The sequence below is a fragment of the Micromonospora sp. A3M-1-15 genome (assembly GCF_024213425.1).
GTDB lineage: Bacteria > Actinomycetota > Actinomycetes > Mycobacteriales > Micromonosporaceae > Micromonospora > Micromonospora chersina.
On record NZ_JANAVK010000001.1, the window covers coordinates 853,387 to 968,447 of the forward strand.

General features: G+C 74.5%; 98 protein-coding genes, 5 pseudogenes and 1 riboswitch (2 of these 104 only partly in view). Of the genes and pseudogenes, 35 read left to right on the forward strand and 68 right to left on the reverse strand.

What is annotated here, in order from left to right; all coding sequences use genetic code 11:
• From NLX85_RS03845 to NLX85_RS03860, 4 genes are all read right to left on the reverse strand, one after another.
• Window positions 1–44 carry the 5' end (the start) of a Na+/H+ antiporter subunit D gene (locus NLX85_RS03845; protein WP_254331658.1) on the reverse strand. 1,462 nt of this gene lie to the left of the window's left edge, so only the first 44 of its 1,506 coding nucleotides appear in the window; the start codon lies at window positions 42–44; its stop codon lies beyond the left edge, outside the window.
• A gap of 114 nt (window positions 45–158) precedes the next feature.
• The gene (locus tag NLX85_RS03850) at window positions 159–641 is read right to left on the reverse strand and encodes a Na(+)/H(+) antiporter subunit C (RefSeq protein WP_254331659.1); all 483 of its coding nucleotides are present in this window, start codon (window positions 639–641) and stop codon (window positions 159–161) included.
• Window positions 642–696: 55 nt separating this feature from the next.
• Window positions 697–3,531, reverse strand: a complete 2,835-nt coding sequence (locus NLX85_RS03855; protein ID WP_254331660.1) for a Na+/H+ antiporter subunit A — start codon at window positions 3,529–3,531, stop codon at window positions 697–699.
• A 121-nt stretch (window positions 3,532–3,652) separates the two neighbouring features.
• On the reverse strand, window positions 3,653–4,021 hold the full coding sequence (locus NLX85_RS03860; RefSeq protein WP_254331661.1) for a hypothetical protein: 369 nt from the start codon (window positions 4,019–4,021) through the stop codon (window positions 3,653–3,655).
• Window positions 4,022–4,191: 170 nt separating this feature from the next.
• Here NLX85_RS03860 and NLX85_RS03865 point away from each other — a divergent pair, with 170 nt between their 5' ends.
• The 6 genes and pseudogenes from NLX85_RS03865 (at window position 4,192) to NLX85_RS03885 (ending at window position 15,515) form a co-directional block, all read left to right on the forward strand.
• The gene (locus tag NLX85_RS03865) at window positions 4,192–8,919 is read left to right on the forward strand and encodes a DEAD/DEAH box helicase (protein WP_308210655.1); all 4,728 of its coding nucleotides are present in this window, start codon (window positions 4,192–4,194) and stop codon (window positions 8,917–8,919) included.
• A 484-nt stretch (window positions 8,920–9,403) separates the two neighbouring features.
• A complete protein-coding gene (locus tag NLX85_RS03870) occupies window positions 9,404–9,910 on the forward strand; it encodes a GNAT family N-acetyltransferase (RefSeq protein ID WP_254331663.1) in 507 nt (168 codons plus the stop codon).
• Entirely contained in the window at window positions 9,907–10,713 is an 807-nt protein-coding gene (locus NLX85_RS03875) for an SAM-dependent chlorinase/fluorinase (protein ID WP_254331664.1), read from the forward strand. Before NLX85_RS03870 ends, NLX85_RS03875 begins: the two co-directional genes overlap by 4 nt.
• A 43-nt stretch (window positions 10,714–10,756) precedes the next feature.
• Window positions 10,757–10,936: pseudogene (locus NLX85_RS33620) on the forward strand (DNA-formamidopyrimidine glycosylase family protein); the annotation flags it as partial.
• A 189-nt stretch (window positions 10,937–11,125) separates the two neighbouring features.
• Window positions 11,126–11,722: pseudogene (locus tag NLX85_RS33625) on the forward strand (zinc finger domain-containing protein); the annotation flags it as partial.
• A gap of 181 nt (window positions 11,723–11,903) precedes the next feature.
• Window positions 11,904–15,515, forward strand: coding sequence for a multicopper oxidase domain-containing protein (locus NLX85_RS03885; protein ID WP_254331666.1), 3,612 nt, complete (start codon window positions 11,904–11,906; stop codon window positions 15,513–15,515).
• A 26-nt stretch (window positions 15,516–15,541) separates the two neighbouring features.
• Here NLX85_RS03885 and NLX85_RS03890 read toward each other — a convergent pair whose 3' ends face one another.
• From NLX85_RS03890 to NLX85_RS03920, 7 genes are all read right to left on the reverse strand, one after another.
• Window positions 15,542–16,321 (reverse strand): hypothetical protein, encoded by a 780-nt coding sequence (locus NLX85_RS03890; protein ID WP_254331667.1) that lies wholly within the window; start codon window positions 16,319–16,321, stop codon window positions 15,542–15,544.
• Window positions 16,322–16,337: 16 nt separating this feature from the next.
• Entirely contained in the window at window positions 16,338–17,189 is an 852-nt protein-coding gene (locus tag NLX85_RS03895; protein WP_254331668.1) for a PspA/IM30 family protein, read from the reverse strand.
• A 166-nt stretch (window positions 17,190–17,355) separates the two neighbouring features.
• A complete protein-coding gene (locus NLX85_RS03900) occupies window positions 17,356–17,805 on the reverse strand; it encodes a helix-turn-helix domain-containing protein (RefSeq protein WP_107076395.1) in 450 nt (149 codons plus the stop codon).
• 226 nt (window positions 17,806–18,031) lie between these two features.
• Complete coding sequence (locus NLX85_RS03905; RefSeq protein ID WP_254331669.1) at window positions 18,032–18,622, reverse strand: CinA family protein; 591 nt, start codon at window positions 18,620–18,622, stop codon at window positions 18,032–18,034.
• A 99-nt stretch (window positions 18,623–18,721) separates the two neighbouring features.
• On the reverse strand, window positions 18,722–19,303 hold the full coding sequence (pgsA, locus tag NLX85_RS03910; RefSeq protein ID WP_148428135.1) for a CDP-diacylglycerol--glycerol-3-phosphate 3-phosphatidyltransferase: 582 nt from the start codon (window positions 19,301–19,303) through the stop codon (window positions 18,722–18,724).
• 47 nt (window positions 19,304–19,350) lie between these two features.
• Entirely contained in the window at window positions 19,351–20,907 is a 1,557-nt protein-coding gene (rimO, locus tag NLX85_RS03915; protein ID WP_254331670.1) for a 30S ribosomal protein S12 methylthiotransferase RimO, read from the reverse strand.
• Between the two features lie 76 nt (window positions 20,908–20,983).
• Window positions 20,984–21,907, reverse strand: coding sequence for an ornithine cyclodeaminase family protein (locus tag NLX85_RS03920; protein ID WP_254331671.1), 924 nt, complete (start codon window positions 21,905–21,907; stop codon window positions 20,984–20,986).
• Window positions 21,908–22,003: 96 nt separating this feature from the next.
• Window positions 22,004–22,067: riboswitch (guanidine-III (ykkC-III) riboswitch) on the forward strand.
• 53 nt (window positions 22,068–22,120) lie between these two features.
• Between NLX85_RS03920 and NLX85_RS03925 the strand changes: the two genes are divergently transcribed.
• Window positions 22,121–22,435: a multidrug efflux SMR transporter gene (locus NLX85_RS03925; protein ID WP_254331672.1), complete on the forward strand. Its 315-nt coding sequence runs from the start codon at window positions 22,121–22,123 to the stop codon at window positions 22,433–22,435.
• Between the two features lie 97 nt (window positions 22,436–22,532).
• Entirely contained in the window at window positions 22,533–22,778 is a 246-nt protein-coding gene (locus NLX85_RS03930; RefSeq protein ID WP_091312087.1) for a hypothetical protein, read from the forward strand.
• 60 nt (window positions 22,779–22,838) lie between these two features.
• On the opposite strand, the gene NLX85_RS03935 is transcribed toward NLX85_RS03930, so the two are convergent.
• On the reverse strand, window positions 22,839–25,283 hold the full coding sequence (locus tag NLX85_RS03935) for a DNA translocase FtsK (RefSeq protein WP_254331673.1): 2,445 nt from the start codon (window positions 25,281–25,283) through the stop codon (window positions 22,839–22,841).
• A gap of 113 nt (window positions 25,284–25,396) precedes the next feature.
• Between NLX85_RS03935 and NLX85_RS03940 the strand changes: the two genes are divergently transcribed.
• Together NLX85_RS03940 and NLX85_RS03945 are read left to right on the forward strand one after the other, a co-directional pair.
• Window positions 25,397–25,876: a YbjN domain-containing protein gene (locus NLX85_RS03940; protein ID WP_254331674.1), complete on the forward strand. Its 480-nt coding sequence runs from the start codon at window positions 25,397–25,399 to the stop codon at window positions 25,874–25,876.
• A complete protein-coding gene (locus NLX85_RS03945) occupies window positions 25,873–27,450 on the forward strand; it encodes a YbjN domain-containing protein (protein ID WP_254331675.1) in 1,578 nt (525 codons plus the stop codon). Before NLX85_RS03940 ends, NLX85_RS03945 begins: the two co-directional genes overlap by 4 nt.
• Before the next feature lie 86 nt (window positions 27,451–27,536).
• On the opposite strand, the gene NLX85_RS03950 is transcribed toward NLX85_RS03945, so the two are convergent.
• The 6 genes from NLX85_RS03950 to NLX85_RS03975 form a co-directional block, all read right to left on the reverse strand.
• Window positions 27,537–29,099 (reverse strand): S1 family peptidase, encoded by a 1,563-nt coding sequence (locus NLX85_RS03950; RefSeq protein WP_254331676.1) that lies wholly within the window; start codon window positions 29,097–29,099, stop codon window positions 27,537–27,539.
• Between the two features lie 184 nt (window positions 29,100–29,283).
• Entirely contained in the window at window positions 29,284–30,972 is a 1,689-nt protein-coding gene (locus tag NLX85_RS03955) for a ribonuclease J (RefSeq protein ID WP_107076936.1), read from the reverse strand.
• A gap of 51 nt (window positions 30,973–31,023) precedes the next feature.
• Entirely contained in the window at window positions 31,024–31,950 is a 927-nt protein-coding gene (gene dapA / locus NLX85_RS03960; RefSeq protein ID WP_254331677.1) for a 4-hydroxy-tetrahydrodipicolinate synthase, read from the reverse strand.
• A gap of 52 nt (window positions 31,951–32,002) precedes the next feature.
• Entirely contained in the window at window positions 32,003–32,740 is a 738-nt protein-coding gene (thyX, locus tag NLX85_RS03965; protein ID WP_254333617.1) for an FAD-dependent thymidylate synthase, read from the reverse strand.
• A gap of 91 nt (window positions 32,741–32,831) precedes the next feature.
• Window positions 32,832–33,476 carry a DUF2752 domain-containing protein gene (locus tag NLX85_RS03970; protein WP_374628052.1) on the reverse strand — a complete coding sequence of 215 codons (645 nt, stop codon included), beginning with the start codon at window positions 33,474–33,476 and terminating at the stop codon, window positions 32,832–32,834.
• 4 nt (window positions 33,477–33,480) lie between these two features.
• Window positions 33,481–34,710, reverse strand: coding sequence for a winged helix-turn-helix domain-containing protein (locus tag NLX85_RS03975; protein ID WP_254331678.1), 1,230 nt, complete (start codon window positions 34,708–34,710; stop codon window positions 33,481–33,483).
• Window positions 34,711–34,839: 129 nt separating this feature from the next.
• On the opposite strand from NLX85_RS03975, the gene NLX85_RS03980 reads away from it, so the two are divergent.
• Window positions 34,840–35,391 (forward strand): GNAT family N-acetyltransferase, encoded by a 552-nt coding sequence (locus tag NLX85_RS03980; RefSeq protein ID WP_254331679.1) that lies wholly within the window; start codon window positions 34,840–34,842, stop codon window positions 35,389–35,391.
• Here NLX85_RS03980 and NLX85_RS03985 read toward each other — a convergent pair.
• A complete protein-coding gene (locus tag NLX85_RS03985) occupies window positions 35,290–36,600 on the reverse strand; it encodes a glycosyltransferase family 87 protein (RefSeq protein ID WP_254331680.1) in 1,311 nt (436 codons plus the stop codon). The two genes, NLX85_RS03980 and NLX85_RS03985, sit on opposite strands and share 102 nt — an antisense overlap.
• A 35-nt stretch (window positions 36,601–36,635) precedes the next feature.
• Here NLX85_RS03985 and NLX85_RS03990 point away from each other — a divergent pair, with 35 nt between their 5' ends.
• The 3 genes from NLX85_RS03990 to NLX85_RS04000 are packed head-to-tail and all read left to right on the forward strand — an operon-like array spanning window position 36,636 to window position 38,673.
• A complete protein-coding gene (locus NLX85_RS03990) occupies window positions 36,636–37,214 on the forward strand; it encodes a GNAT family N-acetyltransferase (protein ID WP_254331681.1) in 579 nt (192 codons plus the stop codon).
• 36 nt (window positions 37,215–37,250) lie between these two features.
• A complete protein-coding gene (locus NLX85_RS03995; protein ID WP_254331682.1) occupies window positions 37,251–38,282 on the forward strand; it encodes a sigma-70 family RNA polymerase sigma factor in 1,032 nt (343 codons plus the stop codon).
• Window positions 38,283–38,292: 10 nt separating this feature from the next.
• Complete coding sequence (locus NLX85_RS04000; RefSeq protein WP_254331683.1) at window positions 38,293–38,673, forward strand: VOC family protein; 381 nt, start codon at window positions 38,293–38,295, stop codon at window positions 38,671–38,673.
• Between the two features lie 46 nt (window positions 38,674–38,719).
• Here the strand turns inward: NLX85_RS04000 and NLX85_RS04005 are convergent, their stop codons facing one another.
• The 4 genes from NLX85_RS04005 to NLX85_RS04020 all read right to left on the reverse strand — a co-directional run bounded on the left by NLX85_RS04005 (window position 38,720) and on the right by NLX85_RS04020 (window position 43,058).
• On the reverse strand, window positions 38,720–39,607 hold the full coding sequence (locus NLX85_RS04005; RefSeq protein WP_254331684.1) for a carbohydrate ABC transporter permease: 888 nt from the start codon (window positions 39,605–39,607) through the stop codon (window positions 38,720–38,722).
• A gap of 1 nt (window position 39,608) precedes the next feature.
• Entirely contained in the window at window positions 39,609–40,727 is a 1,119-nt protein-coding gene (locus NLX85_RS04010) for a carbohydrate ABC transporter permease (RefSeq protein WP_254331685.1), read from the reverse strand.
• Between the two features lie 68 nt (window positions 40,728–40,795).
• Window positions 40,796–42,043: an extracellular solute-binding protein gene (locus NLX85_RS04015; RefSeq protein ID WP_254331686.1), complete on the reverse strand. Its 1,248-nt coding sequence runs from the start codon at window positions 42,041–42,043 to the stop codon at window positions 40,796–40,798.
• 25 nt (window positions 42,044–42,068) lie between these two features.
• The gene (locus NLX85_RS04020; protein ID WP_254331687.1) at window positions 42,069–43,058 is read right to left on the reverse strand and encodes a LacI family DNA-binding transcriptional regulator; all 990 of its coding nucleotides are present in this window, start codon (window positions 43,056–43,058) and stop codon (window positions 42,069–42,071) included.
• A 146-nt stretch (window positions 43,059–43,204) separates the two neighbouring features.
• Between NLX85_RS04020 and NLX85_RS04025 the strand changes: the two genes are divergently transcribed.
• Together NLX85_RS04025 and NLX85_RS04030 are read left to right on the forward strand one after the other, a co-directional pair.
• A complete protein-coding gene (locus NLX85_RS04025) occupies window positions 43,205–45,304 on the forward strand; it encodes a glycogen debranching N-terminal domain-containing protein (RefSeq protein ID WP_254331688.1) in 2,100 nt (699 codons plus the stop codon).
• 135 nt (window positions 45,305–45,439) lie between these two features.
• A complete protein-coding gene (locus tag NLX85_RS04030) occupies window positions 45,440–46,693 on the forward strand; it encodes an IS256 family transposase (RefSeq protein WP_308210698.1) in 1,254 nt (417 codons plus the stop codon).
• Window positions 46,694–46,812: 119 nt separating this feature from the next.
• Here the strand turns inward: NLX85_RS04030 and NLX85_RS04035 are convergent, their stop codons facing one another.
• From NLX85_RS04035 to truB, 8 genes are all read right to left on the reverse strand, one after another.
• On the reverse strand, window positions 46,813–47,280 hold the full coding sequence (locus tag NLX85_RS04035) for a GNAT family N-acetyltransferase (protein WP_254331690.1): 468 nt from the start codon (window positions 47,278–47,280) through the stop codon (window positions 46,813–46,815).
• Between the two features lie 150 nt (window positions 47,281–47,430).
• Entirely contained in the window at window positions 47,431–48,366 is a 936-nt protein-coding gene (locus tag NLX85_RS04040) for a helix-turn-helix domain-containing protein (RefSeq protein ID WP_254331691.1), read from the reverse strand.
• A 163-nt stretch (window positions 48,367–48,529) separates the two neighbouring features.
• Entirely contained in the window at window positions 48,530–49,297 is a 768-nt protein-coding gene (gene dapB / locus NLX85_RS04045) for a 4-hydroxy-tetrahydrodipicolinate reductase (protein WP_254331692.1), read from the reverse strand.
• 59 nt (window positions 49,298–49,356) lie between these two features.
• Window positions 49,357–50,706, reverse strand: coding sequence for a pitrilysin family protein (locus NLX85_RS04050; RefSeq protein WP_254331693.1), 1,350 nt, complete (start codon window positions 50,704–50,706; stop codon window positions 49,357–49,359).
• Window positions 50,707–50,850: 144 nt separating this feature from the next.
• Window positions 50,851–53,226 (reverse strand): polyribonucleotide nucleotidyltransferase, encoded by a 2,376-nt coding sequence (locus NLX85_RS04055; RefSeq protein WP_254331694.1) that lies wholly within the window; start codon window positions 53,224–53,226, stop codon window positions 50,851–50,853.
• Window positions 53,227–53,449: 223 nt separating this feature from the next.
• Window positions 53,450–53,719 carry a 30S ribosomal protein S15 gene (rpsO, locus tag NLX85_RS04060; RefSeq protein ID WP_067302624.1) on the reverse strand — a complete coding sequence of 90 codons (270 nt, stop codon included), beginning with the start codon at window positions 53,717–53,719 and terminating at the stop codon, window positions 53,450–53,452.
• Between the two features lie 202 nt (window positions 53,720–53,921).
• Complete coding sequence (locus NLX85_RS04065; RefSeq protein WP_254331695.1) at window positions 53,922–54,848, reverse strand: bifunctional riboflavin kinase/FAD synthetase; 927 nt, start codon at window positions 54,846–54,848, stop codon at window positions 53,922–53,924.
• Between the two features lie 30 nt (window positions 54,849–54,878).
• A complete protein-coding gene (gene truB / locus NLX85_RS04070; protein WP_308210659.1) occupies window positions 54,879–55,763 on the reverse strand; it encodes a tRNA pseudouridine(55) synthase TruB in 885 nt (294 codons plus the stop codon).
• Window positions 55,764–55,874: 111 nt separating this feature from the next.
• Between truB and NLX85_RS04075 the strand changes: the two genes are divergently transcribed.
• Window positions 55,875–56,954: a hypothetical protein gene (locus NLX85_RS04075; RefSeq protein ID WP_254331696.1), complete on the forward strand. Its 1,080-nt coding sequence runs from the start codon at window positions 55,875–55,877 to the stop codon at window positions 56,952–56,954.
• Window positions 56,955–57,022: 68 nt separating this feature from the next.
• On the forward strand, window positions 57,023–57,322 hold the full coding sequence (locus tag NLX85_RS04080; RefSeq protein WP_254331697.1) for a hypothetical protein: 300 nt from the start codon (window positions 57,023–57,025) through the stop codon (window positions 57,320–57,322).
• 39 nt (window positions 57,323–57,361) lie between these two features.
• On the opposite strand, the gene NLX85_RS04085 is transcribed toward NLX85_RS04080, so the two are convergent.
• The 11 genes and pseudogenes from NLX85_RS04085 to rimP form a co-directional block, all read right to left on the reverse strand.
• Window positions 57,362–58,687 (reverse strand): MATE family efflux transporter, encoded by a 1,326-nt coding sequence (locus NLX85_RS04085; RefSeq protein WP_254331698.1) that lies wholly within the window; start codon window positions 58,685–58,687, stop codon window positions 57,362–57,364.
• 600 nt (window positions 58,688–59,287) lie between these two features.
• Window positions 59,288–59,497 carry a DUF6186 family protein gene (locus NLX85_RS04090; RefSeq protein WP_254333623.1) on the reverse strand — a complete coding sequence of 70 codons (210 nt, stop codon included), beginning with the start codon at window positions 59,495–59,497 and terminating at the stop codon, window positions 59,288–59,290.
• Window positions 59,497–59,907: a hypothetical protein gene (locus NLX85_RS04095; RefSeq protein ID WP_254331699.1), complete on the reverse strand. Its 411-nt coding sequence runs from the start codon at window positions 59,905–59,907 to the stop codon at window positions 59,497–59,499. Before NLX85_RS04095 ends, NLX85_RS04090 begins: the two co-directional genes overlap by 1 nt.
• Window positions 59,908–59,993: 86 nt before the next feature.
• A complete protein-coding gene (locus NLX85_RS04100; RefSeq protein ID WP_254331700.1) occupies window positions 59,994–61,040 on the reverse strand; it encodes a bifunctional oligoribonuclease/PAP phosphatase NrnA in 1,047 nt (348 codons plus the stop codon).
• Window positions 61,037–61,525 carry a 30S ribosome-binding factor RbfA gene (rbfA, locus tag NLX85_RS04105; protein ID WP_254331701.1) on the reverse strand — a complete coding sequence of 163 codons (489 nt, stop codon included), beginning with the start codon at window positions 61,523–61,525 and terminating at the stop codon, window positions 61,037–61,039. Before rbfA ends, NLX85_RS04100 begins: the two co-directional genes overlap by 4 nt.
• Before the next feature lie 247 nt (window positions 61,526–61,772).
• Window positions 61,773–62,066, reverse strand: coding sequence for a DUF503 domain-containing protein (locus NLX85_RS04110; protein ID WP_212837480.1), 294 nt, complete (start codon window positions 62,064–62,066; stop codon window positions 61,773–61,775).
• Between the two features lie 43 nt (window positions 62,067–62,109).
• Window positions 62,110–63,159 (reverse strand): TRM11 family methyltransferase, encoded by a 1,050-nt coding sequence (locus NLX85_RS04115; RefSeq protein WP_254331702.1) that lies wholly within the window; start codon window positions 63,157–63,159, stop codon window positions 62,110–62,112.
• 78 nt (window positions 63,160–63,237) lie between these two features.
• The gene (gene infB, locus NLX85_RS04120) at window positions 63,238–66,240 is read right to left on the reverse strand and encodes a translation initiation factor IF-2 (protein ID WP_254331703.1); all 3,003 of its coding nucleotides are present in this window, start codon (window positions 66,238–66,240) and stop codon (window positions 63,238–63,240) included.
• Window positions 66,241–66,333: 93 nt separating this feature from the next.
• Window positions 66,334–66,670: pseudogene (locus NLX85_RS04125) on the reverse strand (YlxR family protein).
• A gap of 16 nt (window positions 66,671–66,686) precedes the next feature.
• On the reverse strand, window positions 66,687–67,730 hold the full coding sequence (gene nusA / locus NLX85_RS04130) for a transcription termination factor NusA (protein WP_254331704.1): 1,044 nt from the start codon (window positions 67,728–67,730) through the stop codon (window positions 66,687–66,689).
• Window positions 67,727–68,386, reverse strand: coding sequence for a ribosome maturation factor RimP (gene rimP / locus NLX85_RS04135; RefSeq protein ID WP_254331705.1), 660 nt, complete (start codon window positions 68,384–68,386; stop codon window positions 67,727–67,729). Before rimP ends, nusA begins: the two co-directional genes overlap by 4 nt.
• Window positions 68,387–68,652: 266 nt before the next feature.
• Here rimP and NLX85_RS04140 point away from each other — a divergent pair, with 266 nt between their 5' ends.
• The 7 genes from NLX85_RS04140 to NLX85_RS04170 all read left to right on the forward strand — a co-directional run bounded on the left by NLX85_RS04140 (window position 68,653) and on the right by NLX85_RS04170 (window position 75,009).
• Window positions 68,653–69,102, forward strand: a complete 450-nt coding sequence (locus tag NLX85_RS04140) for a hypothetical protein (protein WP_254333625.1) — start codon at window positions 68,653–68,655, stop codon at window positions 69,100–69,102.
• Window positions 69,099–69,539, forward strand: a complete 441-nt coding sequence (locus NLX85_RS04145) for a DUF4439 domain-containing protein (RefSeq protein ID WP_254331706.1) — start codon at window positions 69,099–69,101, stop codon at window positions 69,537–69,539. Before NLX85_RS04140 ends, NLX85_RS04145 begins: the two co-directional genes overlap by 4 nt.
• Before the next feature lie 69 nt (window positions 69,540–69,608).
• Window positions 69,609–70,190: a PadR family transcriptional regulator gene (locus NLX85_RS04150; RefSeq protein WP_254331707.1), complete on the forward strand. Its 582-nt coding sequence runs from the start codon at window positions 69,609–69,611 to the stop codon at window positions 70,188–70,190.
• Window positions 70,187–70,930 (forward strand): ABC transporter ATP-binding protein, encoded by a 744-nt coding sequence (locus tag NLX85_RS04155; RefSeq protein WP_254331708.1) that lies wholly within the window; start codon window positions 70,187–70,189, stop codon window positions 70,928–70,930. Before NLX85_RS04150 ends, NLX85_RS04155 begins: the two co-directional genes overlap by 4 nt.
• Complete coding sequence (locus tag NLX85_RS04160; RefSeq protein ID WP_254331709.1) at window positions 70,927–73,614, forward strand: FtsX-like permease family protein; 2,688 nt, start codon at window positions 70,927–70,929, stop codon at window positions 73,612–73,614. The genes NLX85_RS04155 and NLX85_RS04160 overlap by 4 nt, the downstream gene beginning before the upstream one ends.
• A gap of 67 nt (window positions 73,615–73,681) precedes the next feature.
• Entirely contained in the window at window positions 73,682–74,161 is a 480-nt protein-coding gene (locus NLX85_RS04165; protein WP_254331710.1) for a nitroreductase family deazaflavin-dependent oxidoreductase, read from the forward strand.
• Between the two features lie 110 nt (window positions 74,162–74,271).
• Window positions 74,272–75,009: a nucleotidyltransferase domain-containing protein gene (locus NLX85_RS04170; protein ID WP_254331711.1), complete on the forward strand. Its 738-nt coding sequence runs from the start codon at window positions 74,272–74,274 to the stop codon at window positions 75,007–75,009.
• Between the two features lie 69 nt (window positions 75,010–75,078).
• Here NLX85_RS04170 and NLX85_RS04175 read toward each other — a convergent pair whose 3' ends face one another.
• Window positions 75,079–75,795, reverse strand: a complete 717-nt coding sequence (locus NLX85_RS04175; RefSeq protein ID WP_254331712.1) for a VIT1/CCC1 transporter family protein — start codon at window positions 75,793–75,795, stop codon at window positions 75,079–75,081.
• The gene (gene map / locus NLX85_RS04180; protein ID WP_254331713.1) at window positions 75,792–76,649 is read right to left on the reverse strand and encodes a type I methionyl aminopeptidase; all 858 of its coding nucleotides are present in this window, start codon (window positions 76,647–76,649) and stop codon (window positions 75,792–75,794) included. Before map ends, NLX85_RS04175 begins: the two co-directional genes overlap by 4 nt.
• Window positions 76,650–76,743: 94 nt before the next feature.
• Between map and NLX85_RS04185 the strand changes: the two genes are divergently transcribed.
• The gene (locus NLX85_RS04185) at window positions 76,744–77,058 is read left to right on the forward strand and encodes an STAS domain-containing protein (RefSeq protein ID WP_254331714.1); all 315 of its coding nucleotides are present in this window, start codon (window positions 76,744–76,746) and stop codon (window positions 77,056–77,058) included.
• Window positions 77,059–77,063: 5 nt separating this feature from the next.
• On the opposite strand, the gene NLX85_RS04190 is transcribed toward NLX85_RS04185, so the two are convergent.
• Complete coding sequence (locus tag NLX85_RS04190; protein WP_254331715.1) at window positions 77,064–78,512, reverse strand: MFS transporter; 1,449 nt, start codon at window positions 78,510–78,512, stop codon at window positions 77,064–77,066.
• Between the two features lie 13 nt (window positions 78,513–78,525).
• On the opposite strand from NLX85_RS04190, the gene NLX85_RS04195 reads away from it, so the two are divergent.
• Window positions 78,526–79,086 carry a CGNR zinc finger domain-containing protein gene (locus NLX85_RS04195; protein ID WP_254331716.1) on the forward strand — a complete coding sequence of 187 codons (561 nt, stop codon included), beginning with the start codon at window positions 78,526–78,528 and terminating at the stop codon, window positions 79,084–79,086.
• Window positions 79,087–79,150: 64 nt separating this feature from the next.
• Here the strand turns inward: NLX85_RS04195 and NLX85_RS04200 are convergent, their stop codons facing one another.
• The 8 genes from NLX85_RS04200 to NLX85_RS04235 form a co-directional block, all read right to left on the reverse strand.
• A complete protein-coding gene (locus NLX85_RS04200) occupies window positions 79,151–82,807 on the reverse strand; it encodes a SpoIIE family protein phosphatase (protein WP_254331717.1) in 3,657 nt (1,218 codons plus the stop codon).
• Between the two features lie 117 nt (window positions 82,808–82,924).
• Window positions 82,925–83,680, reverse strand: a complete 756-nt coding sequence (locus NLX85_RS04205; RefSeq protein WP_254331718.1) for a gamma-glutamyl-gamma-aminobutyrate hydrolase family protein — start codon at window positions 83,678–83,680, stop codon at window positions 82,925–82,927.
• Window positions 83,681–83,735: 55 nt separating this feature from the next.
• Window positions 83,736–84,503 carry a 3-oxoacyl-ACP reductase gene (locus tag NLX85_RS04210; protein ID WP_091268577.1) on the reverse strand — a complete coding sequence of 256 codons (768 nt, stop codon included), beginning with the start codon at window positions 84,501–84,503 and terminating at the stop codon, window positions 83,736–83,738.
• Window position 84,504: 1 nt separating this feature from the next.
• Window positions 84,505–85,860, reverse strand: coding sequence for an aldehyde dehydrogenase family protein (locus NLX85_RS04215; protein ID WP_254331719.1), 1,356 nt, complete (start codon window positions 85,858–85,860; stop codon window positions 84,505–84,507).
• A gap of 38 nt (window positions 85,861–85,898) precedes the next feature.
• Window positions 85,899–87,263, reverse strand: a complete 1,365-nt coding sequence (locus tag NLX85_RS04220) for a glutamine synthetase family protein (protein WP_254331720.1) — start codon at window positions 87,261–87,263, stop codon at window positions 85,899–85,901.
• A gap of 83 nt (window positions 87,264–87,346) precedes the next feature.
• Window positions 87,347–88,102, reverse strand: a complete 756-nt coding sequence (locus NLX85_RS04225) for a phosphotransferase (protein ID WP_254331721.1) — start codon at window positions 88,100–88,102, stop codon at window positions 87,347–87,349.
• Window positions 88,103–88,151: 49 nt separating this feature from the next.
• Window positions 88,152–88,955 (reverse strand): inositol monophosphatase family protein, encoded by an 804-nt coding sequence (locus NLX85_RS04230; RefSeq protein ID WP_254331722.1) that lies wholly within the window; start codon window positions 88,953–88,955, stop codon window positions 88,152–88,154.
• Window positions 88,956–89,002: 47 nt separating this feature from the next.
• Window positions 89,003–89,452 (reverse strand): iron chaperone, encoded by a 450-nt coding sequence (locus NLX85_RS04235; RefSeq protein ID WP_254331723.1) that lies wholly within the window; start codon window positions 89,450–89,452, stop codon window positions 89,003–89,005.
• A gap of 224 nt (window positions 89,453–89,676) precedes the next feature.
• Here NLX85_RS04235 and NLX85_RS04240 point away from each other — a divergent pair, with 224 nt between their 5' ends.
• A complete protein-coding gene (locus tag NLX85_RS04240) occupies window positions 89,677–89,844 on the forward strand; it encodes a nuclear transport factor 2 family protein (RefSeq protein ID WP_254331724.1) in 168 nt (55 codons plus the stop codon).
• A 36-nt stretch (window positions 89,845–89,880) separates the two neighbouring features.
• A complete protein-coding gene (locus NLX85_RS04245; RefSeq protein ID WP_254331725.1) occupies window positions 89,881–90,039 on the forward strand; it encodes a hypothetical protein in 159 nt (52 codons plus the stop codon).
• 249 nt (window positions 90,040–90,288) lie between these two features.
• Here the strand turns inward: NLX85_RS04245 and NLX85_RS04250 are convergent, their stop codons facing one another.
• From NLX85_RS04250 to pcaF, 7 genes and pseudogenes are all read right to left on the reverse strand, one after another.
• Window positions 90,289–90,636 (reverse strand): ester cyclase, encoded by a 348-nt coding sequence (locus NLX85_RS04250; protein WP_254331726.1) that lies wholly within the window; start codon window positions 90,634–90,636, stop codon window positions 90,289–90,291.
• 158 nt (window positions 90,637–90,794) lie between these two features.
• Window positions 90,795–92,384, reverse strand: coding sequence for an amino acid permease (locus tag NLX85_RS04255; RefSeq protein ID WP_148428236.1), 1,590 nt, complete (start codon window positions 92,382–92,384; stop codon window positions 90,795–90,797).
• 286 nt (window positions 92,385–92,670) lie between these two features.
• Window positions 92,671–93,417, reverse strand: a complete 747-nt coding sequence (locus NLX85_RS04260; protein WP_254331727.1) for an MBL fold metallo-hydrolase — start codon at window positions 93,415–93,417, stop codon at window positions 92,671–92,673.
• Between the two features lie 48 nt (window positions 93,418–93,465).
• Entirely contained in the window at window positions 93,466–93,966 is a 501-nt protein-coding gene (locus NLX85_RS04265; protein ID WP_254331728.1) for a DUF456 family protein, read from the reverse strand.
• 113 nt (window positions 93,967–94,079) lie between these two features.
• Window positions 94,080–96,221 (reverse strand): annotated as a pseudogene (locus NLX85_RS04270) (putative bifunctional diguanylate cyclase/phosphodiesterase); the annotation flags it as partial.
• 6 nt (window positions 96,222–96,227) lie between these two features.
• The gene (locus tag NLX85_RS04275; RefSeq protein ID WP_254331729.1) at window positions 96,228–97,046 is read right to left on the reverse strand and encodes an SAM-dependent methyltransferase; all 819 of its coding nucleotides are present in this window, start codon (window positions 97,044–97,046) and stop codon (window positions 96,228–96,230) included.
• Window positions 97,047–97,188: 142 nt separating this feature from the next.
• Window positions 97,189–98,394, reverse strand: coding sequence for a 3-oxoadipyl-CoA thiolase (gene pcaF, locus NLX85_RS04280; protein ID WP_254331730.1), 1,206 nt, complete (start codon window positions 98,392–98,394; stop codon window positions 97,189–97,191).
• 105 nt (window positions 98,395–98,499) lie between these two features.
• Between pcaF and NLX85_RS04285 the strand changes: the two are divergent.
• The 4 genes and pseudogenes from NLX85_RS04285 to NLX85_RS04300 all read left to right on the forward strand — a co-directional run bounded on the left by NLX85_RS04285 (window position 98,500) and on the right by NLX85_RS04300 (window position 102,730).
• Window positions 98,500–99,572: pseudogene (locus NLX85_RS04285) on the forward strand (glutathione S-transferase family protein).
• Window positions 99,515–100,081, forward strand: coding sequence for a DUF998 domain-containing protein (locus NLX85_RS04290; RefSeq protein WP_374628053.1), 567 nt, complete (start codon window positions 99,515–99,517; stop codon window positions 100,079–100,081). Before NLX85_RS04285 ends, NLX85_RS04290 begins: the two are co-directional and overlap by 58 nt.
• A 229-nt stretch (window positions 100,082–100,310) precedes the next feature.
• On the forward strand, window positions 100,311–101,603 hold the full coding sequence (locus NLX85_RS04295; protein WP_254333627.1) for a dicarboxylate/amino acid:cation symporter: 1,293 nt from the start codon (window positions 100,311–100,313) through the stop codon (window positions 101,601–101,603).
• 59 nt (window positions 101,604–101,662) lie between these two features.
• On the forward strand, window positions 101,663–102,730 hold the full coding sequence (locus NLX85_RS04300) for an NADH:flavin oxidoreductase/NADH oxidase (protein WP_254331733.1): 1,068 nt from the start codon (window positions 101,663–101,665) through the stop codon (window positions 102,728–102,730).
• Window positions 102,731–102,878: 148 nt separating this feature from the next.
• Here the strand turns inward: NLX85_RS04300 and NLX85_RS04305 are convergent, their stop codons facing one another.
• The 6 genes from NLX85_RS04305 to NLX85_RS04330 form a co-directional block, all read right to left on the reverse strand.
• Window positions 102,879–106,373, reverse strand: a complete 3,495-nt coding sequence (locus tag NLX85_RS04305) for an ABC transporter ATP-binding protein (protein ID WP_254331734.1) — start codon at window positions 106,371–106,373, stop codon at window positions 102,879–102,881.
• 90 nt (window positions 106,374–106,463) lie between these two features.
• Window positions 106,464–107,057: a TetR/AcrR family transcriptional regulator gene (locus NLX85_RS04310; RefSeq protein ID WP_091312296.1), complete on the reverse strand. Its 594-nt coding sequence runs from the start codon at window positions 107,055–107,057 to the stop codon at window positions 106,464–106,466.
• Between the two features lie 10 nt (window positions 107,058–107,067).
• Window positions 107,068–109,218 carry a YhgE/Pip family protein gene (locus NLX85_RS04315; RefSeq protein WP_254331735.1) on the reverse strand — a complete coding sequence of 717 codons (2,151 nt, stop codon included), beginning with the start codon at window positions 109,216–109,218 and terminating at the stop codon, window positions 107,068–107,070.
• On the reverse strand, window positions 109,215–109,940 hold the full coding sequence (locus NLX85_RS04320; RefSeq protein WP_254331736.1) for an ATP-binding cassette domain-containing protein: 726 nt from the start codon (window positions 109,938–109,940) through the stop codon (window positions 109,215–109,217). Before NLX85_RS04320 ends, NLX85_RS04315 begins: the two co-directional genes overlap by 4 nt.
• A gap of 210 nt (window positions 109,941–110,150) precedes the next feature.
• The gene (locus NLX85_RS04325; RefSeq protein WP_254331737.1) at window positions 110,151–110,990 is read right to left on the reverse strand and encodes a DUF4081 domain-containing GNAT family N-acetyltransferase; all 840 of its coding nucleotides are present in this window, start codon (window positions 110,988–110,990) and stop codon (window positions 110,151–110,153) included.
• Window positions 110,991–111,068: 78 nt separating this feature from the next.
• Complete coding sequence (locus tag NLX85_RS04330) at window positions 111,069–112,295, reverse strand: MFS transporter (protein WP_254331738.1); 1,227 nt, start codon at window positions 112,293–112,295, stop codon at window positions 111,069–111,071.
• 121 nt (window positions 112,296–112,416) lie between these two features.
• Here NLX85_RS04330 and NLX85_RS04335 point away from each other — a divergent pair, with 121 nt between their 5' ends.
• Complete coding sequence (locus NLX85_RS04335; protein WP_254331739.1) at window positions 112,417–113,007, forward strand: PadR family transcriptional regulator; 591 nt, start codon at window positions 112,417–112,419, stop codon at window positions 113,005–113,007.
• A gap of 63 nt (window positions 113,008–113,070) precedes the next feature.
• Here NLX85_RS04335 and NLX85_RS04340 read toward each other — a convergent pair whose 3' ends face one another.
• Entirely contained in the window at window positions 113,071–113,892 is an 822-nt protein-coding gene (locus NLX85_RS04340) for a class I SAM-dependent methyltransferase (protein ID WP_254331740.1), read from the reverse strand.
• A 127-nt stretch (window positions 113,893–114,019) separates the two neighbouring features.
• Between NLX85_RS04340 and NLX85_RS04345 the strand changes: the two genes are divergently transcribed.
• Window positions 114,020–114,706, forward strand: a complete 687-nt coding sequence (locus NLX85_RS04345) for a helix-turn-helix domain-containing protein (protein ID WP_254331741.1) — start codon at window positions 114,020–114,022, stop codon at window positions 114,704–114,706.
• Between the two features lie 60 nt (window positions 114,707–114,766).
• Here NLX85_RS04345 and ispG read toward each other — a convergent pair whose 3' ends face one another.
• A protein-coding gene (gene ispG / locus NLX85_RS04350) for a flavodoxin-dependent (E)-4-hydroxy-3-methylbut-2-enyl-diphosphate synthase (RefSeq protein WP_254331742.1) crosses the window boundary here: on the reverse strand, window positions 114,767–115,061 show its end. It continues 878 nt past the right edge of the window; the window shows 295 of its 1,173 coding nt (coding positions 879–1,173); the start codon falls outside the window, past its right edge — the gene reads right to left on this strand; its stop codon occupies window positions 114,767–114,769.

Below are 115,061 nucleotides of genomic sequence, written 5' to 3' on the forward strand. Positions count from 1 at the left end.
CCGAGCAGCGGCACCACCACCGGCAGCGGCACCAGGGCGCTCACGTGCTGGCCTTCGTTCGCGACCGCGGGGCTCGCAACCCCGGCTCACTCCTCGCGCTCATGTGCTGGCCTTCGTTCGCGACTGCGGGGCTCGCAACCCCGGCTCACTCCTCGCGTTCACCGGTCCTCCGCCCGCCGGCGCAGCCGGCGCAGCGCCGGCTCCGGGTCGACCTGCTCCGGGTCGTTGTCCGGCCCCTCGCCGCCGAGGTCCGCCGTGGACACCTCGTTGCGCTCGGCGAGCCGGACGATCTGCCGGTCCTCCAGGTCGTCCTGCACCTCGTCGTCGCCGGTCAGGTACCAGCTCCGGTAGGCGACCGCGAGGAGGAACGCGGTCAGCCCGAACGTGATCACCACGGCGGTGAGCACCATGGCCTGCGGCAGCGCGTCGCTCATGGCGGCGCTCGGCGCGCTGCCGACCAGCGGCGCGGCCCCGGACCGGCCGCCGAGCAGGATCAGCAGGTTCACGCCGTTGCCGAGCAGGATGACGCCGAGCAGGATCCGCGTCAGGCTCCGCTCCAGCAGCAGGATGACCCCGGTGGCCACGAGCACCCCGACGGCGATGACCAGCACCAGGGTCGGCCCGGCTGCGCCCCGGCTCACCGTGCCACCTCTGTTCGCGACTGCGGGGCTCGCAAGACCGGCTCACTCCTCGCGCTCACGGGCGCTCGCCCTCGCGCTGCACGGCGAGCCCGCGGGCGGGTTCGCCGGCCGCCTCGACGTGCCGGTCCACCTCGGCGCCGAGGCTGCGCAGGATGTCCAGCACCAGGCCGACCACGATCAGGTAGACGCCGATGTCGAAGAAGAGCGACGTGACCAGGTAGAAGTGGTCGACCAGCGGCAGCCAGAGGTCGACCTTCACGCTCTCCAGCACCCGGCCGGTGAGGAGCAGCCCCAGCACACCGCCGCCGACCGCGACCGCCAGGCCCGCGCCGAGCACCGTGCCGGCCCCGACCGGCGCCGCCTCGGCCAGCTCGTACCGGCCGCCGGCCAGGTAGCGGAGGGTCAGCGCGAGGCTGGCCACCAGCCCGCCGGAGAAGCCGCCGCCCGGGGCGTTGTGGCCGGAAAAGAGCAGGAACAGCGAGAAGAGCAGCACCGTGTGGAAGATCAGCCGGGTGACCACCTCGAAGACGATCGAGCGGCGGCGCTCGTGCAGCGTCGTCCCGCCCCGCAGCCAGACCGTCCGCCGGTCCCGGTGCGACCGGACCGGGCCGGGGCGGCGCGGCCGGGGCCCGGTGCGGGACCGCTCGAAGATGAGGCTGGCCACGCCGGTCGCGGTCACCACCAGCACCGAGATCTCCCCCATGGTGTCCCAGGCCCGGATGTCGACAAGCGTCACGTTGACCACGTTGCGGCCGTAGCCCTGCGCCACGGCCAGGTCGGGGAAGGCCGCCGAGATCGACGGGGTGCGCCGGGCGCCCGCCGCGGCCAGCGCCAGGCCCGCCATGACGAGGCCGGCGGCCACGCCGATGCTGCGGCGCACCCAGCGGCTGCGACGCAGCGGGCGGGCCGAGAAGCGCTCCGGCAGCCGGCGCAGCACCAGCACGAAGACCGCGATGGTGGCGGTCTCCACCAGGAACTGGGTGAGCGCCACGTCGGGCGCGCCGTAGAGGACGAACATCATGGCGGTGCCGTAGCCGGTGACGCCGACCAGGAGCATGGCGGTGAGCCGGCGCCGGGCGCCCACCGCGAGCAGCGCGGCCACCGCGATCACCACGCAGACCACCAGCTGGGTCGGGTTGTCCCAGACGGCGATCTCGGTCCGCCACGGCCGGGTGGCCAGCATCGCGCCGCCCGGCACCAGCACGAGCACGACCAGCACGGTGCCGAGGTACTGCGGCAGGGCGCCGCGCTGGGTGGCGCCGGTGACCTCGATGGCGAACCGGTCGAACCGGTGGGTGACCCACTCGTACCCCTCGTTGCCGCCGACCGGCCAGCGCAGCCGCGTCAACGCCGGGGCGAGCGGACCGCGGACCAGGTGCAGCACCACCCCGCCGGCGATCACCACGGCGGACAGGCCGAGCGCCGCGGTCGGTCCGTGCCAGAGCGCCAGTTTCTCCTCGACCGGGCCGAACAGCTCGGCGTACGGGCGGAGCAGGCCGCCCAGCCGGCCGGCGGCCGGACCGGCGGCCAGCCCGGCGACGGCGAGCAGGGCAGGGGGTACGAGCATCGCGGCGGGCGGCCGCTCCACGTCGGTCATCGGGACGCCCGGCCGTGAGCCGAACGCCCCCCAGAGGAACCGGATGCTGTACGCGACGGTCAGCGCGCTCCCCACCACCAGCGCGGCGAGCACCACCGGCCGCCCGGTGAACGCCCCGAGCACCGCCTCCTTCGCCACGAAGCCGAACAGCGGCGGCAGGCCGGCCATCGAGGCGGCGGCCAGCGCGGCGACCGTGGTGAGCACCGGCGCGGTCCGACCCACCCCGGACAGGTCGCGCAGGTCCCGGCTGCCGGCGCTGTGGTCGAGGATGCCGACGACGAGGAACAACGCCGCCTTGAACAGGGCGTGCGCCAGCAGCATGGCGACGCCGGCGAGCGCCGCCTTCGGGGTGCCCGCGCCGAGCACCACGGTGAGCAGGCCGAGCTGGCTGACCGTCCCGTACGCCAGCAGCAGTTTGAGGTCGGTCTGCCGCAGCGCCGCCCAGCCCCCGGCGACCAGGGTGACCAGCCCGGCGACCACGGTGACCGGCCGCCACGGCCCGGCCGGCGCGAGCGCCGGGCCGAGCAGCCCGACCAGGAACACCCCGGCCTTCACCATGGCGGCCGCGTGCAGGTAGGCGCTGACCGGGGTGGGCGCCGCCATCGCCACCGGCAGCCAGGAGTTGAACGGAAAGACCGCGGACTTGGCGAGGGCGCCGGTGAGCACGAGCAGCACCGCGACCGCCAGGTAACCGCCACCGGGCAGCGGCGCGGCCGTGACGACCGACCAGCGGTAGCTGCCGACGTGGTGGCCGAGCAGCAGGAAGCCGACAAGCATGGCCAGCCCGCCGAGGGTGGTGACGGTCAGCGCCTGCGCGGCCGCCCACCGGCTGGACCGCCGCTCGGTGCTGTGCCCGATCAGCAGGTAGGAGAAGACCGTGGTCAGCTCCCAGAAGACGTAGAGCAGCAGCAGGTCGTCGGAGACGACCAGGCCGAGCATCGCCCCGGCGAAGGCGACCATGACGGCCGCGAAGCGGGCCAGGCCCGCCGAGCCGGCGTGGAAGTAGCGGGCCGAGTAGACCAGCACCAGCGCGCCGACGCCGCCGACCAGGAGCAGCATCAGCCAGGACAGGGTGGTGACCCGCAGCGCCACGTCGAGCTGGAGCTCCGCGATCCACGGGTACGTCTCGACGACCGCGCCGCCGTCGCGGACCGCGCCGGTGTGCGCCACCGCCCAGCCGAAGGTGGCGGCCGGGGCGAGGGCGAGCAGCAGGCAGGCGCGGGGGCCCCACCGGCGGACCAGCAGCGGCGCGGACAGGGCCGCCACCAGGTGCAGGATCAGCAGGACGAGCACGCGCACTCCCGGTCGAGGTGACAGCGCGCCGGGGCGCGCTGCGGCCAGGACCGATCACACGCCACATTCCCGCCCAACCGGGCGGTTTTCGGGAAACCCACCCGGTGTCCGGGCCTCCCGCTCAGCGCAGGGCGGGGTCGGGGGCGGAGCGGTCGCGGCGAGGCGTCTCGACCAGCAGGTCGGGGCGGTCGAGCTGCCGGACCGCCTTGTTGACCACGCGCTGGGCGGCGGCGAGGGAGCGCACCGGCAGCAGCTTGCCGCGGCTCTCGCGACGCAGGACGAAGTAGTGCACCGCCGCCCGGACCAGCCCCCGGTCGGCAGCGCTGGAGTGGGCGGTGGCGACGACCAGCTCCCGCAGGCAGCGGGCCAGATCCTCGGCCAGCTCCAGCTCGGGGCCGTGCAGACCGGTGCGGAGCGCGGCGAGGTGACTGTCGACCTTGCGGATGAGCACGTCGGTCCCGGACCCGGCGCCTCGCCCCTGCACGGTCATCCAAGCCCTCCACCCCACGCTGCGTTGCGGGTGAAGTTACTTTATGTTGCGCGGTAGAAGCAAGCAGTTAAGTGAGACTTAACGCATTCAAGGCCGCATCCGTCGCTTAAAGCCCCGTCCCGGACAGAACAGCGTCCGGCGAGGACTGGTTGTCACACCGGCGAGGCAGGATGGAGGGCGTGGCGGACGAGGTGACCCGGGGCGCGACGGTCCTGGCGGGTTTCGGCGCGGCGACCCGCGAGTGGTTCACCGCGGCCTTCGCGGCGCCCACCGCCGCCCAGGAGGGCGCCTGGCGGTCGGTCGCCGCCGGGCGCAACGCTCTGGTCGTCGCGCCGACCGGCTCCGGCAAGACCCTCGCGGCGTTCCTCTGGTCGCTCGACCGGCTGGCCAAGGAGCCGCCACCGGCCGACGCCCGGCAGCGCTGCCGGGTCCTCTACGTCAGCCCGCTCAAGGCGCTCGCCGTCGACGTCGAGCGCAACCTGCGCGCCCCGCTCACCGGCATCCGGCAGGCCGCCACCCGCCTCGGCGTCACCCCGCCCGACATCACCGTGGGCATGCGCACCGGCGACACCCCGGCCGACGAGCGGCGAGCCTTCGCCCGGACCCCTCCGGACATCCTCATCACCACGCCCGAGTCGCTGTTCCTGCTGCTCACCTCTGCCGCCCGCGACTCGCTGCGCGGGGTCCGCACGGTGATCGTCGACGAGGTGCACGCCGTCGCCGGCACGAAGCGCGGCGCCCACCTGGCGCTCTCCCTGGAACGCCTCGACGCGCTGCTGGAGACGCCCGCGCAGCGGATCGGGCTCTCCGCCACCGTCCGGCCGATCGACGTCTGCGCCCGCTTCCTCGGCGGGGCCCGCCCGGTCGACGTGGTGCAGCCGCCCACCAGCAAGACCATCGAGGTCAGCGTCCAGGTGCCGGTGGAGGACATGACCCGCCTCGACGAGCAGGAGCCGCCGGAGGACGCGCTGGGCGGGATCGGCCCGCGCCGGGCGTCGATCTGGCCGGCCGTCGAGGAGCGGGTCTTCTCGCTGATCCGGTCACACCGGTCGACAATCGTCTTCACCAACTCGCGGCGCAGCGCCGAGCGGCTCTGCGCCCGGCTCAACGAGCTGGCCGCCGAGGAACTGGAGGCGGCGACTGCGCCGGACGGCGGTCGCGTGGCCCGGGGCGGCGAGCCGGTGGGCGTATCCGAGCTGCTGGCGGGGATGGACGGCCCGGCGGCCGGCGACGGCGGGCCGGCGGACGGGCCGGGCCCGGCGCGGCGCGGCGCCGACGCGTTCGGCGGGCCGGTGGGGCCGTTGCGGGCGCCCCGGCAGCCGGCCGAGGTGATGGCGCAGTCCGGGGCGGCGGCCGGCGCGCCGCCGGTGATCGCCCGGGCCCACCACGGCAGCGTCTCCCGCGAGGAGCGCAAGCACATCGAGGAGGCGCTCAAGTCCGGGCAGCTCCCGGCCGTGGTCGCCACCTCCAGCCTGGAGCTGGGCATCGACATGGGCGCGGTCGACCTGGTCGTGCAGATCGAGGCCCCGCCGAGCGTCGCGGCCGGCCTGCAACGGGTCGGCCGGGCCGGGCACCAGGTCGGCGCGGTCTCCCGGGGCGTCGTCTTCCCGAAGCACCGCGGCGACCTGCTCTCCTGCACCGTGGTCGCCGAGCGGATGGGCGTGGGTGCGATCGAGGAGCTGCACTACCCGCGCAACCCGCTCGACGTGCTGGCCCAGCAGATCGTGGCCATGGTGGCCCTGGAGCCGTGGCGGCTCGGCGACCTCGCCGTGCTGGTCCGCCGCGCCGCCCCCTTCGCCGAGCTGCCCGACTCGGCGCTGCACGCGGTGCTCGACATGCTCTCCGGGCGCTACCCGTCGACGGCCTTCGCCGAGCTGCGGCCCCGCCTGGTCTGGGACCGGGCCGCCGACGTGCTCACCGGCCGGCCCGGCGCGCAGCGGCTCGCCGTGACCAGCGGCGGCACCATCCCCGACCGGGGCCTGTTCGGGGTCTTCCTGGCCGGCGCCGAGCGGGCCGCCCGGGTCGGCGAACTGGACGAGGAGATGGTCTACGAGTCCCGGGTCGGCGACGTCTTCCTGCTCGGCTCGTCGTCCTGGCGGATCGAGGAGATCACCCCCGACCGGGTGCTCGTCTCCCCCGCCCCCGGCCAGGCCGCCCGGATGCCGTTCTGGAAGGGCGACCAGCTCGGCCGCCCCGTCGAGCTGGGCCGGGCCATCGGCGCCCGGGTCCGGGCGCTGCTGCGCCAGTCCGACGCCGACGCCGTCGCCGCGCTGCGGGCCGGCGGGCTGGACGACTGGGCCGCCGGCAACCTCATGACCTACCTGCGCGAGCAGAAGGAGGCCACCCGGTCGCTGCCCGACGACCGCACGGTCGTGGTCGAGCGGTTCCGCGACGAGCTGGGCGACTGGCGGCTCGCCGTGCACTCGGTGCTCGGCGCCCGGGTCAACGGCCCGTGGGCCCTCGCGATCGGCCACCGCCTCGCCGAGCGCTACGGGGTCGACGCCCAGGTGATGCCCTCCGACGACGGCATCGTGGTCCGGCTGCCCGACACCGCCGAGGAACCGCCCGGCGCCGACGTGGTGGTCTTCGACCCCGAGGAGATCGCCCAGCTGGTCGAGGAGTCCGTCGGCACCTCGGCCCTGTTCGCCTCCCGGTTCCGGGAGTGCGCGGCCCGGTCCCTGCTGCTGCCCCGCCGCGACCCGCGCCGCCGGCAGCCGCTCTGGCAGCAGCGCCAGCGCGCTGCCCAGCTCCTCGACGTGGCCCGCGAGTACGCCGACTTCCCGGTCACCCTGGAGGCCGCCCGGGAGTGCCTCCAGGACGTCTTCGACCAGCCCGCGCTGGCCCAGCTCATGCGCGACCTGGGCGCCCGCAAGGTCCGCCTGGTCGAGGTGGAGTCCGAGCGCCCGTCACCGTTCGCCCGCTCGCTGCTCTTCGGCTACGTGGGCGCGTTCCTCTACGAGGGCGACGCGCCGCTGGCCGAGCGCCGGGCCGCCGCCCTGGCCCTCGACTCCGGGCTCCTCGGCGAGCTGCTCGGGCGGGTCGACCTGCGGGAACTGCTCGACCCGGCGGTGCTGGCCGAGACCGAACGGCAGCTGCGCTGGCGCACCGAGCAGCGCCGCGCCCGCGACGCGGAGGACGTGGTCGAGCTGCTCCGGGTGGTCGGCGACCTGAGCGAGGCCGAGCTGGCCGAGCGGGGCGTACCGGGCGAGTGGCTGGGCGAGCTGGAGGCGGCCCGGCGGGTGCTGCGCGTCCGAGTCGCCGGCGAGGACCGCTGGGTGGTCGTCGAGGACGCCGCGCGGCTGCGCGACGCGCTCGGCGTGGCGCTGCCCGTCGGGATCGCCGAGGCCTACCTGGCGCCGGTGGCCGACCCGCTCGGTGACCTGGTGGCCCGCTACGCCCGCACCCACGGCCCGTTCGCGGCGGCCACCTGCGCCGCCCGGTTCGGGCTCGGGGTGTTCGTCGTCGAGCAGGCGCTGCGCCGGCTCGCCGCCACCGGGCGGGTCGTCTCCGGCGAGTTCGCCCCCGACAGCGTCGGCACCCAGTGGTGCGACGCCGAGGTGCTGCGGCTGCTGCGCCGCCGGTCCCTGGCCGCGCTGCGCCGGGAGATCGAGCCGGTGCCGCCCCGGGCGCTCGCCGCGTTCCTGCCCCGCTGGCAGCAGGTCGGCTCCTCGGCCCGGGGCGTCGAGGCGGTCGCCGCCACCGTCGAGCAGTTGCAGGGCGTGGCCGTTCCGGCGTCCGCGCTGGAACGCCTCGTGCTGCCCGCCCGCATCGCCGACTACTCCCCCGCCCAGCTCGACGAACTCTGCGCCAGCGGGGAGGTGGTCTGGGCCGGGTCCGGCGCGATCTCCGGGGGCGACGGCTGGATCACCCTGGCGTACGCCGACGTCGCGCCGCTGCTGCTGCCCCCGCCGGACGAGGCGCTGGCCATGACCCCGCTGCACGAGGCGGTGCTCGACGCGCTCGCCGACGGGCAGGCGCTCTTCTTCCGGTCGCTCTCCGACCGGGTCGGCTCCACCGACGACACCGCCCTGGCGGCGGCGGTGTGGGACCTGGTGTGGGCCGGTCACCTCACCAACGACACCCTCGCCCCGCTGCGGGCGGCACTCGGCGGCGGCGGCGCGCACCGGTCCCGGCCGACCGCCCCGCGCACCCGCTACCGCCGCCCCGGCCGGGTTGCGCTGCCCAGCCGCGGCGGCCCGCCCACCGCGGCCGGCCGCTGGTCCCGGCTGCCCGAGCGCGACCTCGACCCCACCCGGCGGGCCGCCGCCCTCGCCGACCTGCTGCTCGAACGGCACGGCGTGGTCACCCGCGGCGCGGTCATGGCCGAGCAGGTGACCGGCGGCTTCGCGGCGGTCTACCCGGTGCTCTCCGCGCTGGAGGAACGCGGCGCGGCCCGGCGCGGCTACTTCGTCGAAGGGCTCGGCGCCGCCCAGTTCGCCGTGCCCGGTGCGGTGGACCGGATCCGCGCCCTCGCCGACCCCGCCGACGACAGCCGGGGCCGGGGCGGGCCGACCGTCGTGCTCGCCGCCACCGACCCGGCGAACCCCTACGGCGCGGCGCTGCCCTGGCCCGACCGGGTGGTCGACTCCGGCGACGGCGCGGCACCGGCCACCGGGCACCGGGCCGGGCGCAAGGCCGGTGCGCTGGTCGTGCTGGTCGGCGGCGACCTGGTGCTCTACGTCGAGCGGGGCGGGCGGACCATCCTGTCGTTCACCGACGACACCGACGCGCTGGCGACGGCCGGCAAGGCACTCGCCGACGCGGTGCACTCCGGGGCGCTGGGCGCGATCTCGGTGGAACGCGCCGACGGCGAGGCGGTGCACTCCTCGCCGCTACGGGACGCGCTGACCGCCGCCGGCTTCCGCGCCACCCCCCGCGGCCTACGCCTCCGCGGCTGACCCGCCCGCTCGCGTGCCCCGCCCCGTTGCCGGGGGCGCGTATCACGCCGCCTCCCGTCCAGCGCGCCTTGCCGAACCCCGCCCCGCCCTGCCTCGCCCCGCCCCGCTCCGGCTTGCCGCGCCCCGCCCCGCCCCGCCCCGCCCCGCCGCGCCCCGCACCGCCGCGCGGCGCGGCGCGGCGCGCGGCCCCGCAGGGCGCCCCACACGGCGCGACGGAGATCTTGGACGGAAAGGGCCCCTATAGGGGCCGTTTCGTACCAAGATCTTGTCGGTGTCCGTGATGTGGACGAGCTTTCCCGAGGGGCGGAAGCGCGCGGGCAGCGTGCGGAGACGGTCGGTCGCAGGGCGTCGGCTCCCGACCCAACCGCGGGACGGCGCGCCGGACGACGGCGGGCGCGCATCGTGCCGTGCCGACATGCGCGCGTGAGGCCGGAAGAGGCGCTCCGCTCGCTAGGGTGTGCTCCGCACACGACGAGGGGACGACATGACCTCGATCCAGGTACGACCGGCCGAGCCCGGCGACCACGCCGACCTCGCCGCCCTTCACGAGCGGGAGTGGGGCGGCCCGTACGTGGTGGTCCACGACACCCGCTACGACCTGCGCGAACTGCCCACCCTCGTGGCGGTGGACGGGGCGGGCGGGTTCGCCGGGGCGCTGGTGCACCGGCTCGCCGACGGTGGGCTGGAGGTGGTCAGCCTGGCCGCGGCGGTCCCGGGCAACGGCGCCGGCAGCGCCCTGCTGACCGCCGCCGAGGCGGTCGCCACGGCCGCCGGGGCGGACCAGCTCTGGCTGGTCACCACCAACGACAACCTCCGGGCGCTCCGCTTCTACCAGCGCCAGGGACTGCGGATCGTGGCGGTGGACACGGGCGCGGTGGACCGGGCGCGGGCGGTCAAGCCGAGCATCCCGCACCTGGGCGAGGACGCCATCCCGCTGCACGACGAGCTGCGGCTGGAGCGGCGGCTGACCGGGCCGGCGGGCCGGCCGTGACCGGCCCGGGCGGGGCGCCGGCCGGCGGTCCCTGGATCTCGCTGACCACCGACTACGGCCTGGCCGACGGCTTCGTGGCGGCCTGCCACGGGGTGCTCGCCCGACTCGCCCCGGCCGCCCGGGTGATCGACGTGACCCACCTGGTGCCGCCGGCCGACGTACGCCGGGGCGCGGCGGTGCTCGCGCAGACCGTGCCGTACCTGCCGGTGGGCGTGCACGTGGCGGTGGTCGACCCGGGCGTCGGCACGGCACGGCGGGGTGTCGCGCTGGCCACCCCGGGCGGGCTGCTGGTCGGCCCGGACAACGGGCTGCTGCTGGACGCCGCCGAGGCCCTCGGAGGGATCGCCGGGGCGGTCGAGCTGACCAACCCGGCCTGGCTCGCCCCGGCAGTCTCCCGCACCTTCCACGGGCGGGACGTGTTCGCCCCGGTGGCCGCGCGGTTGGCGCTCGGCGCGCCGTTGGCCGGGGCCGGCCCGGCCGTGGACCCGGCCACGCTGGTCCGCCTGCCCGCGCCGCTGGTACGCGCCGACGACAGGGGCTTCACCGCCGAGGTGCTGACCGTCGACCACTTCGGCAACGTCCAGCTCGCCGCACCCGGTGAGCTGCTGTCCGGGCTGCCGGAGCGGGTACGGGTGGCCGGCCGGGCGGCCGTGCACGGGCGCACCTTCGGCGACGCGCCGGCCGGCGGGCTGGTCGCGTACGTGGACTCGGCCGGGCTGGTAGCCCTGGCGGTCAACGCCGGGCGCGCGGTCGACCTGCTCGGTGTGCGGCCCGGCGAGGTGGTGGCGGTGACGGGCGACTGAGCGCCCGGCGGCGGGGAATCGCCGGGCGAGGGAGGATGGAGGGGTGCCCGAAGGCGACACCGTCTGGAACACCGCCCGCGTCCTCCAGCGCGCCCTGGCCGGTGCCCGGCTCACCGGCTCCGACTTCCGCGTGCCGCAGCTCGCCGCGACCGACCTGACCGGCTGGACCGTGCACGAATCGGCCAGCCGGGGCAAACACCTGCTGCTCCGCCTCACCGCACCGCCCGGCGCCGCCCTGCCAGGTGCCACCGCCACCGCGCGCGCCGACGCGCCGCGAGCCGACACCACGCGAGCCGACACCACGCGAGCCGACACCACGCGAGCCGACACCACGCGAGCCGACACCACGCAGGCCGACACCACGCAGGCCGACACCACGCGGGCCGGCGCCGCGGCCGCGAGCCGGCGGGACTGGACGCTGCACTCGCACCTGCGGATGGACGGCGCGTGGCGGGCGTACGCCCCGGGCGAGCGGTGGGCGGCCCGGCCCGCGCACCTGATCCGGGTGGTGCTCCGCTCCCCCGGCGCGGTGGCGGTCGGGTACCACCTGCACGAGCTGGCCCTGATCCCGACCGCCGAGGAGGAGTCGCTGGTCGGCCACCTGGGCCCGGACCTGCTCGGCCCCGATTGGGATCCGGACGAGGCGGTCCGCCGGCTGGCCGCCCACCCGGACGAGACCATCGGGGAGGCGCTGCTGGACCAGCGCAACCTGGCCGGGGTGGGCAACCTCTACAAGTGCGAGGTGCTGTTCCTGCGCGGGGTCTCCCCGTGGACGCCGGTCCGGGCGGTGCCCGACCTGCCGGGCACGGTCACGCTCGCGCAGCGGCTGCTCGCCGCGAACCGGGGCCGCTGGACGCAGAGCACCACCGGCTCGCTGCACCGGGGGCAGACCAGCTACGTCTACGGCCGCCGGGCGCAGCCGTGCCGGCGCTGCGGCACCGCGATCCGCAAGGAGGAGCTGGGCGAGCGGGTCACGTACTGGTGCCCGGCCTGCCAGCCGGACCGCTGAGCGGGACGGCGCGTGGAACTTCCACGAACCACCCAAGATCGCCCGAGATAGGGACGATTGGGTAGTTCCCTCCCGCACCTTCGACGTCGCATGCTGCGGTGGAGTGCTCACTGATCGTCAGCAGCGCGTACGCCCGCCACGTCGGGGTGACGGCAGGCGCGCCCCGACCCCGGGGAGAGCCATGGTGCTGTTCCGCAGACTCCGGCCGGGATGGACGGACCGGTTCGCCCGGACCGCCGAGGACCACGCGCCGACGGTGCCCGCCGCCCGCGCCGCCGAGGAGGAGGCCGGTCCGACCCCGGCCAGCCTCGACCCGGCCGCCGTGCCGCGCTGCTTCGGCCCGGTGCCGAACTTCGCCGCCAGCCCGCTGCCCGCGCTCGACCGGGACGGCCGGCCGGTGCCCGGCACCGGCATCCGCAAGTTCGTCGACCCGCTGCCGGTGCCCGGCCCGCCGGCCACCGCCGGGCTCGGCGGCCGCCTGCCGGTCGCGGTCCCCGACACGATCACCTGGCCGGGCTGCGACTACTACGAGATCGGCCTCCAGGAGTACGCGCAACGCCTGCACCGCGACCTGCCGGCCACCCGGCTGCGCGGTTACCGCCAGCTCAACCTGGGCACCGACGCGTCCGGCCACAACACGGTCAGCCCGCCCGACCGGCCCTGGCACCTCGGCCCGATGGTCGTCGCCCGGCGCGGCCGGCCGGTCCGGATCAAGTTCATCAACCAGCTGCCCACCGGCCGGGCCGGCGAGCTCTTCCTGCCTGTCGACGAGACGGTCGACGGGGCCGGGACCGGCCCGCTGGACGGGCCCGCGCCGTACCCGGGGAACCGGGCCGTGCCGCACCTGGCCGGGGCGCAGACGGCGTGGATCAGCGCCGGCAACCCGTGGCAGTGGGTGACCCCGGCCGGCGAGATCACCCCGTACCCGACGGGGGTCGGGGTGACCCCGGTGCCGGACATGCCGCCGCCCGGCGCGGGCGCCACCACGCTCTACTTCCCCAACGAGCAGAGCGGCCGGCTCATGTGGCTGCACGACAACACCCTCGGCCTGTCCCGGCTCACCGTCTACTCCGGGCAGCTGGCGCTCTACCTGCTCACTGACCCGGCGGAGGAGCGGCTGGTCGACGACGGTGTGCTGCCGGCCGACCAGCTTCCCCTGGTGATCGAGGACAAGACCTTCGTGCCGGACGACGCCCAGCTCGCCGCCCAGGATCCCACCTGGGACCGGGACCGCTGGGGCGCCAAGGGCAGCCTCTGGCACCCGCACGTCTACCAGCCCCGGCAGAACCCGTACCGGAGCACCGGCGGGAACCCGACCGGCCGCTGGGACTACGGCCCGTGGACCCACGACCCGGACGGCGGGGCCAGCCCCTGGGTCGCCCCGGTCCCGAACCCGCACCACGATCCGGTCACCGAGCCGGACGAGCCGCCCCTCGCCCCGGGCGTGCCGCACCCGTCGGCCGTGCCCGAGGCGTACGGGGACACGCCGCTGGTCAACGGGGTCGCCTACCCGTACCTGGAGGTCGCGCCGCGGGCGTACCGGTTCCGGATCCTCAACGCCTGCGCCGACCGCACGCTCAACCTCCAGCTCTACCGGGCCGCCTCGGACCGGCCCATGTGGACCGAGAGCGGCGCGCCGGGCGACCCGCACGCCGGCGAGGTGCCGATGGTCGACGCGGCCCGGGCCGCCGGGCGGCCGGCGCACTGGCCGGTCGACGGGCGCGAGGGCGGGGTGCCCGACCCGGCCGCCGCCGGCCCCGAGCTGATCCAGATCGGCAACGAGGGCGGCCTGCTGCCCGCCCCCGTGGTGCGGCCGAACCGCCCGATCGGCTACCGGTACGACCGCCAGGACCCGACCGTGCTCAACGTGGACGGGCACACCCTGCTGCTCGCCCCCGGCGAGCGGGCCGACGTGGTGGTGGACTTCGCGACCGTCCCGCCGGGCAGCACGCTGATCCTCTACAACGACTGCCCGGCGCCGCTGCCCCGGTTCGACAGCCGCTACGACCACCACAGCGACGCCCCGGACCGCACCGCCACCGGCGGCCTCCCCGCCTCCCGTCCCGGCTACGGGCCGAACACCCGCACCCTGCTCCAGTTCCGGGTCGGCGGCACCCCGGCCGCGCCGTACGACCGGGAGCGGCTGGCCGCCCGGCTGCCCGGCGCGTACGCGGAGAGCCAGCGATCGCCGATCGTGCCGCAACCCGCCTACGACGTGGCCTTCGGCACCCGCACCCCCGGCGAGACGCTGGTGGCGGCGCGCGCCACCTCGGTCACCTTCACCCCGGCCGGCGCGGCCGCCCCGGTCACCCTGCCGGTGGCCGTGAAGTCGGTCGGGCAGGTCTTCGAGCCCCGGCACGGCCGGGCGGTGGGACGGCTCGGGGTCGGCCACCCGAACGCCGGGCCGCGCACCCCGGCCACCCTGCCGCTCGCTCCGGTCGACCCGGCCACCGAGGTGCTGTACGCGACCGATCCGACCGTGCCGGTGGGCGCGCCGGCCGACGGCACCCAGCTGTGGCGGATCGTCGGCGACGCGCCCCGCACCCACCCCGTGCACATCGAGGGCTGCGACGTGCAACTGGTCAACCGGGTGGGCTGGGACGGCACGGTCCGCCCGCCGGACGCGGGCGAGCTGGGGTGGAAGGACACCGTCCGGGTCAACCCGCGGGAGGACGTGATCGTCGCCCTGCGCCCGGTGCCGCCCACCCTGCCCTTCAAGATCGGCGACAGCGTACGGCTGCTCGACCCGACCCGGCCGGCCGGCGCCCGGCTGGACGCCAGCCCGGTCAGCCCGGTCGACGGGCGGCCCGCCGCGGTGGTCAACCAGCTGGTGAACCTGGGCTGGGAGTACCGCTGGCACACCCGCTCGGCGGGGCTGCGCGACCAGGGCATGAGCCGGCCGCTGGTGCTGCGGGTGGCGCCCAGGGCGCCGACCGGGCTGACCGCCACCCCGGCGCCGGGCTCGGCCACCGCGCTGCCCGCCATCGCGCTGGCCTGGACCGGCAACGGCAGCCGCCCGCCGGCCACCAGCCACCGGCTGCAACGCGCCACCGACGCGGCCTTCGCCGCCGGGCTCACCGAGATCACCGTGGCGGCCGCCGCCACCCGGTACACCGACGCGACCGTCACCCCGGGGGTCACCTACCACTACCGGATCCGGGCCGAGAACGCGGTGAGCTGCTCGGCCTGGTCGAACAGCGTCCCCGCCTCGGTGCAGCTCACCGCGCCGGCGAAGGCGGCCGCCGTGGTGCCGCCGGCCGCGCCGCTGCGGGTCGCGCTGCGCTGGGCCAACCGCTCCTTCGCCACCGGGGTGGACGTGCAGCGGGCCACCAACCCGACGTTCACCAGCGGGCCGGGCACCACCGCCATCGCCGTCGGCGAGGCCCACCTCGACCCGGCGGTCGCCCCGGACACCACCTACTACTACCGGGTACGCACCACCTACCTGGGCGCGGCGTCACCCTGGTCGACGGTGGCCACCGTGACCACCCCGCCCCGCCCCGGCCTGCCGACCGGGGTGCTCGCCACCGCCACCGCGCCCGCCCCGGACACCGCCACGGTGATCCTGAGCTGGTCGGCCAGCACACCGACCGGGGCGGGCGCCGGCTTCGTGGTGCAGCGCGCCACCGACGCCGGCTTCACCCACGACGTGGCCACCTTCAGCGTCACCGGGAGGGGCTTCACGAACACCGGCCTGGCCCGAGGCACGACCTACCACTACCGCATCCGCTCCACCAACGTGGTGGGCACGTCCCCCTGGACCACCCCCACCCAGGTGACGACCCCCGACTGACGGCCCAACCCCGCGAAGGCGGGCGGTCAGGGGGTGCGGAGGGGGGTCTGGGTGGTGCGGAGTTCGGCCAGGGCGCCGGCTACGCCGTGCAGCAGGTCGGTGGCCTCGGTGAGGCGGGCGGCCGACGGGTCCTGGGTGCTCGGACGGGCGTCCTCGGCCACGTAGCCGGCCGCGGCCACCACGAGCCGCTCGTACGCGGCCACCCCGCTCTCCAGCTGGCCGACCAGGGTGGCGTGCGCCTCGGCGAGCGACCCGCGCGCCTCGGCCGGGGCGAGCTTCAGCGCGCGTTCCACGCCGGCCACCCGGTTGGCCAGGTCACGCAGGGAGCGGTCGGCCTCGGCCGCCTCGCGGACGGCCGGCTCGGCGAGCCCGGTGAGCCGGCCGGCCAGCCCGGCCAGGGTCAGCGCGGCCCGGTCGAGCCGGGCCCACGCCTCGGCCGCGGTGGTGCCGCGCAGCGCGAGGCGGGAGCGGACCCGGCGGACCTCGGCGAGGACGCCCGGGCCCACGGGCAGCCGCTCGACGGCGGCGACCAGCCGGGCCCGGGAGCGGGCGGCGGCCTCGGCCGGGTCGAGGGCCGGCGGGGCCGGCACGGCGGTGAGGGCACGCAGGTCGACCCAGCGCCAGGCGGCGACGGCGATGGCGCTGCCCGCGGCGCCGGCCCAGGCCGCGTCCGGCAGGCCCAGCCCGGCGTACGGGGTCAGCACGGCGGCGGCGCCGCCCAGCCCACCGGCCAGGACGCTCCAGCGCCGCGCGGACCGGCGCAACCTGCGCAGCCGGCGGAAGTGCCGCGCTCGCTCGTCGACCATCGGTCTCCCCCGTCCCCTAGCTCGTGGTGCTCTCCCCGGTGCCGCGCTCCCGGCTCATGCTCGACCGGATCTGGTCGAGCCGGGCGGCGGCCGCCGGGTCGGCGGGTTCCTCCACCGCGGGGCGTTCCTGCCGGCCGCCGAGCTGCTCGCCGGCCATGCTCGACCGGATCTGTTCCAGTCTGGCCGATCCGGCCGAGTCGAGGGTCGCCTTCTGGATCTCCAGCATCCGGCCCTCGACGGAGTTGCCGGCCAGTTCGGCCCGGCCCATCGCGTCGGCGTAGCGGCGCTCGATCCGGTCGCGGACCTCGTTGAGCGACGGGGTGGTGCCGGGCGCGGTGAGCGCGGACATCGACTCCAGCGAGCGGGCCACGGTCTCCTGCATCTTGGCCTGCTCGAGCTGGCTGAGCAGCTTGGTGCGCTCGGCCAGCTTCTGCTGGAGGATCATCGAGTTGTTCTCGACCGCCTTGCGGGCCTGCGCGGCCGCGCCGAGCGCCTGGTCGTGCAGGGTCTTGAGGTCCTCCATCGCCTGCTCGGCGGAGACCAGCTGGCTGGCGAGCAGCTGCGCGGACTGCTCGTAGCGGCCCGCCTCGGTCTCGTCGCCGCGGCCACGGGCCTGGTCGGCCAGGACCAGGGCCTGCCGGGCGTTGCCCTGGAGCTGCTCGACCTCGGTCATCTGCCGGGACAGCTTCATCTCCAGCTGGCGCTGGTTGCCGATCACCGCGGCCGCCTGCTGGACCAGCGCCTGGTGCTGCCGCTGGGCCTCCTCGATGGCCTGCTGGATCTGCACCTTCGGGTCGGCGTGCTCGTCGATCTTCGCACCGAAGAGCGCCATCAGGTATTTCCAACCCTTGACGAACGGGTTCGCCATCTCCGCCTTGTCCCCTCAGTAGCGTCACGTCGCCTCGACCGGGGTCGACCGGCGAGCCGCGCGGTGTGCCTCCATCGTCCCAGTCGGACGCCAACCCGGCACCCGTACGACCCTGATCAACACTACGACGTGGCCGCCACGGGCGGCCATGGCGCGGCGGGTGGGATCAGGCGGCGCAGACCACGTCCCGGTCCGCGGGGCGGACCCGGGTGCTGCGCAGCGTCGCCTTGAGCGGCGAGTCCTGGCGGACCTGGACGGCCACCGAGCCGTCGGAGGTGACCTGGCGGACCCCCCGGTTGGTCGCCTTGCGCACGGCCGCCGGCGCGACCGAGGTCGACTCGACGGGCTCGTCGGCCATCGGGACCAGCACCCCGGGCATCTGCTCCGCCAGCGCGACCGTGTCGCTGACCTCGCGGAGCAGCTCGGAGAGGCGGGCGCCGAGCGCGTCGCAGATCGCGGCGAGCAGCTCGCTGGAGGGTTCCTTCTGGCCGCGCTCGATCTCGGAGAGGTAACCCAGGCTCACGTTGGCGGCGGACGAGACCTCGCGGAGGGTGCGGTGCTGCCCCTGCCGGCGCGCCCGCAGTGCGTCACCGATCACGCGGCGTAGCAGGACCATCGCACCTCCCCCTGTACGGGACCACCATCTCCGGCCGCGCGTGCCGCGCCGGGCGCGGTGGACCGGCCCGGCGCCGACGTCGCCCGCCGGAGCCTTCCCGCAACCGTACCCGTTGGTCGCCCCGACGACATCCCACCCCGCCTCTCCAATCCTGCGGAACCGGGCGCGCGGGCGGATCCACGGCCCCAGGCCGGTGTTCCCGGAATCGGCGGGCCGACGCCCGCCTTCACCGCCGGCCCGCCCCCGCCCGATCGGCGTCACCCGCGGATTCCGTCTCGTCGGCCCCGTCCGCGGATTCCGCCTCGTCGGCCTCGACCGCGGCGTGGATACGCTCGGCGAGCAGGCGCAGCGCCTCGATCACCGCGGCCGCGCGGATGTGGTCCCGGCCACCGTCGAGGCGCAGCTCGCGTACCTCGGTGCCGTCGGGTCCGGACGCGGCGACGTAGACCAGCCCGACCGGCTTGTCGTCCTGGGGCTCCGGCCCGGCCACGCCGGTGGTCGCCAGCCCCCAGTCGGCGCCGCACCGCCGCCGCCCACCCTCGGCGAGGGCGGCGGCCACGTCCGGGTCGACCGGCCCGCGCTCGGCCACCAGGTCCTCCGGTACGCCGGCCAGCTCCGACTTCAGCTCGGTGGCGTAGACCACCAGGCCGCCCCGGAAGATCCCGCTCACCCCGGCGATCTCCACGATCGCGGCGGAGAGCAGACCGCCGGTCAGCGACTCGACGGTGGCCAGGGTCTCCTTGCGCTCGTGCAGGCTGTGCACCACCGAGGCCGCCGGACTGCCGGCGGGCCGTTCGTGATTCGCATCCGTCCCCATGCCGGCCCCTTCTTCCCCTACCGCCGCGACCTACTCATCCTGCGCACGGATGCGCCGATCATGAGGTTATCGCCGGCGACGCGCCGCGCCGGCCGCGGCTCAGCGGGTGGGGCGGCGCAGCCGGAGGGCCTGGGCGATGTAGTCGAAGCCGGTGACCACGGTGACCACCACGGCCGCGCCCATGATCCAGGGGCCGACCGGGGCCAGCGCGTCCGGCATCGGCCAGAGGTACCAGGTGATCGCCAGGATCTGGAGCGCCGTCTTGATCTTGCCGCCGCGGCTGGCCGCGATCACGCCGTGCCGGATCACCCAGAAGCGCAGCGCGGTGATGCCCAGCTCGCGCGCGAGGATCACCACGGTCACCCACCAGGGCAGCCGGTCGTACCAGGAGAGCAGCACCAGTGCGGCGCCCGTGAGGGCCTTGTCGGCGATCGGGTCGGCCACCTTGCCGAGCGAGGTGACCAGCCCGAACCGGCGGGCGATCCAGCCGTCCACCAGATCGGTCGCCGAGGCGACCACGAAGATCAGGCAGGCCGCCATCCGCCAGCCGGCGTGGCTCATCGCGGAGGCGACGACGGTGACCGCGAACACCGGCACCAGCACCAGACGCACCGCGGTCAGCACGTTGGCCGCGTTGAGCAGGGGCACCGGGGCCGCCACCGTCGACTCCGCCCCGGTCATGTCCGACACCGCCCCACGTGGCTTCCCCGTTCTGTCCGGACCCGCCGTCACCGTGCCGCGCCGGGCGCCGCCGAGATCATCTCATCCGGTACGGCGACCAGGTCGACACCCTCGGTCGCGGTGACCGTGGCCCGGACCAGGTCGCCGGGGCGCAGCGCGGCCAGGTCCACCCCGCCGCCGGCCGGGGTGACCAGGGTGGTCGAGCCGTCGACCTCGGGCGCCTGGTGGGCGGCCCGCCCCTCCACCACGCCGTCGGCGACCGAGTCGACAAGCACCTCGACGGTCGAGCCGAGCCGCTCCTCGGCCCGCTGCGAGCACAGCTCGTCGGCGAGCGCCGCGAGCTTGTCGTAGCGCCGCTTGATCGTGGCGGCGGAGACCTTGCCGGGCAGGCCGGCGGCCTCGGTGCCGTCCTCGTCGCTGTAGTCGAACACGCCGATCGCGTCGAGGCGCGCCTCGGTGAGGAACCGGACCAGCTCGGCCATGTCCTGCCGGGTCTCGCCCGGGAAGCCCACGATGAAGTTGCTCCGCGCGCCCGCCTCCGGGGCCAGCGCGCGGGCGGAGGCGAGCAGCTCCAGGAACCGGTCGGTGGAGCCGAACCGGCGCATCCGGCGCAGCACCGGCTCGCTGGAGTGCTGGAACGACAGGTCGAAGTACGCGGCCACGCCCGGCGTGGTGGCGATCACCTCGACCAGGCCGGGCCGGGTCTCGGCCGGCTGGAGGTAGCTGGCCCGCACCCGCACGATGCCGTCGATCGCGGCGAGCTGCGGCAGCAGCTTCTCCAGCGCCCGGGGGTCGCCCAGGTCCTTGCCGTAGGAGGTGGAGTTCTCGCTGACCAGCACCAGCTCGCGGACGCCGGTCTTGGCCAGCCACTCGGCCTCGGCGAGCAGCTCGTCCGGCGTACGCGAGACGAACGCCCCACGGAACGCCGGAATGGCACAGAACGCGCAGCGCCGGTCGCAGCCGCTGGCCAGCTTGAGCGACGCCACCGGCCCGGTGTCGAGCCGGTGCCGCAGCACCTGCCGCAGGTGCGCCGGGGTGTGCTCGTCGGCCTCGGCGGCGACCCGGGTCGGTGTGCCGTGGCCGGGCAGCGACACGGCCGCCTCCCGGCGCTTGACGGGGGTGAGCGGCAGCAGCTCGCGCCGGTCGCGCGGGGTGTGCGCGCCCAGCGCCTCGCCGGCCACCACGGCGTCCAGCCGGGCCGCGATGTCCGGGTAGTCGTCGAAGCTGAGCACCGCCTGCGCCTCGGGGAGGCTGTCGGCCAGCTCGCGGCCGTACCGCTCGGCCATGCAACCGGCGGCGACCACCTTGGCGCCGGTGTCGGCGGCGGCCAGCAGCGTCTGGATCGAGTCCTGCTTGGCCTTCTCCACGAAACCGCAGGTGTTCACGACCACCACGTCGGCGCCCTCGCCGTCGGTGGTCACCTGCCACCCGTCGGCGTGCAGCCGGGCGGCCAACTCCTCCGAGTCGACCTCGTTACGGGCGCAACCCAGGGTCAGCAGGGCGACGCGACGGCCGTCGGCGCTGGCAGCCGACGGCTCCAGGTCGCGGCGCGGCGTCGGACGCGCCGAGCTGGAGTCGTCGTAAGAGGAGGTGGCAGACACCATCCGAGGGTACCGGGCCGCGGCGGGAACCCCACGACGGCGGGCCGCCGGCATCGGCCGGCTCACACTCAGCCGCGGCTCAGCGGGCGGCCGCGCCGACCCGGGCCAGGCGGTCGAGCAGGAAGACCTCCGTGCCGGCCAGGCCGGTGGAGCAGAAGACCGAGATCTGGTCCGCGCCGGTCCTTCCCGGGACCGCCCCGGCCAGCACCGCGCCCAGGTCGCGCAGCCGGTCCGCGTACGGCTCGACGGCGGCGAGCATCGGCGGGGCGTACGCGACGGCCTGCGCGGGCGAGTCGGTGACCAGCAGGTCGGCGGCGTCCAGCAGGTCGGGCCCGAACTCGTGCCGGTCGACCTGCTTGAAGCCGACGGTGTTGACGTGGGTTCCCGGGGCGAGGTCGGCGGCGGCCAGCACCGGGGTGGTGCTGGTGGTGGCGAGCACCACGAGGTCCCGGTCGCGCACCGCCGCGGCGGCCGAGTCGACGGCGCGGGCCGGCACGCCCAGCTCGGCCCGGACCCGGGCGGCGAACGCCTCCCGGCGGGCCGCCGAGCGGCTGTGCACGGTCACCTCGCGCAGCGGGCGCACCGCGGCGGCGGCCCAGACCTGGGTCCACGCCTGGCACCCGGAGCCCACCACGCCGAGGGTGGCCGCGTCGGGGCGGGCCAGCGCGTCCACGGCCACCCCGCCCAGCCCTCCGGTGCGCCGCGAGCCCAGTTCCTCGCCGACCGCGATGGCGCGTACCGCCCCGGTGCCCGCGTCGTGCAGCACCACGAGCTGCCCGCTCTCCGGGTGCCCGAACGTGTCGTACGAGCGGAAGCCGTACCACTCGCCGGTGAGGTGCCCGGCCGTGAGCACCATCCGGCCGCCGCCGAGCGGGGCGGACGCCCGGGGCGGGGCGATGAGCCGGCCCTCGTACGCGGCCAGCAGCGCGTCCCGCATGGCGGCCACGGTGAGCGGGGCGTCCACGGCGGCGGCGACGTCCTCGTCGGAGAAGAGCACGGTCATGCCGACCATGGTGCAACCTGAAGTTCGCGTGAACTCCAGCGAGGGTGGGGTTCGTCACCGTGCCGGCCCGCCCGCCCCGGCGGTGCTAGCGTCGGCCTCGGCGGCCCCGCGCCGCCCCGGACGAGTGGTGGGCGTACCCGGTCAGGCCAAGACGCCCCGTGTGACCGCCCGTCCCGGCCCCGGTGGCCGGGCCCGTCCCGTCAGAGGTGACCCATGGCCTGGCTCGTGCTGGTGCTCTCCGGACTGCTGGAAACCGCCTGGGCGATCGCCCTCGACCGCAGCGCCGGCTTCACCCGCCCGCTCCCCTCCCTGGTCTTCGCCGTCTCGCTGGTGGCCAGCATGGCCGGCCTGGCGTACGCGCTGCGCGACATCCCGGTCGGCACCGGCTACGCGGTGTGGGTCGGCATCGGGGCGGTCGGCACCGCCGTGGTGGGCATGGTGGCGCTGGGCGAGTCGGCCAGCCTGCCCCGGATCGCCTGCCTCCTGCTCGTGGTCGCCGGCGTGGTCGGCCTCAAGCTCTTCCACTGACCGCCTCCGGCCTGGCCGGACGTCCGGTTTGGACGCCGGGTCCGGGCGGGTAGTTCTTCCTCGCCCCACCCGAGGAGACCCACTTACGGAGGACACCATGGCCGACATCCACGCCACCGCCCGCCCGCGCAGCAGCGCCGCCCGCGTCTGCACGATTCTCGCGTTCGTCTTCGCGGTCATCGCGATCTTCTTCCTGCCGCCGCTGTTCGGCCTGGTCGGCCTGGTGCTCGGCATCGTCGGCGCGGTGCTCGGCGACAAGCCGCTCGGCTGGTACGCCGCCGCCGCCAGCGTGGTCGGCGCGGTCATCGGCATGATCATCGGCTACGCCATCTACAACTCCTGACCCGCACGCGTCAGGGCCCGCCGGGAGCACCGGCGGGCCCTGACGTCTGTCCGGGTGGGATCAGTCCTCGCCGCCGCGCAGGCCGGCCAGAACCTCCTCCAGCTCGTCCGGCTTGACCAGCACGTCGCGGGCCTTGGACCCCTCGGACGGGCCGACCACGCCCCGGGTCTCCATGAGGTCCATGAGCCGGCCCGCCTTGGCGAAGCCGACCCGCAGCTTGCGCTGGAGCATCGAGGTCGAGCCGAACTGCGAGGTGACCACCAGCTCCACCGCCTGCACGAGCAGGTCCAGGTCGTCGCCGATGTCCTCGTCGATCTTCTTCTTGCTGTCCTGCGCGGGGGCGAGCACGTCCGGTCGGAAGTCCGGCTCGCGCTGGTCCTTGCAGAACTTCACCACGTCGTGGATCTCGCGCTCGGTCACCCAGGCGCCCTGGATCCGGATCGGCTTCGACGCGCCCATCGGCAGGAACAGCCCGTCGCCGCGGCCGAGCAGCTTCTCCGCGCCGGGCTGGTCGAGGATGACCCGGGAGTCGGCCAGCGACGAGGTGGCGAAGGCCAGCCGGGACGGCACGTTCGCCTTGATCAGGCCGGTGACCACGTCCACCGAGGGACGCTGGGTGGCCAGCACCAGGTGGATGCCGGCGGCCCGGGCCAGCTGGGTGATCCGGACGACCGAGTCCTCCACGTCGCGCGGCGCGACCATCATGAGGTCGGCCAGCTCGTCCACGATCACCAGCAGGTACGGGTACGGCCGGATCTCCCGCTCGCTGCCCGGCGGGGCCTTGATCTCGCCGTTGCGCACCTTGCGGTTGTAGTCGTCGATGTGCCGGACCCCGTTGGCGGCGAGGTCGTCGTAGCGCATGTCCATCTCGCGGACGACCCACTCCAGCGAGTCGGCCGCCTTCTTCGGGTTGGTCACGATCGGGGTGACCAGGTGCGGGATGCCCTCGTAGCCGGTCATCTCGACCCGCTTCGGGTCGATGAGCAGCAGTCGCACCTCGTCGGGGGTGGCCCGGGTGAGCACCGACACGAGCAGCGAGTTCAGGCAGGACGACTTGCCCGCGCCGGTCGCGCCGGCGATCAGGATGTGCGGCATCTTGGCCAGGTTGGCCACCACGTAGCCGCCCTCGATGTCCTTGCCGAGCGCCACCACCATGGGGTGGTGGTCGCTGGTGGCGGCCCGCGAGCGCAGCACGTCGCCGAGCGCCACGTTCTCCGGGTCGGTGTTCGGGATCTCCACCCCGACCGCGCTCTTGCCCGGGATCGGGCTGAGGATCCGCACGTCCGGCGACTTCACGGCGTACGCGATGTTGCGGGAGAGCTGGGTGATCCGCTCGACCTTGACGCCCGGCCCCAGCTCGACCTCGTAGCGGGTGACCGTCGGGCCGCGGGTGAAGCCGGTGACCGCGGCGTCCACGTCGAACTGCTCGAAGACGCCCGTCAGCGCGGCGATCACCTCGTCGTTGGCCTTGCTGCGGGTCTTCGGCGCGGCCCCGCTGCCCAGCATGTTGGCCGGCGGCAGGGTGTAGTCGCCGGCCAGCCCGGTGAGCGCGAGCTGCTCGGCGCGGGTGGGCAGCGGCGAGTGCTCCGGCGGCTCGACCGGCTTGCGGCTCGCCGGCACCCTCTTGCGCGGCAGCACCAGGGTGTCCTGGAGGTCGACGCCGTCGAGGTCGTCGTCCGCGTCCAGCGGGTCCACCGGCGGCGGGAGGCGCTTGGCCGCCCGCTTGCGGGCCGGCTTGGCCGGCGCCTCGGCCTCGGCCTCCTCGGCGTCGGGCGGCGGGACCGGGGCGGCGCGCAGCCCGAGCCGCTCCGGGATCTTGTTGATCGGGGTCGCGGTGATCACCAGCAGACCGAAGACCAGCAGCAGGATCAGCAGCGGCATGGCCACCCAGGCGGTGACCGCGGACTTGAGCAGGTCGCCCACGCCGGCGCCGAGCAGGCCGCCCGCGTAGTCGCGCTGGACCTCGTCGACCGGGTCCTGTCCGATGTGCAGCATGGCCGCCGTGGCGAGCAGCATGGAGCCCCAGCCGACCAGGCCGCGCCCGCGGTGCGCGGGATCGGCCGGGGTCCGCATCAGCCGCCAGGCGCCCACCATGAGCAGCACCGGCAGCACGATCGAGATGGCCCCGACGAAGAGGCGCACGGTGTCCGCGAGGTGCCGGCCCACCGGCCCGGCGCCGCCGGACCAGATGCCCACCGCGCTGAGGATGGCCAGGCCGAACAGGAGCAGCCCGGCGCCGTCGCGGCGGTGCTCCGGGTCCAGCTCGCGGGTGGTGGCGGCCTGCCGCCCGGCGGCCCGGAACGTCCAGCCGACGCCGTGCGCCAGCCCCATCCACAGTGCGCCCAGCGCGCGGCCCAGGAACGCCGCCGGGCTCGGCCCGGGCGCGGGGCGCCGTCGGGCGGTCGCCCGGGTGGTCTTCTTGGCCGGTTGGCGGGCACGGCTGTTCGTGGTTCCGCGCGGCGACGCGCCGCGCCGCCGGCTCGCCTGAGAGGTACGGCCCGCCATAGAGTCACCGTAACGGCGGGACCCGGCAGATCGCCGCTTTTCCGGGTCGTGTCCGCGCGTCGCGGCACGAATCCACCGCCGTTTGTGTTATTCGCCTCAGAAGGGATGCCCTCATGGCGTCGCCGGAGATCGAGGACGGTCCGGACGGCCCCCTGGCCGGACACCCGCAGGCGCTGCGACCGCTGACCGGCGAGCTGATCGCCGCCGTGCTGGCCAACCGGGGGTACGCGGTGGCCCGGGACGCCGACGGCGACCTGGTGGGCCGCTGGGACTCCAGCCTCATCTGGTTCTCCCGGCGGGGCGGCGCCGGTGAGCTGCTCCAGGTGCGCACCGTCACGGCACACCGGTTCGGGATCGAGCGCGTGCCCGACCTGCACGCCTTCTGCAACGCCTGGAACCACGACCGGCTCTGGCCGAAGGCGTTCGTGCACGTCGCCGACGACGGGCTGGCCCAGGTCTGCGGCGAGGTGACCACCGACCTGGAACGCGGCGTCACCCCGCACCAGCTCGACCAGCTCGTCGACTGCGGCGTCACCACCGGCTGCCAGCTCGCCGCCGCCGTGGCGGACCTGCCCGGCGGGGCGGTCCGGTGACCACCTTCCGGGACCGGGGCCTGGCCGACGCGCTCGCCGACGCCCGGGACCTGCCCGACGGCGAGGCCCGCTGCGCCGAGCTGGAACGCATCGCCGCCCGGGCCGATGCCACGGGCGATCCGCGTACCGGGCTGGCGGCGCGGTTCGCGCTGGTCGAGGCGTACCTGCACCTGGGCGAGCGGTGGCGGACCGTGGAGCCGGTGCGCCGCTGCCTGGCCATCGTGGACCGGCAACCGGGGCTGCTCGACGGCCCCGACGTGGCCGAACGGCTGTGCCGGCACCAGCGGCAGGCCGTAGAGGCGCTCTTCGGCACCCCCCGGGTGGCCCTGGACCAGGCCCGCTCCCTGCTGGACGATCTCGCCGACCGGCTGGGCCCGGACGCCGGGCCGGTGGCCGAGCTGCGCTGCCGGCTCGCCGACCATCTGGGCGACGAGCCGACGGCCCGGCGCGAGTACGACCGCTGGTCCGCCGGCGACGGGTCCGACCCGGTGGCCGGCTGCGCCGGCTGCGCCCCGGCCCGCCGGGCCGAACTGCTGGCCGGCTGGGGCGAGCCGGCGGCCGCCCTGGCCGCGCTGGAGCCGGCGCTCGACGGCGAGCCGGGCTGCACCGACCAGCCGGAGCGGGCCCTCGCCGTGGGGTTGCTGCCGTGGCTGCGGACCGGCGAGGCGACGCGCGCCGCCCGGGCGCACGTGCGGGCCTACCGCCGGCACCGCCGGGAACGGGCGGCCTTCCCGCAGCTCGCCGCCCACCTGCGGTTCTGCGCGCTGGGCGGGCACCTGGCCCACGGGCTGGACGTGCTGGCCGAGCAGCTGCCCCGGCTGGACCACCCGGCCGACGACCTGTCCGCGATGGAGTTCGCGGCGGCGGGCGCGCTGCTCTGCGGGCTGGCTGCCGAGGCCGGTCTCGGCGGGCGGCGGATCCACCGCCCCGGGCACGGGCCCCGGCCAGCCGCCGAGGTGGACGTGGCGACGCTCGGCGGCCAGCTCCAGGCCCTCGCCACCACGTTGGCCGGCAGTTTCGACGCCCGCAACGGCACCGGCCACCAGTCCGGCCGGATCGCCTCCTGGCTGGCCGAGCGGCCGCTCGCCGCACCGGCGCCACTGCCCGACGAGGACGACGTGGCGTCCGACGACGACCCGGCCGAGCCCGGGCCGCCCGGCGAGGAGGAGGTCGCCCCGCTGAGCCTGCGGCTGCTCACCACCGCCCTCGACGCGCGCGGCGACGCGTACACGCTGGAGCCGGACGGCACCGTGGTGGGGCGCTGGGGCGAGGCGGTGGTCCAGTTCCGCCGGCTCGGTGATCAGGGCGAGGTGCTGCACGCCCGGGCCGTGGCCCTGCGCCGGCTGCCGGCCGCCCGGCGCGCCGAGGCGTACGCGTTCTGCAACGCCTGGAACCACGACCGGCTGCTGCCGGCGGCGTACGTGCACGACCCGGGCGACGGGACGCTGCTGCTGGCCGCCGACGTCACCACCGACCTGGCGTACGGGGTGGCCCCGGCGCAGCTCGTCGTGCTGGTCACGTCGGCGGTCAGCACCGGGGCCGCGTTCGCCGAGGCGGTCGCCGCGCTGCCCTGAGCCCGCACGTGGCGCGGCCCCCGGCCACCGGGCGGTGGTGGACGGGGGCCGCGGTCCGGGGCCGCCGGGGTCGACCCGGCGGCGGTTCAGCGGGCGGAGAACGCCAGGGTGTACTCGCCGGCGCCGGCCAGCCCCACCACCCGGTAGCGGTAGGCGCCGGCCGGGGTGTCGGCGGTCAGCCGGGCGACCCCGTCGGTGCTGTCGGCGCGGGCCACGGTGCGGAACGCGGCGCCGGTGAAGCGTTGCAGCTCCAGCGCCACCCGGGCGCCCGCCGGCGCGGACACGCACGCCTCCTGGGCGCCGCCGGACACCCGGAAGAAGCGGCCGTCCGGCTGGACCTGCGCCCGACCGGCGGCGATCCGGCCGGTCCGGCTCACCTGCCCGGTGCAGTCGGCCGCGTCGCCGGCCGGCGGGGTGGCCGGCGCGGTGCTCGCCGGCGGCGCGGTGGACCCGCCGCCGGCCGGCGGCGCGGAGGGCGCCGGCTGGCCGCCCGCCGTGACCAGGGTCAGGTTGTTGCGCTGGAGGATCTCGTTGACCGGCTGGAAGAAGGTCACCCCGCCGCGCGTGCAGTCACCGGAGCCGCCGGACGTGACGCCCTGCGCCTGGTCGCCGGAGAGCCAGGCCCCGCCCGAGTCGCCCGGCTCGGCGCAGACGTTCGTCCGGGTCAACCCGGTGACCGTCCCCTCCGGATAGTTCACCGTGGCGTTCTTCGCCTGGATCACCCCGCAGCGGGTGCCGGTGGTCGAGCCGGAGCGGCACACCGAGGCGCCGACCGGAGCCTCGGTGGAGCCGTTCACCGGCACCGTGCCGCCGTTGAAGTCGTTCACCACGCCCTGCGGCGTCCACTGGCCGTTGACCTCGACGACAGCCCAGTCGTCGCCGGGGAACGAGGAGGCGGCGAAGGTGCCCTGGGCGACCCGGTTCGCGCCGGTGGTCCGGTCCCCCGGCCGGCCGCAGTGCCCGGCCGTGACGAAGCCGCCGACCACCGAGAAGCCCACCGAGCAGCGTCCGGCGTCGTTGATGAAGTACGCGTCCCCGCCCCGCACGTCGAACAGCGGGCGGGGCGCCTCGTCGGCGGTCCGCACCCGTACCGCGCCGGCGGGCGCCCCGCCGGCCTCGGCGAAGCGGCGGCCGGCCGCCTCGGCGCCGGGCTGCGCGACCACCATTACCGAGTTGGTGGGCACGTCGACGTACCAGCCGGCGACGTCCGGGGTGGCGTCGCGGCCGGCCGCGTCGAGGCGGGTCTTCACGGCGTCGAGTTCGGCGACCCCGCGGTCCACCGGCTTCGGCACCGCGCCGGCGGCGGTCACCCGGGCCGCCTGGCCGGGATCGGCCACCGCCACGTTGAGCGTCGCGCCGTCGGCGCCGAGCCAGCTGCCGCCGTAGTCGGCGCCGAGTTCGGTGCGGAGTTTCGCGACCGTGCCCGACGCCCACCGCTCGGTCTTCAGCCGCCGCGCCGCCTGGTCCCGGGTGAGCGAGAGGTCGCGGCTCAGCGCGTCCAGCACCTCGGGCGCGACGCCGTCGGACGCCGCCGGGGCGGTCCGCCGGGTCGCCGGGTTCTCGCCGGCGAACGACGGCAGGGTCACCGCCGCCGCCGTGCCCGCCGCCGCCACCAGCACGCCGATGGCTGTCATCCGTCTGCGGTCCATCCGCCACGCTCCTCCCGGCCGGCGCGGGTACGCCTGCCGGAGCGGTATACGGAGACGGACGCCGATCGGTTGAGGGCGACCGGTCAGGATCGACGGAGCGTGGCGGGACGGCTTCGGGGCGTACCCGCCGAACGCGACGCCGGCCCACCGCGGACGGTGGACCGGCGTGCGGCGCGCGGGGCGGTCAGACCTCGACGACCGTCGGCACGATCATCGGCCGGCGGCGGTACGCGTCGTTCACCCAGCGTCCGACGGTGCGCCGGACGATCTGCTGGAGCTGGTGCGGGTCGGTGATGCCGTCCGCGGCGGCCCGGTTCAGCGCCTCGGTGACCAGCGGGATGACCGGGTTGAACGCCTCCGGGTCCTCGGAGAAGCCCTTCGCCGAGAGGGTCGGCCCGCCGACCACCTTGCCGGTGACCGAGTCGACCACCACGGTGGTGGCGATGAAGCCGCCGTCGCCGAGGATCCGGCGCTCGGTGAGCAGCGACTCGCTGACGTCGCCGACGGCGAGGCCGTCGACGTAGACGTACCGGCTCTTCACGTGGCCCACCAGGCTGGCGCGCCCGTCGACCAGGTCGACCACGTCGCCGTCCTCGCAGAGCACCACCCGGTCCGGCGCGACGCCGGACTCGATGCCGAGCCGGGCGTGCGCCCGCAGGTGCCGCCACTCGCCGTGCACCGGCATGAGGTTGCTCGGGCGGGTGACGTTGAGCAGGTAGAGCAGCTCTCCGGCGGGGGCGTGACCGGAGACGTGCACCTTGGCCACGTCCTTGTGGATCACCGTGGCGCCGGCCCGGGCCAACCGGTTGATCACCCGGTAGACCGAGGTCTCGTTGCCCGGCACCAGCGAGGAGGCGAGCACCACGGTGTCGCCGGGGGCGATGGTGATGTGCCGGTGGTCGCCGCTGGCCATCCGGCCCAGCGCGCTCATCGGCTCGCCCTGCGAGCCGGTCGACATCAGCACGATCTGCTCGGGCGGCAGCGTGGTGGCCTCCTCCAGCCCGACCACCAGGCCCGGCGGGATGTTGAGCAGGCCCAGGTCGCGGGCGATGCCCATGTTGCGCACCATCGACCGGCCGATCAGCGCCACCTTGCGGCCGTGCTCCACCGCCGAGTCGAAGACCTGCTGCACCCGGTGCACGTGCGAGGCGAACGAGGCCACGATGATCCGGCCGCGCGCCTTCGCGAAGATCGAGTCGAGCACCGGCCCGATCTCCCGCTCCGGGGTGACGAAGCCGGGGATCTCCGCGTTGGTGGAGTCCGAGAGCAGCAGGTCCACGCCCTCGGCGCCGAGCCGGGCGAAGCCGGCCAGGTCGGTGATCCGGCCGTCCAGCGGGAGCTGGTCCATCTTGAAGTCGCCGGTGTGCAGCACCAGGCCGGCGCCGGTGCGGATGGCCACCGCGAGCGCGTCGGGGATCGAGTGGTTCACCGCGAAGAACTCGCACTCGAACGGGCCGAGCCGCTCGCGCCGCCCCTCGGCGACGGTCAGCGTGTACGGCTGGATCCGCCGCTCGGCCAGCTTCGCCTCGACCAGCGCCAGGGTGAACTGCGAGCCGACCAGCGGAATGTCCGGCTTGTGGGCGAGCAGGTACGGCACCGCGCCGATGTGGTCCTCGTGGCCGTGGGTGAGCACGATGGCCTGCACGTCGCCCAGCCGGTCCAGGATCGGCCCGAAGTCGGGCAGGATCAGGTCCACGCCCGGCTGCTCGACGTCGGGGAAGAGCACCCCGCAGTCGACGATCAGCAGCTTGCCGTCGTACTCGAAGACCGTCATGTTCCGGCCGATGGCGCCGAGTCCGCCGAGCGGGATGATCCGCAGGCCGCCCTCCGGCAGCGGCGGGGGCAGCTCACCCTCGATGTGCGCCTCGGTCACGCGTCACCTCATTCTGCGACGCCGTCGCGCGGCGTCCGTCGTGTTGTTCGATCATTCGGGTAGGGGCAGGCCCGCCGCGGCGCAGTCGGCGCGCAGCTGGGCCAGTTCGTCGCCGGTGGCGTCCACCAGCGGGGGTCGCACCGGGCCGGCCGGCAGGCCCTTGGCCGCCAGGCCCGCCTTCACCAGGATCACGCCCTGGGTCCGGAAGATGCCGGTGTACAGCGGCAGCAGCCGCCGGTGCAGGGCGAGTGCCGTGGCGGTGTCGCCCGCCTCGTACGCCTCGATCATCTGCTTGGTCTGCACACCGGTGAAGTGCGTGGAGGTGCCGACCACGCCGACCGCGCCGACCGCGAGGGCGGGCAGGGTCAGCGCGTCCTCGCCGCTGTAGAACGCCAGGTCGCTGCGGGCCAGCACCCAGGAGGTGGCGGTGAGGTCACCCTTGGCGTCCTTGACCGCCACGATCCGCCCGTGCTCGGCCAGCTTCACCAGGGTGTCGGTGGCGATCTCGGTGCCCGCCCGGTGCGGGATGTCGTACAGCATGATCGGCAGCCCGGTGGCGTCGGCGACCGCGGTGAAGTGGCGCAGCAGCCCGCTCTGCGGCGGCTTGTTGTAGTACGGCGTCACCACCAGCAGACCGTGCGCGCCGGCCTTCTCCGCCTGCGCGGCCAGCTCGATCGTGTGCCGGGTGTCGTTGGTGCCCACCCCGGCGACGATCCGGGCGCGGTCGCCCACCGCCTCCGCGACGGCGCGGATCAGGGCCTCCTGCTCCGCGTCGGTGGTGGTCGGCGACTCGCCCGTGGTGCCGTTGAGCACCAGCGCGTCGTTGCCCTGCTCGTCGACGAGGTGGCTGGCAAGCCGGACGGCCCCGTCGAGGTCGAGCGACCCGTCGGCGGTGAACGGGGTCACCATGGCCGTGATCAGTCGTCCGAACGGGCGCGAGGCGCCCCGGTTCGGGGCGGCAGGGAGGTCGTGCGTCATGTTCACAACCTAGCGGACGACCACCGGGGCCCCGGCGGCGAAGGGCGACGACTCACTCGGCGTGCGGAGAGGCCGCCACCTCGGTGCCGTCGGGCAGCGTGGAGATCACGAAGTCGGCGAAGACGTTCGGAGCGACCCCCTGGAGCTGCCGCAGGCACTCCACGGCCAGCTCGCGGATCTCCACGTCGGCGTGCTCGGTGGCGCGCATCTTGATGAAGTGCCGCCACGCCCGGTAGTTGCCGGTCACCACGATCCGGGTCTCGGTGGCGTTGGGCAGCACCGCCCGGGCCGCCTGCCGGGCCTGCTTGCGGCGCAGCGTCGGGTTGGGCTCGTCGGTGTACCGGGCCTCCAGGCCCTCCAGCAGCTCGGTGTACGCCCGGACCGCCGCCTCGCTCGCCTCGACGAACTTCTTGTGCAGCTCCGGGTCGTCGGCGATCACCGCGGGCTCGACCATGGCGGCGTCCCGCTCCGGGACGTAGCGCTGGGAGAGCTGGGAGTAGGAGAAGTGCCGGTGCCGGATCAGTTCGTGGGTGAAGGACCGGGACACCCCGCTGAAGTAGAAGCTCACCGAGCCGTGCTCCAGCACGGACAGGTGCCCCACGTCCAGGATGTGCGCCAGGTAGCCGGCGTTGGTCGCGGTGGCCGGGTTCGGCTTCTTCCAGCTCTGGTAGCAGGCCCGGCCGGCGAACTCGGCGAGCGCCTGACCGCCCTCCGCGTCGGTCGACCACGGCACGTCGTCCGGGGCCTGGAACTGGGTCCACGCGATCAGCTTGACCTGGGGCTGCACCATCTCCGGCATTCCTGCGACTGTAGTGGCCCCTGGGCTTCCGGGGAAACTCGGACGCGCGGACGTGAACCAGCACACCGGCGGCGGGCAGCGGTCAGACGTAGAGCGAGGTGAAGGGGGCCCAGGGCAGGTTGCGGGCCACCGAGAAGGCGAGCCAGAGGGCCAGGAAGCCGCCGATCACCTTGGGGCTGATCCGCAGCTCCGGCAGCCGCCAGCCGAACGCCCGGTTGCCCGCCCAGCTCACGAAGAGCCAGGCCAGGAAGGGCAGCGAGAAGACGAAGAGGAAGTGGTGGCGGGCGGCGGCCGGGAGGTCGGCGTGCAGCACGTACCAGAGGGCGCGGGTGCCGCCGCAGCCCGGGCAGTCCAGCCCCGTGGTGAGCTTGAGCAGGCAGGTCGGCCGGGCGTCCGGATCGCTGTGGGTGGGGTCGCTGAGCAGGGCGTACGCCATGCCCAGGCCGACGCAGCCGAGCGCCGCGAGGGGCACCGCCCAGCGCGGGGCGCGGGCGTGCAGCCGCAGCACCAGGCGGGTGAACCGGTCCGGCTCGACCGGCGGGTAGGCCACCCCGGCGGGCCAGGCCCCGGCCGCGTGCTCCGCGTGCGGCCCGTGGTGGACGTGCGGCACGGCGTGTTCCCCGTGCGGTCCGGTGACGGTGGTGGGCGACCCGGCCGGGGCCGGTCCGGAGGGATCGGCGGTCGGGTGCGGGTCGGGCGCGGCGGCCGGCCGGTCAACGCTCGTCACGCGCTCACCGTACACCCGCCACGCCCACCAGGGCGGCGGCCAGCGGGGCCGCCAGGTCGCCCGCGGCGGGCGGGGCGACCGCGTCCAGGCCGAGCCAGCCGGCGAGCCGGTAGAGCTCGGCGGCGAGCGCCACGGCCGTCTCCCCCGGCTCGGCGCCGGGCTCGACCCAGGCGGCCGGCACCAGTAGCACCCCGGCCTTCCGGTCGGCCTTGAGGTCGACCCGGGCGGTGAACCGCTCGCCCTGGAGGAAGGGCAGCACGTAGTAGCCGTAGACCCGCTGCGGCGCGGGCACGTAGATCTCGATGCGGTAGGTGAAGTCGAAGAGCCGCTCGGCGCGGGCCCGCTCCCAGACCAGCGGGTCGAACGGGCTGACCAGGGTGTTGCCGCGGACCCAGCGGGGCAGCCGGGCCTGGGCGTGCAGGTAGGCGGGCTGCCGCCAGCCCGACACGGTGACCGGGGTCAGCTCACCCGCCTCGACCAGCTCGGCGATGGCCTGCCGGGCGCCGGCCACCGGCAGCCGGAAGTAGTCGCGCAGCTCCGGCTCCGCCGCCACGCCCAGCGACCGGGCGGCGATCGCCACGAGCGTGCGGTGGGCGTCGGCGTCGCTCGGGGTGGGCGCGTCGAGCACGGCGGCCGGCAGCACCCGTTCGGGCAGGTCGTAGCGGCGGGCGAACGACGTGGTGCGGTCGGCGGCGGTCACCTCGCCGGCCCAGAACAGGAACTCCAGCGCCCGCTTGACGGTGGACCAGTTCCACCCCCAGTTGCCGGTCTCGCGCGGCGCGTCGTGCTCGATCTCGGCGGCGGTGAGCGGACCCCGGGCGGCCACCTCGTCGCGCACCCAGGCGACCAGCTCGGGCTGCTCCTGGGCGATCCGGCGCATCCCGCCCCACGCCTCGTCGTGGGCCTTGGCCATCCGCCAGCGCAGCGCCGGGTGCAGCCCCACCGGCACCAGCGACGCCTCGTGGGCCCAGTATTCGAACAGGTCGCGCGGGCGCCGGTAGGCGGCGGTGTCGAGCAGGGTGGTCGGGTAGGGCCCGATCCGGCTGTAGAGCGGCAGGTAGTGCGCGCGTTGCAGGACGTTGACCGAGTCCATCTGGATGAGCCCGACCCGGTCGAGCACCCGGCGCAGGTGCCGGCGGCTGGGCACGCCGGTCGGCGCCGGATCGGCGAAGCCCTGGGCGGCCAGGGCGATCCGGCGGGCCTGGGCGAGGGAGAGCGATTCCGGTGCGGCCATCGTCGGGGACCCTAATCCACCGGTACGACACGACGGCTCCAGGTCGCGGCGCGGCGTCAGACGCGCCGATCTGGAGTTGTCGCAGTGCGGCGGCTGGACCGATCGCCCGACGCGGCATAGAACGGACGGGTGCCCACCATCCGCCGGGAGGAACCGGACGACGCCGAGGCGATCGCCCGGGTGCACATCCGCGGCTGGCAGGCCGGGTACGCCGGGATCATGCCGGACGAGGTGCTGAACCGGCTGAACCCGGCCGCCTGGGCGCAGCGCCGCCGGGACCTCGGCACGGCCGACCCGGAGCACCCGTTCACAACGCTGGTCGCCGAGGTCGACGGGGCGGTCGTCGGGTTCACCACCTTCGGGCCGTACCGGAACAACCAGGACCGGGGCGACCTGGACGCGCGGTACGGCGAGGTCCTGGCGCTCTACCTGGAGCCGGCGCACTGGGGCGGCGGGCTCGGGCTTGCGCTGCACGCGGCGGCCCGCGCCGGGCTGGCGGAGCGGGCGTGGACGGAGTACCGGCTCTGGGTGCTCGCCGACAACGCCCGGGCCCGCCGCTTCTACGAGCGGGCCGGGTTGTCACCGGACGGGGAGGAGTCCACCTACCCGGTCCCGCTGCACGGCGGGCGGGACCCGGTCCGGCTCCGCGAGCTGCGCTACACCGCCCGGCTCGACGGCTGACCCGGCCGGCCCGCCCCGACCGGCGGGACCGCCGCCGGTCGGCGTGGCCCCGCGGCGGACCGGCAGGGCGAGCAGCAGCGCCAGGCTGATCCAGACGTAGGTGTTGCTGCCCAGGAAGCCGTCGACCCCGGTGAAGTCCTTCTCCCAGGCCCAGACGATCCGGCTGGTCAGGAAGGCGTACCCGACGAGCGCGGCGGCCAGCAGCAGGCGGCGCCGCCGGCTGCGGGCGGGCGCGGCCATGCCGTTGTCGACCAGCAGGATCAGCCCCGGCAGCAGCCAGACCAGGTGGTGCACCCAGGTCACCGGGCTGACCAGGCACATGGTGGCGCCGGTCAGCGCCAGGCCGGTGGCCTCGTCGCCGGCGGCCACCGCGGCCCGGGAGCGCCAGCCCCAGACGACCAGGGTGGCGAGGACCAGCGCCAGCCAGGCGACGGTGCTGGGGTGTTCCGGGTCGAGCCGGGCCACCACCCCGCGCAGCGACTGGTTGGAGACGAAGGCCAGCTCGCCCACCCGGTCGGTGTTCCACAGCGCCTCGGTCCAGAACTCGCGGGAGGCGTCCGGGAAGAGCGCGGCGGCCACCAGGGTCGCGGCGGCGGCCGCGCCCATGGCGGTGAACGCGGCCCGCCAGCGGCCGGTGACCAGCAGGTAGACGATGAAGATGCCGGGGGTCAGCTTGATCGCGGTGGCCAGGCCGATGCCGACCCCGGCCCAGCGGCTGCGCGCCGGCAGCAGCCGGAGCAGGTCCACCGCCACGAGGAACAGCAGCAGCATGTTGACCTGGCCGAAGTTCACCGTCTCGCGCATCGGCTCGTAGGCGGCGGCCAGGCAGAGCGCCACGGCGAGGACGAACCAGCGGGTCCAGCCGGCGCGCCGGGCGACCGGGTCGAGCAGCCACCAGATGACCACCGCGCTGGCCACCACGGTGGCGGCCACGCTCACCGCGATCGCCGCGGTCCAGGGCAGGTACGCCATCGGCAGCATGACGAGCGCGGCGAACGGCGGGTAGGTGAAGCCGTACTGGGTGCCGCCCTTGAGGAAGTCGTAGATCTCCCCGCCGTCGTGCACCCAGAAGGTCAGCGCGCCGTAGTAGACCTTGAGGTCGAAGAAGCCGTGCCGCACGGCCGCCACCGAGAGGAAGACGGTCACCGCGACGGCGAGCGCCACCACGGCGACGACCTGCGCGATCGTCCGCCTGGCACCCTGCGCCACCGTCGCCCTCCTCGCCCTGCGTAGGCTCACGTGCCATGGCTCTCGGGTACGTCCGCCCCGCGCGTCCGTCCGACGCCGGCGAGATCGCACGCCTCCAGCTCGCCACCTGGCGGGCCGCGTACCGCCGGATCCTGCCCCGGCACGTGCTCGACAACCTGGACGAGGCGTACCTCGCCCGGCGGTGGAGCGCCGCCGTGCAGGAGCCGCCCTCGGGCGCGCACCGCGTGCTGGTCGCCGTCGAACAGGCCGAGCAATCGTATCTGGTGGGGTTCGCCGCTTCCGGTCCGGCCGACGCCGAGGCGCTCGCGCCGGGCGAGCCGGCCGAGGCGCTCGCCGACGGTGTGGCGGCGGTGACCGACCTGCTGGTCGAGCCGCGCTGGGGCCGGCGCGGGCACGGCAGCCGGCTGCTCGCCGCGATGGTCGACCACTGGCGGGAGGACGGCTTCACCCGCGCGGTGGCCTGGGCGTTCGACGCCGACGCGGCGACCCGGAAGTTCCTCACCTCGACGGGCTGGGAGCCGGACGGCGCGGCCCGCGCGCTGGACGTGGACGACATGCTGGTCCCCCAGGTCCGCCTGCACGTCGGCGTTCCCGCCGAGCCGGTGGCCTCCTGAGTAGGCGCTGTCGGGGGTAGCGCCTACCGTGGCGGGATGACGACCGCACCGGCGCCCGCGACGAGTGACCTGGAGCCGTTCCGGGTCGAGTTGACGGGCTACGCCTACCGGATGCTCGGCTCGGTGTTCGATGCCGAGGACGCGGTGCAGGAGACCCTGCTGCGGGCCTGGCGCGGCCGGGACGGCTTCGACGGCCGGTCCAGCCTGCGCACCTGGCTCTACCGGATCGCCACCAACGTCTGCCTCGACCTGCTGCGCGGGCGCGGCCGGCGGGCCCTGCCCGTCGACCTGGGCGGCCCGGCCGTGCCGGTGGTCGAGTCGCTCGGCACGCCGGCCGGCGGCTGGGTCGAGCCGGTGCCCGACACGGCGGTGCTCCCGGCCGACCCGGCCGAGCTGGCGGTGGCCCGGGAGTCGGTGCGGCTGGCGTTCGTCGCGGCGCTCCAGCACCTGCCGCCCCGGCAGCGCGCCGTGCTGATCCTGCGGGACGTGCTCCGCTGGCGCGCCGACGAGGTCGCCGACCTGCTCGACGCCACCGTGCCGGCGGTCAACAGCGCGCTCCAGCGGGCCCGGGCGACCCTGGCCGGGGTGCGCGCCGAGCGGCGCGTCGGTCCGGATCTCGACCCGGTCGACCGCGACCTGCTCGACCGCTACGTGGACGCCTTCGCCCGCTACGACATCGACGCCCTGGTCGCGCTGCTGCGCGAGGACGCCGTGCAGAGCATGCCGCCCTACCCCATGTGGCTGCGCGGCGCGGCGGACATCGGCCGCTGGCTGGGCGGGCCGGGCGCCGAGTGCCGGGGCTCCCGGCTGGTGCCTGTGGCCGCGAACGGCGTGCCGGCCCTGGCGCAGTACCGGGTCGACCCGGCCGGCGGCCACCAGGCCTTCTCGATCACCGTGCTGGAGTGCGCCGAGGGGCGGATCGCCCGGCTCACCCACTTCCTGGAGCCCCGGCTCTTCCCGCGCTTCGGGCTGCCGACCCGGCTCGATCCGCGACCCGCCGATGAGTTTCCGCCCCCTGCGGCGTCCACCCCTGGTAGGCACGACGGAGGCGGCGCACCGGCGGAGTGAGGAGCGGGTCATGTTCAGGGACACGAAGGCGTTCACCGGGTTCTCGGTGGACGATCCGGACCGCGCGGAGCGGTTCTACACCGACGTCCTGGGGCTGCGGGTGTCCCGGGACGACGCGATGGGCGGCCTGCTGACCCTGCACCTGGCCGGCGACCGGCCGGTGCTGGTCTACCCGAAGTCCGACCACCGCCCGGCCACCTACACGGTGCTCAACTTCCCCGTCCCGGACGTCGACCGGGCGGTGGACGAGCTGGTCTCCCGCGGGGTGCGGTTCGAGCGCTACGAGGGCATGCCGCAGGACGACAAGGGCGTCATGCGGGGCAACGGCCCGACGATCGCCTGGTTCACCGACCCGGCCGGCAACGTGATCTCGGTGCTCCAGGAGAGCTGAGCCGGGGCCGGTGGTCCCGGCACGGGGCGGGACCGCCGGCCTCCGGTCAGCCCTTGTCGGCGCCCTCGTTCGCGCCGCGGACGAAATACCGCTGGAAGATCACGAAGAGCACCGCCACCGGGATGGTGGCGAGCAGCGCGGCGCCCAGCTTGAGCGGATACTGGGTGCCCTTGCCGAGCGACCCGCTGACCAGATCGGCCAGCCCGCGGGGCAGGGTGAACAGGTCCGGGTTCTGCACCGAGACCAGGCTGTGCGGGAACTCGTTCCAGGAGCCCTGGAACGACAGGATGGTCAGCGTGATGAGGGCCGGCCGCGCCATCGGCAGCACCACCGACCAGAAGGTGCGGAACACGCCCGCGCCGTCGATCCGGGCGGCCTCCTCGACGCTGACCGGCACCGACTCGAAGAACTGCTTCATGATGAAGACCCCGGCCGCGTCGGCGAGCAGCGGCACCACCAGGCCCGCGTAGCTGTCGTAGAGGCCGATCTGCTTGAGCACCAGGAACTTCGGGATGAGCAGCACCACGCCGGGCACCGCCATCACCGCGATGATCGCGGCGAAGAGCCCGGCCCGGCCCCGGAAGCGCAGCCGCGCCAGCGCGTAGCCGGCGAGCGAGTCGAAGAAGACCCGGCCGAGGGTGACCAGCACGGTGACCAGCAGCGAGTTGCCGAGCCACAGCGGGAAGTTGGTGCCCGCGAAGATCCGCTCGAAGCCGGCCAGGGTCAGCGGGTCGGGCACCGGCGAGAGCGGGTTCGCCGCCGCGTCCGGCTCGGTCTTGAACGAGTTGCCGAGCTGGATGACGAACGGGTAGAGGAAGACCAGCCCGAAGGCGATCAGGACCGCGTACCCCAGGATGCGGTTGACCCGGGCGCGCGGCCCGCGGTCGGCGCGGCGCGTGACGGGCGCCGCCGGCCGGTCGGTGAGCACGGCCATGTCAGGACCCCTCCGATACGCGTCGCCGCCACCACCGGGCCCGCCGGGGCTCGTCCCGGTCGGCCATCACCCGGCGTTGGAGCAGGGTCAGCAGGATGATGATCAGGAACAGCACGAAGGAGATGGCCGCGCCGGAGCCGTAGTCGAAGTCCCGGAAGGCGGTCCGGTACGACAGGTACGCCGGGGTGAGCGTGGTCTTGGCCGGGTCGCCCTGGCTCATCACGTACACCTGGTCGAAGACCTGCCAGGAGCCGATCAGGCCGAGGGTGAGCACCAGGAACATGGTGGGCTTGATCAGCGGCAGGGTGACGTGGCGGAAGCGCTGCCAGCGGCTCGCCCCGTCGAGGGTGCTGGCCTCGTCGAGGGCCACCGGGACGTTCTGCAACGCGGCCAGGAACATCAGCATGAAGGTGCCCGACGTGGTCCAGATGACCATGCTGATGATCGACACCATGGCCACGCTCGGGCCGGCGAGCCAGTCCCACCAGGTCAGGCCGAACGGGCCGCCGGAGGTGAGCGCGCCGGGCGGGGTGTCCACCCCGACGGCGCCGAACAGCAGGTGCAGCACGCCCCGGGAGTCGGCGAACCACTCCGGCCCGTTGATCCCGAGGAGGCCGAGCAGCCGGTTGACCGCGCCGGAGTTGGCGAACAGGAACAGGAACACCACGCTGATCGCCACGGAGCTGGTGACCGAGGGGAAGTAGAAGGCGCTGCGGAAGAAGCCCTTCCCCTTGAGCATCCGGTTGTTGACCACGAGGGCGAGGCCGAGGGCGAGCACGGTCTGCACCGGCACGACGATGCCCACGTAGTACATGTTGTTGCGGATGCTGGTCATGAAGTCGCGGCGGTCCAGCCCGTCCTCGGCGAACAGCCGGGTGTAGTTGTCGCCGCCCACGAACGGCACGTCGGCGGTGAACGGGCTGCCCTGGCCGTTCCAGTCGGTGAGGCTCACCCACAGTGCCATGAGGATCGGCAGCAGCAGGAAGAGCCCGAGGATCACGATGACCGGCGCGACGAAGAGCCAGCCCGCGATGTTCTCGTTGCCGCGGACGCCGCCGCCGCGACGGCGGCGCGGCTGCGCCGGCGTGGTCGCCGGGGCGCGCAGCGCTTCGGTTGCCATCTCGTCCCTCCCTCCTTGTCCGTGCGAGCAGGCGGGGAGGGGCCCGGTCCGGGCCCCTCCGCCACCGCTCAGCCGCCGAGCGCCGCCTTGGCGTTCTTGTCGAAGTTGGCCAGGATCGTCTTCGGGTCACCGGTGGCGAGCCCCTGGAGGCCGGCTTCCAGGTCGCGCAGGACGCTGTCCATCTTCGGGGCGTTCACCGGGCCCTGGGCGTACGCGGCGCCGTCGATGAACGGCTTGTCCGCCGGGAAGGCGCCGGTGTACTGGTCGCGGACGGACTGCCGGGACGGCATCACGCCGAACGCCTTGGCGAAGGTCACCTGCTGGTCGCCCGCGGTCATCGCCTCGACGAACTTGATCGCCTGGTCCTTGAACTTCGACTTGGCGGCGACGCCCCAGCACTGGGTGAACGAGAGGGTGCCCTGCCCCTTGGGGCCGGCCGGCAGCGGCACGACCTTGTACTTCACGTTCGGGAAGTCGTTCTGCAGGGCACCCTTGATCCAGTTGCCCTCGATGGTCATGACGGCCTTGCCCTTGCCGAACGCCTCACCGGACCAGCCGGCGTCGAGCTGCTTAGGGAACTTCGCGTAGCCGTTGGTGAGCAGCGACTTCACGTACTGGAGGGCCTGGAGGTTCTCCGGGGTGTCGGCGGTGGGCTGCTTGCCGTCCTTGCTCATGAGCCACCCGCCGTTCTGCACCATGAAGGCGCCGATCCGGTCGCGGGTGTCGCCGAGGGCGAGCGCCACCATCTTCTTCGCCTTGATCTTCTCGCTGACCGCGGTGAGCTGGTCCCAGGTGGTCGGCACGTCGGCGTCGGTCAGGCCGGCCTTCGCCCACAGGTCGGTGTTGATCTCCAGGGCGAGGGTGGAGAAGTCCTTCGGCGCGCAGTAGAGCTTGCCGTCGTAGGTGAACGTGGTGCGCAGGCTCTCGTAGAAGTCGTCCTTGTTGCTGATCTTGTCGCCGTACGGCTCCAGCGCGCCGACGCTGGCGTAGTCGGCGAAGCGGCTCGCGTCGACGTAGAAGACGTCCGGCGGGGTGCCGCCGGCGAGGGCCTGACCGAGCTGCTGGGTGAGGTCCTGGGCCGGGGTGACGGTGGCGGTGTTGCCGCTGGACGAGGCCCACTTGGCGGCCGCGTCCTGCACCGCCTTGGTCTCGGCCTCGCCGGAGGAGCCGATCAGGATCTGGAGGCTGGCCGGACCGCTGGACTGCTTGGTGTCGTTCGCGGAGTCGTCGAAGCCGCTGCCGCACGCGGCGGAGCCGAACAGGGCGACGGCGGCGAGGCCGGCCACCGCCGCCCGAGTGAGGGTGCGAGGTGTCATCTGACTCTCCTGGTGGGGGATGTGGTCACGCCGTGTGCCGGAGCACCAGCGCGGGAGCGAGCAGCACATGGGGGTCGGTGGGCTGGCCGTCGAGCAGGCCGGTGAGCAGGTCGACGCAGCGGGCGGCGGCCGCGGAGAGCGGCTGGCTGACACTGCTCAGCCCGACCGCGGCGGCCACCGGGGTGTCGTCGAAGCCGACGACGGCGACCGGCGCCGCCGCGCCGCGCGCCGCCTGGAGCGCGCCGAGGGCGAGCGAGTCGCTGGCGCAGACCACCGCGGTCGGCGGCGCGTCGCGGGCGAGCAGGTCGCGTAGCTCCCGCTCACCCTCGGCGATGCCGTCCTCGGTCTCCCGGCGCAGGCCGGCCACGTCGAGGCCGGCCGCCGTCATCGTGGTACGCCAGCCGGCGCACCGGTCGTCGCCGACGCCGGAGCCGGTCGGCCAGCCGAGGAAGGCGATCCGCCGGTGGCCGGTGTCGAGCAGGTGCCGGGTGACCTGCGCGGTGCCGGCGGCGCCGTCCACGTCGACCCACGGGTGCCCGTCGAGGGCGTCCCAGGGCCGGCCGAAGGTCACGAAGGGCACCTCGCGCTCGGCCAGCCACGCGGTGCGCGGGTCGCCGTGCTTGGTGCCGGTGAGCACGAACGCGTCCAGGTCGTACGCGCCGAGCAGGTCGTCGTAGGTGGTGATCTCCTGGTCGTCGTCCCGGGCCGTGTAGAGCAGGACCCGGTAGCCGGCGGCGTCGGCGGTCTCGGTGAGGCCGTGCAGGAACCGGTCGAGCACCGAGCCGTTGATCCCGTCCCGGGTGGGCTCGATGCGGACCGCGATGAGCCGGGACCGACCGGTCCGCATCTGCCGGGCGGCCTGGTTGGCCCGGTAGCCGAGCGCGTCGATGGCCTCCTGCACCCGCCGCCGGGTCTCCTCGCGGACGATGTGCGGGGCGTTGAGCACGTTGGAGACCGTCTGCCGGCTCACCTGGGCGTGCCGCGCCACCGTCGCGATGGTCACCTTTTCAGCCACGAAATCCCTCTCGCCGCCTTGAACGATCCAACTCCGATGCGGCAGGATTAGATCGTTCAAAGTTTCTGGAATGTTTCGCACTTTGCACCGGCCGGAGCCATCTGTCAAGACATCCCCGGCCCACCGATCAGCACCGGGAGTTCCCCTTGTCCGAACGCCACCTGCAACCCCTGCTGCACGACCTGGTCGGCGTGGTGCACGCCCCCACCAGCGCGCTGGGCGACGCGGCGGGCCAGATCCGGCCGCACGGCGTCCAGGGCGCCTTCCACGCCGACGCCCGGGTGCTCTCCCGCGCCGAACTGCGCCTCGACGACCGGGAGCCGGAGCCGCTGACCCGGGGATCGGCCGGGCCGCACGGCGCCCGCTTCGTGGCCCTGGCCCGCTGGCTCGGCGACCCCACCCCCGACCCGACCGTACGGGTCGAGCGCACCCGGCAGGCCGGACCGCACGGCCTCACCGAGGAGGTCGTCGTGTCGTCCACCGCCACCGGCCCGGTGCGCACCACGGTCAGCGTCGACCTCGGCTGCGACCTCGCCCCCATCGAGCTGGTCAAGTCCGGGGGGAGCGGCACGCCGCTGGAGGCCAAGGCCGGCGAGCCGGGCCGGGTCCAGTGGGCCGCCGAGGGGCTCACCGTGACCGTGACCGGCGAGGCGGCCACCGTGGACGCCACCGGCGACCGTGCCACCGCACCCCGGCTGAGCTGGCCCGTCACGCTCGCCCCCGGCGGGTCGGCGACACTGCGCTGGCGCCTCGCCGTCACCGACCCGAAGGCCGTGGTGACCGCCGCCCCGCCCGGTCCCGGCTGGTCCGAGCCGGCGGTACGCGCCGACGACCGCCGCCTGGTCCGGCTCCTCGACCGCTCCCTGGCCGACCTGCGCGGGCTGCGGCTGGCCGAGCCCGCCCACCCGGAGGACGTCTTCCTCGGCGCCGGCGTGCCCTGGTTCCTCACCCTCTTCGGCCGCGACAGCCTCTGGGCCGCCCGGATGATGCTGCCGCTCGGCACCGACCTGGCCGCCGGCACGCTGCGGGTGCTGGCCCGCCGGCAGGGCGCCCGGGTCGACCCGGTCACCGGTGAGGCGCCCGGCAAGATCCTGCACGAGCTGCGCCGGCACGAGTTCACCCTGGACGAGGGGCTGCGGCTGCCGCCCGCGTACTACGGCACGGTCGACGCCACCATGCTCTGGATCGGGCTGCTGCACGACGCCTGGCGCTGGGGGCTCGCCGCCGACCAGGTCGAGCCGCTGCTCCCCCACCTGGAGGCGGCGCTCGACTGGCTCGCCGAGCACGCCGACGCCGACGGCGACGGCTTCGTCGAGTACGTCGACGCCACCGGCCACGGCCTCGCCAACCAGGGCTGGAAGGACTCCGGCGACGCGGTGCGCTTCCGGGACGGCCGGCTGGCCGCGCCGCCCATCGTGCTGGCCGAGGTGCAGGGGTACGCGTACCAGGCCGCCGTGAACGGCGCCGACCTGCTCGACGCCTTCGGCCGCCCCGGCGCCGACCGCTGGCGCTCCTACGCCGACCGGCTCGCCACCCGGTTCCGCGGCGCGTTCTGGGTCGACGGCCCGTACGGCCCGCAGCCCGCCCTGGCCCTCGACCGGGACAAGCGCCCGGTGGACTCGCTGACCAGCAACATCGGCCACCTGCTCGGCACCGGGCTGCTCTCCGACGCCGAGTCGGCGCAGGTCGCCGCCCTGCTCTCGACCGAGGCCCTGGCGGGCGGCTTCGGGCTGCGCACCATGTCCACCGACGACGCCGGGTTCAGCCCGCTGTCCTACCACTGCGGGTCGATCTGGGCCCACGACACCGCCATCGTGCTCGGCGGGCTGGCCCGGGCCGGTCACCGCGAGGCGGCGCTACGGCTCGCCGACGGCCTGCTGGCGGCCGCCGAGGCGTTCGACTACCGCCTCCCCGAGCTGTACGGCGGCGACGACCGGGCGGCGCTCGGCCGGCCGGTGCCGTACCCGGCGGCGTGCCACCCGCAGGCCTGGTCGGCGGCGTCCGCCGTGCTCCTCCTCCAGGCCGCCCTCGGCGTCTACCCCGACGTGCCCGCCAACCGCGTCGACCTCCGCCCCCTGGCCGGCCCCGAACTGGGCGCCCTGACGGCCGAAGGACTGACAATCGCCAACACCCCGGTAAAGGTGACGATCAACAACACCGGCCACCCGATTCTGACCGGCCTCCCCGCAACCCTCCACATGCCGACCCCCCGCCAACCCACCGCCCCCACCCACTCCCCCACCTGACCGCCTCCCGCGCGGCCCTGCCCCGGGTGGGTCTGTCAGAAAGATCGTGTGTGAGGCGGTGATCCGGCAGGCTGGAGCGATTGCTCCGGCCGGGAAGGATCACCGTTGACGAACAAGGACACCGCAGCCGAGGACATGGGCACTGTCGAAGGTCAGGCCCCGGCGGGGTTGGACGTGCGGATCGCCCAAGAGCTGATCGATCAGGCCCGGGCGCAGGGTGTGTCGCTGGTCGGGCCTGGTGGCCTGCTCAGTCAGGTCACTCGCACCGTGCTGCAGACCGCCCTCGAGGCGGAGATGACCGAGCACCTTGGCTATGAGAAGGGCGATCCGGCCGGGCGGGGGCGGGGCAACCACCGCAACGGCAGCTCGCCGAAGACGGTGCAGACCGAGGTCGGCCCGGTGCAGTTGCAGGTGCCGCGGGACCGGGCTGGGGCGTTCGAGCCACAGATCGTGCCCAAGCACGCCCGCCGGGTCGAGGGCTTCGACGAGGCCATCATCTCGTTGTATGCCAAGGGCCTGACGACGGGCGAGATCCAGGCGCACCTGGCCGACATCTACGACGTCGACGTCTCCCGGGACCTGATCTCCCGGGTCACCGACAAGGTCGTCGACGAACTGAACGCTTGGCAGTCGCGGCCTCTGGACCGCGTCTACCCCGTGGTGCTGATCGACGCGATCGTGGTGAAGATCCGCGAGGGTCAGGTGGCCAACCGGCCCGTCTACGTGGCCGTCGGCATCAACCTCGCCGGCGAACGCGATGTGCTGGGCCTATGGGTGGGCACCGGCGGTGAGGGCGCCAAGGCGTGGATGGCCACCCTCGCCGAGCTTCGTAACCGCGGGGTCGAGGACGTGTGCATCGTGGCGTGCGACGGGCTCAAGGGTCTGCCCGACGCCATCGGCGAGATCTGGCCCTTGGCGACAGTGCAGCTGTGCGTGGTTCACCTGGTCCGCGCGAGCCTGCGCTATGCGTCCAAGGCGCACTGGAGCCAGATCACCAAAGCCCTGCGGCAGATCTACACCGCCCCGACGGTCGAGGCCGCCGAGCAGCGGTTCGCCGACTTCGAGCAGGCGTGGGGCGCGAAGTATCCGGCGATCATCCGGTTGTGGCGCTCGGCGTGGGAACAGTTCACCCCGTTCCTAGCGTTCCCGCCGGAGATCCGCCGGGTCGTCTACACCACGAACGCGATCGAGTCGCTCAACGCCCGGTTCCGCCAGGCCACCCGCCGCCGCGGGCACTTCCCCAACGAACAGGCCGCGCTCAAGGTCCTCTACCTCGTCATTCGCAGCCCGCGACCGAACCGGGCTAACGTCACCGGCAAGACCGGCGGCTGGAAGCAGGCCCTGAACTCCCTCGCCATGTTCTACGGCGAGCGCATCACCGGAAACTGAGAAGGCGATCACCGCCTCACACACAAAGATCCGGACAGTCCCCCCCCCGGGTTGATCAAGAAGTTTGCGTCAGGAGTAGGCCGATTCCCGACGCAAACTTCTTGATCAACAGGGTGGGGTCAGGGTTGGGTTAGTTCGGCGATGAGTTCTTCGTCTTCCATGGCTCCTGTGGGGGTGAAGCCCAGGGAGGCGTAGAGGGTTTTGGCGGGGGTGTTGTCGGGGTGGTAGCTGAGGCGGATCGGGTGGCCCGCCTCAGCGAGCCAGTCGGTCAGGGTTCGCACCGCGGCGCGGCCTACGCCGCGGTCCTGCTCGGCGGCGTCGATGACCATGCCGCCGATCCAGCGGGAGCCGTCGTCGTCCACGCCCCACATGACGTGGCCGACCACCGTCTCGTCGGCGTAGACGGCGAGTGAGGTCCAGACGTCCGAGCGCATGGTCAGCACCAGGTAGCGGGCCGCCAGCGCCGGAACGAAGTTCCGTTGGTCGTCGCGGGGCGCCACGTCGGCCACCGCCCGCCAGTTGTCGTCGTCCACCGGCCGCAGGGTCACCCGTCGGCCGGCGCGGTCACACTGCCCGGAATCGATCATTGCGGTCAGCCTAGGGCCGGCCCGCCCACGCGGCCATCGCTTTCGCCGCAGGCCCCATGATCGGCTCCAGCTCGCCGGGGTGGCGGTGTCGGCGGGCGTCCGACACCGCCACCTCGGCGAGCTGGGGTCGGTCAGTCCTTGCCGTGGTGCTCAGCCGGCCGCCGCAGTCGCGGCGGCGTCGAGGTAGGGGCGGGGGTCGCCGGCGCCGAGGTCGGTGATGCCGGCGCTCTGCAGGGCGCCGATGGCCAGGGTACGACGCACGGCGGCGAAGGTGATCACGTGACCGATGGTGCCGCCCAGCGTGTGGGTGGTCGGGGGCGCGCAGGTGGTGTCGACGAAGGTGTCCGCCAGGGTGCCGGCGGCCAGCGTCCGGGCCACGAAGGCCCGCCAGTCGCGGCCGGCGACCGCGTGCCGGGCGGCCAGCCCGGACACCGAGCGGTCGCTCTCGTCGGGCCACTCGCCGCCACGAAGCGCCGAGAGCCAGTGCTCCTCCTGGGTGACCATGGCGTTGATCAGCGAGCGGAGCGTCGGCTGCTCGTCGATGGTCTCCACGGACACGGTGACGGGCCGGTCGAGCACGGTGTCGTCGAGGGTGCCCGCACGGTCGATGATCGCCGTGAGAGTCTCGACGTGGTGGTCGACCAGGTGCTGGAGAACGTTCATGGGAGTCTCCTGACGTGCCGCCGGCAGCCGCAGGCCACCGGGCGGTTGGAAGTGGACGCCGCTGGGGCAGGGCAGCTCCAGCTCGCGGAAGGTCAGCGGCGGGCGCCGCCGGACCGCGGTCGGCGGGATGCCGTACGACCGCTGGAAGGCGCGGGTGAACGCCTCGTGCGAGCCGTATCCGGCCTCGACGGCGATGTCGAGAACGGTCCGGTCGCTGGTGATGAGCCGGTGCGCCGCGCGTTCCAGGAGCAGCCGGCGGCGCAACGCGCCCGGCGGTTCCCCGGTGGCCGCGGCGACCAGCCGGTCGAAGTGGAACCGGGACAGGTGGGCCCGGGCGGCCAGACCGGTCGGGCCGGCCTCCGGATCGTCCAGTGCGACCTGGATCACGTCGAGGAGGCCGGTGAGTCCGTCCGTCGTGGTCATGTGGACAGCCTGCACCCGCCGGCGGCCGCGCCGCTTGATCGCGGTTGCGCACCTGCGCGCGGCCGCCCGCAGTCAGGTACGGCCGGCACGGTGGGGGCCGATCGCCCTCGCACCCGGCCGGCCGGCCGCCGCAAGGGTCAGCCACCGCCGGGCACGGACGGGGTCAGTCGAGCAGGGCGTCCAGGCCGACGGTGAGGCCCGGACGGCGGCGCACCTCGCGCACCGCCAGCAGCACGCCCGGCATGAACGACGCCCGGTCGTACGAGTCGTGCCGGATGGTCAGCGTCTCGCCCGTGGTGCCGAAGAGCACCTCCTGGTGGGCGACCAGGCCGGTGGCGCGGACCGCGTGCACGCGTACCCCGTCGATCTCGGCGCCGCGGGCGCCGGGCACCTCGTCCCTCGTGGCGTCCGGCGTGGGGCCCAGCCCGGCCTCCGCGCGGGCCTGGGCGACGAGCCGGGCCGTGTGGGTGGCGGTGCCGCTGGGCGCGTCCAGCTTGCGCGGGTGGTGCTGCTCGATGATCTCGACGGACTCGAAGTGCCGGGCCGCGCGGGCGGCGAACTGCATCATCAGCACCGCGCCGATGCCGAAGTTGGGGGCGATCACCACGCCGACGCCGGGCCTGCCGGCCAGCCAGCCGCGCACCTGATCGAGCCGCTGCTCGGTGAAGCCCGTGGTGCCGACCACCGCGTGGATGCCCTGGTCGATGCACCAGCGCAGGTTGTCCATGACGACGTCGGGGGTGGTGAAGTCGACGACCACCTCGGCGCCGGCGACAGCGGAGAGGTCGTCGCCCTGGTCGATCGTCGCCACCAGGTCCAGGTCGCCGGCCGAATCGACGGCCTTGCAGACCTCCATGCCCATCCGGCCGCGGGCGCCCAGAACGCCGACCCGGACCGCCTCGGCCGGGTTCTTCTCCTGCTCGTCAGTCACGGGGCACAACCTATCCCAATCGGGACGGGGCCACCCCTACGGACCGGGAAGCGGGACGGTCAGCGCACGGCGAAGGCGGACTCGTCGAACGGGCCCACCACGGCGAGGGACATCGGCCGGCCGAGCAGGTCGGCGGCGAGGGCGTTGACGTCGTCCAGGGTCACCGCGTCGACCCGGGCCAACAGCTCGTCGACCGGCATGAGGTTGCCGTAGAGCAGCTCGCCCTTGGCCAGCCGGCTCATCCGGGAGCCGGTGTCCTCCAGGCCGAGGACGAAGGAGCCCTTGCTCATCCCCTTGCCCCGGGCCAGCTCGGCCTCGGTGATCCCCGTGGCGGCCACCCGGGCCAGCTCGGCGCGGGTCAGGTCCAGCACCTCGTCCACCTTGCCGGGGGCGCAGCCGGCGTAGACGGCGAACAGGCCGCTGTCGGCGTACTGGCTGGCGTAGGAGTAGACCGAGTAGGCCAGGCCGCGCTGCTCGCGGATCTCCTGGAACAGCCGGCTGGACATGCCGCCGCCGAGCACGTTGTTGAGCACCCCGAGGGCGAAGCGCCGCTCGTCGAGACGGTCGATGCCGGGGCAGCCGAGGATGACGTGCGCCTGCTCGGTCTCCTTCGGCTCGACCACCGTGGCGGCCGGCCTGGTGCGTACCGCCGGGGTGGCCGACCGGTGCGGGGCCGGCACGGCCGGGTCGGTGTCCAGCGGGGTGCCGCGCAGCGCCTGGCGGACCAGCTTGACCACGGCGGCGTGGTCGAGGTTCCCGGCGGCGGCGATGACGATCTGCGGCGCGGTGTAGCGGCGGCGGTAGAAGCTCTGGATCTGCCGCCGGGTCATCGGGGTGACCGTCTCATCGGTGCCGGAGATCAGCCGGCCGAGAGGGTGGTCGCCGTAGACGGCGCGGGCGAAGAGGTCGTGCACCTCGTCGCCGGGCTCGTCGTCGTGCATGGCGATCTCTTCGAGGATGACGCCGCGTTCGGTCTCCACGTCGGGGGCGGCGAGCACCGAGTCGGCGACGAGGTCGCACATGACGTCGATGGCCAGCGGCAGGTCCTCGTCGAGCACCCGCGCGTAGTAGCAGGTGTATTCCTTGGTGGTGAAGGCGTTGGTCTCGCCGCCCACCGCCTCGATCTCCGAGGAGATCTCCAGCGCGCCGCGCTTGTTGGTGCCCTTGAAGAGCAGGTGCTCCAGGAAGTGCGCGGCGCCGGCCTGCGGCCCGGTCTCGTCGCGCGAGCCGACCGCCACCCAGATGCCGAACGAGACGCTGCGCATGGCCGGGATCGCCTCGGTGAGCACACGCAGGCCGCTGGGGAGCACGGTGCGGCGGACGGTGCCGCCCAGCGGGTCGTCGCTGAGCGTGCGGGTGACCGCCCGGGCCGCTCCGCCCGCGGGGCGCGCGGCCTCGGACGACGTCACCCCCCGTCGAGCCGCAGGGGAAGACGAACGCCGGGTCCGACTCACGAGGAACCTGCTCTCAGTTCGACGAGGGGTGGGTGGTGCGGGGGTGACGAACGAAGCCGGCCGGGTGACGCCCTGGGCGTCACCCGGCCGGTCGGTGAATCAGCTGTGCCGGGTCCGGCGCCGCGGACGGCCGTCGCCGCCGCCCTCGCCGCCGCCCTCGCCACGCTCCGGGCCCCGGCCGCCACGCTCGCCGCCACGATCGCGGTCGCCGCGGTCCCGCGGGCCACGGTCGCCGCCGCGGTCCCGGCCGGCCGGACGCTCGCCACCGGCGGCCTCCTCGGCGGCCGGCGCCTCGGCGCCCTCCGGACGGATCTTGTCCAGGTAGATCTTGCCGCGGGCGTCGATGTCCGCGATCTCGACCTCGACCTTGTCGCCGACGTTGAGGAAGTCCTCGACCTTGTCGACCCGCTTGCCGTCGCCCACCTTGGAGATGTGCAGCAGGCCGTCGCGGCCCGGGAGCAGCGAGATGAAGGCGCCGAACGCGGCGGTCTTCACCACGGTGCCGAGGAACCGCTCCCCCACCTTCGGCAGGGTCGGGTTGGCGATGCCGTTGATCCGGTCCACCGCCGCCTGCGCGGACGGACCGTTGGTGGCGCCGACGTAGATGGTGCCGTCGTCCTCGATGGAGATCTCGGCGCCGGTCTCGTCCTGGATGGCGTTGATGGTCTGGCCCTTCGGGCCGATCACCATGCCGATCTTGTCGACCGGGATCTTCACCGTGGTGACCCGCGGCGCGTACTCCGACATCTCGGCCGGCGCCTCGATGGCCCGCTTCATCACGTCGAGGATGGTCTGCCGGGCCTCGTTCGCCTGCTGGAGCGCGGCGGCCAGCACGTCCGACGGGATGCCGTTGAGCTTGGTGTCGAGCTGGAGCGCGGTGACGAATTCCGGCGTGCCGGCGACCTTGAAGTCCATGTCGCCGAACGCGTCCTCGGCGCCGAGGATGTCGGTGAGCGTCACGTACTGGGTCTTGCCGTCAACCTCGTCGGAGATGAGGCCCATGGCGATGCCGGCGACCGGCGCCTTCAGCGGCACACCGGCCGAGAGAAGGCCCAGCGTCGAGGCGCAGACCGAGCCCATCGAGGTGGAGCCGTTGGAACCGAGGGCCTCGGAGACCTGCCGGATGGCGTACGGGAACTCCTCGCGCGACGGCAGCACCGGGATGAGCGCCCGCTCGGCCAGCGCGCCGTGGCCGATCTCGCGCCGCTTCGGCGAGCCGACCCGGCCGGTCTCACCGGTCGAGTACGGCGGGAAGTTGTAGTTGTGCATGTAGCGCTTGCGGTTCTCCGGGGACAGGGTGTCCACCATCTGCTCCATGCGCAGCATGTTCAGCGTGGTGACGCCCAGGATCTGGGTCTCGCCCCGCTCGAACAGCGCCGAGCCGTGGACCCGCGGCAGCACGCCGACCTCGGCGGTCAGCGGGCGGATGTCGCGCGGGCCGCGGCCGTCGATGCGGACCTGCTCGCGCAGCACCCGGTTGCGCACCTCGGACTTGGTCAGCGACCGGAAGGCGGCGGAGAGCTCCTTCTCGCGGCCCTCGAACCGACCGCCGAGCTCCTCGGCGACCTTGGCCTTGACCCGGTCCAGGGCCTCCTCGCGGTCCGCCTTGCCGGCGATCTTGAGGGCCTCGGCGACCTCGGCGCGGGCCAGGTCGGCCACCGCCTGGTAGACGTCGTCCTGGTAGTCCAGGAACACCGGGAACTCGGCGACCGGCTTGGCGGCCACCTCAGCCAGCTCGCTCTGCGCGCGGCACAGCTCGCGGATCGCCGGCTTCGCGGCCTCCAGGCCGCTGGCCACGATCTCCTCGGTCGGCGCGGTGGCGCCGGCCGAGATCAGGGCCACGGCGTTCGGCGTCGCCTCGGCCTCGACCATCATGATCGCGACGTCGCCGTCGGCCAGCGCCCGGCCGGCCACGACCATGTCGAAGGTGGCCCGGGCCAGCTCCTCCAGGGTCGGGAACGCGACCCACTGGCCGTCGACGTGCGCGACCCGGGTCGCGCCGATCGGGCCGGAGAACGGCAGGCCGGAGAGCTTGGTCGACATGGAGGCGGCGTTGATCGCCACCACGTCGTAGGGGTGCTGCGGGTCGAGCGCCAGCACGGTCTCGACGACCTGGACCTCGTTGCGCAGGCCCTTGACGAACGACGGGCGCAGCGGCCGGTCGATCAGCCGGCAGGTGAGGATGGCGTCCTCGCTGGGCCGGCCCTCGCGGCGGAAGAACGAGCCGGGGATCCGGCCCGCGGCGTACATCCGCTCCTCGACGTCGACGGTCAGCGGGAAGAAGTCGAACTGCTCCCGGGGCTGCTTGCCGGCGGTGGTGGCGGAGAGGACGACCGTCTCGCCGAGCTGGGCGATGACGGAGCCGGCGGCCTGGCGGGCCAGCCGGCCGGTGGAGAAGGTGATCTCGCGGGTGCCGAAGGACCCGTTGTCGATCACGGCGGTGCGGGATTCGGTGCCGAGGTTGGTCTCGGTCATGTGCTGTGGTGCTCCTTCGCGTCGTCGGCCCACGACACGGGGAACTGCTCAGGCGGCCGGTCTTCGATCGAAGCGCCCGGGTGGCCGGCATGATGCCGGGGTTCCCGGGGGCCACTACCGGAGACCGGTGCGCTGACCGGTTCCCTCTCGGTCGGTCGCGTGGCCGGGTTCTTCTGGTGGTACCGGAACGGGGGAGCGGCCGAGTGGCCACTCCCCCGTCACGTCATCGGCGCAGGCCGAGCCGCTCGATGAGCGACCGGTAGCGGTTGATGTCCTTCTTCTGGACATAGTTGAGCAGCCGGCGGCGACGGCCGACCAGCAGCAGCAGCCCGCGGCGGCTGTGGTGGTCGTGCTTGTGCACCTTCAGGTGCTCGGTGAGCTCGGCGATCCGCTTGGTGAGGACCGCGACCTGCACCTCCGGCGACCCGGTGTCGCCCTCGGCGGTCGCGTACTCCGAGCGGATCTTGGCCTTGGCTTCCTGGTCGAGCGCCATGTTCTCCCTGTTTCGTGGAACGTTTGATGAGGTCCGGATCGGTCGGAGTGACCGGGAAACGGACCGGTTCCTCGCACCCGCGGCGTCGTGCAGGCACGCGAGGCCCCACGTCGGTCAGCCGACGTCCCTGCCAGCCTACCAGCCCGGCGGGGAACCGCCCGGTGAAGGGCCACGAAGCGCCCGCCGGCCAGCTTCGACACGCTCAGCCGACCGCCCGGCGGGTCCGCTCCACGTCCTCGGCGATCTGGGCCACCAACGGCTCGATCGCGTCGTACGTCCGTTGTTCCCGCAGGTGCGCCACGAAGTCCAGGGCCAGCCGCTCGCCGTACAGGTCACCGGAAAAGTCCAGCGCGTACGCCTCCACCCGGCGCTCCCGCCCGGAGAAGGTCGGGTTGGTGCCGATGGAGACCGCGGCCGCGAGGGGCTCTCCACCGCGGCGCACCAGCCGGGCCGCGTACACCCCGTCGGCGGGGACGGCCGCGTACCGGTGGGTCAGCAGGTTGGCGGTCGGATAGCCCAGCTCACGCCCGCGCTGGTCGCCGCGGACCACCACGCCCTCCACCCGGTGCGGGCGGCCCAGGGCGGCGGCCGCCGCGGTTACGTCGCCCGCGTCGACGCAGGAACGGATGTACGTGGAGGAGAAGACCGTGCCCGCCTCGGCGACGAGCGGGGCGCCCTCCACGCCGAAGCCGAAGGTGCGACCCAGCCGCTCCAGCAGCGCCACGTCGCCGGCCGCCCGGTGCCCGAACCGGAAGTTGTCGCCGACCACCACCAGCGCGGCGTGCAGGTGCTCGACCAGGATGTCGTGCACGAACGCCTCGGCGGGCAGCCGGGAGAACTCCGGGGTGAACGGCACCACGCAGAGCACGTCGGCGCCGAGCGCCTCGATCAGCTCCGCCTTGCGGGCCGGCTCGGTGAGCACGGCCGGGTGCGAGCCGGGGCGCACCACCTCGGCCGGGTGCGGGTCGAACGTCACCACCACCGACTTGACGCCCAGCTCGCGGGCGCGCGCCACGGCGTGGCCGATGGTCGCCTGGTGGCCCTTGTGCACCCCGTCGAAGACGCCGATGGTGACCACCGAACGCCCCCAGCCGCCGGGCGCCGCCTCGTACCCCCGCCACCGCTGCATGCCGTTCCTCCCCTGTCCGCCCACGCGCCGTCAGGCGGGGGCCAGCACGATCTCCGCGCGGGCCCGGCCGTCCCGCTCGCTGACGATAGCGATCAGCCCGCCGTCCGGGCCGAAGACCGCGTACGGCCCGGCGATGCCGGCCGGGTCCAGCGGCCCGCCGTGGGAGAGCACCCTGGCCTCCTCCGGCGTGGCGTCCCGGCGCGGGAAGTACCGGCCGGCGGCCGCGTCCAGCGGCAGGTTCACCACGTCGGGCGCGCGCTGCTCCAGCGCGTCGAGGGTGGCCGCCTCGGCCAGGGTGAACCCGCCGACCGCGGTGCGGCGCAGCGCGGTGAGGTGCCCGCCGACCCCGAGCGCCAGGCCCGCGTCCCGGGCGATGGCCCGGATGTACGTCCCGGACGAGCAGGTCACGTCCACGTCCACGTCCACCACGTCCGGGGTGTCCCGGCGGATCGCCAGCACGTCCAGCCGGGAGATGGTGACCCGCCGGGCCGGCAGCTCGACGCTCTCCCCCTCGCGCACCCGCTTGTACGCCCGCTGCCCGTCGATCTTGATGGCGCTGACCGCGCTGGGCACCTGGTCGATCTCGCCGGTGAGCGCGGCGAGCGCGGTGCGGACCGCCTCGTCGGTGACCGCGCCGGCCGGGATGCTGGCGATCACGTCGCCCTCGGCGTCGTCGGTGACCGTCGCCTGGCCGAGGCGGATCGTGGCGGCGTAGCTCTTGCCGGCGCCGATCACGTAGGTGAGCAGCCGGGTGGCCCGGCCCACCCCGATCACCAGCACGCCGGTGGCCATCGGGTCCAGCGTGCCGCCGTGCCCCACCCGTCGGGTCCGGGCGAGCCGCCGGATCCGGGCCACCACGTCGTGCGACGTCATGCCGCCGGGCTTGTCGACAACGATCAGACCGTCTGTGCTCACGACCGCAAAGCCTGCCAGATACCCGTCCCGGTCCGCCCGGGGGATACCGCGCGGAGCGACAAGGTGGGACACTCACTGACATCTCGCCCACTCCTGACTCGGGGGGCTGCGATGACCGACGATCGGCCGGACTCCACACCACCGCGCCACCCCGCCCCCACGCCCGGCCACCGGCCCGGACCGCCGGCGGGGCCGGAGTGGCCGCGTCAGCCCCCGCCCGGCGCGGCCGGCCCGGGCCACGCCGGTGGCCAGCGGAGTTGGCCGCCGCCCGGCGCGGTCGGTCCGCGCCGCGACGGCGGCCCGCGGAGCTGGCCGGGCCGGCGCTCCGGTTCCCTGCTGACCGGCATCACGGCGCTGCTGCTGCTCGCCTTCGTCGGAGTGGTCGGCGGGGCCGTCCTGGTGTCGATGCCGTCCGCGCGCGGGCGGCCGGTGGTGTTCCCGACGTTCGGCCCGCCGTCCGGCGCACCGGCCCCCACGTCCGCCGCGCCGGCCCCCACGTCCACCGCGCCGCCCCGGGCGTCCGGCCCCTTCGACGGCACCCCGGCCGCCGCGTTCCCGCAGGGGGAGGCGGGGATCGTCCTGCCGGCCGCCAAGCGCACCGGCCCGTTCACCGAGAAGCAGGTCGCGGCCGCGCTGGCGAAGGTCCGGAAGGTGCTGGTGACCGCGCGGCTGGACCGCCGGTTCATGACCGACGACGACCCGGAGCCGTTGGTCCGGCAGTTCGCCCGGGACGCCCGCGCCGGCCTGCGTAAGGCCTTCGCGTCCGACACCTTCGCCGCGTACGCCACCCGGCTGGCGCCCGGCGCCCGGCTCACCGCCGACCAGCCCAGGGTGCAGGGCCGGATCAGCTACCGCGCCACGAAGGACGACGACGGCATCCGCATCCTGGCCGTCACCACCAACTTCGTCTGGTCGTACGCCTTCCCGACCAGTAGCACGGTACCGGGCGACGGGCTGGTCGTCGTGCACGACACGGTGGTCTGGAGCGTGCCGCATCCCGACGACGTCGAGAGCAGTTCGACCGGTCTCTGGATCGAGGACGCGAACTCGTACGCCGCCAACGTCGACTGCGCGGCGTACGACAAGGGCCTGCTCGACCTGGGCACTCACAGCTTCGACGGCCCGGACGGCCCGGACCTGGACGCGGTCTTCGACCCCGCCGCGACGCTGGACCTCCCGGACACCTGCTGAGCGGGGTCGCGCGGGAGGCTGCGTTCCGGCACACTGCCGCCACCCCCTCCTCGCCCCCAGGAGCCACCATGAGCACCACCCCGCCGTCGCACCAGCACCGTCCCCGGGTCGACCTGCCCGACTGGATGCGGAACCCGGAGCCGCCGCGGCGCACCCTCGGCCGCCGCCTCTCCGACGTCGTCGACGGCGTGCCGGCGCTGGCGGCGGCGCGGCGCCGGCTCTGGGCGTGGCAGGGGCGCACCCGGTTCAGCGAGCGGCACCCGGTGATCTCCGCGATCGTGTCCTTCGTGGTGGTGGCCGTGGTGGCCACCGCCCTGGTGGTCGGCACGCTCTACCTGTTCCACAAGATCAGGCAACACGAGATCTGACCCCGGCGCCCGGGCGACGGCGAGTGCTGGCGGAGACGGTCAGCGGACCGCGCCGACCACCGCCCAGGCGCCGGAGCGCAGCCGCAGCAGCAGGGCGACCAGCCGGAGCACCACGAACAGGGTCAGCCCGGCCCAGATCCCGCCCAGCCCGAGGTCGAGCCCGTAGGCCAGCCAGATGGCCGGCAGGAAGCCGCCCAGTGCCGCCACGATCGTGAGGTTGCGCAGGTAGCGGACGTCCCCCGCGCCGATCAGCACGCCGTCGAGGGCGAACACCACGCCGCCGATCGGCTGGAGCGCCACGAACCAGGGCCAGGCGACCATGGCCTGCTCGCGTACCTGCGGATCGGAGCTGAACCACGACGGCACCAGGCCGGCGCCGGCGGCGATGAGCACGGCGAACGCCACGCCGCAGAGGCCGCCGAGCAGGGCGATCCGCCGGGCCAGGGCGCGCGCCGCGGCGGCCTCCCCGGCGCCGAGCGCCGCGCCGATCAGGGACTGCGCGGCGATCGCCAGGGCGTCCAGCACCAGGGCGGTGAAGAACCAGAGTTGTACGGCGATCTGGTGCGCCCCGACCGCGGCGGCGCCGAAGCGGGCCGCCACGGCGGTCGCCGAGAGGAAGCTGGCCTGGAAGGCGACGCCCCGGATGAGCAGGTCGCGACTGAGCGCCAACTGTTGGCCGATGTGCCGGGGCCGGGGGCGCAGCGGGACCCGCTCCCGGACCAGGGCCGCCGCGAAGAGGCCGCCCGAGATGGTCTGCGCCACCGCGTTGGCCACGGCCGAGCCGGCCAGGCCGAGCCCGGCCGGGTAGACGAGCAGCGGGCAGAGCAGCGCCGAGAGCAGGTTGGGGCCGAGCACGAAGAGTAGCGGCCGGCGGGTGTCCTGGATGCCGCGCAGCCAGCCGTTGCCGGCCGCCGCGAGCAGCAGGCCGGGTGCGCCGAGCGCCGCGATCCGCAGCCACGTCGCGGCGGCGTCGGCCACCTCGCCGGGGCCGCCCACGAGGGTACGCGCCAGCCAGCCGCCCCCGACCTGGATGGCGAGCGCCACCAGCACGCCGACGCTCAGGGCGAGCCAGGACGCCTGCACGCCCTCGGCCACGGCGGCGGCCCGGTCCCCCGCGCCGAACCGCCGGGCCGACCGCCCCGTGGTGCCGTACGCGACGACGGTGCCGAGCCAGGCGGTGAGCGTCAGCACGGTGCCGCCGACGGCGAGCGCGGCGAGCGGAACCCGGCCCAGGTGCCCGACCACGGCGGTGTCGACAAGCACGTAGAGGGGCTCGGCGGCGAGCACCACGAGGGCCGGCAGGGCGAGCGCGGCGATCCGACGGGCCGTGACGGCCGGAGGGACGGAGGCGACGGTCTGACTCATCGCCGCCGATCCTGGCACGCCCCCCGTAAGGCACGCAACCCCGGCCACTACTTACCACCCCGGGACGGTGGCGGCTCCGGAGACGACGAACGCCGCCCACCTCGTGGTCGAGGCGGCGGCGCGGGGAGGGTGGCGGCGGCGGTGACGTCGTGGGTGCGGCGTCACCGCCGGGCGGCCACCGTCACTGACGGGTGTCCATCGAGGTCTGCAGAGCGCGGCGCATCTGCTCGCGCGCCTCGTCGGTGGTGTTCTCGGTCTGCGGCTTGCGCTTGGTCGCCATGGGAGTTCCCTTCCAGGGTGCGGACCACCGGCACACGGCGGCCCTACGGGGCGTCCGACCCTCCCGCACGGCGCGTCCACCGCGCCGCGACGTGAAGCCGTCGGTCTGCTGAGCGCCGGCAGCGGTCCGGGATCACCGGAGCGGCTCCCTGGCAGCGTGAGCCCGGGTCGGTCTGACCCTGGAGGGAGGCGGCACCGGGTGTGGCACCACCGCCCATGACCAGCGCCGAAGCGCCGGCCCCCACCCAAATTAACGTTCACTTTCCAGATGCTGCCCACTGTTCCCGCGATACGGACAGCCGGGAACGGGACGGGCGGCGCTCACCGGGCCAGGAAGTGCCAGCCCAGCCACCACCAGAACCCGAACAGGCCGATCCGGCCGACCGGCACCGGGCCGACCTCGTACCGCATCACGAAGGCGCAGACATCGGCCAGGGACGGGATCCGGGAGTCGTCCCGCCGGGCGGCCCACTCGACGGCCGCGAAGAGCAGCAGCGCGGCCAGGAAGCCGCCGATCGCCAGGGCGCGCATCATCGGCGGACCAGCCCCCAGAACGCGGTCAGCCAGGCGAACCAGGCCGCCGAGCGGACCAGGTGGTCCTCCAGCAGCGGGTCGGCCAGCCGGGAGAAGGTGGGGAACTCGTCTCCCACCGACAGCACGAACGTGGCCCCCTCGAACACCCCGAACACGGTGACCGGCAGCAGCCACCAGAGCGCGCCGGGCGGCAGCCGCCGCGGCGCCGGCCGCCGGGGCGGCACCCGGTTGCTCAGACCGACCCAGATCAACGCCCCGCCGGTGCCCAGGGTGTAGAGGTTGGCCGCGGCGGAGAAGGACGGCAGCTGCCCGCCGACCAGCGAGAGGCAGATCAGCACCGGCACGGAGACGACCGGGCGGTCCCAGGCCCGGGGCGCCTCGACGGTGAGCTCACGGGGGTGATCCATCACCCGATTGTCCCCAGCGTCACCGAGCGCGGGAAGACCGGCACGCCCCGGAGTAACCCCCGGTTCCGACCCCGAACCGGGGTGGGTCAGGCGGGCAGCAGGGCGCCGGACAGTTCGGCGCGGATGCGCTCGACCACCTCGTCGACCGTGCCCCGGCCGGTGAACCCGGCCGCGAACCGGTGGCCGCCGCCGCCGAGCACCGTGGCCACCCGGCTCACGTCGACTGCGCCCTTGCTGCGCAGCGAGACCGCCCACTCGGCGTCGCCGGCCTGCTTGACCACGCAGCTCACGTCCGCCTCGGCGGTGCAGCGCACCGAGTCGATCAGGGCCTCCAGCACGTACGCCGGCTGGTCGTGCCGGGCCAGGTCGTCGCGGGTGGCGTAGGTCCAGACCAGCCCGTGCCCGGCGGCGGCCGCCGGCTCCAGCCGGGCCCGGCCCAGCACCTCGCCGAAGAGGCGGACGGCGCCGAAGGGCCGGGTGTCGAAGATCCGCCGGGAGATCTCCCCCGGCCGGATCCCGGTGGCCAGCAGCCGGGCCGCCAACTCGTGCACGGCGGGCGTGGTGGCCTCGAAGCGGAACGAGCCGGTGTCGGTGCTCAGCGCTACGTAGAGGCAGGCCGCGATCTCCGCGTCCAGCGCCACCCCGAGCCGGTCCAGCAGCCCGAGCGCGACCACCGAGGTGGCCGCCGCGTGCGGGTCCACGAGGTGGATGCCGCCGAACCCGGTGTTCGAGGCGTGGTGGTCCAGCACCAGCGAGGTGCCCGCCTTGTCCAGCCGGTCGACCAGGTCGCCCAGCCGGGACTCGCTCGCCGCGTCGAAGCAGATCACCAGGTCCGGATCGGGGTACGCGTCGTCCTGCGCCACCAGCAGGTCGGACCCGGGCAGCCAGCGGAACGGCTCGGGCACCTCCGGCGGGCCGGGAAAGGTCGCCTGGAGCTGCCGCACGCCGAGCCGGCGCAGGCCCAGCCCGAAGCCGAGCATGCTGCCCAGGGCGTCGCCGTCCGGGTTGACGTGGCAGATGAGCAGCACCCGCGCCGTGGCGGGGAGCCCGCGTACCGCCGCGACGGCGGCCGCCCAGTCGGTGTCGGTCGGGCCGGCACCGGCCGGCGGCCCGCCCGCGGCGGAACCGGTCACCGGCGGTCGCCGCCGCGCGGCTCGTCGTCCTCGGTGTCGGAGTCCTCCACCTCGGCGTCGGCGTCCTCGTCCTCCACCCGGTACGGCTGGGGCTCGCCCGCGTACTGGGCCTTGGCGGCCAGGCGCTGGACCTCCGCGTCGGCGTTGCGGGCCGCCGCGAGCAGGTCGTCGATGTGCTTGACCTGGTCCTGCACGTCGTCGAGGACGAAGGTCAGCGTCGGCGAGTGGCGCAGCCCGAGCGCCTTGCCGACGGTGCTGCGGAGCATGCCCTTGGCGCTCTCCAGCGCGGCCGCGGTGCTGGCCTGGGCCGCCGCGTCGCCGAGCACGGTGTAGAAGACGGTGGCGTCGCGGAGATCGGCGGTGATCCGGGCGTCGGTGATGGTGATCATCCCGAGCCGGGGGTCCTTGATCTGGCTCCGCACCACCGACGCGACCAGTTCACGGATGCGCTCCGCGTGCCGGCGTACCTTGGCCGGATCCGTCATGTCCCCCACCTCCAGGGCTTCGTGCCTGCTACGACGGCTCCGGCCCGGCGCGTCTGACGCCGGCCCGCTACGACGACATCAGCTCGGCGCGCCTGACGCCGCGCCGCGACCTGAAGCCGTCGCGGGAGCCGTCGGCCGGAAACGGACGGCACGGGCGCCGCCGGGTCCGACCGCCCAACATCCCGAACATTACCCGCGCGATCGCCGCCCCCGCGCGGGGCCGCCCGTGCCGGCGGGGAGGGCCCGCTCAGTCCTCCTCGCCGTGCAGGCGACGGCGGACCGACAGCAGCTCGGTCTCCGGGCGGGCGGCCACCAGCCGCTCGCAGGAGTCGAGCACCTCGCGGACGTGCGCCGGCTCGGCGGCCACCACAGCCACCCCGATCTGGGCCCGTCCGTGCAGGTCGAGCGCCCCGACCTCGGCGGCGGACACCTCGAACCGGCGGAGCGCCGCGACGATCGGCCGGACGTACGACCGCTTGGCCTTCAGGGACCGGGAGTCCCCCGGGAGCAACAGGTCGAATTGCGCGGTTCCGGTGTACACGGCGAGCAACGGTACGGCAGGAGCGCCGCCCCGGTCACCCGTTTTAGTCCTGGGGCGCGACCGCCACCAGCACGTCCCGCTCGATCGCCTGGTCGACCCGGTGCGCGAGGTCCCGCCAGCCGGGCCCGTCCACGACGCGCAGGCCGGCGCCCGACAGCACCGCCTCGGCCGCCGCCCGCGGGGCCACGTGGGTGTTCCACGACAGCCCCACCGCCCCGCCCGGGCGCAGCAGCTCCCGCCAGACCGGCACGGCGGCGCCCAGCAGGTCCAGCGGGCTGCGGGAGAGGCCCGCGTCGGTGCGGCTGCCGTGCGCCACCCCGTACGGGGCGTCGGTGACGATCACGTCGGCGCAGCGGGGACGGAGCGCCTCGCGGGCCCGGGTGGTGTCGGCGTGCAGCACGGTGACCCGCTGGGTCGCCCCGGCCCGGTGCGCGTCCCGGGACGGCGCGATCACCGCCTCGAACCGCCGGGCCACGAGCTTCCGGTCCCGCCGCACCGGGACCATCTCGGCGGTGTGCTTGAGCCGCTTGCGGCGCAGCCAGGTACGCAGGAACGCCGCGTACGCGTCGACGTCCTTGCCGTCGTGTTCCACGCCGATGCCGTCGTAGCCGTACATCATCGCCTGGTTGAGGGTGGTGCCCCGGCCGCAGAGCGGGTCGAGCACCACGACCGGCCCGTCCAGCATCCGGGGCGCCGAGGCCGACGCCAGCAGGGTGACGTTGAGCAGCAGCCGGGTGAACTGCTCGTTGGTCTTGCCGGCGTACTTGGGGATGGTGATGAGGTCGGAGTCGTACCGGGCGAGGGGGTGCAGCGGCACCGGCCGGAGCAGGTCGTCACCCACCCGCTCGAAGAGCGCGTACGCCGCCGACAGGTTGGCCAGGTGGGCCAGGTCCCGGGCGCCGAGGCCGGGTTCCGGGGCGGCGAAGGTCAGGTACTCCACCCCGCCTATCCGCTCCACGGCGGCGTCGACCGGCGGGGCGTCGAGCACCCCCGACCCGGCGAACACGGTCAGCTCGGCGCGGGCCAGCCGGCCGGCGGCGTCGGCGTAGACGCGGTTGGCGGAGGGGGCGAGGAGCAGCGCGTACCTGAGCACGCCCGAGATTGTCGCAGCCTGCGGAAACGGCGACGGCCGGGACCCGCAGGCCCCGGCCGTCTCCGTCGTTCACACCGCTCAGGCGCGCGGCTTCTCCCGCATCTCGAAGGTCTCGATGATGTCGCCGACCTGGACGTTGTTGAAACCGCCAAGCGTCAGACCACACTCGAAGCCTTCGCGGACCTCGGTCGCGTCGTCCTTGAACCGCTTCAGGGAGCTGATCGTGAGGTTGTCCGCCACGACCGCCCCGTCCCGCAGCAGCCGCGCCTTGGCGTTGCGGCGGATGAGGCCGGACCGGACGATACAGCCGGAGATGTTGCCGATCTTGGACGAGCGGAAGACGTCGCGGATCTCCGCGGTGCCGAGCTCGACCTCCTCGTACTCCGGCTTGAGCAGACCCTTGAGCGCGGCGTCGATCTCCTCGATGGCCTGGTAGATGACCGTGTAGTACCGGATCTCCACGCCCTCGCGGTCGGCGATCTCGCGGACCTTGTTGGCGGCCCGCACGTTGAAGCCGATGATCGTGACCGCCTCGGACGAGGCGCTCGCGAGCATGACGTCGCTCTCGGTGATCGCGCCCACGCCCCGGTGGATGATCCGAAGCTGGACCTCCTCCGGGATGTCGAGGTTGAACAGCGCGTCCTCGAGGGCCTCCACGGAACCGGAGACGTCGCCCTTGAGCACCAGGTTGAGCGAGGTCTTCTCGCCCTCCTTGAGCTGCTCCATGAGCGTCTCGAGAGTCGCCCGGCCGCGGGAGTTGGCGAAGGACGCCGCCCGCCGCCGTGCCTGCCGCTGCTCGGCGATCTGCCGCACGGTCCGGTCGTCCTCGGCGGCCAGGAAGGTGTCACCCGCACCCGGCACCGTGGTCAGACCCAGCACCATGACCGGACGCGCCGGCCCGGCCTCGTCGACCGGCTTGCCGTTCTCGTCCAGCATGGCGCGGACCCGGCCGTGCGCCCCACCGGCGACGATCGAGTCGCCGGCACGGAGCGTGCCCTTCTGCACCAGCACGGTCGCCACCGCACCACGGCCCTTGTCCAGGTGCGCCTCGATGGCGACACCCTGCGCCGGCCCGTCGATCGGAGCGGTCAGCTCCAGCGACGCGTCGGCGGTCAGCAGCACGGCCTCGAGAAGCTCCTCGATGCCGATGCCGGGCTTGGCCGCCACGTTGACGAACATGGTGTCGCCGCCGTACTCCTCGGCGACCAGGCCGTACTCGGTCAGCTGCTGGCGGACCTTGTCCGGGTTCGCCTCCGGCTTGTCGACCTTGTTGACCGCGACCACGATCGGCACGTCCGCCGCCTTGGCGTGGTTGAGCGCCTCGATCGTCTGCGGCATCACGCCGTCGTCGGCCGCCACCACCAGGATCACGATGTCCGTCACCTGGGCACCACGGGCACGCATGGCGGTGAACGCCTCGTGACCCGGGGTGTCGATGAAGGTCACCGCGCGGTCCTCGCCCTCGTGCGGGACGTGGACCTGGTAGGCGCCGATGTGCTGGGTGATGCCACCCGCCTCGCCGGCCACGACGTTCGCCTTGCGGATCGCGTCGAGCAGCTTGGTCTTACCGTGGTCGACGTGACCCATGACGGTCACCACCGGCGCACGGCTGACCAGGCGGTCCTCCGACACCACGGCGTCGAGGTCGATGTTGAACTGCGCGAGCAGCTCACGGTCCTCGTCCTCCGGGCTGACGATCTGCACGTCGAAGCCGAGGTGCTCACCCAGCAGGAGCAGGGTTTCGTCGGAGCAGGACTGGGTCGCGGTCACCATCTCGCCCAGGTTGAACATCTCCTGGACCAGCGAACCCGGGTTGGCGTTGATCTTGTCGGCGAAGTCCGACAGCGAGGCGCCACGGGACAACCGGACGACCTGACCCTGGCCCCGGGGGGCACCCGAGGACATGGTCGGGGCCGACAGGTTGTCGAACTCCTGTCTGCGCTGCTTCTTCGACTTGCGACCGCGGGTCGGCCGGCCACCGGGACGCCCGAAGGCACCCGCGGCGCCACCGCCACGGCCACGACCGCCACCACCCGGACGGCCACCGCCGCCGGCCGGAGCACCCGGGCGGAAACCGCCACCGGGAGCGCCACCGCCGCCACCGGGACCGCCGCGGTAGCCACCGCCGCCGCCACCGCCACCGGGACCGCCGCGGAAACCACCGCCGCCGCCACCGCCACCGGGACCGCCGCGGAAACCACCGCCGCCGCCACCGGGACGGCCCGCGCCGCCACCGGGTCCGCCACGACCGCCACCGGGACCGCCGGGGCGACCCGTGGTCGGCCGCTGGCTCGGCATGGACGCCGGGCTGGGCCGCGGCGGCATGGACGCCGGGCTGGGCCGCGGCGGCATGCCCGCCGGGCTCGGCCGGGGACCGCCACCGGCGGCCGGGGGCCGCTGCTGCTGGCCACCCTGGATACCGAACGGGTTGTTGCCGGCGCCGCGCGCCGGCGGACGACCGCCCGGCCGGGCACCCGGACCCGGGGTGGGTCCACCGGGACGGCCGGCGGCCGGGGCACCCGGACGCGGCGGCGCCGCGTTCGGACCCGGACGCGGCCCCGGACGGGGACCACCCTCGGTCGGGGGCTCGCGGCGGACGTTCTCCCGCTGCTGCTGGCGGGCGGCCTGCGCGGCCTTGACCGCGGCCTCCTGCTCAGCCTTGAGGGCAGCGGCGCGCGCCTCGGCGGCCGCCACCTCGATGTCGTGCGCGCTCGCCGGCTTGGCGACCGGGGTCGCCGGCTGCGGCGGGCCGGGGACCGGGCCCTTGGGCTTCGGTCCAGGGGTCGGCGCGGCCGGCCGCCGGGGCGGCATCGGCCTGGCCGAGACCCGGGGGGCGCCCGGGGTCGGGGACGGCGTCGGGGTCGTTGCCGGGCTCGGGGCGGCCGCCGGCGGGGCGGCCTGGGCCGAGGCACCACCGGCGGACGCGACGAATGCGCCACGCAGCCGTCGGGCGACGGGCGCCTCGACGGTGCTGGACGCGGACTTCACGAACTCGCCCATCTCCTTGAGCTTGGCGAGAACGGTCTTACTCTCGACCCCGAGCTCCTTGGCGAGCTCGTGTACGCGGGCCTTTCCTGCCACTGCACTCCTCACTCCGAGGTCGTGCGGGCAGCACCCGCAGCGACCTCACTCGTGCACTTGAAGCCTGGTCATTTCAGGGACTTCATCGTGTGCTCATGTCGGTCGTCCTACCTTGCTAGCGACCCTCGGCCGGTCGGGTTTGACCGGTCGTCGGGGTTTGCGCGTCAACGTGCTCCGCGAGCGCACCGTGGTCGAGGACCCCGGTGACGCGCAGTGCCCGCCCGAAGGCGCGGCGCCGCACCGCCTGCGCGAAGCAGGCCGGATCCGGGTGCATGTTCGCTCCCCGACCCGGCAGTCTGCGAGCCGGATCGGGCCGGAGGCTGTAATGACCAGCCTCGTCCCCGACCGCGACCATCCGCAGCAACTCGCTGGCCGGCGCTCGCTTCCGGCAACCCACACAGGTGCGCTCCGGCAGCGCGCGTCGTGCCACTGGAGGAAGTCTACCCCTAGCTGCTCGAGATCGCGCCGCCCGCCTCGGGAACGTGATCAGCTCCGCCCCGGCCGGGTGCCCCGCTCTGCTCCGCGTCGGAGCGGATGTCGATCCGCCAACCGGTCAACCGGGCAGCGAGCCGGGCATTCTGCCCCTCCCGCCCGATCGCCAGCGAGAGCTGGAAGTCCGGGACGGTCACCCGGGCGGTCCGGCTGGCCAGGTCGACCACCTCCACCCGGAGCGCCTTGGCCGGCGAGAGCGCGTTGCCGACGAAGGTGGCCGGGTCGTCCGACCAGTCGATGATGTCGATCTTCTCGCCGTGGAGTTCGCTCATCACCGCGCGGACCCGCTGGCCCATCGGGCCGATGCAGGCACCCTTGGCGTTGACCCCCGGGGCGGTCGAGCGCACCGCGATCTTCGTGCGGTGACCTGCCTCACGTGCGATGGCGCCGATCTCCACGGTGCCGTCGGCGATCTCGGGGACCTCCAGGGCGAAGAGCTTCTTCACCAGCCCCGGGTGTGACCGGGACAACGTGATCTGCGGACCGCGCATTCCCTTGGCCACGTGCACCACGACGCAGCGGATCCGCTCGCCGTGCGTGTACCGCTCGCCGGGGACCTGCTCGGACTGGGGCAGGACGCCCTCCAGCTTGCCCAGGTCGACGCTGACGATGCCCTTCTCAGACCGCGCCTCGTGCGCCTGCACCACGCCGGTGACCAGGTCGCCGTCGCGGCCGACGTACTCGCCGAAGTGCACCTCGTCGGTGGCCTCCCGCAGCCGCTGGAGGATCACCTGCTTGGCGGTCATGGCGGCGATCCGGCCGAAGTCGTGCGGGGTGTCGTCCCACTCCCGGACCACGCTGCCGTCGGCGTCCACCTCCTGGGCGTACACCGAGGCGGCCCCGGTCTTGCGGTCGATCTCCACCCGGGCGTGCGGCTCGGCGCCGTCGGTGTGCCGGTAGGCGGTCAGCAGCGCGGTCTCGATCGCCGCGAGGATCGTGTCGAACGGGATCTCCCGCTCGCGCTCCAGGGCGCGCAGCGCCGCGAGGTCGATGTTCACCTCTCCTCGTCCTCCAGATCTTCGTCGTCGTCGTCGATGTCGGTGTCGTCACCGAAGTCCTCGTCGGACACCTCGTCCAGGCGGTGGAACTCCACCTGGACCCGGCCGGGCCCCAGCTCGGCGTACGGGTGCTCGGCGCGACCGGCGTCGGTCTCCAGCGCCACGCGCTCGTCGTCGGCGGCGGCGATCCGGCCGGTGACCTGCCGGTCCCCCTCGGGGCCGCGGACGGTCACCTTGACCAGCCGGCCGGCGTTGCGCCGCCAGTGCCGGGGCAGGGTGAGCGGGCGGTCCACGCCGGGCGAGCTGACCTCGAGCTGGTACTCGCCGGCCACGATGTCGCCGCCGGCCTCCTCGGCGGCGTCCAGCGCCGCCGAGACCGCCCGGGAGATGTCCGCGACCGCGTCGAGGTTGATCCCGCCGTCGGCGTCCACGATCACCCGGACCACGTGCCGGCGGCCGGCGCGGGACACGGAGAGGTCCTCCAGGTCGTAGCCGGCGGCGGTGACCACCGGCTCGATCACCTCACGCAGCCGCGCCTTGCGGGCGTTCAGGTCGCTGCGGGGTGCGCCGCCCCGGTCCGCGCCACGGGGGCCGTCGGACCGGCGGGGGCGCCCGGAGGGCCCCGTCGGCCGGGTGGCACGGCCACGCTGCGTCATTCGGCGCACCTCTCTGCTGTTGCCACGGACCCCACGGGCCCGGTCGTGTCGCTGCCCGGGCGGGCCGGTCGGCCCGCCATGCCGGCACGCCACCGGGGCGTCCGCGCCCGGTGGCTGCGCAGAGCGTAACGCGCGGGCCGGGCGGCGGCCCGGGCGGCGCACCGACGCCACTGGCCCACAGCTCGCCGGAGATGGTGTTGACTTGTCCGGTGGCGACGGGCAGAACGACAACGGACCAGGGCGCACCGGGACATTCCCGGCGGATGCTGCTGCGCGCCGGGGCGCTGCTGGCGCTCGGCGGCACGGCCGTGCCGCTGACCGGCTGTGATCTTTTCGACCGCGACGACGAGTCACGGCCCCCGGATCCGCTGGAGCCGCTCGCGGCCGAGGCCACCGCGCTGGAGGCCCGCCACCGGGCCGCCGCCACCGCGGTCCCGGCGCTGGCCGAGCGGCTCACCGCGATCGCCGACGCGCACCGGGCGCACGCCGAGGAGCTGCGCAAGGTGATCGGGCGGCCGGCCCCGTCCGGCAGCCCCGCGGCCGCCCCCACCACGCCGGCCGCGGACCCGGACACGGTCCGTACCGAGCTGCGGCAGGCCGAGCAGGAGGGGCGGGAGAACGCCGCGCGGGCGTGCGCCGCCGCGCCCGCCGAGCGGGCCGCGCTGCTCGGCTCGATCGCGGCGGCCCGGGCGACCCACGTGGAGGCGTTGAAGTGAGCCCGACCAGCGGCCCGGCCCAGGCCCTCGGCGACGCGCTCGCCGCCGAGTACGCGGCGATCTGGGCGTACGGGGTGATCGGCGTGCACCTGACCGAGGCGGCCCGCTCCGCCGCCCGCGCCGCCGAGGCGGCCCACCGGTCCCGCCGGGACGCCCTCGTCCTCCAGCTCAGCTCCGGTGGCGGTCAGGTCCCCGCCGACCGGGCCGGCTACGCGCTGCCCTACCCGGTCACCGACCGGGCGAGCGCGCTCAAGCTGGCCGTGGAGATCGAGGAGCGGACCGCCGGCCACTGGCGGGCGGCGCTGCCGCACACCACCGGGGCGGACCGGAACAAGGCCCTCGCGGCGCTCACCGACTGCGCGCTGCGGGCCACCCGCTGGCGGCGGACCGCCGGGGTGAACCCGGTCACCGTCCCGTTCCCCGGCCGCCAGGCCTGAGCGGAGCCCTGGTCACCCGCCGGAACCCTGCGGTTGCGGACCGCATACCAGGTATGCATACTCCACGCCATGTCCATCCGCCACGGCCTGCTCGCCCTGCTGGAGCGCGGCCAGATGTACGGCTACCAGCTCCGCTCGGCGTTCGAGGAGTCGACCGGGTCGACCTGGCCGCTGAACATCGGGCAGGTGTACACGACGCTGGCCCGGCTGGAGCGCGACGGCCTGGTCCGCTCGCTGCCGGAGAGCGAGGCCGGGCAGCGGCCGTACGAGATCACCGACGCCGGGCGGGCGGACCTGGCGCTCTGGTTCGCCACGCCGATCAGCCGGGCCGACCGGCCCCGGGACGAGCTGTCGATCAAGCTGGCCCTGGCCCTCACCACCCCCGGCGTGGACGTCCGCGCGGTCGTGCAGACCCAGCGCAGCGCCACCATGCGGGCCCTGCAGGAGTTCACCCGGTTGAAGTACGCCAGTGACAAGCCGGAGGACCTGCCCTGGCGCCTGGTGCTGGACGCGATGATCTTCCAGGCCGAGGCCGAGGTCCGCTGGCTCGACCACTGCGAGACCAGCCTGGTCCGCCACCGACCGGCGCCGAGCCGGCCGGCCGGCCACCCGGAGGCGGTGGACCGGGCCGACGAGGAGGCCCGCCGGTGACCCCGGGAGTTGAGCAGATCAACGGTGTGCTGGAACTGCGGACCGTGCACCGGACCCACGGCGCCGGGGAGGCCGCCGTGCACGCGCTGCGCGGGGTGAGCCTCACCGTGGCCGCGGGCGAGCTGGTGGCGGTCATGGGGCCCTCCGGCTCCGGCAAGTCCACCCTGCTCGCCCTGGCCGGCGGGCTGGACCGGCCGACCGGCGGCGAGGTGCTGGTCGAGGGGGAGGTCCTCGGCGGCCTGCCCGCCCGTGACCTGGCCCGGCTGCGCCGCCGCCGGATCGGGTACGTCTTCCAGGACCTGAACCTGCTCGGCAGCCTCACCGCGGTGGAGAACGTGGCGCTCCCCCTCGAACTGGACGGCGCCGGTGTGCGGGCGGCCCGCCGGCTCGCCCTCGCCGCGCTCGCCGAGGTGGACGTGGCCGGGCTGGCGGACCGGTTCCCCGACCAGATGTCCGGCGGCCAGCAGCAGCGGGTCGCGATCGCCCGCGCCCTGGTCGGCGAGCGCCGCCTGGTCCTCGCCGACGAGCCCACCGGCGCGCTCGACTCGCAGGCCGGCGAGGCGGTGCTGCACCTGCTGCGCCGCCGGGTGGACGCCGGGGCGGCCGGGGTGCTGGTCACCCACGAGGCGCGGCACGCCGGCTGGGCCGACCGGGTGGTCTTCCTGCGCGACGGGGTGCTGGTCGACTCGACGGCCCCGCTGGTCGGCGTCGAGCACCTGCTCAGCGGCAGCGGTCGGTGAACCGGGGCCGGCTCGCCGCCACGCTCGGGTCGTGGCGGGCCGCGCTGCGGATCGCGCGGCGGGAGGCCCGGCGGGCCCGCCGGCGTACCGCGCTGGTGCTGGCGATGATCGCGCTGCCGGTGCTCGGGCTGAGCTTCGCCGCGGCGAGCTACGACATGGCCGAGCTGACCCGGGCGGAGCAGGTGGACCGGCGACTGGGCGGCGCCGACGCGGAGCTGCGCTGGGGCGACCTGAACCCGATCCTCCAGGACGCCTGGGGCGAGGGCTCCTGGCCGGTCGAGGGCGATCCGGTGTCCCGGACCCGCCCGGCGACGACCGACGAGCTGCGGGCGCTGCTGCCCGCCGGCACCCGGCTCACCCGGCTGCGCCGGTGGGTGCCGTTCGAGGTGCGGATCGACGCGAAGACCGTCTCGTTCGATGCCCGTGCCGTCGACCTGACCGACCCGATCGGCCGGCCGCTGGCCACCCTGCGGGAGGGCCGGCGGCCCACCCGCCCCGACGAGATCGCGGTCAGCCGGGCCGCGCTGCGCCGGCTGGACGTCCGGCTCGACGCGCCGGTGCGGACGGTCGACGGCACGACCTACCGGGTCGTCGGCGTGGTGGAGTTCCCGGACAACCTGGGCGAGGTGGTGGCGCTCCGGCCGGAGCTGCCGCCCGGGCCGCTCGGCCCCGGCGACGAGAGCTGGCTGGTGGACCTGCCCGGGCCGCTGGACGGGGCGCTGGTCGACCGGCTGAACGCACGGGGCGTCCTGGTGGCCGCCCGGAACCCGCTTCCCGGCCGGGAGGAGATCGGCGCCGGCCCCGACCTGCCCGACGCCGAGCAGACCGGCAACGTGGTGCTGGTCGGCGGGCTCGGCCTGCTGGAGGTGGTGCTGCTGGTCGGCCCGGCCTTCGCGGTCGGCGTACGCCGCCGGCGGCGGGACCTCGCCCTCGTCGCGGTGGCCGGCGGGGACGCCGCGCACCTGCGCCGGATCGTGCTCGCCGACGGGGTGGTGCTCGGCGCGGGCGGGGCGGTGGTCGGCCTGCTGCTGGGCACCGGCGCCGCGCTCGCCGGGCGGCCACTGGTCGAGCAGCACCTGCTCCAGCAGCGCTTCGGCGCGTACCGGGTCTTCCCGGCGGCGTTGGCGGCGATCGCCGTGGTGGCGGTGCTGGCCGGCGTGCTGGCCGCGCTCGCCCCGGCCTGGGCTGCGGCCCGGCAGGACGTGGTCGCCGGGCTGGCCGGCCGGCGCGAGCCGCCCCGGCCACGCCGCCGCTGGCTGGTGCTCGGGGCGCTGCTCACCGTGGCCGGCGCCGCCGTGGCCGCGTTCGGCGCCACCCGGACCACCCCGACCGGCGTCCTGGCCGGGGTGGTCCTGGGCGAGTTGGGGCTGGTCTTCTGCACCCCGACCCTGATCGGCGTCCTGGCCCGGACCGGCCGGCTGCTGCCGCTGGCGCCCCGGCTGGCGCTGCGCGACGCCAGCCGCAACCGCTCGTCGGCCGCGCCCGCCATCTCCGCCGTGATGGCGGCGGTGGCCGGCAGCGTGGCCCTGGGCGTCTACGTGGCCAGCGACGACGCCCGGCAACGGGCGGCCTGGCAGCCCGGCCTGCCGCCGGGCCACGTGCTGCTCCAGCGCACCGACGGGCGGACCACCGGCACGCTGCCCGCCGCGGGCGAGGTGGCGGAGCGGGTCCGGGCGGTCCTGCCGGGCGCCGCGGTGGTGCCGATCGCCGGGGCAGAGTGCGCCCGGCCGGCGACCCCGGAGGACTACTGCGTCGCCACCGCGGTGCGCCCGCCCGAGCAGCGCTGCCCGTACGACCCCGTCGACCCCGGGCACGCCCCGGCGCGGACCGACCCGCGCTGCGTGCGGCCGTTCCGCGATCCGAGCGACCTCTACCTGCCGGCGCTTGTGGACGACGGGACGGGGCTGCCCGCGCTCACCGGCGCACCGGCCGAGGAGGTGGCCGCGGCCCGCCGGACCCTCCAGGCGGGCGGCGTGGTGGTCACCGATCCCCGGCAGCTGGTGGACGGGCGGGTCCGGGTGGAGGTCAGCCACGGGACCCTCGCCCCGACGGCCGCCGGCACGCTGCCCGGGTACGTGCTGCGCGGCGGCCTGCCGGTGGACCGGCTGGTGGTCTCCCCCGCGGCGGCCACCGCGCTCGGCCTCGCCGCGGCGCCGCTGGGCTACCTGGTCGACACCGCCGACCCGCCCACCGTCCACCAGCGGGACCGGCTGGCCGCCGAGCTGGCCGGGGTCGCTCCGCTGGCGGTCCAGGTGTCGGCGGCCGGGCCGCCGTCCGACCAGCGCCCGCTGCTGCTCCTGCTGGCCGGTGCCGCCGGCGTGATCACCCTGGGCGCGGCCGCGGTGGCGACCGGCCTCGCCGCCGCCGAGGGCCGCCGGGACCTGTCCACCCTCGCCGCGGTCGGCGCCGATCCCCGGGTACGCCGGGTGCTGTCGCTCTGGCAGGCCGGGGTGATCGCGGGGCTCGGCTCGGTGCTCGGCATCCTGGCCGGCCTCGGCTCGGCGGCCATCATCCTGGTCTCGCTCAACCGGCGGTACGCGCAGTCCTGGCCGGTGAAGCCGCCGTACCCGCTGGTGGTGCCCGGGTCGACGCTGACCGTGCTGGTGGTGGTGCCGGTGGTGGCCATGGTCGGGGCGGCCCTGCTCACGCGGTCCCGGCTGCCGGTGGAACGCCGGTTGGACTGACGGTGTTCGATCCGCTCCGGCCGGTCGGGGGGTGTCGCGGGCGGGGTGCGGCCGGCACACTGGGCGGGTGTCCGCCGTGCAGTCCCTCACCCGTCGTCTCGGTCACCAGAAGTGGTTCGCCGCCACCATGCGCCTGCTCGTTCCCGCCGACCGGCTGGTCGGCCGGCTGACGAAGGGACGGGTGGTCGCCTTCGGGCTGGTGCCCTCGCTGGTGCTCACCACCACCGGCCGCCGCTCCGGCAAGCCGCGCAGCAATCCCCTGCTCTACGTGCCGGACGGCGACGCGTACGTGGTGATCGGCTCGAACTGGGGGCAGCAGCACCAGCCCGCCTGGTCGCTGAACCTGCTCGCCCAGCCGGCCGCCGAGGTCGACGTCAAGGGCCGCCGAATCCCGGTGCGCGCCGAGCCGATCAGCGGCGAGGAGCGGGAGCGGCTGTTCACCCGGCTGGTCGCCGAGTGGCCGGCCTACCGCACGTACGTGGAACGGGCCGGCGGCCGGGAGATCCGGGTGTTCCGGCTGGTCCCGGTGGGTGAGCCGGCCGCCTGACCCCTCGGGCGCGGCGAGCCGGCGGGGCCGGTCCGGCTGGCTAGGGTGGTGGTCGGTCGACGCGCGCCGGGCCGCCGCCGGGCGGGCCGCGTGCGGAACGGAGGTGGACCGTGGACGCCAGCGGCGCCGAGCTGGACACCGACCGGTACCTGGACGATCCCCGGTGGCGGGTCGCCGAGCGGGTGGGTGACGGGGTGCTGCGCCGGTTCGCCGCGGGCGTCCTCGCGGTCGCGGTGCACGGCCCGCTCGCGCACGGCGACGACGACGGCGGCGGGAACGGCGAGGTGGGGCTGCTCGTGGTGACCTACCGGACGGGCGGCGGGCCGTCGCCGGCCACCCGCCGGGTGGACGGGGTGCTTGTCGACCTCACCGTGGCCGGCGCCGACGACTACCTGCGGCAGGCCACGACGATCACCGCGCTCTGGCCGCTCACCGCCGACCGGTACGTCACCACCCGCGCCCTGCACGACCCGACCGGCTGGCTGCGGACCCTCCGCGACGAGCACCTGGCCCGGCTGGCCCGGGCCCGGCCCGCCGAGTTCACCGCCGCGGCCCGGCAGGCGTGGTACCGGGGCAGCGCGGCGCACACCCGGGCGCTGCGGCTGGCCGAGTGGTACGAGACCGACCAGGCGCTGCTCATGCTCGGCGAGGCCCGGCTGGCCGCGGCCACCGTGCAGGGGCTGCTCAGCCGCACCTACTTCCGCGACCCGGGCGACGCGGTGCGGCGCACCGGCCTGGCCGGGGCGGACATGACCGAGGTGGGCACGGTGCTGGCCCGCCAGGCCGAGGAGCTGACCGCCCGGGGCCGCCCGGTCGACGGCACGGTGGACGACCTGCTCGGCGGCTGACGCCCGCCGGGCGTCAGCCGATCCCGCCCTGGATGCCGATTCGGAATCGGCTGACGCCCGCCGGGCTTGTCAGCCGATTCCGCCCTGGATGCCGATCAGTGCGCCCACCAGGTAGGTGGCGCCGGCCGCGAGGGCGCCGAGCAGCAGCTGCCGCAGCCCGCCGGCCCACCAGGGGCGGTTGGTGAACCGGGCCACGATGGCCCCGGCCACGAAGAGCCCCACCCCGCCGACGCCGAGCGCCAGCGCCAGGCTGGTGAAGCCGAGCAGGTAGGTGACCAGCGGCACCAGCGCGCCGACCGAGAAGCAGAGGAACGAGGAGACCGCCGCCGCCCACGGACTGGGCTGCTCGTCGGGGTCGACGCCCAGCTCCTCCCGGACGTGCACCCGCAGCGCCTCCTCCGGGTTGCGCCGGACCGCCTCGGCGACCTGCGTGGCCAGGTCCCGGGGCAACCCCCGGGCCACCCACGCGTCGGCCAGCTCGCGGGCCTCCGCCTCGGGGTGCCGTTCCAGCTCGCGCCGCTCCTTGGCCACCTCGGCGGCCACCTGCTCGTTGGCCGAGCGGACGCTGGTGTACTCGCCCAGTCCCATCGAGATGGCGCCGGCCACCAGACCGGCCGCGCCGGTGAGGACGACGCTGCGCGGGGAGACCCCGCCGCCGCCGACGCCGGCGATCAGGGCGATGTTGGTGACCAGCCCGTCCATCGCCCCGAACACCGCCGGCCGGAGCCAGCCGCCGGACACGTCCGCGTGGTGCGCCTCGCGCAGCGCCGCCGGGGTGTCGGTCACGGCAGGGTCAGGATCTCGTAGCCGTCGTCGGTCACGACGATGGTGTGCTCGAACTGCGCCGTCCACCGGCGGTCCTTGGTGACGACGGTCCAGCCGTCGTCCCACATGTCGTACTGGTGCGTGCCGAGGGTGATCATCGGCTCGATGGTGAAGGTCATGCCGGGCTCCATCACGTCCGTGGGGCGCGGGCTGTCGTAGTGCGGCACGTAGAGTCCGCTGTGGAAGGACTCGCCGATGCCGTGGCCGGTGAAGTCGCGGACCACGCCGTAGCCGAACCGTTTGGCGTACGACTCGATGACCCGGCCGATGACGTTGATCTGCCGGCCCGGTGCGACCGCCTTGATCCCGCGCATCATGGCCTGGTGGGTCCGCTCGACCAGCAGGCGGGCCTCCTCGCTCACCTCGCCCACGCAGAAGGTGGCGTCGGTGTCGCCGTGCACCCCGCCGATGTACGCGGTCACGTCGACGTTGATGATGTCGCCGTCCTGGAGCACCGTGGAGTCCGGGATGCCGTGGCAGATCACCTCGTTGAGGCTGGTGCAGCAGGACTTCGGGAAGCCCTTGTAGCCCAGCGTCGAGGGGTACGCGTCGTGGTCGCAGAGGAACTCGTGGACCACCTTGTCGATCTCGTCGGTGGTCACCCCCGGCTTGCAGTGCTCCCCGGCGAGCTGGGTGGCCTGGGCGGCGAGCCGGCTGGCGATCCGCATCTTCTCGATGGTCTCCGGCGTCTGCACGTGCGACCCGCGCCACTCCTGCGGCCGCTTCTTGCCCACGTACTCGGGACGCGGAATGTGGGCGGGAACCGCCCGCCACGGGGAGAGCGTGCCTGGGGTCAGCGGCGCACGGACGGTCATGGCGACAGCCTATCGCCGGGCCCCTGGTGACCCCCGCCACGGCCCGCTCGGTCAGGTTGTTGCCGCGCCGCAACCGCTGTGCCATTGTTGCTCCGTGGATCAAGGGGGCGCACCGCCCGTCTTCTCCGCGACCGCGGAGCTCGACGGTGATCAACTGCGCGTCCGGGTGGCCGGCGAGGTCGACATGGCGACGGCCGACACCATGTACCGGACCGTCCTCGGGGAGGCCGCCCGGCACGTCACGCTCGACCTGCGGTCGGTGACCTTCTTCGACTCGGCCGCGATCCACGCGGTGGTCCGGCTGGCCCAGCAGCTCCCCGGCACGCTCACCGTGCTGCCGTCCCGGCAGGTCCGGCGGGTGCTGGAGATCTCCGGCCTGGGCGAGCAGGACTGGCTGGCGCAGGCCTGAGCTGTTCACCGGTCGCCGGCCCCTCCCGCAACCGGATTCGCAGGCTGACACATCGCTTCGTCGTCGCCCGGTCCGTCCCGGCCGGCGGGCTCTGCGCGCACGGTGGGCGTTTCGGCATCGCGGAGGGCCCGGGTGGTGACCCGGGAGGCGAGCAGGAGCGCGGCGAGCGCCAGTCCGAGGGCCGCGGCGATGAAGGGGGCGCGGATCCCCAGGCTGCGTCCGAGCAGGCCGCCGGCGAGTGCTCCGAGGGGCACGACACCCAGGACGACCAGGCGGTAGGCGGCGGTGACGCGGCCGAGGAGTTCGTCGGGGACTGCCGCTTGGCGCAGGGTGCTGACGACGATCTGGTTCAGCGAGGTGGCGACGGCTGCGCAGAACATGCCGGCGAGGGCGAGGGGTGTGTGGTGCCCCAGGCCGAGGATGGCGTAGCTGGCGGCCGGGGTGAGGGCGGCGAGCCAGGTGGTGGGGCCGCCGCCGATGCGGGGCACGACGTGTTCGGCGAGCAGTGAGCCGGCGATCGCACCGGCGGCGGGAACGGCGATGAACAGGCCGTAGCGCGACATGGGCAGCTGGTACGGGCCGGTGACCAGCAGGACGAGCACCCCGCCGGTGACCGAGCCGAAGAAGTTGATCGCCGCCGAGATGAACGCGACCCGGCGCAGCAGGTCATGGCGCCAGAAGTGGGCCCATCCGGTGCGGATGTCCTGGGCGACGGTGGTCGGGGTCGAGCGGTGCTCCTCCTTCTCGCCGGTGGGCCGCAGCGCGGGCAGCAGCAGGGCTGCCAGGCCGGCGAGGGCGAACGCGGCCGCGCCGGTGTAGAAGGCCGCTGATGCCGCCAGCGCGAACAACGCCGCCCCGGCGGGCGGACCGATGAAGGTGTTGATGACGGACTGGGTCGCGAACAACCGGCCGTTGGCGCGCTCGAGCTGCTGACGTGGCAGGAGCCGGGGCGGGATGGTCAGGGCGGCGTTGTCGACCATCGTCTCGGCGCAACCGGCCAGGAACACTGCCACGTAGAGCAGCGCGACGTGGCGCCATCCGTTGGCCAAGGTCACGGCCAGCAGCGCGAACCCGGCCGCGCGCAGCCAATTGCCGGCGGTGAGTATCCGACGCCTGTCCACCCGGTCGGCCATCGCGCCGGCGGGGAGGGTCGCGACGAGCCAGGGCAGGAACTGCACCACCGTCATGCCCGCCACGGCGAGCGGGTCACGGGTCAGCGTGGCGACGAGCAGCGGCGCCGCGGCCTGCAGCAGCCCGTCGGCGAGGTTCGAGGACGCCTGGGACGCCCATAGTGCAGCGAACGATCTGCGCGGGGCGGCGGCAGGCATGATCGGTCTCCTCGCGGCATTCTCATGGATGATTGGTGAATCGGGCATGAGCATGCCAGCGGACAGTCTCACATGCAACAATGCTTCCAACCATGAGAGGAGCTGGTGGGTGAGGTTCGGCCACATCGCAGGCGACCGCATGCTCGACCTGGTGAACACCGTTGCCTGGCGCCTGGGCGGGCGCGAACGCACCGAGCACCTGCAGACCTTCTCCGACGTCGTCGACTGGTGCGTCGAGTCCGACCTGATCAGCGCAGCCGAGGCCGCGGCCCTGCGCGACCTCGCCGGCCAGGACGGCGCCCGGGCCGAGCGGGAACGGCAACACGTCATCGAAGCGCGCGAGCGGGTCTACGCAGCCCTCTTCGAGGATGACCCCGAAGCGGCCGCGGACCTCGCGAGCATGTACCGGGCGGCGATCGCCGCGGCCGAACTGGTCCACACGGGCGACCGCTGGCAGTGGCGCGACCCGGAAAACGACCTCCGCCTGCCCCGCGACCGCATCGTCCGCGGGCTCGTGGCCCTCATCCAGCGCGACGACCTCGACCGCCTCCACCAGTGCGAGGACGCCAAGTGCGGCTGGGTCTACCTCGACACGTCACCGCGGCGGAACCGCCGCTGGTGCAACACGAAGGACTGTGGCGACCGCAACCGCGCCCGCGCCTACTACGCCCGGCAGAAGGCGAAGAGCAACCGACCCTGATCCACGTTCGCGAGGCCGGCGCGGTGCCGGCCACGGGCCGCTCGCCGGTGGAGCGCAGGCGGCCTCAGTCCGCCAGCCGGCGGCGCAGGATCAGCTCGGTGCCGTTCTCCGTGCGGGTCACGCTCATCTCGCCGAGCGCCTGGATCAGCGCCAGGCCACGGCCCCGGAAGCTCGTCCCGCTCGACTCCCGCCACCGGCCGCTGTCGCGGATCGTGGCGGTGACCGTCCGGTCCTCGATGGTCACCTCGACGCCGATCGTCGGCTCGGCCGGGGCCACCGGGTGCTCGATGGCGTTGGCGGCGGCCTCGGAGATGGCCACCGTGAGGTCGAACAGATCGGTCTCGCCGACGTGGTGGGCGACCAGGAAGTCCTCCAGCCGCTTGCGCAGCACGCTGAGCCGGGTCGGGTCGGCCGGCAGCCGCAGCGCGAAGCGGTTCAGCTCGGTCGCCTCCAGCGCGAGCACCGCCACGTCGTCGTGCCGGGTGCGCCCGGCGACCCGCTCGACCACCGCGTCGACCAGATCGGCCACGTGCTCGCCCGGGGTCGCCGCGTCCGCCCGGAGCTGGCCGAGCCCGGCGTCGATGCCGGCCTGCCGGTCCTCGATCAACCCGTCGGTGTAGAGCAGCAGCCGGCCGCCCGGGGCCAGCTCACCGTCGACGGTCCGGTACGCCGTGCCGGGAATCGCCCCGACCGGCGGCCCGAGCGCCCGGTCGTGCAGGAACACCGCGTCACCGTCCCGGATCAGCAACGGGGAGGGGTGGCCCGCGCTGGCGTACCGGAGCCGGCCGGTGCGCGGGGAGAAGCGGAGGCAGACCACGGTGGCGAACGAGCCGCCCTCGGTGGAGCCGACCAGCCGGTTGAGCCGGGTCAGCGCCTCGCCCGGGTCGTAACCCTCCAGCACGTACGCCCGCAGCGCGTTGCGGAGCTGGCCCATCGCGGCGGCGGCCCGCACCCCCTTGCCGACCACGTCACCGATCACCAGCACCAGCTCGTCGTCGGCGGTGCCGATCACGTCGTACCAGTCGCCGCCCACCTCGACGTCGGCGCTGCCCGGCAGATAGCGACTGGCCACCACGGCGCCGGGGAGCTGCGGCAGGGTACGCGGCAGCAGGCTGTGCTGGAGCGTGGTGGCGATCCGGTGCTCGGCCTCGTAGAGCTGGGCGTTCTCCAGCCGCACGCCGACCAGCCGGGCCAGCTCGGTGAGGGCCGCCTGCTCGGCGCCGCCGCCCTCCCGGCGCCAGACCCGCAGCTCACCGAGCTGCTCGTCGGTGGTGCCGGTCAGCGCCAGCACCACCGAGGGCTCGGCGGAGACGTCCCCGCCGCCGTCCGCCTCGTAGCGGGCGCCGGTCGCCGTGACCACCACCCGGGCGGCCTCGGCCAGGCCGAGCGCGTGCCGCGCGGCGACCCGCACCACGTCGGCGGTCGACCGTGCCGTGTTGATCGCCACGGCGGCGTCGGCGAGCGCCCGCAGCCGGCGGACGATCTGGCCGCGGAGCTGGCCCAGCTCGACGTTGGCCCGGACCCGGGCGATCAGCTCCTGGCTGGAGAAGGGCTTGGTGAGGTAGTCGTCCGCGCCGACCGAGAGCCCGGCGACCTCCTCGGCCGCGCCGGCCCGGGCGGAGAGCAGCACGATCGGCACCCCCCGGGTGACCGGGTTGGCGCGCAGCGCGGTGACCAGCCCGAAGCCGTCCAGCCGGGGCATCATCACGTCGGTCAGCACCAGGTCGAACGGGGAGTCGACGGCCAGCCGCAGCGCCTCCACGCCGTCCGGCACGGTGACCACCTCGTACGACGGGGAGAGCAGCCGGCTCACGTGCTCCCGCAGGTCGGCGTTGTCGTCGGCGACCAGGATCCGGCCCGCTCCCCCGGGCACGCCGACCGGCTCCGGCAGCCCGCCCGGCCGCGCCACCTCGTCGGTCCAGAGCGCGGTCTCGGCGACGTAGAGCCGGGCCTGCTCGGGCTCGCTCAGCGGCACCGGGGCGAGGGCGGCCACCCGGTCGGCGGGCAGGTGCGCGTATCCGAACGGCACCCGCGCCGTGAACGTGGTCCCCCGGTCGACGACGCTGTGCGCGTCGACCGTGCCGCCGTGCATCTCGACCAGCTCGCGGACCAGGGCGAGGCCGATGCCGGTGCCCTCGTGGGTGCGGGAGCGGGCGCCGGGCACCCGGTGGAACCGCTCGAACACCTGCGGCAGCTCCGCCGGCGCGATGCCGACGCCGGTGTCGGTCACCTCCAGCACGGCGACGCTGTCACGGGCGCGGACCCGGACCCGGATCTCGCCGTCGAAGGTGAACTTGACCGCGTTCGACAACAGGTTGAGGACGATCTTCTCCCACATGTCCCGGTCGACGTAGACGGGCGCGGGCAGCGGTGGGCAGTCCACCACGAGGCGCAGCCCGGCCCGCTCGGTGACCGAGCGGAAGGTGCTGGCCAGCCGGGCGGTGTAGTCGGCCAGATCGGTGGGCTGGTAGCGGGCGGCCAGCCGGCCGGACTCCAGCCGGGAGAAGTCGAGCACGGTGTTGACGAGCTTGAGCAGCCGCAGCGCGTTGCGGTGCATCATGGCCAGCCGGTCGAGGTACGTGTCGGGCAGGGCGCGGTCGGCGAGCAGGTCCTCCAGGGGCCCGAGCACCAGGGTGAGCGGGGTGCGGAACTCGTGGCTCACGTTGGCGAAGAAGTTGGTCTTGGCGCGGTCCAGCGCGGCCAGCTCGGCGGCCCGGGCCCGCTCCTGCTCGTACGCCCGCTGCTTGCCGACGGCCCGGGAGATCTGGGCGGCGACCAGATCGGCGAAGTGGCGGTAGTCGTCGGTGAAGGGCAGCCGGCGGGCCACCCCGAGCAGCAGCATGCCGGCCGGCTCGTGGGTCGCCGTGAGCGGCAGCAACAGGGCCTGGTCGGCCGCGTCCGGCGGCACCGCGCCGAGCAGTTCGGCGGTGGAGACCCAGCGGGGCTCCTCCGGGGAGTCGCCGGGGCGTGGGGGCCCGCCCGCGATCGCGGCGGGATCCAGCCCGGCGCAGCCGGCCAACGCCGGGACGCCGTCGTCGTCGTGCAGCCAGACGGCGCTGAACGGCACGTCGGCGCGGTGCCCGTCGAGCACCTGGGCGACGGTCCGCCCCAGCTCCACGGTGCTGCGCACGTCGGCCAGCTCGGTGCCCAGCTCGGCCAGGGCGCGCAGCCGGCGCTCGCCGACCACCCGGCCGGTGGTCTCGTTGACGAAGCAGAACACGCCGTTCACGCTGCCGTCGGCGTCCCGGACGGGGTCGTACGAGATGTCGAAGTAGACGTCCTCCAGGAAGCCGTGCCGGTTGAGGACGAAGGGGTGGTTCTCGCCGCGGTAGGGCACGCCGGTGCGCTGCACCCCTTCGAGCAGCGGCCCGAGCACGTCCCAGGTCTCGGCCCAGTACCGGCGGGCGGACTGGCCGATCACCGCCGGGTGCTTGTCGCCGATGGTGGGCCGGTAGGCGTCGTTGTAGAAGGCCAGGTGGTCCGGACCCCAGAACAGCACGATCTGGGCCCGCGAGGAGAGCATGGTGCTGACCGCGTGACTGAGCGCGGGGGGCCAGCCGCCCGGGGCGCCGAGCGGGGTGGTGGACCAGTCGAAGCCGCGCAGCCGCTCACCCATCTCGCCGCCGGCGGCGAACGCCGCGGTCAGCAGTGGAGAGAGTTTCGCCTCCCCGGTCCCCGAGGACGAATGACGAACGTCCCCGCCCCCCTGGGCCGAGCCCATGCAGCCTCCCGCTCCGGACAATGTCCACGACGACCGGCGCGATCACGCCGGTCGTCCCCGCCTACTACCCCGACGGAGGAGCAACGTAACGCATGTCGCCGGTCGGACGCTGGTTACCTACGCCTCATCCTGACGCAACTGGCGGCCGGCGGCGAGTCGGGCGGGCCGGGGGCGCGCCGGGGCGGTGCCGGCCGCCGCCCGGACCAGCGCATTCACCGGCCGGGGATCGGCGTCGTTCTCCGGGTGCCACTGCACGCCGAGCAGGAAGCGCCGCGCCGGATCCTCCACGGCCTCCACCACCCCGTCGTCGGCCCAGCCGGTCACGGCCAGGCCGCCCGGGTCGGCCACCCCCTGATGGTGGTACGAGTTGACCTCCTCCACCCCGGTCATCACCGCCCCGGCCAGGCTGCCGTCGGCGAACCGGACCGGGTGCGACCCGTACACCCCGGGCGCCGGGCGGTGGCGGTCGTGCCCGACCACGTCCGGCAGGTGCTGGTGCAACGTGCCGCCGTACGCGACGGCGAGCAGCTGCATGCCCCGGCACACCCCGAGCACCGGCAGGTCGGCGGCGAGCGCGGCGGTCAGCAGCGCCAGCTCCCCGGCGTCCCGGTCCGGGCGGCTCTCGGTGCGCGGGTCGGTCGGCCGGCCGTACCGCTCCGGGCCGACGTCGGCGCCGCCGGCCAGCAGCAGCCCGTCGAGCACCCGCAGCACGTCGGCGTCGGTGTCGTCGGGAGGCAGCACCACGGCCCGGCCGCCGGCCGCCGTCACCGCCCGGACGTACGCCTGCGGCACCAGCGCCGCCGGCACGCCCCGCCACACCGCCCAGTCGGCCGGCTCGACGTACGCGGTGACGCCGATCACCGGCCGACTCACTGAGCCGGCACCGTTCGCGACTGCGGGGCTCGCAACCCCGGCTCACTCCTCGCGCTCACAGTGGTGTCACGTACGCGCCGGTGATCCCGCCGTCCACCACGAACTGCGCGGCGGTCATGAAGGAGGCGTCGTCGCTGGCCAGGAAGGCCACCGCGGCGGCGATCTCCTCGGGGTTGCCGAACCGGCCCATCGGCACGTGGACGAGGCGGCGGGCGGCCCGCTCCGGGTCCTTGGCGAACAGCTCCAGCAGCAGCGGGGTGGCGACCGGGCCGGGACAGAGCGCGTTGACCCGGATGCCCTCCCGGGCGAACTGCACGCCCAGCTCCCGGGTCATCGCCAGCACCCCGCCCTTGCTCGCCGTGTACGCGATCTGCGACGTCGCCGCCCCCATGAGCGCCACGAACGAGGCGGTGTTGATGATCGAGCCCTTGCCCTGCCGCCGCATGTGCGGGATGGCGTACTTGCAGCAGAGGTAGACGCTCGTGGTGTTGACCCGCAGCACCCGCTCCCAGGCGTCCAGCCCGGTCTCCAGGATCGAGTCGTCGTCGGGCGGGGAGATGCCGGCGTTGTTGAACGCCACGTCGACCCGGCCGTGCCGCTCGGCCACCCCGTCGAAGAGGTCTCTGACCGCCGCCTCGTCGGCCACGTCGGCGGCGACGAACTCGCCGGCCACCTCGTCGGCGGCCCGCTTGCCCGCCTCCGCGTCGATGTCCACGCAGACCACCCGGGCCCCCTCGGCGGCGAACCGCCGCACCGTGGCCAGGCCGATGCCGCTGCCCGCCCCGGTCACCACGGCGACCCGGTCCTGAAGCCGTCCCTGCATCTCACTCCTCCGTGCTGATGAACACGTTCTTGACGTCGGTGAAGGCGTGCAGCGCGTCCGGGCCCAGCTCCCGGCCGAGGCCGGAGCGCTTCATCCCGCCGAACGGGGTCCAGTAGCGCACCGAGGAGTGCGAGTTGACGCTCAGGTTGCCGGACTCGACCGCCCGGGCCACCCGGATCGCGCGGCCCACGTCCCGGGTCCAGATCGAGCCGGAGAGACCGTATTCCGTGTCGTTGGCCAGGCGGATCGCGTCCGCCTCGTCGTCGAACGGGAGCACCGAGACCACCGGGCCGAAGATCTCCTCCCGCCAGTGCCGGTCGGCCGGGGAGTCGGCGAGCAGCACGGTGGGGGCGTGCCAGAAACCGGCGCCGTCGGGGCGGGCGCCGGTGAAGGCCACCTTCGCCCCGTCGACGTACCCGGCGACCCGGTCCCGGTGCCCGGCGGAGATCAGCGGACCCATCTCGGCGCTCTCGGCTGCCGGGTCCTCGACCCGGAACGCCCGGACGGCCGGTTCGAGCAGTTCGAGGAAGCGGTCGTACACCGATCGCTGGACCAGGATCCGGGAGCGCGCGCAGCAGTCCTGGCCGGCGTTGTCGAAGACCGCGGCCGGCGCGCTGGCCGCCGCCTTCGCCAGGTCGGCGTCGGCGAAGACCAGGTTGGCGGACTTGCCACCCAGCTCCAGCGTCACCCGCTTCACCTGGGCGGCGCAGCCGGCCATGATCCGGGTGCCGACCTCGGTGGAGCCGGTGAAGCAGACCTTGCGGACCGCCGGGTGGGTGACGAACCGCTCGCCCACCACGCTCCCCTGGCCGGGCAGCACGGTGAACACGCCCTCCGGCAGGCCCGCGTCGAGGGCCAGCTCGGCCAGGCGCAGCGCCGTCAGCGGGGTCAGCTCGGCCGGCTTGAGCACCACCGTGTTGCCGGCGGCGAGCGCCGGGGCGAAGCCCCAGCCCGCGATGGGCATCGGGAAGTTCCACGGCACGATCACCCCGACCACGCCGAGCGGCTCGTGGAAGGTGACGTCGAGCCCGCCCGGCACCGGGATCTGGTGCCCGGTCAGCCGCTCCGGCGCGCCCGCGTAGTAGTCGAGCACGTCCCGGACGTTGCCGGCCTCCCAGCGCGCGTTGCCGATGGTGTGCCCGGCGTTGCGCACCTCCAGCAGGGCCAGCTCCTCCCGGTGCGCGTCGACCACGGCGGCGAACCGCCGCAACAACCGCGCCCGATCTCCCGGTCCCACCGCCCGCCACGTCTCGAAGGCAGCCGCCGCCCGCTCGATGGCCGCGTCCGTCTCCGCGAGCGAGGTGGCCGGCACCTCGCGCAGCGGCTCACCGGTCGCCGGGTTGATCACCTGGGTCACGCGCCCCACCCTTCTCCTGGCCGACGGGGAGCGCAAGGTCAGAGGCGCTCGAAGCCACGGGTCAGCTCCCAGTCGGTGACGGCGGCGTCGAAGGCGGCCAACTCCACCCGCGCGTTGTTGGCGTAGTGGGCGACCACCTCGTCCCCGAAGGCGTCCTTCGCCGTCTCCGAGGACTCCCAGAGGGTGAGGGCGTCCCGGAGCGTCCCGGGCACCCGCTCGGCGTCCCCGTCGTCGTACGCGTTGCCGGCGCACTCCTCGCCCAGCTCCAACTCCCGCTCGATGCCGTGCACCGCGCCGGCCACCAGCCCGGCGATCGCCAGGTACGGGTTGACGTCGGCGCCCGGCACCCGGTTCTCCACCCGCATCCCCTGGCCGTGCCCGACCAGCCGCAGCGCGCAGGTGCGGTTGTCGGTGCCCCAGCGCAGCGCGGTCGGGGCGAACGAGCCGGGCTGGTAGCGCTTGTAGGAGTTGATGTTGGGGGCGAAGAGGAGGCTGAACTCGCGCATGGTGGCGAGCAGCCCGGCCAGCACCCGCTGCCCGGTGGTCGACAGGTGCGCCGGCCCGTCGCCGAGCATGGCCGAGCGGCCGTCGGCGTCGCGCAGCGAGAAGTGGATGTGGCAGGAGTTGCCCTCGCGCGCGTTCGGCTTGGCCATGAAGGTGATCGACATGCCCTCCTGGGCGGCGATCTCCTTCGCCCCGTTCTTGTAGATGACGTGGTGGTCGGCGCAGGCCACCGCCTCGTCGTAGCGGAAGGCGATCTCGTGCTGCCCGAGGTTGCACTCGCCCTTGGCGCTCTCCGGGACCAGCCCCGCGCCGGCCATCTGGTTGCGGATCCGGCGCAGCAGCGGCTCCACCCGGGCGGTGCCGAGCAGTGAGTAGTCCACGTTGTACTGGTTGGCCGGGGTCAGGTCGCGGTAGCCGCGCCGCCACGCCTCCTCGTACGAGTCGCGGAACAGCACGAACTCCAGCTCGGTGCCGGCGTACGCGGTCAGCCCGTGGGCGGCCAGCCGGTCGAGCTGGCGGCGCAGGATCTGCCGGGGCGAGGCGACCACCGGGCCGGAGCCGTCCAGCCACTCCAGGTCGGCCAGGAGCATCACGGTGCCGGCCTGCCAGGGCACCCGGCGCAGGGTGTCCAGGTCGGGCCGCATGGCGAAGTCGCCGTAGCCGCGTTCCCAGCTCGACATGGCGTACCCGTCGACGGTGTTCATGTCGACGTCCACGGCCAGCAGGTAGTTGCAGCCCTCGCTGCCGTGCGCGACCACCTGGTCCAGGAAGTAGGGGGCGTGGAACCGCTTGCCCTGGAGGCGGCCCTGCATGTCGGTCAGCGCGAGCACCACCGTGTCGATCTCGCCCTCGGCGACCGCGACGCGCAACTGTTCCAGCGTGAGCGGAGCTTTCCTCATCGGCGCGCCTCCATCACCAAGGTCTACTGGCAGAACCGGATCACCGTCAATGCCCGTTCCGGACACCGCGGCAAACGCAACGGTCAGTCGCGCCTGGGCGAGGGTGCCGCGAGTGCGGCGATGAAGGCCTCCTGACTGGTCTCGATGTAGGCGCGTTCGCATCGGGTCCACGCGAGCACTTCGGCAGAGCGGCCGCGAGGGACCGACGCGGCTGCGTCGTCCTGGACGTCCCGCCAGAACGCCTCGTTGCGGCGTAACCGCTCGTCGATCGCGGCTGGTAGGCGGGCGCGGTCGGCCGGACCCAGGCCGTAGGCGTCGGCCAGGGCCCGCACCTGGCGGGCCTGTTCCGTCACCGGTCCCCGGTCCGGCCGGAACGAGACGCACCAGGCCCACGCCAGATAGCCCACGTCCTCCAACGGGTCGCCGGGTGCGGCGAAGTCGAAGTCGATGAACGCGATCGGCTGGCCGCCCCGGAAGACGGTGTTGTTCGGGCCGGGATCGTGATGACAGATCACCTCACCGCCGAGTGTCGGCGCGAGGTCCCGCGTGGCGTCGTGCAGTCGTCGTAGCAACCTCGCCGCTCGACACACCTGATCGTCGGTGAAGCGCTGCCATCGCGGCGGAACGTGGCCGGGCACGAACGACAACATGTCGCGGCCGAGCTGGTCCCACCCCAGGTGCCGAGGGCAGCCGTCGAAGCCCTTTCCGGCGAGATGGGCCAGCAGCCGGGCCACGAAATCGGACGCGGGCGAGGCCGGGCGACGCACCGTGGCTCCGACCCGCACCACGCCGGCCGTCAGGCGCCCGCCGGCCAAGGGCCGCTCCACGTCGTCGCCCACCTTCAGACGCTCGTACGTGGAACCGCCTCGGCCGAGAAGCGGATACCGATCAGTCCCGTCCTGCACGCTGGTTCTCGACAAGGGCCAGCAGGGCGGCGTGGGTCTGCTCGTCGGCGGCCACGACGAGACCGCCCGCCCCGGTGTGCAGGGGCTGGCCGTCGATCCCGGTCACCACGCAGCCGGCCGCCTCACAGAGGGCGATGCCGGCCGCGAAGTGGACGCTGTCGCGCAGGTGGCCGTCGGTCACGTAGGCGGCGCGCCGGCCGGCGGCGACCCAGGCCACCGCCAGGGTGGTGGAGACGACACGGGGTCGGAACCGCTCGATGAACCCCTGGTCGGCAAGTAGCCGCGCGGCCCGGAAGACCCGCTCGTTGGGGAACGGTGGATCGAGATTGACGTCCACCAGCCTCGACTCGGCCGACGGGGCGAGTTGCTCGTCCACGCCGCCCCGACGCACGTTGGCACCGGTGCCGTCGGTCCAGAACACCTCGTCGGCGAACGGGTCCGCCGAGGCCGCCACGACGACCTGCGTTCCGGTGCGCAGCGCGACGTTGACCGAGACCAGCATGTTCCGTACGGCATAGTTCAACGTCCCGCACAGCGGGTCGACCAGCCAGGTGCGTCCGTTCCCGCCGATGCCCGTGCGCCCGCTCTCCTCCGCCAGCACCAGGTCGTCCGGCCGGGCCGCCCGCAGGACGTCGAGGATGGCCTTCTCCGCCTCGATGTCGGCCGTCGTGGCGAAGTCTCCCGCGGACTTCCCGAAGCGTGTCAGCGATGTCCCGTAGTGCGAGCGCACGACCGCGGCCCCGGCTGCCGCCGCCTCGATGACCAGATCCCGGTCGTTGATCGACATGCCCGCACAATAGATGCCGGGGCGGGCTCGCGGTTGCCCGCGACGGGTCAGGAGACCGCGGCCTTCACGAGCTCGACGACCTTCTTCTCCACGGCGGGGCTCCACTTCTGGAGCGCGTACGCGACCGGCCAGATGTCCCCGTCGTCGAGGTTGGCCGGGTCCTGGAAGCCCAGGGTCGAGTACCGGTAGTTGAACTTGCCCGAGTCCTGGAAGAAGAAGACGATCTTGCCCTCGGCGTTCGCGTAGGCGGGCATCCCGTACCAGGTCTTCGGCGAGAGCTGCGGGGCGGCTGCGGTCACCGTCGCGTGCACGCGCTCCGCGAGCGCACGGTCGTCCGGCGCCATCTGCGCGATCCGGTCGAGCACCGCCTGGAGGTCGTCGGCCTTCTTGGCGCCCTTCTTGCCCTCGGCGCGCAGCTCGGCGGCGCGCTCCTTCATGGCGGCGCGCTCCTCGGCGCTGAAACCATCGGACACGGTCGTGGCGTTCTTCGCGGACATTCTGGGCTCCCTCGCTGTTCAGGCTCGGCGTCCTGCCGGCTGCCTGGGAGAAGGCTAGGCCCGCGAGCATCCGGGGAGCTTCTTGATTCCTGATCAGATCACCGGACCCGGACGAGGCGTGTGGATAGGGCACTGTTCACCGGCAGACCGCCTGCCGTTCCAGGGGCGTTCTGCCCGCGGCAAAACGGACCACCCCGGCAGGCTCACCCGGTAACACTGGCGACATGACGGACCAGGAGGCAGCGGACCAGCAACGCCGGCTCACCGACCTCTACCTGGCGTTCAACCAGCGCGACATACCGGCGCTGCTCGCTGCCATGGCGTCCGACGTCCGGTGGCCGAACGGCTGGGAGGGCGGCACCGTGCGGGGCCACGACGAGGTGCGCGCCTAGTGGACCCGACAGTGGGCGCAGATCGAACCGACCGTCGTGCCGACCGCCTTCCGGACCGAGAGCGACGGTCGCATCGCCGTCACCGTGCGGCAGGTTGTGCGGGACAAAGCAGGAACGACACTCGCGAACCGAACCGTCACGCACGTCTACCGCTTCGTCGACGACCTCGTCGCGGAGATGGAGATTCTTGAGTGATGGGGGCAACCGGTTGCGGTCAGTTCGCCGTCCTGTGCCACTCCCGTGCCAGGAGGCCGTGGACCACGAGGTCACGTCGTTCGTCGGGAACGCCGCCGCCTCCCGCAGGATGCACTCCTGGGTGAACCCCAGCCGCTCGGCAACGCACGCCTGCTCCTGACTTGGCGACGGTCGACGTCGCCGGCAATCGCACCCGAAAAGGCCCTCCACCTGAGCGCTGGAGGGCCTTCTTCCGTAAGCAGCTGGTGGCTACATCCAGATGTATTCCTCGGCGATCGCCCCGTCGCGCCATTTGGCCACGGTCACCATCCGGCCGCCGCCTTCGAACTCTCCCACGACACACGTCCACTCGCCCGAGCCGAACTTGATCGGATGGGACGCTATCTGCGGGGGCGTCTCAGCGCCGGCCGGGACAAGCGCCTTCATTGCGTCGATGTGCTCCGCGATGCCGTGCGTCGCGGGCTGTCCGTGGACGTCGACGAGCACGTCGTCGGTGTGGAGGTGGGCGAACAGACCTTCCCAGTCGGCGCCGTTCCACGCCGTGAAGTCGAGTTCGTCCATGCTCTTCAGGTTGCGGGAGACCTCGTCGTCCGCCATGGTCACGATTCCTCTACCGGCTCGGTTGGTCGCTGGAACAGACCATTTCAGGTTAACTCCGCCCGAACCAGGGCAATGGGTTTCCGCCGCGATACCGTCGATCACCCCCGGCTCTCCTCGCCGGCGCCGGGTGAGCCGGCGCCGGCGAGGAGAGTGGATCAAGCCGGCTCGTCGGCCGGTGCGGCGTCCGCGGCGGGGCGCTGGGCCGGAACGTCCACGGTACGGCGGGGGCCGGTGAACCACTTCCGGGCCGAGGCGTACCACCAGATGGCCACGCCGAGCAGCACCCCGCCGATGGCGAGCGGCGCGTAGTTCACCGCGGTCCAGCTGAACTCCGCGTTGCCCGGCACGCCGGCCGGCACGATGGGCAGCACGAAGTAGACGGAGATGATCGCGATCTCGATCACCGCGATCCAGCCGAGCAGCTTGTACCTGCGGCCCAGCGTCCAGGGCCCCGGCACGAACCGGTCCCCCATCCGCAGCCGCAGGAAGATCGGGATGAGGAAGGACAGGTACAGCCCGATCACCGCGACCGAGACCACCGCGTAGAACGCGACCGGCACGCCGGCCTTCTGGTAGAGCGCCGGCAGGGTGAGCACCAGCCCGGCCAGGGTCGCCGCGATGATCGCGTTGACCGGGGTGCCGTTGCGGTCCACCCGGGACCAGAGCCGCCAGCCGGGGACCGCGCGGTCCCGGCTGAACGCGTACGCCATCCGGGACATCGAGGTCACGCAGCTCATCCCGCAGAAGAACTGGCCGATGGTGGAGATGATGATGACGGCCTTGAAGAAGAACGGGGTCAGCGCGGACTCGAAGATCGCCCCGGAGAAGCCGCCCGCGGAGTTGATCGCGTCGACGTCGGTGGCCGCGAACAGGAACGCGAGCAGCAGGATCCAGCCGCCCACCGCCGAATAGAAGATCGACCGCCAGAGGCCCTGGGCGGCGGCCTTCGACGCGCCCCGGGTCTCCTCGGAGACGTGGGCGCAGGCGTCGAAGCCGGTGATCGTGTACTGGGTGAGCAGGAAGCCCAGCGGCAGCACGTAGAACCAGAAGGTGAGCCCGCCGGTGTCGCCGTCGCCGAAGCCGGAGTTGTTGAACCGCTCGGTGAAGACGAACTTGAAGCTCTGGTGGTCGTCCGGGACCAGCACCAGGATGAGCACCACCGCGGCCGCGCCGGCCACGTGCCACCAGACCGAGACGTTCTGGAGTACGTCGATGACGTGGTGCCCGTAGATGTTGATGAGCCCGTGCAGGGCGAGGATCACCACGAACAGCCCGAAGGTCTGGTGCGCGGTGCCGGCCCAGCCGTCGAAGAGCGCGGAGAGGGTCAGGTTGAGGAAGGTGGCGCAGCCGTAGTCGACCGAGGCGGTCACCGCCACCAGGCCGATGAGGTTGAGCCATCCGGTGAACCAGCCGTGCACCGGCCGTCCCATGGTCGCGGCCCACCAGTAGATCCCGCCGGCCGTCGGGTAGGCGGAGACCAGTTCGGCCATGCAGAAGCCGATGATCAGGATGAACAGCGAGATCAGCGGCCAGCCCCAGGAGATGGCGACCGGACCGCCGTTGTTCCACGCCTGGCCAAAGGTCGTGAAGCAGCCGGCCAGGATCGAGATGATCGAGAACGAGATGGCGAAGTTGGAGAAGCCGCTCCACTTGCGGTGGAGTTCCTGCTTGTAGCCGAGTTCGGCGAGCCGTCGGGCGTCGTCGTCCATGGGTTGCTCGGCGGTCGGCGCGGGCGTCGTGGCCACTGCACACCTCCTCGAGGTGGATTCCCCGGTGCGAGTGGGCAAAGTGTGATCCCGCCGATCAAGGCGGTCAATACGGCAGGCGTGGGAATCTCACGGCCGGCACGGCTAATTGCGTTGCCGCGCCAGACCGTTCCGGGGCATCCTTGAGCCCGTGACCAGGCCCGATCGCGACGGGCCACCGCCGGGCGCTCGGCAACGCCCGGTGCGCGGCGGCGCGCGGCGTCCACCTCTCTCTCACTGAAGTACGGCGGTTCGCCGTACCCCCGGACGCCCGCGCCGCCGCTCCCTACCTCCCGACCGTGCGCACCAGGCCCGGCACGGCGACGTCCACCGGCCCGGCGTACCCGCGTCGCGCCGCCGCGACCGCCTCCGCCGGGTCGGTCCCGGGCCACAGGTGGGTGAGCAGCACGCCGCGCGCCCCGGCCGCGGCCGCGTACCGGCCCACCTCGGCGGCGCTGGACAGGTTGCCGGCGTGCCGGTCCGGGATCTCCACCGGGTACGTCGCCTCGGCGATCAGCAGGTCGGCGTCCCGGGCCAGCTCGACGAGGTCCGGGCTGCTTCCGGTGTCGCCGGTGTAGGCCAGCACGGCGGCCCGGCCGGTGAACCGGGCGCCGACGTTGGGCACCCAGTGCGGCAGCGACCAGGTGTCCACCCGGAACGGCCCGAGATCGAACGCCACTCCGGGCACGAGGGCGGCCAGCCGGTACGCCCCGTCGACCAGGCCCGGCTCGTCGACGGCGAGCAGGCGGTCCAGCGCTCCGGCGGGCGCGTACACGGGCAGCGGCGGGCCGGACCGGTCGGCGAGCACCCGGGCCCGCAGCAGCGGTTGCAGGTCGGCGCAGTGGTCCGGGTGGCCGTGGCTGACGTAGACCGCGTCGACCCGCGCCGCGGGGACGCGCGCCAGCAGCGGTTGCAGGGTCGCGTACCCGGGGTCGACCAGCAGCCGGAAGCCCGCGTCCTCGACCAGGAAGCCGGAGCACGACTGCTCGGCGGTGGGCCAGGCGCCGAGCCCACCGAGGACGGTGATCCGCACGCCCGCGACCCTAACCGGCCGACGCGGCGCAACGCTGCCCCGAGCCGGTCAGGCGAACAGCAGCCCGGCCACCCAGAGCACGGCGATGACCAGGCCGGCCAGGAACTCGACGAGCATCGACAGCCCGGCCGCCTTGAGCGCCTGCACGGTGGCCGGCCAGGCGAGCTGGTTGCTGCCCAACCGCAGCCGTTCGGCGCCCCAGATCCCGCCGACGAAACCGATCGGCAGGCCGACCACCGGGATGACGAAGAAGCCGACCACGCCGAGCAGCCCGCCCGCCAGCAGCGACGAGGTGGGCACGCCGGTCCGCTTCAGGTTCCGCCCCGGCCAGAGGTACTTGACGACGACGCCGCCGACGGCGACCACGGTGGCGGCGGCCAGCACCGCCCAGCGGCCCGGGCCGGCGTCGCCGAAGAGCGCCCACACCAGCACGCCGCCCCAGCACAGGGGCAGCGCCGGCAGCCCGGGCACCACCACCCCGGCCAGGCCGGCCACGATGGCCAGCGCGGCCACCACCGACACCACGGCCTGCGAGTCGCTCAGGCTCACCGCGTCTCCTCCCCGGCGGCGCGGGCCTGCGCCCGCCCGGCTCGCTGTTCCGGCAGGTGGGCGGGGAACCCCGCGCCACCGGAGGCGTCCCGAAGGGGTGCCGCCGCGGCGGCCAGCCGGGTGCGGATGTCGGCGGCGGGCATCGGGGGGCCGAACCAGCGGCCCTGCCCGGTGTCGCAGCGCAGCGACCGCAGCCGCTCGGCCTGCACCTCGGTCTCCACCGCTTCGGCGGTCACCCACAGCTCCAGCGCGTGGGCCAGCCGGACCAGCGCGTCCACGATCCGCTCGTCGCGGTGGTCGGCGACCGCGTCCGCCCCGTCGGCCCGGATCCCCTCGACGAAGGGGCCGGCCAGCTTCAGGCACTGGATCGGCAGCCGCCGCAGGTACGCGAGGTTCGAGTAGCCGGTGCCGAAGTCGTCGATGGCCAGCCGGAGGCCGAGGTCGGCGAGCTGGTGCAGGGCGCGCAGCGGCTCCCCGGCGGTGCCCATCACGGCGCTCTCGGTCAGCTCCAGTTGCAGCAGCTCGGCGGGGAGCCCGGTGCGCTGCAACGCCTCGGCGACGGTCTCCACGATGGCCGGGTCGTCGGCCTGCCGGGCGGCCAGGTTCACGCTGACCACCAGCCGCGCGTCCGGGTACGCCCGCCGCCAGCTCTCCGCGTCCCGGCACGCCTGCCGGAGCACCCAGGCGCCGAGCCGGACGATCAGGCCGGTCTCCTCGGCCAGCCCGATGAACCGGTCCGGGCCGATCAACCCCAGTTCCGGGTGCTGCCAGCGGACCAGCGCCTCCACCGCCACCATCGAGCCGTCGAGCAGCGAGACGATCGGCTGGTAGTGCAGCACGAACTCGCCCCGGTCCAGCGCGGCGGGCAGGTTGGCGGCCAGCGCGGAGCGGGCGATGTCGGCGGCGCTGCGCTCCGGGTCGTAGACCGCCCAGCGGCCCCGCCCCTCGGCCTTGGCCCAGTAGAGCGTGGTGTCGGCGGCCTTCATGAGGTCGGACACGCTGGTCTCGTCGGCCGGGCACTCCACGATGCCGATGCTCGCCGAGACGGCGAGCTGCTGGTCGCCGACGTGGACCGGGGCGGAGACCGCGGCCAGGGCCAGCTCGGCCACCTCCACCGCGTCGTCGAGGCCGCCGTCGGAGTCGACCAGGATGACGAACTCGTCGCCGCCCATCCGGGCCACCAGGTGGCCGCGGCCGGACACGCAGTCGGCCAGCCGCCGGGCGATCACCTTGAGCAGCCGGTCGCCGAGGTCGTGGCCGAGGCTGTCGTTGATCGCCTTGAAGCCGTCCAGGTCGATGAAGCAGAGCCCGACCCGCTGCTCCGGCTCGGCGGTGTCGAAGACCTGGCCGAGCGTCTCGAAGAAGAGCGTCCGGTTGGGCAGGCCGGTGAGCGGGTCGTGCAGCGCCTGGAAGCGCAGCCGCTGCTGGAGCTGGTAGCGCTCGGTGATGTCCTCGATCATCGCCACGGTGAACCGGGGGCGGCCGTCGTCGTGGCGGATCAGCGAGACCGCGAGGTCGGTCCAGACCACGCTGCCATCCTTGCGGTAGTAGCGCTTCTCCACCCGGACGCTGTCCCGCTTGCCCTCGATGAGCTCCTGGTACAGCTCCCACATCCCGGCGGCGTCGTCGGGGTGGAACAGCCCGTCCACGGTGATTTCGCGCAGCTCGGCCATCGTGTAGCCGAGCATGTCGGCGAACGACTGGTTGACCTCGATGATCCGCCCGTCCACCCCGGCGATGCCGATGCCGATGGCCGCCCCGGTGAACACCGCGCGGAACCGGGCCTCGCTGTCGCGCAACGCCTGCTCCACCGCGTCCCGGGCCTGCCAGGCCGAGCGGGCGATCCGCTCCTGCTGGCTGAACACCCGGTCGCGCAGGGCCCGGCTGAAGCCGGCGGCGAACGCGCCCTGCATGGCGGCGATCCGCTCCCGCACCTCGGGCGCCTCCACGAGCGTGGGCAGCACCCAGGGCAGGAGGCGGTCACCGAGCGCCTGCACCGACCAGTCGAGCACCCCGGGCTCGGTGAGATGCGCCTCGACCAGGGCCCGCCCGACGTCCTCCGCCGGCTGGGCGGAGAACGCCGGGGCGAGCAGGGCCCGGCCGAGGCGGACGGTGTGCGCCAGCAGCAGCCGCTCGGTCTCGGCCGCGCTCAACGGCACGAACCCGATGCGCCGCACCGCCCGGGCCCACTCAGCGGCGTACGCCGCGGCGCCCGGCCGGCTGACGTCGCCCCCGTCGGGGTCCGGGGCGCGCATGTCGGCTCAGCCGGCGGTGTGGTCGTGCCGGGCGACGCCGCCGAACGCCCCGAACCGCTCAGGGTGCTCGTCCACGTCCGACGGCGAGTCGGGCCGCCAGAGCGGCATGTGCACGACCCCCGGTTCGAGGACCGTCCAGTCGCCGAAGTAGCCGGTGATCTCGGCCCGCGAGCGCAGCGTGATCTCGGTGGCGGTGCGCGCCGACAGCCGCTGCGCGTCGAGCATCTCCTGCGGCTGGTCCTCGAAGGTCGAGTGCGAGATGACGAGGAAGCTGCCGGGCGCCGCGGCGGCCCGCAGGGTCGCCAGGATGTCGCCCGGCCGGTCCTCGTCGGGGATGAAGTGCACCACCCCGGCGAGCAGGATGCCGACCGGGCGGTCGAAGTCGATCAGGCCGCTGGCCCGGGCCTGGTCCTGGATCAGTTTCGGCTCCCGCAGGTCGGCCAGGATCGCGGTGGCCCGGTCGTTGCCGGCGAGCAGTTCCCGGCTGTGCGCCACGGCGACCGGGTCGATGTCGACGTACACGATCCGGGCCTCCGGGTTGGCCGCCTGGGCGACCTCGTGCACATTGCCGACGGTGGGAATCCCCGAGCCGATGTCGAGGAACTGGTCGATGCCGGCGTCGAGCAGCACCCGGACGGCCCGGCGCAGGAACTCCCGCCCGGAGCGCATGGTGGCCGCCAGGTTCGGCGTCATGGCGGCGATCTGCTCGGCGAGCTGCCGGTCGATCTCGAAGTTGTGCGCGCCGCCGAGGAAGTAGTCGTAGACCCGGGCCGCGCTCGGCCGGCTCAGGTCGATCTCGGCGGGAAGTCCGTCCGGCGTCTGCATCGCTCGGTCCCCCAGGTCGTCGCCGCGGTACGCGGGCGCCCGGCGACCGGGCCGACCCGCGGCATGGTGTGGTCCACACCACTCTATGCGCGCACACCCACGAACGGGAGATCCACTGTCGACGGTGCCGACCCGCCCGGCGTCAGCCGGCCGACTCCAGCAGCAGCGAGATGCCCTGCCCGACGCCGATGCACATGGTCGCCAGGGCACGCCGCCCACCCCGCCGGCGCAGCTCCAGCGCCGCGGTGAGGGCCAGCCGGGCGCCGCTGGCGCCGAGCGGGTGGCCCAGCGCGATGGCCCCGCCGTTCGGGTTGACGTGCTCGGCGTCCTCGGGCAGCCCCAACTCGCGCAGCACCGCCACCGACTGGGCGGCGAACGCCTCGTTCAGCTCGATCACGTCGACGTCGGCCAGGCCGAGGCCCTGCCGGTCGAGCAGCTTGCGGGTGGCCGGGACCGGGCCGATGCCCATGATCCGCGGCGGCACGCCGGCCGCCGCCGACCCGGTCACCCGGGCCAGCGGGGTGAGACCGTACCGCTCGACGGCCGCCGCGGAGGCGACCAGCAGGGCCACCGCGCCGTCGTTGACGCCGGAGGAGTTGCCGGCGGTCACCGTGCCGCCCTCGCGGAACGGGGTGGGCAGGGCGGCGAGCTTCTCCAGGGACGTCTCCCGGGGGTGCTCGTCGGCCTCGACCAGCTTCGTCTCCCGCTTGCCGGCCGGCACGGTCACCGGCACGATCTCCTCGGCCAGCCGGCCGTCGGCCTGCGCCTTGGCGGCGCGCTGCTGCGAGCGGAACGCGAACTCGTCCTGCGTGGCGCGGTCGACGCCGAAGTCCGCGGCGACGTTCTCCGCCGTCTCGGGCATCGAGTCGATGCCCCAGCCCTTCTTCATGAGCGGGTTCACGAGCCGCCAGCCGATGGTGGTGTCGTACACCTCCGCGGAGCGGGCGAACGCGGCCGTGGCCTTCGGCATCACGAAGGGCGCCCGGCTCATGCTCTCCACACCGCCGGCGACCAGCAGGTCGGCCTCCCCGGCCACGATCGCGCGGGCGGCCGTGGCGAGGGCGTCCAGGCCGGAGCCGCAGAGCCGGTTGACCGTGCTGCCCGGCACCTCCTCCGGCAGCCCGCCGAGCAGCGCCGCCATCCGGGCCACGTTGCGGTTGTCCTCGCCGGCCTGGTTGGCGCAGCCCAGGATCACGTCGTCGGTGCGGGCCCAGTCCACCGAGGGGTGGCGGGCGACCAGCTCGCGGATCACGTGCGCGGCCAGGTCGTCGGGGCGGACCCCGGCGAGGGCGCCGGCGTACCGGCCGATCGGGGTGCGGACACCGGCCACGAGGTATGCGACGGTCATCGGCGCTCAGTCCTTCGGGGGTGGGCGGGGGTGGCGGGTCGCCCGCCGGGTCACGGGGACGCCCGGCGCCAGGATATCCGCGCCTCGAACGGATAGGTTGGCCGCATGGCCCGGGCCCAGTTCAGCGCAGAGAACGCCGGCGGCGGCGCGTTCGTCCGCCAGCCCAACCGGTTCACCGGTCGGGTCACCCCGCACTCCACCTCGCCCGAGGGCGGCGGCCCCGACGACCAGGGCCGCTGGCCGCTGGAGGCGGGCCGCTACCGGCTGATCTGGTGCCGGGCCTGTCCGTGGGCGCACCGGGCCCGGATCGTGCGCGGCCTGCTCGGCCTCGACGAGGTGATCTCGCTCGGCACGGTCGACCCGATCCGGGACGAGCGGGGCTGGCGGTTCAGCCTCGACCAGGACGGCTTCGACCCGGTGCTCGGCATCGGGTACCTCAGCGACGCGTACCTGGCCACCGACCCCGACTACACCGGCCGGGTGACCGTGCCGGCGCTGGTCGACACACTGACCGGCCGGGTGGTCACCAACGACTACCCGCAGCTCACCCTCGACTTCTCCACCGAGTGGCGGCGGTTCCACAAGCCGGGCGCGCCGGACCTCTACCCGGTCGAGCTGCGGCCGGAGCTGGACGCGCTGATGGCGGAGATCCACCGGGACGTCAACAACGGCGTCTACCGGTGCGGCTTCGCCACCTCTCAGGAGGCCTACGACGAGGCGTACACGGCGCTGTTCGCCCGGCTGGACGCGCTGTCGGAGCGGCTGGCCGGGCGGCGCTACCTGATGGGCGAGCGGATCACCGAGGCCGACGTGCGGCTCTTCACCACGCTGGTCCGCTTCGACGTGGCGTACCACGGGCACTTCAAGTGCAACCGGCAGAAGCTCACCGAGATGCCGGTGCTCTGGGCGTACGCCCGGGACCTGTTCCAGACCCCGGGCTTCGGCGGGACGGTGGACTTCGACCACATCAAGCGGCACTACTACGCCACGCACGAGATGATCAACCCGACCCGGATCGTGCCGCTCGGTCCGGACCTGTCCGGCTGGACCACGCCGCACGGGCGTGGCTGACGCCGACGTCCTCCGGGCCGCCGCCGCGTCCGCCGCCGCCGGCTGCGTCGTGGCCGGGGCGGTCGCCGCGACGGTCGCCGTGGCCGCCGGTCCCGGTCCGGGCCTGACCGGGTACGTCAGCGAGGCCGGCGTCACCGACAGCGGGTACGCCGGGGCGTACCGGATCGGGGTGTTCGCCCTGGCGGCGGCGCTGCTGCTGCTCGCCGCGGCGCTGCCCCCGGCGCTGCGGGCCGCGGCCGCGCTCCTGCTGGCCGGCGCCGCCGGCACGGCGCTCTCCGGGGCGGTGGCCTGCTCCACCGGCTGCCCGCTGCCGCCGTTCGAGGCCGCCACGGTGGCCGACCTGGTGCACGGTGGCGCGAGCATCGCGGCCACCGCCGCGGTGGTCTTCGCCATGCTGGCGCTGGTGCTGCATCCGGCGGCGGGCCGGGCGCTGCGCCGCGTCGCCGGGGTGGGCGCGGCCCTGGCGCTGCCGCTGGCCGGGGCGGTCGGGCTGGCCATGCTGCTGGTCGGGCGGGGCGGCCTCGTCGGGGTGCTGGAGCGGCTGCTGCTCGCGGTGGCCGCCGGGTGGGGGCTGGTCACCGCCGCGGTGCTGGGTCTGGCGCACCGTCGATCGTGACGAACGGCGCGGATCGCCCCTGTAAGGAGCGTCACGCCTATCGCTCCTTCCACCTGGGAGCCGGCCGGGAGTAGCGTCGACAGGCGATGACCAACGTCTGGCACCTCACCGTGCGCCTGTACGTCGACCTCCGACGGCAGGCCAGCGGCATCTGTCCGGCGCAGCCGCTCTCCTGACGCTGCCCCGTTCACCCCACCCAGACCTTGGACAGATCCCCATGGCTTCCGCCCTGCGCAAGTTCCCCTTCTCCGTGCAGATCCTGCTCGGCCTCGTCCTCGGCGTGGCGCTCGGCTTCCTCGCCCGCGCCAACGACCTCGCCTGGCTGACCAGCACCCTCGACACCGTCGGCGGCCTCTTCGTCCAGCTGCTCAAGCTGGCCGTGCCGCCGCTGGTCTTCACCGCCATCGTGGTCAGCGTGGTCAGCCTGCGCGGCGTGGCCAACGCCGCCCGGCTGGCCCTCAAGACGCTGCTCTGGTTCGGCATCACCGCGCTGATCGCGGTGAGCATCGGCATCGGCCTCGGCCTGCTCACCAACCCGGGTAAGGGCGTCACCCTCGACGTGGCCGGCGCCGCCGCGCCGAAGAAGACCGGCTCCTGGACCGACTTCCTCACCGGCATCGTGCCGACCAACCCGGTCGGCGCGTTCGTCGAGGGCAACGTCCTCCAGATCGTCTTCCTCGCCCTGGTGGTCGGCGCCGCCGCGCTGCTCATCGGCGAGGCCGCCGAGCCGTTCGTGACCCTCAACCGCTCGGTGCTGGCCATCGTGCAGAAGGCGCTCTGGTGGGTCATCCGGCTCGCCCCCATCGGCACCCTCGGCCTGATCGGCAACGCCGTCGCCTCGTACGGCTGGGACCTGCTGGCCCCGCTCGCCAAGTTCACCACCGCCGTCTACGTCGGCTGCGCCATCGTGCTGTTCGTGGTCTACCCGCTGGTGCTCGTCGCCGCCGGCCGGCTCAACCCGGTGCGCTTCTTCGCCGGCGCCTGGCCCGCCATCGAGCTGGCCTTCGTGTCCCGCTCCTCGGTGGGCACCATGCCGGTGACCCAGCGCTCGGTCGAGCGCCTCGGCGTCCCCCGCGAGTACGCCTCCTTCGCCGTGCCGTTCGGCGCCACCACGAAGATGGACGGCTGCGCCGCCATCTACCCGGCCCTCGCCGCGATCTTCGTGGCGCAGGTCTTCGGGGTGGACCTGGGCGTCACCGACTACCTGCTGATCGCCTTCGTCTCGGTGGTCGGCTCGGCCGCCACGGCCGGCCTCACCGGCGCGATCGTCATGCTCACGCTGACCCTCAGCACGCTGGGCCTGCCGCTGGCCGGTGCCGGCCTGCTGCTGGCCATCGACCCGATCCTGGACATGATCCGCACCGCCACCAACGTGGCCGGCCAGGCCCTGGTGCCGACCGTCGTGGCCGCCCGCGAGGGCACCCTCGACCGCACCGCGTACGACTCGGCCGGCAAGCGCGACCTGGTCGAACCGGACGAGGCCGACCGCCCCGCGGAACGGCTCGCACCCGTCCCCGCCTGACCTGGCTGATCGAGGAGGGCCCCGACCGGGGCCCTCCTCCGTCGTTGGAGGATCACCCCATGAGTGCCCTGTTCACCCCGCTGACCCTGCGCGGCGTCACCCTGCCCAACCGGGTGGCGCTCGCCCCGATGTGCCAGTACAGCGCCGGCCCCGACGGCCTGCCCACCGACTGGCACCGCGTCCACCTCGGCTCCCGCGCGGTCGGCGGCGCCGGACTGATCATCACCGAGGCGACCGCCGTGGTGCCCGAGGGCCGGATCAGCCCGCAGGACACCGGGCTCTGGTCCGACGCGCACGTCGAGGCGTGGCGGCCGATCACCGCGTTCATCGCCGCCCAGGGTTCGGTGCCGGCCGTGCAGCTCGCGCACGCCGGGTTCAAGGCGTCGACGTACCGGCCGTGGGCCGGGCACCGGGGCGGCGTGCCGGACACCGAGGGCGGCTGGACCCCGGTCGGCCCCGGCGCCGAGCCGTTCCTGCCGGACTACCGCACACCGGCCGCGCTGGACGAGGCGGGCATCTCCGGGGTGGTCGAGGCGTTCGCCACCGCCGCCCGCCGGGCCCTCGACGCCGGCTTCGCCGCCGTGGAGATCCACGCCGCGCACGGCTACCTGCTGCACGAGTTCCTCTCCCCGCTCACCAACCACCGGACCGACGGCTACGGCGGCGACCGGGCCGGCCGGATGCGGCTGACCCTGGAGGTGGCCCGCGCGGTCCGCGCCGCGGTCGGTGAGGGGGTGCCGGTGCTCACCCGCATCTCCGCCACCGACTGGGTGGACGGCGGCTGGACCGTCGAGGACAGCGTCGTGCTCGCCGGCGAGCTGGCCGCGGCCGGCGTGGACCTGGTGGACGCCTCCTCCGGCGGCGCCTCGGCCGCGGCGGGCATCCCCATCGGGCCCGGCTACCAGGTGCCCCTGGCCGCCCGGATCCGCCGCGACGCGGGCGTGCTGACCGGCGCCGTCGGCCTCATCGTCGAGCCCGAGCAGGCCGAGCAGATCGTCGCCGGCGGCGAGGCGGACCTGGTCCTCCTGGGCCGGGAACTCCTCCGCGACCCCTACTGGCCCCACCGCGCCGCCGCCAAACTGACCCCCACCCCCACCTGGCCCGACCAGTACACCCGCGCCTTCTAACCCCCCACCCCCCACCCGCCCACCGCCGCCGCCCGCCCCGCCCGCCCCGCGCGGTGATCATGAAGTTGTCGCCACCAGGCGTCCCATTTGTCGGCAATAACTTCATGATCACCCGGGGGGAGGGGGGGCGAGGTCGGTCGGGGGTGCGTCAGCCGGCCAGGTGGCCCCAGCGGGGCTCCAGGTCGTGCCAGGGGCCCTGGGCGGTCACCGTGCCGTCGACCAGGACCACCACGTGGTCCGCGCGGACCAGTGCGGCCCGCTTCGCGGTCGAGCCGACCACGGTCACCCCGTGCTCGCGCAACGCGGCCCAGAGCGCCAGCTCCGTCGTCACGTCCAGCGCGGACGAGACGTCGTCGGCGACCAGCAGCTCCGTACGCGGCGCGAGCGCCCGGGCCAGCGCCAGCCGCTGGAGCTGCCCGCCGGACAGCCGGGTGCCCTTGTGCCCGATGAGCAGGCCGAGCCCGCCCCCGGCCGCCGCCAGGTCGTGGTCCAGTTGGGCGGTCGACACCGCGCCCGCGGCGTCCACCTGGTGCCCGAGCGCGATGTTGTCGGCCACCGTGCCGGAGAGCACCCGGGGCAGCTGCCCCACGTACCCGACCTGGTTGGGGCGCAGGAACAGCTCCGGCTCGGTGACCGGCTCGCCGTTCCAGCTCAGCGTGCCGGTGTGGTGCACGATCCCGGCGAGGGCCCGCAGCAGCGACGACTTCCCCGCGCCGACCGGCCCGACCACAAGCACCAGCTGTCCCCGTTCGACAGTCAGGTCGACGTCCCGGACGGCGAGGGTGCCGTCGGAGTGCAGCGCGCCGAAGCCGGTCAGCTCCAGCCGGCGCAGCGGGTGCCGGGGCGAGGGCTCGGGCGCCGGGGCGGTGCCGGCGGCCAGGTCCAGCCCGGGCACCGTGGCCGAGTAGGTGGCTTCCCCGGTCATCGCCACGGTCCGCCGGGTCCACACCCGGGCCGACGGGTAGTGCGAGACCAGCGACGCGGTGGTCCAGGCGAACCAGCGGGCCGCGCCGAGCGTGGACACCGCGACCAGGGTGGCGCCGGCGGAGAGGCCACCGGCCAGGTAGAGCGCCCAGGCCCCGATCGGCAGCAGCCCGCTGGCGATCGACGGGGTCGATCGGGCCCACACCTGCATGGCGATCTCCCGGCGCTGCCGGTCGCTGCGCACGGTGTCGAGCTTCGCGAGGTGGTGCAGCACCGGGCGGGTGGCGCCGGCCAGCTTCACCGTACGGGCGGCGGAGAGCGAGGAGACCAGGGCGGTGGCGAAGGCGGCGCGGGCCTTGACGGTGCCGGCGGCCGTGCGCTCCAGCCGGGGGCCGAACAGGGTCGCCGCCAGCCCGGAGACCACCATGGTCCCGACGAAGAACAGCGCGGGTACGAAGCTGCGGGTCACCAGGGTCATGGTGATCACGATGGCCAGCGAGATGAACTGGTCCATCAGGTTGTCGGCGAGCTGCACCACCCGGTCGGTGTCGCCGCCCTGGGCCACCACCTCGGCCGGGGTGTGCCCGCTGACCCGGCGGGCCCCGGTCTGCCCGTGCACCAGCCGCGCGCTGATCCGCAGCATCTGCCGGATCCACCACTGCGGGAACCACAGGTTCGTCAGGTACGGCAACGGCAGCACCACCAGCAGCGCGGCGACGATGCCCAGCGCCGGCAGCCACGGGTCTCCCCCGCCGACCACCTCGGCCCAGAGCCACGGCAGCACCGAGCCGTCCAGCCCGAGCAGGGTCATGACGATGAACAGGCAGACGGAGACCAGCCCGTACCGCGGGTCGTTGGTGCCCAGCCGCAGGATCTCCCGCAGGGTCCGCGCGGGCGGTGGGGCGGGCAGCGGCGGCGGGTCGGTACGCGGCACCGCGACCTGGCGCGGCACGGTCGACGGCTCGGGCGGTGCGGCCGGTTCGTCGGGCCACCCGTCCGGGCCGTCCAGCAGCTCCACCCCGCCGCGGCGGGCGCCGGCGCCCGCGTAGGCGTTGGCGTGGCTGGTGGCGAGCAGTTCGGCGAAGCGGGCCGACTCGCGCAGCGGGCCGGCCTCCAGCACCGCGCCGTCGGCCATCACGACGACCTCGTCGCAGCGGCGCACCGAGGAGAGCCGGTGCGCGATGACGATGCCGATCCGGTCGGTGAGCAGCCGTTCGGTGGCCTGGCGTACCCGGTTCTCGGTGACCGGGTCGAGCCGGGCGGTGGCCTCGTCGAGGACTACCACGTGCGGGTCGCGGACCAGGATCCGGGCGAACGCCACGAGTTGCTCCTGCCCGGCGGAGAGCACGTGCCCGCCCTCGCCGAGCCGGGTGTGCACGCCGTCGGGCAGCTCGGCGATCCAGCCGGCCAGCCCCAGCTCCTCCAGCGCCCGGGTGGCGTCGTCGAGCAGGTCGGGGTCGAAGAGCGCGACGTTCTCGGCGAGGGTGCCGGCGAGGATCTCGGTGCGCTGGGGCACCACGGCGATCCACCGGCGCAGCGCCTCGACGTCGAGGTCGACCAGGTCGGTGTCGCCGAGCAGGACGGTGCCGGGCGGCACGTCCACGGCCCGGGTGAGCACCTTGGCCAGCGTGGACTTGCCGGATCCGGTCCGGCCGACCAGGGCGTACGACCGGCCGCGGGCGAAGGTGAGCGTGACGTCGCGCAGCGCCGGGCCGCGATCCTCGCCGGTGGCGGGGTAGCGGAAGGTGAGCCCCCGGACGGTCAGGTCCCCGTCGACCGGGGCGGCGCCGCCGCTCGGCTCCTGCCGGGAGTCGGCGAGCAGTTGCACCCGCGCCCAGGCGCCGAGCGCCTGTTGCAGGTGCGGCACCCAGCGGGCGATGTGCTCGACGGTCGCGCCGAAGGCCAGGGCGAGCAGCCAGATCGCGGTGAGCCGGGCGGCGTCGACCCGGCCGGTGGCGAGCGCCCACGCGCCGGCCAGGATGACGGCGGCGATGCCGACCCGGACGCCGCCGGCGGCCAGCGCGGTGACCCGGGCGGACAGCCGGAACACCCGCCCACCCCGGGAGATCACCTCGGCGGCCCGCCGGGCGTAGAGGCGCAGCACGTACGGGCGGGCCAGGCTGGTGCGCACGTCGTCCTGGCCGTGCACCGCCTCCTCCATGACGGCGGCCAGGTCGGACCAGGCCTCCTCCTCGACCATCCGGGCCGGGGCGATCCGGGCGGTGGGACCGCGCAGCGCCACCCCGAGCAGCGCGGTGAGCAGGATCATCCCGACGCCGGCCGGCCACCAGACGACAAGCGCGCTGACCGTGGCGAGCAGGCAGACGGCGACACCCTGGACGAGCCGTACGCCGGTGTTCCGCATCTCGGCGGCGACCTGGTAGACGTCGTTGTCGATCCGGTCGAGCAGCTCGCCGACCGGGGTGGTCTCCAGGGTGGGCAGGTCCTGCCCGAGCGCGACCCGGCAGAGCCGGCGGCGGACGTCGGCGGACCAGTCGGCGGTGAGGCCGGCCATCAGCAGGCCGATGAGCAGGTCGCTGACCACGGCGGCGACCAGCGCCACGGCCAGCGCCGTGAACCACCCGACCGAGCGGTGCACGAGCACCGGCCCGGCCAGCGCGGAGGCGGCGGCCTGGCCGCCGGCGCCGAGCAGGATCAGCAGCAGGACGACCGCCATCCGACGCGGAGCGGTGGCCCGGAGATCGCGGAGCAGGCGCATGGACAGTCCTCCGGACTCGGGTCGGTGGGGGCGGTGCCCCCAGCCTCACCCGGCCGGCCCCGGCCACTCAAACGATTTACCGCTCCGGTGTCACGTCTGGGCGACCCGGCGGACGATGCCGAGCAGCGCCTCCTGCACGTCCTCGATGGGCCGGTCGGGCTGGAAGACCAGCCAGTCCACGGCCACCACGAGCCCGACGCCGAACAGCGCCGAGCTGGCCGTGCGCACGTCCAGGTCGGCGGGGAGGTCGCCGCTGGCCACCCCGGCGCGTACGGTCTCCGCGATCACCTCGATGGCCTCGCCGCGCAGCAGCCGCAGGGTCTGCTGCCACTCCCGGTTGGTCCGCCACATCTCGGAGAGCAGGAGCTGGGCGAAGGCCCGGTAGCGGCGGATGTACTCCAGCTCGGCGCGGACCAGCGCGGCCAGCGCCTCGCGCGGCGGCAGCCCGTCGACGGCGGCCCGGAAGTCGGCGGTGAGCAGGCCGATGCCGTGCCGCAGCAACTCCTCGAAGAGGACCGTCTTGGACTCGAAGTTGTAGTAGACGGTCCCCTTCGCCACCCCGGCCCGGGCCGCGATGTCGTCCACCGTGGTGGCCGAGAAGCCCTGCTCGGCGATGAGCTCCACCGCCGCCACGAAGAGGCGCTGCCGGGTGTCCTCCCGCCGGCGGGTCCGTCCGTCCGTCACCCGCCCATCCTCACATGGTCAGTTCGGGGTGCAGCTTGGCCGGGGTGAGCCGGCGGGAGCGGCGCGCCGCGCCGACGGCGAGCGCCATGGCGCCCACCCCGAAGGCGAGCAGCACCAGCGCCCCGGTGACCACCGGGCCGGCCGGCCCGCCGTTGATGGTGTGCCGCAGGCCGCCCACCACGTACGTCATGGGCAGCCAGGGGTGGATGGCCTGGAAGAAGCCCGGTGAGGTCTGCACCGGGTAGGTGCCGCCGGAGGAGGTGAGCTGGAGCATGAGCAGGGCCAGCGCGGCGAGCCGGCCGGCCGGGCCGAGCGCCACGCCGAGCAGCTGCATGATCGCGGTGAACGCCAGCGAGGTGAGCGCGAGCAGCCCGAAGGTGGCCGGCCCGTGCCGCGGGTCGAGGCCGAGGGCCAGGGTGACCACCGTGTAGAGCACCGCGACCTGGGCCAGCCCGATCGCCGCGGCGGGCAGCCAGCCGGCGAGCACGACCCGCCAGCCGGGCGCGCCGGACATCACGTGCCGCCGGTTCACCGGCCGCAGCAGCATGTACGTGATCATCGCGCCCACCCAGAGCGCCAGGGCCAGGAAGTACGGGGCGAAGCCCACCCCGTACGAGCCGGCCGGGTGGTCGGAGTGGCGGATCAGGCCCACCGGGTCGCCGAGGATGTCGGAGCGGCTGTCCGCGTCGTCGTACCCGGGCAGCTTCTTCTCCCCGGCGGCGAGGCCGTCGGCGAGGTCGCCGGCGCCGCCCTCCAGTTTGGTCAGCCCGTCGGCGAGCCGGTTGCTGCCGCTGCTGAGCTGGGCCAGGCCGCCGTCGAGCTGCCGGGCTCCGGTGGCGAGCCGGTAGAGGCCGCCGCGGAGCTGGTCGGCGCCGTCCGCGGCGTCACCGAGCCCGTCGCGCAGCTTGGCACTGCCCTGGGCCAGGGTGGTGAGGCCGCTGGCCAGCTGGTCGACCTTGGCCCGTGCCGAGGCGACGTCGTCGGCCAGGTGCGGCGCGGCGGCGGCCACCTCGCGGGCGGTCTTCGCCACCTCGGTCATCTGCTTCTTGAGCGCGGCGAGGTCGGTCCGGTCCAGCGCGGCGACCATGGCCCGGGCGGCGGTGACCGCCTGGTCGGCGGCCTTGCGGGCGGCGACCAGGTTCGGGTCGTCGGCGAGTTCCGGGTGCTCCTCGACCAGCGCGTCGAGCCGGTCGCGCACCTTCTCCGCCTGGCCGACCACCTCGTCGGCCCTGGCCGGCAGCGCGTCGAGGCCGTCAGCGAGCGCCTGCGCGCCCTCGGCGACCAGGGTGGCGGCCCGCTGGATGTCGCCCGCGTTCTTCCGGAGCAGCGGCTCGTACTTGTTTGCCGCGGCGTCGACCTGCTTCGCGGCGGCTCGGGTCTCGGTGGCCGCCCGGTTGGCGCCGTCGGCGATCTGCGCCGCGCCGGTGTAGAGCTGGTCCAGGCCGGTGGCGAGCTTCGTCGCGCCCTGCACCGAGGTGTTGAGCCCGCCGGCGAGCTGCCCGGCGCCGTCCTCGGCGGTGCCCAGCCCGTCGGCGAGCTGGCCGGCGCCCTGCTGGGAGGTGTCCAGCCCGTCGTGGATCTTCCCGGCGCCGTCGGCGGCCCGGCCCGTCTCGGCCTTGGCGTCGGTGAAGCCGATGAGCATCTTGTCGAAGTACGACGCGGCGGTGCTCTCCGCGGCGGCGGCCCGGATCTCGCTGAAGGCGGAGCGGGCGAGCAGCCCGGACAGGTAGTTGGTGGCGTCGTCGTTGACCACCTTCAGCTCGCCGCGGCGGGCCGGCCGGTCCGGCTCGGGACTGGCCGCCAGGGTCGCGGAGAAGTCCGCCGGGATGGAGAAGACCAGGTGGTAGCGGCCGTCGCGGAGCCCTTCGGTGGCGTCGTCCTGGTCGGTCACGGTCCAGCCGAAGACCTTCCGGTCGAGCAGTTCGTCGGTGAGGTCCTTGCCGGCGTGCACCTCGCTGCCGTCGCTCGCCTTCGCCGGGCGGTCGGCGTTGACCAGTGCGACCGGGATCCGGTCGAGGTTCCCGTACGGGTCCCAGAAGGCGTAGAGGTAGAGGGCGCCGTAGAGCAGCGGGATGACGGTGAGGACGGCGAGCGCGGCGCGCGGCAGCCGGCCCCGGGTCATCCGGCGCAGCTCGAACAGCGCGAGTCGAACGACACTCATGCGGTCACCTCGGGGGTCAGGTCCGCCTCCGCGGCGGCGCGGGGGGCGACGAGGGCGGGGCCGGGCAGGGCCGGGTCACCGATCCGGTGGGTGATCGCGGTCGCGCCCGGCTCGACGGCGCGGGCGCTGGCGACCACGGCGTACCCCTGGTCGGCGAGGCGGGACAGGGCGGCCCAGATCCACGCCCGCTCGGGGGCGTCGGCGCCTGCGTCCACGTCGTCGGCGACGATCAGGTTCGGGCCGCTGAGGCTGGCCAGCACGAGCCCGAGCACCTGCCGCTCGACGGGGGTGAGGTCGCGGCCGTACCGGTCGGGGTCGAGCGGGGCGTCGGTGAAGCCGGCTCCGGCGATGGCGGCGGCGAAGGCGTCGCGGCGGTAGGCCCGCCGGGCCCGCACGGCGGCGACCGGGACGAGCTGCCGGCGGCGGCGCGGCACCGGCCCGAGCAGCAGCAGCCGTTCCTGGATGTGCTCGGCCACGGTCAGGGTGGGGTCGGGCTCGTGCACCCCGGCGACCTGCCCGAGCGCGGCCGGGCCCCGGCGGCGCAGCTCCCCGTGGCTGTGTGGGAAGCGGCCGGCCAGGGCGAGGAGCAGCGAGGTGCGCCCGCTGCCGGGCGGGCCGGTGACGGCGTGCAGCTCGCCGGCCTCGGCGCTGAGGTCGACGTCCCGGTAGACCCAGCCGCGGCGGGTCCGCAGGCCGAGTCCGTTGGCCTCGACGATCTTCATCGCGCTGTATCCCGACTTCTAGACTGACTGGTCAGTACAAAAACATGCCCAGCATAGCGTCGGGTGTCCGGTTCGAGGCAAGACGACGTCGCGTGATCCCGGCCATGCCGCCGGGCGGGAGATCAGACCGGCCCTTGCCGCGAGAGCGGCGACCTCAGACCGGCCCTGCCGCGCGAGCGGCCTCAGACCGGCCCTGCCGCGCGAGCGGCCTCAGAAAAGCACGGTGGCGAGCGTGCCGACCGGGCGGAACCCGCAGCGCTCGTAGACCCGGCGGGCGGGCAGGTTGAAGTCGTTGACGTAGAGGCTGACCGAGGGCGCCACGCGTTCCAGCGCGTCCCGCACCACGGCCGCCATGGCCGCGGTCGCGATGCCCCGGCCCCGCCACTCCGGCGCGACCCAGACGCCCTGCACCTGGGCGGTGCGCCGGGTCACCACGGCCAGCTCGGCCTTGAAGATCACCTTGCCGTCCACGAACCGGGCGTAGGCGCGGCCCGCGCGGACCAGGTCGCCCACCCGCCGCCGGTAGCCGCGGCCGCCGTCCTCGGCCAGCGGCGACACCCCGACCTCCTCGGTGTACATGGCCACCGCCGCCGGGAAGAGCCGGTCGACCTCGCCGCCGCGCACCCGGCGCACCTCGGGGTCGGGCGCCACGGCGGGCAGCGCGTCCGTGGCCAGCAGCGGCTGGTTCGGGCGTACGTCCCGGGCCGGCCCCCAGTAGGCGGAGAGGCGGTCCCAGAGGCCGAGCACCGCGTCGGCGCGGCCCACGATCGAGGAGCAGAGCCGCTCCTCGGCGCTCAACTGTTCGGCGAAGGCGGCCACCGCCGACCCCGAGGCGAGCACGGGGGTCAGGTTGCCGCCGAGCCAGCAGATCGACTCCAGGTTGCGGCGCGGACCGTAGCCGAGGATCCGCCCCTCGGCCCGCCACCAGGCCAGCCCGCGCGCCGCGACCCGCTCGGCGACCTGAGCGCCGGCGTAGGGGTCGAGGTCGAGCAGCCGTTCGACGGCGCGGCGCTCCGACTCCCCGAGTTGGCGTACCGGCACCGTGAGCACGGATACCAGCCTGCCAGATGCACCCGGGCCCGCGCGGGCCGACCTGAGGACGCCGGACGATCGGTGGTGAGTGGCGGCTCAGCCGACCGGGACCGGCGCCGAATCCGGCAGGGCGGGGCGGGTCCGGGCGGCCCAGCGCACCACCGGCGGCACCAGCGCCCCGAGCACCAGGAACAGCCCACCGAGCAGCAGCCAGCCCGGCACGCCCCAGCCGACCGCCAGGGTCGTCACCACCACCGGGGCGACCATCGAGCCGAGCTGCATGCCCATCCCGTACGCGCCCTGGTACTGGCCCTGCGCGTGGGCGGGGGCGAGCCCGAACGAGATCCCCCAGCCGGCCGCCGCGTGCCACAACTCCCCCACCACGTGCACCAGCGCGCCGGCGAGCAGCAGCGGCACCGCCACCGCCACGGACACGCCCCCGCCGGCCGCGAAGAGCGCGCACGCGACGGCGATCACCGCGCCGGCCCGGCGGGCCGCCCGGCCGGCGCCGGCGAGGTCCTCGGTGCCCCGCGAGGCGCGGACCTGGAAGAGCACCACCACCACGGTGTTGACCAGCAGGCAGGCCGAGATCAGCCAGCGCGGGGCGGTGGTGTGCCCGGCGATCCACAGCGGCAGGGCGATGTTGATGACGCTGAAGTGCATCGACATCAGCCCGTCGAGCACGGTGAAGGCGAGGAACGGGCGGTCCCGCAGGGCGATGAGCCGCGGGCCGTGGGTGGGCGCCGGCACCGGCGGCACGGGCGGCAGCCGGAGCAACACCGCCGCGGCCAGCAGGTAGGTGGCGCAGTCGAGCAGGATCAGCGACACGTACGCGGTCCGGGTGTCGGCGGCCAGGCCGAAACCGGCCAGCACCGTGCCCACCGAGATGCCGACGTTGGTGACCGCCCGCAGGTAGGCCCGGGTGCGTACCCGCTGGTCCGGCGGCACCGCGCCGGCGATCAGCGCGCCCCGGGCGCCCCGGGTGGCCGAGTCGGCGACCGCCATCAGCACCCCGACCGCCAGGAACCCGGCGAAGGAGCGGACGGCCACGAGGGCGGCGGTGAACCCGGCGGAGGCGAGCAGCGCGGCGAGTTGGAGGCCGCGCGGCCCGAGCCGGTCGGCCAGGTAGCCCATGGGCGTGCTGGTCACCAGGCTCACCAGCGCCGTGATGGTGAGCGCGAGGCCGACCTGGGTGACGGTGAGCCCGACCGAGCGGGTGAGGAAGAGCGCGCTGGCGGTGAGCCAGGTGCCCCGGCCGACGGTGTTGATCAGGGTGGAGAGGGCGAGGGTCCGGGAGGGGCCCGGTTCCGGAAGCAGGCGCACGCCGACACACTAGCAAGACGTACGTACGGTTTGCGGACCCGTCTCACATGTTGACTTGTCGACGATGCATTGCCGATATATCGTTGATGCATCAGCGATAGCCCAGAGAAGGAGTTACCCGATGGGTTTCCACCGACGGATGCACGCCGCGCACGACGAGATGCGGATGCGGGGCTTCGGCTTCCCGCCCGTACCCCCGGGCCCGCCGCCGTTCCCGCCCGGACCGTTCGGCCACGGCCACGGCCGGGGCGGGCGGGGCCGCGGGCGCGGCCGCCGGCCCAACGTGCGCGGGGCCGTGCTGGCCCTGCTCACCGAGCGGCCGATGCACGGCTACGAGATGATCCAGGAGATCGACTCCCGGACCGGCGGGGCCTGGCGGCCCAGCCCCGGCTCGATCTACCCGACCCTGCAACTGCTGGAGGACGAGGGCGTCGTCGCCGCCGCCGCCGACTCCGACGGCGGGCGCAAGCGGTTCGCCCTCACCGAGCAGGGGCAGGCCGAGGCCGCCGAGGCGGCGCAGACCCCGCCCTGGGGCGAGTTCGCCGAGCAGACCGTGAACAGCTGGCACGACATCCGCGACGCCGGGGCGCAGGCCATGAACGCGCTGCGGCAGGTGATGATGACCGGCACCGACGACCAGCGGGCGCGCGCCGCCCAGGTGCTCGACGAGACCCGGCGCAAGCTCTACGCCATCCTCGCCGAGTCCGAGTGAGTCGCCGCGACGCGTTCGCCGGCCGGGGTGGTCACGGGACCGTCACCCCGGCCGGCGCCGCCGTCAGCCGCTCCGGCGGGCGGTGACCAGCAGGTACTCCCAGCGCATCACCCCGGCCTCGGTGTGCCGCCGGGCCAGGTCGGCGAGGTCCGCGTCGAGGGCGGCGACCCGCTCGGGATCCCCGGCGTTCGCCCCGTACACCGCGATCGTCGGCCCGTAGTGGGCCTTGAAGTAGTCGCGGAACTCCTCCGGGGCGGCGAACCGGTCCACGGTGACCACCTCGCGGCGCAGCACGAGATCGGTGACCCGGTCACCGAGCAGGGCGCCGACGTGCTCCTCGCTCCCCCACAGCGGCGGCGGCTGCGCGCCGGGCGGCGGCGCGGGCGCGTACGGCTTCATGGTGGCGAACAACTGCCCGATGAAGCCCTCCGGAGTCCAGTTGACCAGGCCGATCGTGCCGCCCGGCCGGCAGACCCGGACCAGTTCGTCGGCGGCGGCCCGGTGCCGGGGCGCGAACATCACCCCCACGCAGGACAGCACCCGGTCGAACTCGCCGTCGGCGTACGGCAGCGCCTCGGCGTCGGCCTGCTGCCACTCCAGCGTCACCCCGTGCCGCGCCGCGAGATCCCGCCCGATCTCCAGCAGCTCCGGCGTCAGGTCGCTGGCCACCACGTCGGCCCCGGCCAGCGCCGCCGGAACGGCCGCGTTGCCGGTGCCGGCGGCCACGTCCAGCACCCGGTCACCCGGCCCCACGCCGGCCGCCCGGACCAGGGTGGCCCCCAGCTCCGGGATGACCTCCGCGGCCACCGTGGCGTAGCTGCCGAGCGCCCACATCCGCCGGTGGCCGGCCTTCACGGCCCGGTCCTGCTCCACTTCGTCGATCATCATGAGCTCCTCCGTCTCGTCCTGAGGGGGACGGTAGGCAGCGGAGGAGCGGCCACCCAGTACGAGATGTGTACCGGTCCCGACAGGTTCCTGGTCCCGCCGTCGGCCCCGGCGTAGCGTCCCCGCCATGGGGGCCTCCTACCACCAGTTCTGCCCCGTCGCGAAGGCCATGGAGCTGCTCGACGAACGCTGGACGCTGCTCGTCATCCGGGAACTGGTGAGCGGGTCCGAGCGCTTCAACGAGCTGCGCCGGGGCCTGCCGCGGATGTCGCCCACCCTGCTGTCCCGGCGGCTGCACCAGCTCGTGCGCGCCGGCGTGGTGGAGCGGCACGTCGACGGCGCCGACGTGCGGTACGTCCCGACGCAGGCCGGACGCGAGCTGCGGCCGGTGCTCGAGGCGCTCGGCGCCTGGGGGGTGCGCTGGATCGGCGAACTGGGCGACGCCGACCTCGACCCGAAGCTCCTCCTGTGGGACATGCACCGGCACGTCGACCACGGCGCCGTGCCGGTGGGGCGCACCGTCGTCCGCTTCCGCTTCCGGGACGTGCCGGCGGACCTGCGCGACTGGTGGCTGGTCATCGCCACCGGGGAGGCCGACGTCTGCGACGTGGACCCCGGGCACGAGGTGTCCGTGACCGTGACGGCCGACCTGCGCGCCCTCGTCGCGGTGTGGCTGGGCGACCTGGACTGGCCGGCGGCGCTGCGCAGCGGCGCGGTGGCGGTGGCCGGGCCGGAGGCGCTGCGGCGGGCCCTGCCCCGGTGGTTCACGCTCTCCGAGTTCGCGGCCGTGCCCCGGCCGGTTGCGCGGGCCTGAGACGACACGTACGGCCGCCCCCGGTGGGGACGGCCGCACGTCGACGGCGTGACCGGTGCGTCAGTGCACGGTCACCGTGGCGCCCGGCACGAGGCCGCGCAGCTCCTCGGGGATCTCGGCGCCCATCTCGTCGGCGATCCGCAGCGCCTCCTCGATGAGCGTCTCCACGATCTGGCTCTCGGGCACGGTCTTGACGACCTGGCCCTTGACGAAGATCTGGCCCTTGCCGTTGCCGGAGGCGACACCGAGGTCGGCCTCGCGGGCCTCGCCCGGGCCGTTCACCACGCAGCCCATGACGGCCACGCGCAGCGGCACCGGCAGCCCCTCCAGGCCGGCGGTCACCTCCTCGGCCAGC

Excerpts from the sequence above, each read along its gene's own strand:
- NLX85_RS04190 (WP_254331715.1), bottom strand. The coding sequence starts at position 78,512 with ATGTGGCCGAACCTCACCCACCAGCTCCTCTCATGGTTGGAAGCATTG.
- NLX85_RS04090 (WP_254333623.1), bottom strand. The coding sequence starts at position 59,497 with ATGCGCGCCCTGGCGATCGGCGGCTTCCTGGCCGCGCTGCTGCTCTTC.
- NLX85_RS04240 (WP_254331724.1), top strand. The coding sequence starts at position 89,677 with ATGACGGACCAGGAGGCAGCGGACCAGCAACGCCGGCTCACCGACCTC.
- NLX85_RS03890 (WP_254331667.1), bottom strand. The coding sequence starts at position 16,321 with ATGGTCGACGAGCGAGCGCGGCACTTCCGCCGGCTGCGCAGGTTGCGC.
- NLX85_RS04335 (WP_254331739.1), top strand. The coding sequence starts at position 112,417 with ATGGGTTTCCACCGACGGATGCACGCCGCGCACGACGAGATGCGGATG.
- NLX85_RS03935 (WP_254331673.1), bottom strand. The coding sequence starts at position 25,283 with ATGGCGGGCCGTACCTCTCAGGCGAGCCGGCGGCGCGGCGCGTCGCCG.
- NLX85_RS03925 (WP_254331672.1), top strand. The coding sequence starts at position 22,121 with ATGGCCTGGCTCGTGCTGGTGCTCTCCGGACTGCTGGAAACCGCCTGG.
- NLX85_RS04345 (WP_254331741.1), top strand. The coding sequence starts at position 114,020 with ATGGGGGCCTCCTACCACCAGTTCTGCCCCGTCGCGAAGGCCATGGAG.
- NLX85_RS04210 (WP_091268577.1), bottom strand. The coding sequence starts at position 84,503 with ATGCAGGGACGGCTTCAGGACCGGGTCGCCGTGGTGACCGGGGCGGGC.
- NLX85_RS04065 (WP_254331695.1), bottom strand. The coding sequence starts at position 54,848 with ATGCAGCGGTGGCGGGGGTACGAGGCGGCGCCCGGCGGCTGGGGGCGT.
- NLX85_RS04010 (WP_254331685.1), bottom strand. The coding sequence starts at position 40,727 with ATGGCAACCGAAGCGCTGCGCGCCCCGGCGACCACGCCGGCGCAGCCG.
- NLX85_RS04340 (WP_254331740.1), bottom strand. The coding sequence starts at position 113,892 with ATGATCGACGAAGTGGAGCAGGACCGGGCCGTGAAGGCCGGCCACCGG.
- NLX85_RS04275 (WP_254331729.1), bottom strand. The coding sequence starts at position 97,046 with ATGCAGACGCCGGACGGACTTCCCGCCGAGATCGACCTGAGCCGGCCG.
- rpsO (WP_067302624.1), bottom strand. The coding sequence starts at position 53,719 with ATGGCGCTCGACCAGGAAGCCAAGGCCAAGATCCGCTCGGAGTACGCG.
- NLX85_RS04055 (WP_254331694.1), bottom strand. The coding sequence starts at position 53,226 with ATGACCGAGACCAACCTCGGCACCGAATCCCGCACCGCCGTGATCGAC.
- NLX85_RS04005 (WP_254331684.1), bottom strand. The coding sequence starts at position 39,607 with ATGGCCGTGCTCACCGACCGGCCGGCGGCGCCCGTCACGCGCCGCGCC.
- NLX85_RS04080 (WP_254331697.1), top strand. The coding sequence starts at position 57,023 with ATGAGCACCACCCCGCCGTCGCACCAGCACCGTCCCCGGGTCGACCTG.
- NLX85_RS03900 (WP_107076395.1), bottom strand. The coding sequence starts at position 17,805 with ATGGTCCTGCTACGCCGCGTGATCGGTGACGCACTGCGGGCGCGCCGG.
- NLX85_RS03995 (WP_254331682.1), top strand. The coding sequence starts at position 37,251 with ATGACGACCGCACCGGCGCCCGCGACGAGTGACCTGGAGCCGTTCCGG.
- thyX (WP_254333617.1), bottom strand. The coding sequence starts at position 32,740 with ATGGTGCAGCCCCAGGTCAAGCTGATCGCGTGGACCCAGTTCCAGGCC.
- NLX85_RS04085 (WP_254331698.1), bottom strand. The coding sequence starts at position 58,687 with ATGAGTCAGACCGTCGCCTCCGTCCCTCCGGCCGTCACGGCCCGTCGG.
- NLX85_RS03885 (WP_254331666.1), top strand. The coding sequence starts at position 11,904 with ATGGTGCTGTTCCGCAGACTCCGGCCGGGATGGACGGACCGGTTCGCC.
- NLX85_RS03870 (WP_254331663.1), top strand. The coding sequence starts at position 9,404 with ATGACCTCGATCCAGGTACGACCGGCCGAGCCCGGCGACCACGCCGAC.
- NLX85_RS03950 (WP_254331676.1), bottom strand. The coding sequence starts at position 29,099 with ATGGACCGCAGACGGATGACAGCCATCGGCGTGCTGGTGGCGGCGGCG.
- NLX85_RS03940 (WP_254331674.1), top strand. The coding sequence starts at position 25,397 with ATGGCGTCGCCGGAGATCGAGGACGGTCCGGACGGCCCCCTGGCCGGA.
- NLX85_RS03975 (WP_254331678.1), bottom strand. The coding sequence starts at position 34,710 with ATGGCCGCACCGGAATCGCTCTCCCTCGCCCAGGCCCGCCGGATCGCC.
- NLX85_RS04250 (WP_254331726.1), bottom strand. The coding sequence starts at position 90,636 with ATGGCGGACGACGAGGTCTCCCGCAACCTGAAGAGCATGGACGAACTC.
- NLX85_RS03905 (WP_254331669.1), bottom strand. The coding sequence starts at position 18,622 with ATGGGGACGGATGCGAATCACGAACGGCCCGCCGGCAGTCCGGCGGCC.
- NLX85_RS04015 (WP_254331686.1), bottom strand. The coding sequence starts at position 42,043 with ATGACACCTCGCACCCTCACTCGGGCGGCGGTGGCCGGCCTCGCCGCC.
- NLX85_RS03865 (WP_308210655.1), top strand. The coding sequence starts at position 4,192 with ATGGAGGGCGTGGCGGACGAGGTGACCCGGGGCGCGACGGTCCTGGCG.
- NLX85_RS04220 (WP_254331720.1), bottom strand. The coding sequence starts at position 87,263 with ATGAGGAAAGCTCCGCTCACGCTGGAACAGTTGCGCGTCGCGGTCGCC.
- NLX85_RS04230 (WP_254331722.1), bottom strand. The coding sequence starts at position 88,955 with ATGTCGATCAACGACCGGGATCTGGTCATCGAGGCGGCGGCAGCCGGG.
- NLX85_RS04030 (WP_308210698.1), top strand. The coding sequence starts at position 45,440 with ATGGGCACTGTCGAAGGTCAGGCCCCGGCGGGGTTGGACGTGCGGATC.
- NLX85_RS03930 (WP_091312087.1), top strand. The coding sequence starts at position 22,533 with ATGGCCGACATCCACGCCACCGCCCGCCCGCGCAGCAGCGCCGCCCGC.
- map (WP_254331713.1), bottom strand. The coding sequence starts at position 76,649 with ATGACCGTCCGTGCGCCGCTGACCCCAGGCACGCTCTCCCCGTGGCGG.
- NLX85_RS03860 (WP_254331661.1), bottom strand. The coding sequence starts at position 4,021 with ATGACCGTGCAGGGGCGAGGCGCCGGGTCCGGGACCGACGTGCTCATC.
- NLX85_RS04150 (WP_254331707.1), top strand. The coding sequence starts at position 69,609 with ATGTCCATCCGCCACGGCCTGCTCGCCCTGCTGGAGCGCGGCCAGATG.
- NLX85_RS04195 (WP_254331716.1), top strand. The coding sequence starts at position 78,526 with ATGCTCGACCTGGTGAACACCGTTGCCTGGCGCCTGGGCGGGCGCGAA.
- NLX85_RS04305 (WP_254331734.1), bottom strand. The coding sequence starts at position 106,373 with ATGCGCCTGCTCCGCGATCTCCGGGCCACCGCTCCGCGTCGGATGGCG.
- NLX85_RS04095 (WP_254331699.1), bottom strand. The coding sequence starts at position 59,907 with ATGGATCACCCCCGTGAGCTCACCGTCGAGGCGCCCCGGGCCTGGGAC.
- NLX85_RS04035 (WP_254331690.1), bottom strand. The coding sequence starts at position 47,280 with ATGATCGATTCCGGGCAGTGTGACCGCGCCGGCCGACGGGTGACCCTG.
- rimO (WP_254331670.1), bottom strand. The coding sequence starts at position 20,907 with ATGGTGTCTGCCACCTCCTCTTACGACGACTCCAGCTCGGCGCGTCCG.
- NLX85_RS04040 (WP_254331691.1), bottom strand. The coding sequence starts at position 48,366 with ATGACCACGACGGACGGACTCACCGGCCTCCTCGACGTGATCCAGGTC.
- NLX85_RS03920 (WP_254331671.1), bottom strand. The coding sequence starts at position 21,907 with ATGACCGTGCTCTTCTCCGACGAGGACGTCGCCGCCGCCGTGGACGCC.
- dapA (WP_254331677.1), bottom strand. The coding sequence starts at position 31,950 with ATGACGCACGACCTCCCTGCCGCCCCGAACCGGGGCGCCTCGCGCCCG.
- NLX85_RS03990 (WP_254331681.1), top strand. The coding sequence starts at position 36,636 with ATGGCTCTCGGGTACGTCCGCCCCGCGCGTCCGTCCGACGCCGGCGAG.
- rbfA (WP_254331701.1), bottom strand. The coding sequence starts at position 61,525 with ATGACGGATCCGGCCAAGGTACGCCGGCACGCGGAGCGCATCCGTGAA.
- NLX85_RS03895 (WP_254331668.1), bottom strand. The coding sequence starts at position 17,189 with ATGGCGAACCCGTTCGTCAAGGGTTGGAAATACCTGATGGCGCTCTTC.
- rimP (WP_254331705.1), bottom strand. The coding sequence starts at position 68,386 with ATGACGCAGCGTGGCCGTGCCACCCGGCCGACGGGGCCCTCCGGGCGC.
- NLX85_RS04200 (WP_254331717.1), bottom strand. The coding sequence starts at position 82,807 with ATGGGCTCGGCCCAGGGGGGCGGGGACGTTCGTCATTCGTCCTCGGGG.
- NLX85_RS04075 (WP_254331696.1), top strand. The coding sequence starts at position 55,875 with ATGACCGACGATCGGCCGGACTCCACACCACCGCGCCACCCCGCCCCC.
- NLX85_RS04320 (WP_254331736.1), bottom strand. The coding sequence starts at position 109,940 with ATGAAGATCGTCGAGGCCAACGGACTCGGCCTGCGGACCCGCCGCGGC.
- NLX85_RS04000 (WP_254331683.1), top strand. The coding sequence starts at position 38,293 with ATGTTCAGGGACACGAAGGCGTTCACCGGGTTCTCGGTGGACGATCCG.
- pcaF (WP_254331730.1), bottom strand. The coding sequence starts at position 98,394 with ATGACCGTCGCATACCTCGTGGCCGGTGTCCGCACCCCGATCGGCCGG.
- NLX85_RS04315 (WP_254331735.1), bottom strand. The coding sequence starts at position 109,218 with ATGAGTGTCGTTCGACTCGCGCTGTTCGAGCTGCGCCGGATGACCCGG.
- NLX85_RS04300 (WP_254331733.1), top strand. The coding sequence starts at position 101,663 with ATGAGTGCCCTGTTCACCCCGCTGACCCTGCGCGGCGTCACCCTGCCC.
- NLX85_RS04235 (WP_254331723.1), bottom strand. The coding sequence starts at position 89,452 with ATGTCCGCGAAGAACGCCACGACCGTGTCCGATGGTTTCAGCGCCGAG.
- pgsA (WP_148428135.1), bottom strand. The coding sequence starts at position 19,303 with ATGACCGGGGCGGAGTCGACGGTGGCGGCCCCGGTGCCCCTGCTCAAC.